The organism is bacterium (assembly GCA_016716565.1).
Classification (GTDB): domain Bacteria; phylum Bacteroidota; class Ignavibacteria; order Ignavibacteriales; family Ignavibacteriaceae; genus IGN2.
In genome coordinates this window covers 634,387-721,835 of sequence record JADJWC010000003.1, presented here as the reverse complement: position 1 = coordinate 721,835, position 87,449 = coordinate 634,387, and the positions used below count along the sequence as shown (strand labels likewise).

General features: G+C 36.2%; 85 protein-coding genes, 2 tRNA genes and 3 pseudogenes (1 of these 90 running past the window's edge). 49 read left to right on the top strand and 41 right to left on the bottom strand.

Annotation, left to right across the window (positions count from 1 at the left end; all coding sequences use genetic code 11):
• Positions 1 to 276 precede the first annotated feature (276 nt).
• The 12 genes from IPM14_15305 to IPM14_15250 form a co-directional block, all read right to left on the bottom strand.
• Positions 277 to 450 carry a hypothetical protein gene (locus tag IPM14_15305; GenBank protein MBK9099448.1) on the bottom strand — a complete coding sequence of 58 codons (174 nt, stop codon included), beginning with the start codon at positions 448 to 450 and terminating at the stop codon, positions 277 to 279.
• A gap of 650 nt (positions 451 to 1,100) precedes the next feature.
• Entirely contained in the window at positions 1,101 to 1,340 is a 240-nt protein-coding gene (locus IPM14_15300; GenBank protein ID MBK9099447.1) for a hypothetical protein, read from the bottom strand.
• A gap of 315 nt (positions 1,341 to 1,655) precedes the next feature.
• Complete coding sequence (locus tag IPM14_15295) at positions 1,656 to 2,048, bottom strand: hypothetical protein (GenBank protein ID MBK9099446.1); 393 nt, start codon at positions 2,046 to 2,048, stop codon at positions 1,656 to 1,658.
• Positions 2,049 to 2,218: 170 nt separating this feature from the next.
• Complete coding sequence (locus IPM14_15290) at positions 2,219 to 2,818, bottom strand: hypothetical protein (GenBank protein ID MBK9099445.1); 600 nt, start codon at positions 2,816 to 2,818, stop codon at positions 2,219 to 2,221.
• A gap of 77 nt (positions 2,819 to 2,895) precedes the next feature.
• The gene (dusB, locus tag IPM14_15285) at positions 2,896 to 3,882 is read right to left on the bottom strand and encodes a tRNA dihydrouridine synthase DusB (protein ID MBK9099444.1); all 987 of its coding nucleotides are present in this window, start codon (positions 3,880 to 3,882) and stop codon (positions 2,896 to 2,898) included.
• A 72-nt stretch (positions 3,883 to 3,954) separates the two neighbouring features.
• Positions 3,955 to 5,145, bottom strand: coding sequence for an MFS transporter (locus IPM14_15280; protein MBK9099443.1), 1,191 nt, complete (start codon positions 5,143 to 5,145; stop codon positions 3,955 to 3,957).
• A gap of 35 nt (positions 5,146 to 5,180) precedes the next feature.
• Positions 5,181 to 6,317: a hypothetical protein gene (locus IPM14_15275; protein ID MBK9099442.1), complete on the bottom strand. Its 1,137-nt coding sequence runs from the start codon at positions 6,315 to 6,317 to the stop codon at positions 5,181 to 5,183.
• Positions 6,314 to 7,474, bottom strand: coding sequence for a CapA family protein (locus IPM14_15270; protein ID MBK9099441.1), 1,161 nt, complete (start codon positions 7,472 to 7,474; stop codon positions 6,314 to 6,316). Before IPM14_15270 ends, IPM14_15275 begins: the two co-directional genes overlap by 4 nt.
• Positions 7,475 to 7,584: 110 nt before the next feature.
• A complete protein-coding gene (locus IPM14_15265) occupies positions 7,585 to 7,776 on the bottom strand; it encodes a histone H1 (protein MBK9099440.1) in 192 nt (63 codons plus the stop codon).
• A 32-nt stretch (positions 7,777 to 7,808) separates the two neighbouring features.
• On the bottom strand, positions 7,809 to 9,806 hold the full coding sequence (locus IPM14_15260) for a 4Fe-4S dicluster domain-containing protein (protein MBK9099439.1): 1,998 nt from the start codon (positions 9,804 to 9,806) through the stop codon (positions 7,809 to 7,811).
• 18 nt (positions 9,807 to 9,824) lie between these two features.
• Positions 9,825 to 10,406 (bottom strand): biotin transporter BioY, encoded by a 582-nt coding sequence (locus IPM14_15255; GenBank protein ID MBK9099438.1) that lies wholly within the window; start codon positions 10,404 to 10,406, stop codon positions 9,825 to 9,827.
• A gap of 7 nt (positions 10,407 to 10,413) precedes the next feature.
• The gene (locus tag IPM14_15250; GenBank protein ID MBK9099437.1) at positions 10,414 to 11,247 is read right to left on the bottom strand and encodes an alpha/beta fold hydrolase; all 834 of its coding nucleotides are present in this window, start codon (positions 11,245 to 11,247) and stop codon (positions 10,414 to 10,416) included.
• Between the two features lie 155 nt (positions 11,248 to 11,402).
• Between IPM14_15250 and IPM14_15245 the strand changes: the two are divergent.
• The 5 genes and pseudogenes from IPM14_15245 (at position 11,403) to IPM14_15225 (ending at position 14,840) form a co-directional block, all read left to right on the top strand.
• Positions 11,403 to 12,541: pseudogene (locus IPM14_15245) on the top strand (acyl-CoA dehydrogenase family protein).
• Between the two features lie 4 nt (positions 12,542 to 12,545).
• On the top strand, positions 12,546 to 12,995 hold the full coding sequence (locus IPM14_15240) for a hypothetical protein (GenBank protein MBK9099436.1): 450 nt from the start codon (positions 12,546 to 12,548) through the stop codon (positions 12,993 to 12,995).
• A 36-nt stretch (positions 12,996 to 13,031) separates the two neighbouring features.
• On the top strand, positions 13,032 to 13,766 hold the full coding sequence (locus IPM14_15235) for a 1-(5-phosphoribosyl)-5-[(5-phosphoribosylamino)methylideneamino] imidazole-4-carboxamide isomerase (GenBank protein MBK9099435.1): 735 nt from the start codon (positions 13,032 to 13,034) through the stop codon (positions 13,764 to 13,766).
• Between the two features lie 39 nt (positions 13,767 to 13,805).
• Positions 13,806 to 14,333, top strand: a complete 528-nt coding sequence (locus tag IPM14_15230; protein ID MBK9099434.1) for a cyclic nucleotide-binding domain-containing protein — start codon at positions 13,806 to 13,808, stop codon at positions 14,331 to 14,333.
• A gap of 12 nt (positions 14,334 to 14,345) precedes the next feature.
• Positions 14,346 to 14,840 (top strand): universal stress protein, encoded by a 495-nt coding sequence (locus IPM14_15225; protein ID MBK9099433.1) that lies wholly within the window; start codon positions 14,346 to 14,348, stop codon positions 14,838 to 14,840.
• Positions 14,841 to 14,846: 6 nt separating this feature from the next.
• Here IPM14_15225 and IPM14_15220 read toward each other — a convergent pair whose 3' ends face one another.
• The 8 genes from IPM14_15220 to glgA all read right to left on the bottom strand — a co-directional run bounded on the left by IPM14_15220 (position 14,847) and on the right by glgA (position 23,782).
• The gene (locus tag IPM14_15220) at positions 14,847 to 15,827 is read right to left on the bottom strand and encodes a polyprenyl synthetase family protein (protein MBK9099432.1); all 981 of its coding nucleotides are present in this window, start codon (positions 15,825 to 15,827) and stop codon (positions 14,847 to 14,849) included.
• Positions 15,820 to 16,584 (bottom strand): twin-arginine translocase subunit TatC, encoded by a 765-nt coding sequence (gene tatC / locus IPM14_15215; protein ID MBK9099431.1) that lies wholly within the window; start codon positions 16,582 to 16,584, stop codon positions 15,820 to 15,822. The genes IPM14_15220 and tatC overlap by 8 nt, the downstream gene beginning before the upstream one ends.
• A gap of 17 nt (positions 16,585 to 16,601) precedes the next feature.
• On the bottom strand, positions 16,602 to 17,897 hold the full coding sequence (locus IPM14_15210) for a serine hydroxymethyltransferase (protein ID MBK9099430.1): 1,296 nt from the start codon (positions 17,895 to 17,897) through the stop codon (positions 16,602 to 16,604).
• 98 nt (positions 17,898 to 17,995) lie between these two features.
• Complete coding sequence (locus IPM14_15205; GenBank protein MBK9099429.1) at positions 17,996 to 19,270, bottom strand: tetratricopeptide repeat protein; 1,275 nt, start codon at positions 19,268 to 19,270, stop codon at positions 17,996 to 17,998.
• A gap of 16 nt (positions 19,271 to 19,286) precedes the next feature.
• Entirely contained in the window at positions 19,287 to 20,537 is a 1,251-nt protein-coding gene (locus IPM14_15200) for a hypothetical protein (GenBank protein ID MBK9099428.1), read from the bottom strand.
• A gap of 3 nt (positions 20,538 to 20,540) precedes the next feature.
• Positions 20,541 to 21,716 carry a hypothetical protein gene (locus IPM14_15195; GenBank protein MBK9099427.1) on the bottom strand — a complete coding sequence of 392 codons (1,176 nt, stop codon included), beginning with the start codon at positions 21,714 to 21,716 and terminating at the stop codon, positions 20,541 to 20,543.
• 12 nt (positions 21,717 to 21,728) lie between these two features.
• Complete coding sequence (locus IPM14_15190) at positions 21,729 to 22,289, bottom strand: HAD family hydrolase (protein ID MBK9099426.1); 561 nt, start codon at positions 22,287 to 22,289, stop codon at positions 21,729 to 21,731.
• The gene (gene glgA / locus IPM14_15185) at positions 22,289 to 23,782 is read right to left on the bottom strand and encodes a glycogen synthase GlgA (GenBank protein MBK9099425.1); all 1,494 of its coding nucleotides are present in this window, start codon (positions 23,780 to 23,782) and stop codon (positions 22,289 to 22,291) included. The genes IPM14_15190 and glgA overlap by 1 nt, the downstream gene beginning before the upstream one ends.
• Before the next feature lie 169 nt (positions 23,783 to 23,951).
• On the opposite strand from glgA, the gene IPM14_15180 reads away from it, so the two are divergent.
• Complete coding sequence (locus IPM14_15180) at positions 23,952 to 24,467, top strand: SPOR domain-containing protein (GenBank protein MBK9099424.1); 516 nt, start codon at positions 23,952 to 23,954, stop codon at positions 24,465 to 24,467.
• Positions 24,467 to 25,708: an imidazolonepropionase gene (locus IPM14_15175; GenBank protein MBK9099423.1), complete on the top strand. Its 1,242-nt coding sequence runs from the start codon at positions 24,467 to 24,469 to the stop codon at positions 25,706 to 25,708. The genes IPM14_15180 and IPM14_15175 overlap by 1 nt, the downstream gene beginning before the upstream one ends.
• A gap of 19 nt (positions 25,709 to 25,727) precedes the next feature.
• On the opposite strand, the gene IPM14_15170 is transcribed toward IPM14_15175, so the two are convergent.
• From IPM14_15170 to IPM14_15090, 17 genes and pseudogenes are all read right to left on the bottom strand, one after another.
• A complete protein-coding gene (locus tag IPM14_15170) occupies positions 25,728 to 26,690 on the bottom strand; it encodes an Ig-like domain-containing protein (protein MBK9099422.1) in 963 nt (320 codons plus the stop codon).
• Complete coding sequence (locus IPM14_15165; protein MBK9099421.1) at positions 26,654 to 27,412, bottom strand: Ig-like domain-containing protein; 759 nt, start codon at positions 27,410 to 27,412, stop codon at positions 26,654 to 26,656. Before IPM14_15165 ends, IPM14_15170 begins: the two co-directional genes overlap by 37 nt.
• Positions 27,413 to 27,434: 22 nt before the next feature.
• Entirely contained in the window at positions 27,435 to 28,478 is a 1,044-nt protein-coding gene (gene mltG / locus IPM14_15160; protein MBK9099420.1) for an endolytic transglycosylase MltG, read from the bottom strand.
• A gap of 3 nt (positions 28,479 to 28,481) precedes the next feature.
• Positions 28,482 to 29,522 carry a tRNA (adenosine(37)-N6)-threonylcarbamoyltransferase complex transferase subunit TsaD gene (tsaD, locus tag IPM14_15155; protein ID MBK9099419.1) on the bottom strand — a complete coding sequence of 347 codons (1,041 nt, stop codon included), beginning with the start codon at positions 29,520 to 29,522 and terminating at the stop codon, positions 28,482 to 28,484.
• Positions 29,522 to 30,421, bottom strand: a complete 900-nt coding sequence (locus tag IPM14_15150) for a proline dehydrogenase family protein (protein MBK9099418.1) — start codon at positions 30,419 to 30,421, stop codon at positions 29,522 to 29,524. Before IPM14_15150 ends, tsaD begins: the two co-directional genes overlap by 1 nt.
• 85 nt (positions 30,422 to 30,506) lie before the next feature.
• Positions 30,507 to 31,118, bottom strand: coding sequence for a dephospho-CoA kinase (locus tag IPM14_15145; protein ID MBK9099417.1), 612 nt, complete (start codon positions 31,116 to 31,118; stop codon positions 30,507 to 30,509).
• A 30-nt stretch (positions 31,119 to 31,148) separates the two neighbouring features.
• Positions 31,149 to 32,714, bottom strand: a complete 1,566-nt coding sequence (gene rny, locus IPM14_15140; GenBank protein ID MBK9099416.1) for a ribonuclease Y — start codon at positions 32,712 to 32,714, stop codon at positions 31,149 to 31,151.
• Positions 32,715 to 32,954: 240 nt separating this feature from the next.
• Complete coding sequence (locus tag IPM14_15135) at positions 32,955 to 33,251, bottom strand: cell division protein ZapA (protein MBK9099415.1); 297 nt, start codon at positions 33,249 to 33,251, stop codon at positions 32,955 to 32,957.
• Between the two features lie 75 nt (positions 33,252 to 33,326).
• Entirely contained in the window at positions 33,327 to 33,635 is a 309-nt protein-coding gene (locus tag IPM14_15130; GenBank protein ID MBK9099414.1) for a hypothetical protein, read from the bottom strand.
• Entirely contained in the window at positions 33,636 to 36,038 is a 2,403-nt protein-coding gene (locus IPM14_15125; protein MBK9099413.1) for a phenylalanine--tRNA ligase subunit beta, read from the bottom strand.
• 12 nt (positions 36,039 to 36,050) lie between these two features.
• Positions 36,051 to 37,064, bottom strand: coding sequence for a phenylalanine--tRNA ligase subunit alpha (pheS, locus tag IPM14_15120; protein MBK9099412.1), 1,014 nt, complete (start codon positions 37,062 to 37,064; stop codon positions 36,051 to 36,053).
• 68 nt (positions 37,065 to 37,132) lie between these two features.
• On the bottom strand, positions 37,133 to 37,480 hold the full coding sequence (gene rplT / locus IPM14_15115) for a 50S ribosomal protein L20 (protein MBK9099411.1): 348 nt from the start codon (positions 37,478 to 37,480) through the stop codon (positions 37,133 to 37,135).
• An 18-nt stretch (positions 37,481 to 37,498) separates the two neighbouring features.
• Positions 37,499 to 37,690, bottom strand: coding sequence for a 50S ribosomal protein L35 (rpmI, locus tag IPM14_15110; GenBank protein MBK9099410.1), 192 nt, complete (start codon positions 37,688 to 37,690; stop codon positions 37,499 to 37,501).
• Positions 37,691 to 37,705: 15 nt separating this feature from the next.
• On the bottom strand, positions 37,706 to 38,227 hold the full coding sequence (locus IPM14_15105) for a translation initiation factor IF-3 (GenBank protein MBK9099409.1): 522 nt from the start codon (positions 38,225 to 38,227) through the stop codon (positions 37,706 to 37,708).
• A 29-nt stretch (positions 38,228 to 38,256) separates the two neighbouring features.
• Positions 38,257 to 40,189: pseudogene (gene thrS, locus IPM14_15100) on the bottom strand (threonine--tRNA ligase).
• A 132-nt stretch (positions 40,190 to 40,321) separates the two neighbouring features.
• Positions 40,322 to 40,395, bottom strand: a tRNA-Val gene (locus tag IPM14_15095).
• A gap of 70 nt (positions 40,396 to 40,465) precedes the next feature.
• Positions 40,466 to 40,554 (bottom strand) — tRNA-Leu (locus IPM14_15090).
• 381 nt (positions 40,555 to 40,935) lie between these two features.
• Between IPM14_15090 and IPM14_15085 the strand changes: the two genes are divergently transcribed.
• Genes IPM14_15085 through IPM14_15060 form a run of 6 tightly spaced genes read left to right on the top strand, consistent with a single transcriptional unit; the run spans position 40,936 to position 46,682 of the window.
• Positions 40,936 to 42,585 (top strand): methylmalonyl-CoA mutase family protein, encoded by a 1,650-nt coding sequence (locus IPM14_15085; protein ID MBK9099408.1) that lies wholly within the window; start codon positions 40,936 to 40,938, stop codon positions 42,583 to 42,585.
• A 40-nt stretch (positions 42,586 to 42,625) separates the two neighbouring features.
• Positions 42,626 to 43,033, top strand: coding sequence for a methylmalonyl-CoA epimerase (mce, locus tag IPM14_15080; GenBank protein ID MBK9099407.1), 408 nt, complete (start codon positions 42,626 to 42,628; stop codon positions 43,031 to 43,033).
• 57 nt (positions 43,034 to 43,090) lie between these two features.
• Positions 43,091 to 44,650, top strand: coding sequence for an acyl-CoA carboxylase subunit beta (locus IPM14_15075; GenBank protein MBK9099406.1), 1,560 nt, complete (start codon positions 43,091 to 43,093; stop codon positions 44,648 to 44,650).
• Between the two features lie 11 nt (positions 44,651 to 44,661).
• Positions 44,662 to 45,063, top strand: coding sequence for an OadG family protein (locus IPM14_15070; protein ID MBK9099405.1), 402 nt, complete (start codon positions 44,662 to 44,664; stop codon positions 45,061 to 45,063).
• 12 nt (positions 45,064 to 45,075) lie between these two features.
• Positions 45,076 to 45,519: a biotin/lipoyl-binding protein gene (locus IPM14_15065; protein ID MBK9099404.1), complete on the top strand. Its 444-nt coding sequence runs from the start codon at positions 45,076 to 45,078 to the stop codon at positions 45,517 to 45,519.
• A gap of 2 nt (positions 45,520 to 45,521) precedes the next feature.
• On the top strand, positions 45,522 to 46,682 hold the full coding sequence (locus IPM14_15060) for a sodium ion-translocating decarboxylase subunit beta (GenBank protein MBK9099403.1): 1,161 nt from the start codon (positions 45,522 to 45,524) through the stop codon (positions 46,680 to 46,682).
• 134 nt (positions 46,683 to 46,816) lie between these two features.
• Here the strand turns inward: IPM14_15060 and IPM14_15055 are convergent, their stop codons facing one another.
• The 3 genes from IPM14_15055 to IPM14_15045 all read right to left on the bottom strand — a co-directional run bounded on the left by IPM14_15055 (position 46,817) and on the right by IPM14_15045 (position 49,560).
• Positions 46,817 to 47,866, bottom strand: a complete 1,050-nt coding sequence (locus tag IPM14_15055) for a polysaccharide biosynthesis tyrosine autokinase (GenBank protein ID MBK9099402.1) — start codon at positions 47,864 to 47,866, stop codon at positions 46,817 to 46,819.
• 238 nt (positions 47,867 to 48,104) lie between these two features.
• Positions 48,105 to 49,037: a hypothetical protein gene (locus tag IPM14_15050; protein ID MBK9099401.1), complete on the bottom strand. Its 933-nt coding sequence runs from the start codon at positions 49,035 to 49,037 to the stop codon at positions 48,105 to 48,107.
• A gap of 7 nt (positions 49,038 to 49,044) precedes the next feature.
• The gene (locus tag IPM14_15045) at positions 49,045 to 49,560 is read right to left on the bottom strand and encodes an SLBB domain-containing protein (GenBank protein MBK9099400.1); all 516 of its coding nucleotides are present in this window, start codon (positions 49,558 to 49,560) and stop codon (positions 49,045 to 49,047) included.
• A gap of 312 nt (positions 49,561 to 49,872) precedes the next feature.
• Between IPM14_15045 and IPM14_15040 the strand changes: the two genes are divergently transcribed.
• The 7 genes from IPM14_15040 to asnB all read left to right on the top strand — a co-directional run bounded on the left by IPM14_15040 (position 49,873) and on the right by asnB (position 57,107).
• Positions 49,873 to 51,042 (top strand): hypothetical protein, encoded by a 1,170-nt coding sequence (locus IPM14_15040; protein ID MBK9099399.1) that lies wholly within the window; start codon positions 49,873 to 49,875, stop codon positions 51,040 to 51,042.
• A gap of 152 nt (positions 51,043 to 51,194) precedes the next feature.
• The gene (locus IPM14_15035; GenBank protein ID MBK9099398.1) at positions 51,195 to 51,572 is read left to right on the top strand and encodes a DUF559 domain-containing protein; all 378 of its coding nucleotides are present in this window, start codon (positions 51,195 to 51,197) and stop codon (positions 51,570 to 51,572) included.
• Positions 51,573 to 51,637: 65 nt separating this feature from the next.
• Positions 51,638 to 52,846 (top strand): hypothetical protein, encoded by a 1,209-nt coding sequence (locus IPM14_15030; GenBank protein MBK9099397.1) that lies wholly within the window; start codon positions 51,638 to 51,640, stop codon positions 52,844 to 52,846.
• The gene (locus IPM14_15025; protein MBK9099396.1) at positions 52,836 to 54,278 is read left to right on the top strand and encodes an O-antigen ligase family protein; all 1,443 of its coding nucleotides are present in this window, start codon (positions 52,836 to 52,838) and stop codon (positions 54,276 to 54,278) included. Before IPM14_15030 ends, IPM14_15025 begins: the two co-directional genes overlap by 11 nt.
• Positions 54,279 to 54,328: 50 nt before the next feature.
• The gene (locus tag IPM14_15020; GenBank protein ID MBK9099395.1) at positions 54,329 to 54,526 is read left to right on the top strand and encodes a hypothetical protein; all 198 of its coding nucleotides are present in this window, start codon (positions 54,329 to 54,331) and stop codon (positions 54,524 to 54,526) included.
• Positions 54,480 to 54,926, top strand: a complete 447-nt coding sequence (locus IPM14_15015; GenBank protein MBK9099394.1) for a nucleotidyltransferase — start codon at positions 54,480 to 54,482, stop codon at positions 54,924 to 54,926. The genes IPM14_15020 and IPM14_15015 overlap by 47 nt, the downstream gene beginning before the upstream one ends.
• 120 nt (positions 54,927 to 55,046) lie before the next feature.
• Entirely contained in the window at positions 55,047 to 57,107 is a 2,061-nt protein-coding gene (gene asnB / locus IPM14_15010) for an asparagine synthase (glutamine-hydrolyzing) (GenBank protein MBK9099393.1), read from the top strand.
• A gap of 275 nt (positions 57,108 to 57,382) precedes the next feature.
• On the opposite strand, the gene IPM14_15005 is transcribed toward asnB, so the two are convergent.
• Complete coding sequence (locus IPM14_15005; GenBank protein MBK9099392.1) at positions 57,383 to 58,069, bottom strand: hypothetical protein; 687 nt, start codon at positions 58,067 to 58,069, stop codon at positions 57,383 to 57,385.
• Positions 58,070 to 58,417: 348 nt separating this feature from the next.
• Between IPM14_15005 and IPM14_15000 the strand changes: the two genes are divergently transcribed.
• The 29 genes and pseudogenes from IPM14_15000 to IPM14_14860 all read left to right on the top strand — a co-directional run.
• The gene (locus tag IPM14_15000) at positions 58,418 to 59,110 is read left to right on the top strand and encodes a sigma-70 family RNA polymerase sigma factor (protein MBK9099391.1); all 693 of its coding nucleotides are present in this window, start codon (positions 58,418 to 58,420) and stop codon (positions 59,108 to 59,110) included.
• A gap of 19 nt (positions 59,111 to 59,129) precedes the next feature.
• A complete protein-coding gene (locus IPM14_14995; protein ID MBK9099390.1) occupies positions 59,130 to 59,333 on the top strand; it encodes a hypothetical protein in 204 nt (67 codons plus the stop codon).
• A gap of 266 nt (positions 59,334 to 59,599) precedes the next feature.
• Complete coding sequence (locus IPM14_14990) at positions 59,600 to 60,703, top strand: DegT/DnrJ/EryC1/StrS family aminotransferase (GenBank protein ID MBK9099389.1); 1,104 nt, start codon at positions 59,600 to 59,602, stop codon at positions 60,701 to 60,703.
• Entirely contained in the window at positions 60,690 to 61,157 is a 468-nt protein-coding gene (locus IPM14_14985) for a GNAT family N-acetyltransferase (protein ID MBK9099388.1), read from the top strand. Before IPM14_14990 ends, IPM14_14985 begins: the two co-directional genes overlap by 14 nt.
• Before the next feature lie 41 nt (positions 61,158 to 61,198).
• A complete protein-coding gene (locus tag IPM14_14980; GenBank protein MBK9099387.1) occupies positions 61,199 to 62,116 on the top strand; it encodes a class I SAM-dependent methyltransferase in 918 nt (305 codons plus the stop codon).
• Positions 62,113 to 63,243: a glycosyltransferase gene (locus IPM14_14975; protein ID MBK9099386.1), complete on the top strand. Its 1,131-nt coding sequence runs from the start codon at positions 62,113 to 62,115 to the stop codon at positions 63,241 to 63,243. Before IPM14_14980 ends, IPM14_14975 begins: the two co-directional genes overlap by 4 nt.
• A 67-nt stretch (positions 63,244 to 63,310) precedes the next feature.
• Complete coding sequence (locus IPM14_14970) at positions 63,311 to 63,478, top strand: hypothetical protein (protein MBK9099385.1); 168 nt, start codon at positions 63,311 to 63,313, stop codon at positions 63,476 to 63,478.
• A gap of 61 nt (positions 63,479 to 63,539) precedes the next feature.
• The gene (locus IPM14_14965) at positions 63,540 to 64,259 is read left to right on the top strand and encodes a glycosyltransferase (protein ID MBK9099384.1); all 720 of its coding nucleotides are present in this window, start codon (positions 63,540 to 63,542) and stop codon (positions 64,257 to 64,259) included.
• A gap of 6 nt (positions 64,260 to 64,265) precedes the next feature.
• Positions 64,266 to 65,114 carry a methyltransferase domain-containing protein gene (locus IPM14_14960; protein MBK9099383.1) on the top strand — a complete coding sequence of 283 codons (849 nt, stop codon included), beginning with the start codon at positions 64,266 to 64,268 and terminating at the stop codon, positions 65,112 to 65,114.
• Complete coding sequence (locus IPM14_14955; protein MBK9099382.1) at positions 65,114 to 66,196, top strand: glycosyltransferase family 2 protein; 1,083 nt, start codon at positions 65,114 to 65,116, stop codon at positions 66,194 to 66,196. The genes IPM14_14960 and IPM14_14955 overlap by 1 nt, the downstream gene beginning before the upstream one ends.
• A complete protein-coding gene (locus IPM14_14950) occupies positions 66,193 to 66,927 on the top strand; it encodes an FkbM family methyltransferase (GenBank protein ID MBK9099381.1) in 735 nt (244 codons plus the stop codon). Before IPM14_14955 ends, IPM14_14950 begins: the two co-directional genes overlap by 4 nt.
• Positions 66,928 to 66,946: 19 nt before the next feature.
• Positions 66,947 to 68,467 (top strand): hypothetical protein, encoded by a 1,521-nt coding sequence (locus IPM14_14945; protein MBK9099380.1) that lies wholly within the window; start codon positions 66,947 to 66,949, stop codon positions 68,465 to 68,467.
• On the top strand, positions 68,464 to 69,933 hold the full coding sequence (locus IPM14_14940; protein MBK9099379.1) for a hypothetical protein: 1,470 nt from the start codon (positions 68,464 to 68,466) through the stop codon (positions 69,931 to 69,933). Before IPM14_14945 ends, IPM14_14940 begins: the two co-directional genes overlap by 4 nt.
• Positions 69,934 to 69,955: 22 nt before the next feature.
• Positions 69,956 to 71,143: a glycosyltransferase gene (locus IPM14_14935; GenBank protein ID MBK9099378.1), complete on the top strand. Its 1,188-nt coding sequence runs from the start codon at positions 69,956 to 69,958 to the stop codon at positions 71,141 to 71,143.
• A complete protein-coding gene (locus tag IPM14_14930; GenBank protein MBK9099377.1) occupies positions 71,133 to 72,047 on the top strand; it encodes a glycosyltransferase family 2 protein in 915 nt (304 codons plus the stop codon). Before IPM14_14935 ends, IPM14_14930 begins: the two co-directional genes overlap by 11 nt.
• Positions 72,048 to 72,098: 51 nt before the next feature.
• Positions 72,099 to 73,586 (top strand): MBOAT family protein, encoded by a 1,488-nt coding sequence (locus IPM14_14925; protein MBK9099376.1) that lies wholly within the window; start codon positions 72,099 to 72,101, stop codon positions 73,584 to 73,586.
• A gap of 7 nt (positions 73,587 to 73,593) precedes the next feature.
• Complete coding sequence (locus IPM14_14920; protein ID MBK9099375.1) at positions 73,594 to 74,496, top strand: hypothetical protein; 903 nt, start codon at positions 73,594 to 73,596, stop codon at positions 74,494 to 74,496.
• A 91-nt stretch (positions 74,497 to 74,587) separates the two neighbouring features.
• A complete protein-coding gene (locus tag IPM14_14915; GenBank protein ID MBK9099374.1) occupies positions 74,588 to 75,370 on the top strand; it encodes an FkbM family methyltransferase in 783 nt (260 codons plus the stop codon).
• On the top strand, positions 75,371 to 76,498 hold the full coding sequence (locus IPM14_14910) for a hypothetical protein (protein MBK9099373.1): 1,128 nt from the start codon (positions 75,371 to 75,373) through the stop codon (positions 76,496 to 76,498).
• Positions 76,495 to 77,946: an MBOAT family protein gene (locus tag IPM14_14905; GenBank protein ID MBK9099372.1), complete on the top strand. Its 1,452-nt coding sequence runs from the start codon at positions 76,495 to 76,497 to the stop codon at positions 77,944 to 77,946. The genes IPM14_14910 and IPM14_14905 overlap by 4 nt, the downstream gene beginning before the upstream one ends.
• Positions 77,947 to 78,055: 109 nt before the next feature.
• Positions 78,056 to 78,322: a bacteriophage holin gene (locus IPM14_14900; GenBank protein ID MBK9099371.1), complete on the top strand. Its 267-nt coding sequence runs from the start codon at positions 78,056 to 78,058 to the stop codon at positions 78,320 to 78,322.
• A gap of 200 nt (positions 78,323 to 78,522) precedes the next feature.
• Positions 78,523 to 78,675: a hypothetical protein gene (locus IPM14_14895; GenBank protein ID MBK9099370.1), complete on the top strand. Its 153-nt coding sequence runs from the start codon at positions 78,523 to 78,525 to the stop codon at positions 78,673 to 78,675.
• A gap of 32 nt (positions 78,676 to 78,707) precedes the next feature.
• On the top strand, positions 78,708 to 80,105 hold the full coding sequence (locus IPM14_14890) for a hypothetical protein (protein ID MBK9099369.1): 1,398 nt from the start codon (positions 78,708 to 78,710) through the stop codon (positions 80,103 to 80,105).
• A 137-nt stretch (positions 80,106 to 80,242) separates the two neighbouring features.
• Entirely contained in the window at positions 80,243 to 81,982 is a 1,740-nt protein-coding gene (locus tag IPM14_14885; protein MBK9099368.1) for a carbamoyltransferase, read from the top strand.
• Positions 81,983 to 82,033: 51 nt separating this feature from the next.
• A pseudogene (locus tag IPM14_14880) lies at positions 82,034 to 82,413 on the top strand (four helix bundle protein).
• A 48-nt stretch (positions 82,414 to 82,461) separates the two neighbouring features.
• A complete protein-coding gene (locus IPM14_14875; protein MBK9099367.1) occupies positions 82,462 to 83,490 on the top strand; it encodes a glycosyltransferase in 1,029 nt (342 codons plus the stop codon).
• Positions 83,491 to 83,580: 90 nt separating this feature from the next.
• The gene (locus IPM14_14870; GenBank protein ID MBK9099366.1) at positions 83,581 to 85,245 is read left to right on the top strand and encodes an undecaprenyl/decaprenyl-phosphate alpha-N-acetylglucosaminyl 1-phosphate transferase; all 1,665 of its coding nucleotides are present in this window, start codon (positions 83,581 to 83,583) and stop codon (positions 85,243 to 85,245) included.
• Between the two features lies 1 nt (position 85,246).
• Positions 85,247 to 86,893: a hypothetical protein gene (locus IPM14_14865; GenBank protein ID MBK9099365.1), complete on the top strand. Its 1,647-nt coding sequence runs from the start codon at positions 85,247 to 85,249 to the stop codon at positions 86,891 to 86,893.
• Positions 86,894 to 87,019: 126 nt separating this feature from the next.
• Positions 87,020 to 87,449, top strand: partial view of an OmpA family protein gene (locus IPM14_14860; protein ID MBK9099364.1) — the beginning only. The gene runs 1,262 nt beyond the window's last position; the window shows 430 of its 1,692 coding nt (coding positions 1-430); its start codon is at positions 87,020 to 87,022; its stop codon lies off the right edge, out of view.

Genomic DNA, 87,449 nt, shown 5'->3' with positions numbered 1-87,449 from the left:
AATACCAGATAACAAATGCCAATGAAACTTAAAATAATTGTTAAACTTAAAATTGGTCATATACCTGCATGCCTCGTTACAAAATGATTCAAGAAAACTTGCCGTTATGAATATTGGAATGAGACTCATAATCATCTTTAATCCTTCTTAGCGGAAATCATAAATGACTCGCCTGCGTGAATAAGTCCCCGGAAATAAAATATCATGCCAAGAACCAAACTCGTAGCTCCGGCAATGATTATTGCAGATATTTCGAGAGTTCCATTTATCCAGAGATTACAAGAATAGATTCAAACAAAAGATCGTGTATGTGAAAGAAATATTGAAATGCTCCTGTAATATTATTCCGTCTGACATTAATATCCAGCCAGTTCCAAATGAGAGCAGCAGACCAAACATAAATGCAATGAATGAAACTCTGATATTATTGAATGTTATGCCGAGGAACATATCAACCCATTCATCTGTTTATAAACAGCCAGTGGATCACCCCCGTCAATATTTTCAAGAGTCATATTAACATGTAATTGTCGCCCCATAATAAGTCGGACAAAATCCAGAATCACCTGCAGATGAAACAATGCCAATAAGTATTGAAAGAAAAATATCGAGAAAGAAATAATTATCTTCTTATTCTATGCTTGTAAAAAGTAAGGGTGCTTCTGTATTTCCAGAATCTAAGGAATCTTTCCTTTCTTTCTTTTTTACTTTTATAGATCGACAGATGAATACGTGCGGTGAGAGAATTTAAGTATTGTGTTGTTTTGCTTCTGACAAAGTTCTCGAGTAAGAAAGATCATCGGTTAAATTTATGAAAAGATCAGCAGCTTATCAGACTTGACATTTTCTTTTGCTGCAAGAAACTGTTCAACTTCTTTCCACTTTCTCACATTCTTTAAGGAAATGTAACTTCTCTCAAATTATACCTTTCGGCTAGTTTTCATCTTCACCACTGAGTGAATTCAACTTGTAATTTCTAAGTTTTCGCGCCCATTAAGAAACGACAACTCCAATTTTGCAATGAGACAAGGACAATCACTGCCAAGCTTTTCTACTAATTTACAGGCAGCTTCTGGCTGTCCCAATCGAGAAAAGTAAGATCATCTGATGAATTTAAAACTCTTATCACCTTGTTGATTGCATCTTGTGTATTTCATTTTGTCCAGTCCATACTCTAACTGAGTGGTTTGTGATTCCTTTCTTCGTCGGAAGCTTTCCAGGTTTTTGCCAGAACAAAGCCAGCATTTAACTGATTTGCCAACATCACCCAAATATGAAGCCTCGGATTCAACTCCAACTACTTTATCAACCTTTTTATCTTCCGGGACGGGATAAAGCAATAGATTCAGCAGTTTTTACAGCTACGGGTCTTTTTAACAGTGTAGTAATATCCCGGAACATAACTTTGATCGGAAAATCCCGGATGCTCCGGATGTATTTTTTTAAGGTCTGCTGGCAAACCGTTCGCTTTTTATTAAGAAATTTGTTTAAGCTTTTTTTAAAATCATCGGTTAGTGCGGCTCATTGTATTTGGACCGATACAATATTCAACTGATTCTTCGATTGATAATTCGACACCTTTCTGATCAATCTTTGTCATTATCATACTGATTCTGAGTTCGTTTTTAATTTAGACGATAAATTCAAAGAAAATTCTAATGCATTGTTAATAAGTAGTTAACGGATCCAATCTCATAAGCTCGTTTGGCTTCAATTATATCACCGGACAGTAACAATTGTTTTGCCATTCCTTCACCAACTCTAATTAGAAATGTTGAAACGATAGCAGGTATGAATCCAATTTTACTTCTGAATAAATTCAAACTTTTGCATTTTTCGCCGGCAACGATTATATCGCATACAGAAGCCAAGTCCGCACCGCCAGCGATGGCTGCTCCGCTTGCAACAATAACTGGCTTGGCGAAATTATATATCATTAAAAATAAATCGGCTAGTTCCCGGGAATCTTTTTCGTTATCTAATGATGAATAATTCCTCATCTCATTATGGTATTCAAGATCTGCACCTGCAGAAAGCTTTTCCCTCACCTGTAATAATCACGACTCCAACCGAATCATCATCACCTGCTTCCATTAGCTTTGACTTCATCTGACTTACCAATTCTGGAATAAGTGAATTTCTTTTTCAGGACGATTGAGAGTTAAAATCCCGATTTCGTTTTCGAGTTCATATTTTATCATAATTCCACCAAAATTTATTATTCAAACAAACGAACAATAAAATACATTTGCAAATAAGTTGAGAAAAAAGCAAGTAATATACCCGCTGCCACCTGAGCAAGTGTATGAACTTTTAATTGAATCCTTGACCATCCAACTAATAAAACTATAAATGAGAATATTAAAGCTATCGGTCCGAAAGCATACGTCACTGCAGCCAATGGCCCTGCAGCAACGCAGACATAACTGATTTTCCAGTATTTGTTAATTAAGATTGTAACTAACGTATTGGAAATATAACAAAACCAAAATGCGATTGAAATAATATGAACATTAAAGTTTATCAGCAGTATTAATCCAATTAAATAAAATCCGACTGAGATTAAAAATGGCACTGTTCTCTCCTCTTTTATTGAAGCATCCAGGTCAACAAGTTTTTTTCGCTTTCGAAGAACAACAAATAAAATGATCGGTGCCGCAAATCCTAACAAGACCGCAACCATAATTGTGACCATTATTTTCAAAGATTCTGTTTCAATTGTAAAAGCAAAGATTGTGAAAACGATTATGGTAAATGAAGGAGGGACAAAGAGAGTTGAGATGAACCTTGCGAGCTTTTCTGTTTTACTTTTTGTCATGCTGAATTTATTTCAGCATCTTTAGCTGATTTGATTGAGACCCTGAAACGAATTCAGAGTAACATTGAGAGGTACACTCAAACTATTTCAACCTCCTTTTTCAACGAGTCCAGATACTTCAGCAACGCATCTTCAACAGGAATATATTCAGTTAATATCATTAAGTCAGCTCGTATCCTTGCTGCACCATACATGCCCCTCTGATAACCGGCATAAAACTTTCGATGCTCTAATACTCCCCTCTTCTCTCCCTTTACCTGTACCGCAAGTTTAAGATGTTTGAGACAGGTTTTTATTCTCATCTCCTCATCAACAATGGTTGTAATAGTACCGGTTGATAGAAGTTCTTTTGCTTCTTTAAATATCCACGGATTACCAATTGCACCACGTGCAATCATGATTCCATCAGCACCAGTTTCATCAAAAGCCCTTTTTACGTCTTGTGCAGTTAAAACATTTCCGTTAAGGAAAACAGGAATCTTTACTACTTCTTTGACTTTCGGAATCCAAGTCCAATCTGCATCGCCACTATGACCAACTTTCCTCGTTCTGCAGTGGACAGTCAAGGCAACAGCACCGGCATCTTCCATTCTCTTGGCTACTTCAAGAATCTGGATACTGTTTTCATCCCAGCCCAATCTTGTTTTTACAGTTACTGGTAATGAAGTCGAATCCACAACTGCTTTTACTAATTCTTGCATATATGGAGGATCTTTAAGTAGAGCAGAACCAGCACCGCAGCCGACAACATTTTTTACCCAGCAGCCAGCATTAATATCAATCAAATCAGGATTTTCTGCTTCTGCAATTTTAGCAGCACCGACCATTGATTTAATATTTGCACCATAAATCTGAATTCCAACCGGTCTTTCTTCTTCAATAATTTTTAGCTTCTGATGAGTTTTTGCATTTGCACGAATTAATCCTTCTGAGTTTACAAATTCGGTGTAAACAATATCAGCACCCAATTCTCTGCAAACCAACCTGAAGGAAATGTCCGTTACATCTTCCATTGGTGCGAGGAGGATGGCTTTATCTAGTTCTATGTTATTAAGCTTCAACATTACTTTATATATATCGACATTGTAAAGATAATTAATAGATGATAATTTTTAATGGTAAGAATAAAGCTAAATCTACATCCCAACTTTTCTTGGGATATAAATAACTGTGAACAGGAAGACCAAAAACATAAACACTCCACCAGTTAAAAAAGGAAACTGATATCCTAAAAACTCAAAAGCAAAACCTCCCCACAGAGGACCCATAACTCTTGCCAATGCAGATAAGGATTGATTTACTCCCAGCGTAATTCCCTGTTCTTGATCCGGAGTTACATCCGAGATTAAACTGAGTAACGTAGGCTGAAGCATACCTGTACCAATCGATAGAAAACCTGAGATTAAAGCAAGACCTAGAAAATTTCCTCCATAAGGAATGAGTCCAAGTCCAATACTGATAATCAATGAACTTACTTTTAAAATATTTTTTTTCGTCATCATCTTATCGATATGACCTATCAATCCTCCTTGCACAATTGCTGAAACTAATCCAGTTATTCCAAATAAGTATCCGTTTTGCAAATCGGTTAGTCCGTAAACCTGGATTCCAAGAAGTGCAAATGTTCCGTAAATATTTGCGAATGAAAATATTAGTACGAAAAACAGAACAATAAATATTGCCCTGCTTGGTTCACTAAATACTTTTTTTAAAGCTGCTATGTCTAACAGTTTTCTTCTCGTGAGAATTGATTCATCTGTCGTGGCTTCGCTCTTCTTCAATGACTCTGGTAGAAATATCATCGTAACAATAAAAGCAGCTATTGAAAACCCACCTGCAACTAAACCGGTCATCATATATCCATATTCGGCGAGGAAACCACCGATGAGCGGACCAAAAACAAATCCTAACCCGAAAGCTGAACCGATCAATCCCATTCCCTTTGAACGGGTTTCTTTTGTAGTAACATCCGCAATATACGCTTGTGCAACCGCGATACTACTGCCGCCAATACCGGCTATTATTCTGCTGAAAAGAAGCATAATGTATGAGTGAGTGAAAGCAAAAATCACGTAGCCGATAGCGTTAATAAAAAGACAAGCTACGATTACCGGTTTTCTTCCGTGCTTGTCAGAATATTTTCCCAATATTGGATTGAATAAGAATTGAATAAACGAATATGCTGCAATTGCAATTCCAATTGCTGCTTCATCAACTCCGAGTTCTTTAACTGCAAATGATGGTAAAATTGGAATTAGTATTCCAAATCCAAGAAGATCAATGAATGCTGTTATGAATATTAAAATGAGTGCAGATTTATTTTTCAAATATTTATTCCGGTATTTTCCGAATCATTCAAAAATCAATTTGATGGCATTACTTGTTTGTTCAGCCAGAAGTACCAATTCTGATAAGCAAGACGAGCATCACCATTTTCATCATATAATCCAGTGTCCTTCCAGACTTTGTAGATATCATCTGGAGAACCAATTGCCTGCCATAATGCATCATAATCACGGAGAACAAAATTCACAACAAATCTCAGATCATTTTCTTCAGCTTTATTCAGCATTAAAGTTAAGTACTGATTTTGCTTTTGCGGTGAACCGTTCAGAACGATAGTTCCTCCATAGACAGTTATTGAATCAGCAGCATAACCGGTTTCACAAATAGCAATTGGCTTAGTAAAATTTGAGAATATTTTATCTAACATATCCGATGGAATTGTATCGCACAAAAAACTTGTTAAATAAGGATAAAGTGAAACTCCACAATAATCGGTAAAATTTGTTATATCATTAAGAACCTGCATCTGCTGTGAGTGATTTGCATTTGTATACCCTTCCACAAGATCCATTCCGGTAAACGAAACAAATATTGGAAAGTCCGGATCCAGAATTTTTAACTGTTGATATACATACTTGTGTAAATCCAAATATTTGTCCCACAATTCCGGTGCTTGAACCATTAAAAGATTTACTTCAATCCCTATTACAAAAAAATCCGGATTGAAATAATCCATTATGCGAACACAATAGTTGAAATAAGCCTGTTTGACATCAGGATGATTGAATGATATTGTATCCCATGGTGGAGGCAGTGGCAAATCTCCTGTTTCAGCTTTGTAGGGAGCCAAACCATCCCTTAAAAATTTAATAGGTGTAACTGACAGAAGAATCTTATGTGAAGCAGGTGTCCGCGATAACCTGTACTGCCAATCGTTCATAATATTGATATGAAAATCTGCACCGCTCAAAGCTTCGGGCCACGGTATTCCGTCATCAAAATGATGAGATATAAGATCTGCGTCAGTAGCTAGTTTGTCGTACACATATTCCACTGCTGCACTACTGATATCGTAAGGAAAAGGAGTGAAGCCCATGTAAAAGCTTCTTGTTGCCTGAGGAGGAGGATCGACAATAGGATTTTCTTCTTTAGTACAGCTTACGATGATCAGAATAAATAAAATCAAACCTAATAAAATAATTGCTAGTTTCATTTCACTAACTTTATATTGGAATTTGTTGAGTACTTATGAATAATCTCTTTAGTATCGCTGAAAGCTTCATTCATTAATTTTCTATCATGATCATTTAGATAATAATAAGTGGAATCTTTAGAATTCTGAGATGGTAAAATAATATATTCTCTTCCTTTTTCTGTTTGACCTCGGAACACCCACGTTGGCAAATAATTAACTTCACTAATATAGATGGAATCACTTAAAATATTTTTTGATATTTCTATATTTAGAATTACTCCCGCATCAGAATAACGCCACCTTTGATTTGAAATAAAATTCCCCATAGAATAAGCAACAAATCCTGAATCAATTTTAGTACTATCAGTTTTAAAAATATCTACCGGTTGAATTACGTGCGGATGACCACCGATAATAATATCAGCTCCAAATGAAATTATTTTATCTACAATTTCTTTTTGGTAATCACTTGGTTCTCTGTTGTATTCCGGACCATAATGCAGGTGAACAACAACTATATCCACTCCCTTTTCTCTTGCTTTTGTAATATCGTTTCGGATTAATTCTTCATCGATCAGATTTATGATGAAATCTTTTCCTTTAGGAATAGGCAGACCGTTTGTGTTTTCACTATATGCAAGAATCGCAATTTTGATTGAGTTAATTTGAAAAATTCTGAGCGAATCTCTGTCTTCCTTGGATAAAAAAGTTCCGGTTGAATGCATTTGATATTCATTCATTACCTCTATTGTTCTTTTTACTCCATCCCAGCCCTGATCCAGAGCATGATTATTTGCAGTAATGAGAAAATCAAATCCTGCATCTTTGAGAGCGTAAATAAAATCATCAGGAGCATTGAAATATGGATAACCACTGTAGCCTTTATTTTTACCAGCTACTACTGTTTCAAGATTTCCGACTGTTAAGTCCGCGGAAGAAAGATATTTTTTAACTTCCCTGTAAACACCTGTGAAATCGAAAGTATCGACTCCAACCTTTGCATAATTAAATTGAGTTGAATGGCACATAAGATCACCAACGAAGCAAAGTGTGACCGTAACCGTTGAATCTTTTTTCGCGGTAAATTCAGCTTTTTCCAGTTCATTGTGATTGAAAAAGAAATGCTGAAAAGTCACAGTTATACTGAAAGTTATTATTGCTATAAAATTTTTCATTTGTTCTGATTGAATATAAACAGCAGAATTATAAATATTGCTTTACATAAAAAAGGCTGGATCAATTTCTTAACCCAGCCCTCAAATAACAAAGAATAAGCTGAAGGAAATTATCCTTTAGCAGCTTTTCTCTGAGCTTTTACATCCTGCACGTCTTTGCGTACGTCCTGGCAAAGTTTTCTAAGATCACTTAAGCCTTTTCTTACGCGTGTACCTGCAGCGGATTGTCCTTTCTCATAGAATTTATGAAAATCGGTTTCCAATCCTTGTACGAACTGAACCAATTGATTGAATTTATCCATTGTTACCTCCATCATTTGTGGTTGATATATAGTTAGTTAGATCTTTCAAGTATAATTTCCGCAATGTCTTTTACTTTGACTTCTTCAGTTTTTTCAAAATGTTTTACTCCATCAGTCATCATTGTCATACAAAACGGACAAGCAGATGCAATTGTATCGGCTCCAGTTGCGAGTGCTTCCTTAGTTCTTTCTTCATTGATCCTTCCTCCTTCATCATCTTCAAGAAACATTCTTCCGCCACCTGCACCGCAGCAAAATCCCCTGTCTTTATTTCTTTTCATCTCAATTAAATTAATTCCATCGACTGCTGTAAGACTTTTTCTTGGTGCGTCGTAAACTTCATTATATCTTCCTAAGTAGCAGGAATCGTGATAAGTCATTTCACTCTTTCCATCATTCTTTAAAGTGATTTTTTTTGAAGCAATCATTTCATCAATTAATTCTGTGTGATGAAATACTTCAAAGTGTCCGCCAAATTGCTTGTACTCATTTTTTAATGAATGATAACAATGAGGACAAGCAGTTACAATCTTGTGAACTTTATAATGGTTAAGAGTTTCAACGTTTTCCATCATGAACATCTGAGCTAGATATTCATTACCAAGTCTTCTTGCAGTATCACCATTACATTTTTCCTGAGTGCCGAGAATTCTGAATTCGATGCCTGCCTTTTGCATAAGCTTGGCAAAAGCCTGCGAAACTTTTTTATATCTGTCATCATATGAACCGGCACAGCCAACCCAAAATAAATATTCGCAGTTTGAGTCTTCAGCCATTGTTTTTACTCCAATTCCTTCAGCCCAGTTTGCTCTATCAGCAGGATTGAAAGCCCAGGGAGTAAAATTGGTTTCAAGACTTTTGAAAACATTATTCAATCCTGAGGGAAATTGCGACTCAGTTAAAACTAGGTTTCTTCGCATATCAACAATACTGTCAAGATGTTCAATCATTACAGGACATTCCTGAACACAAGCCATACAAGTTGTACATTGCCATAAAACTTTGTCTGTTACATAATCATGAACAAGAGTTTTTTGAAAAGTTTCACTTTCAGATATTCCATTTGCTAATAATGGTGCTTTGTCTTTTGTTCTTTTTCTTATGTTTACAATTATTTCCTTTGGTGAGAGTGATTTACCAACGGTATTTGCAGGACACGCATCAGTACATCTTCCGCATTCCGTACAAGTGTATCCATCTAATATTTGTTTCCAGGAAAAATGCTCAATATCAGAAGCACCAAATGATTCAGCGTTTTCATCTTCAAGATTGAGATGCTTGATCGTATTTCTGATAGGATCAAGATTCGCGAAATAAGTATTTGGGATCGAACTAAATACGTGAAGATGCTTTGAGTATGGAAGCAAATTCATGAATCCAAATATTGTCAGGATATGGATCCACCAGTAAACTTCATAAGCAACTGAAGCACCCGTTGAAGGATTATCGAAAAAAATCGGAGCTAGAGCAGCTGAAACGGGTCGGACTTCATAACTATGCAGAACAAAATCATTTTTTGCAATTCCTGCCATATTCTGGAACATCATTGAAACAACAACAATTAGTATTAGTGTCAAAATTAATGTTGCATCAAGTGAAGCTGCTTTATCAACCTGGAGTCTTGGAATACTAAATACATATCTTCTTAGAAGAGCTGCAAGAACCGCAATGATCACGAGAAGACCAAACACATCCTGAATAATCGTTATAACTGAATAAATCAGTCCTAAAAATGAAAGATTAAATGGTGAATAAAATCCCTGAATAATTGCTTCAATTACAGCGAACAAGAACAAGACAAATCCCCAAAAGATGAGAAAGTGAACTGTGCCAGCAGCAGGATCTCTGAGCAGTTTTGATTGAGCAAAAGCAATTTTAAGAACATTTTTTATTCGTCTTCCAGCTTGATCAAACCTATGGTCTTTCTTCTTCGCAACTTTCATGTATAGAAAAAGATTTCGAAGGCTCCAGGTAAGAAACCCGAACGCAGCGAGAAAGACGAGGATGAAGATGATGTTTTTTAGTGTCATCGGTAATAATTTAAAAAATTATTTTGGAAGCCGGGTTTGTTTTTTTGCAAAAGCAAAATAAATGGAGGCGGCTGCAAAAACTTTAATAACCATCCAGATTGAAAATATTGCGGCACCAGCTTTCACTGCATCAACAAAATTATTAAGATAGGCTGAATACAAATACATTGTTCCAATAAAAATTACAACCAACTCAGCAACGAACATCGAAATGACAACTGTCAAATATTTTTGATTTCTTTGCGTTAATATTCCAACAATATATGCTGCAACAGGAAATGCAAGTAAGTAACCACCAGTTGGTCCGATCAATCTTGCTAATCCCATTGTTCCATCAGCAGTTTGTGCGAATACCGGTAATCCAATTGCACCGAGGAAAATATAAATTACCTGACTGTAAGCACCGTTCTTTGCGCCGAGGAAAGCTCCTGCCAAAAGAACAATCATAGTTTGCAATGTAAACGGCACCGGTTTGATAGGAATAGAAATTTGAGCTGATACTGCTGTGAGCACTGAAAATGATAATATCCAAAAAATTTCAGATTCTCTTACTGAGGTTAATAAATATTTAATTGTCAGGTTCCGTGAAGTAGATTTCATACTTTCCTCAATTTAAGTGTTTAGTAAAAAATTCAAATGTTTTTTCAAGAACAGAATCAAACTTTGGATTGCTTTTCTCAAATGGATGAGTAACATCAAAAGTATGTCCTGTAGCTTTTATTTTGTAAATCTTTGTCAATCCCTTATTCGACCAACTATAAATTTGTTCGCTTTCTTCAATTTTGACTGATAAATCCTGTTCCCCATGAATAATTAACATTGGTTTATTCAAATTCTTCGCAGCTTTTTCAAGGTTTAATAAGTCATTCTTATTATTTTCAATATCGTCAAGCAGACAAACATTTAATCGCATCAATTGATTTGTTCTCGTATTCAAAACCTCAAAGAATCCATTATTTCGCCATTCTTTTTCTTGCCTTTTTGAATATCTGTTAAAGTTTGAAACTGAAGCCCACAACACCACGGCACTGATTTCTTTTCTCAGTGAAGAAAAAATCAAAGATTCGCCTCCTCCACGACTATGTCCCACAATTCCAATTTTCTTCTTACTGTTCGAACCAAAAAAATTATTCAAATAGGCATCAAGAATTTCATTTAATTCATCGAGTTCCAGAGTGAATGTATTATTTGCGAATTTATCAAGTTCTGCAAACTCGGTTATACCTTCACCTATTCCATTGTGAGAAAAATTGAAAGAAAGAACAAAAAATCCTCTCTGAGCAAAGTAATTTCCCGTGTAAGGCCAAAAGCCCCAATCCTTAAAACCTTTGAATCCGTGAACAAAAATAAGGCAAGCTGCTGTATCTAAATTTTCGTATCCGTAAGTGGTAATTCTGATTTTTTCGTTATTCTTTGTATTTAACACAAAATCTTTGTTCATCCGAGTCAAATATGCCGAATATCGTTTGAAAAGTCAATATTCAGCAAAAATTTAATATTTTAACAAAATTACTACTTTTTGATGTATTTAAGCTGTTTTATAACTTTCGGGTGAACTCAAAAACAATATTCATCATTCCGAAAACTGTTAATAGTATGAATTTTACCCTGTCTGAAGAATTGAAAATGCTGCGGGAATTAGCAAGAGAATTTACAATTAGTGAAATAAAACCTATTGCACAAAAAATAGATGAAGAAGAGAAAATCCCTGAATCATTAATTAAAAAATTAGCTGAAGTTGGTTTTTTCGGAACTTCATTTCCTGAAGAATACGGCGGTGGTGGTTTTGGAAAAGTTGGATACTGCTTAATGATGGAAGAAATTGCACGCGGATGTTCATCAACGGCTACAATGATCGGCGCTCATCAATCAATCGGGACAAATGCAATTTTTATCGGCGGTTCAGAGGAACTAAAGAAAAATACTTACCAAGACTTTGCTCTGGTGAAATGATTGCATCGTTTGCTTTAACTGAACCAGAAGCAGGATCTGATACATTCAATCTAAAAACTGAAGCAAAGAAGAATAGCGATAAATGGATTTTAAACGGGTCTAAAATCTGGATCACAAACGCTGGAATTGCTAATCTTATTTCTGTATTTGCAAGAACTGAAAAAGGAATAACAGGATTTGCCGTTGAAGCTAGTTCTCCTGGAATAACTGTTGGACCACCTGAGAAAAAATTGGGCATAAAAGGAAGTACAACTAATTCCATCACATTCGAAAATGTTGAAGTTCCTGAAGAAAATATGATCGGTCGTGAAGGTCGTGGATTCATCATCGCAATGAAAACTCTCGACGGCGGGCGACTGACAATTGGGGCTTGCTGTCTTGGTGCATCACGAGAACTTTTAGAAATTTCAACTAATTATGCAAAACATCGCAAACAATTTGGTGAATCTATTTCGAAGTTCCAGGCAGTACAGTTTATGTTGGCAGAAATGGCTTCCAAAATCTATCCAATGGAAAGTATTGTTTACCGCTGTGCTTATGATTACGATCAGGGAAAAGATATTTCAGTAGATGCAGCGATGGTAAAACTATATGCCTCTGAAGCAATGACAGAAGTTGCTGATAAAGCTTTGCAGGTTCATGGAGGGATGGGTTTTTCCCGTGAACTTCCCATGGAAAGATATTATCGTGATGCCAGGATTTTAAGAATTTTTGAAGGAACAACTGAAATTCAGAAAATGATAATTGGCAGACACGTAATCAAAGTAAATGGAAAGGTATAACCCAATGAAATTTTACTTAATCATTGTATTAGTCTCATTTTATTTTCACTTTATGAACGCTCAAACAGATTCATTAAGATATATATTCAAGGTGGATGAATTAGTTCAACACCCTAACTTTGTATCATACACTTTCTTCTCACCTTCGAAAATTCAAGTAGAACATTGTGATAGTCTTGCAAGTAAGTATGTCTGTACTAATTCTTATAATTCTCGCTGGAATACTAAAATTGATGACTATTATGACTATTATAGACAGTATGTAGGATTGATTGATTCTATCGGAAATAGAAAAATTTTCATTGATGCTTATTGCGAATTTCCATACACAACTAAAGATCAAATCAAAAAGAATATTATGTTGGTAAAGGGAGGTGGGTCATGCTATTTTCAAGTTAAAGTAAATTTAGAGAGTGATGAGTGTTATGAATTCAATGTTAATGCTCCAAAATAATTTACGGTAATTCCATAAGCTACAAAACTTTTAGTCATACCATCGATAGATATAAAAAACGGAAAATGTGTCCGTACAGTTCAGGGAATTCCTGAACTCGATTGTTACGAATATGGAAACAATCCGGTCGAGATGGCAAAAATATGGCGTGCCGAAAACGCAAAGATGATACACGTTGTTGATTTTGATGGTGCACACGAACAATCCAAAAGAAATTATAAAGTAATTGAAGAGATTTGCTCCTCCGTTGTAATTCCTGTGGAGTTTGCAGGAGGTATCAGGAATATCCAGGATGCTGATGAAGCAATGCAGACAGGAATTGTAAGACTTGCGATCAACACGATGGCTATTGAAAATAAAAGCGAATTCATCAAAGTTCTTGAAAAATATGGTCCATCAAAAATTGTAATATCGCTGGATATTTTGGATGAAGAATTAATGATCTACGGCAGAAGTAAAAAAGCAGGAATAAACTTCAGGTCGTTTGCTAAAGAGATGGCACTAGCCGGCGTAAACCGTTTTATAGTTTGTGATATTTCCCGGAACGGTACTTTATATGGTCCAAATATTCATTTATCAAAGGAAATTGCTGAAATGACAGGTGCCAAAGTTACTCATGCCGGCGGGATCAGGAATAAAGATGAGTTGATGGATTTTCAAAAACTGATTCCAAACGGTGTGGATTCGGCAATTATAGGACGCGCATTATATGAGAACAGGTTTCCCTGTCAGAAACTCTGGCGTGTAGCAGAAACCGGATTATTTAATTAATTTTAGGTGATAAAAAAGAGGTTTCAAGAGGAAATAGTTATGGTAGAAAATGAAAAAAAAGTGCATAGCAGCTTTTGGGCAAATATATTCCACACTCCTACAGAAACTGATGAACTTGTAACATCATTGAAGAATATTCCTCTTTTCAAATCATTAACCAAAAAAGATATTACCTCACTTTTAAACCTGATGCACGAAAGAAGTTATGTGTCCGGTGAATATATTTTCTACCAGGGTGATCCCGGACTTGGTTTGTATCTTATTCGTGAAGGTGAAGTTTTAATAAGCCGTGAAAATGACAATGGTGAAAAAATTCAGCTTGCTGTAATTCACAAAGGTGATTTTTTCGGTGAGCTGGCGTTGGTTGATAATGAAAAAAGATCTGCATCGGCAATAGCTAATTCAGATACTAAACTATCTGTGATATTCAAACCTGATCTTGATGAGTTTATAGAAAAGTATCCAAAAAAAGGAATTAAGATTTTGCAGGGTATCTCCGAGATAACTGCAATGAGATTACGAACATTAAACGAAGACTATTTCAATCTTCGAACAGAAAAAAAATAAAGGAGGTTTATTATGGGACCCGATATAAATAAAATACTAGTGCCAATTGATTTTTCCGACTATTCAAAAAGTTCACTGAAGTACGCCGTGAACTTCTGTAAAAACTGTAACGCTGAAATGATATTGATTTACGTGGTTGAACCTGTTATTTATCCACCGGATTTCAGTATGGGGCAGATTGCAATTCCATCAGTTAATTCTGAATGGGATGAAAGAGCAAAACAGGAACTGGATAAGCTGGCTAAAGAACATATCCCTGCAAATGTTCCAGTCAAGACAATTATTAAAACAGGAAAACCATTTGTCGAGATCATCGAAACGGCCAAAGATCTGGATGTCGATTTGATAATTATTGCTACTCACGGTCGTACCGGCGTTGAACATATTTTATTCGGAAGCACTGCAGAAAAAGTTGTGAGAAAAGCTCCATGCCCGGTTCTTACGCTGAGAGAACCTGTTAAGGGATTTAATTATAAAGAAGGAATGAAAAAGGAAAACGGTAATTAGTTTTATTTAGTTCTTTCTGTCAACTACAAAATCAACTAATGCTTCAAGTGCAAGTTTGCTTTGTGAATCGGGAAGTTTTTTTAATGCATCCTTTGCTGCCTGAGAATAAAATCTAGACTTTCCTATTGCATATTCAATTCCGTTATTTTCACGGACGAAGTTTATAACAACATCAATATTCGATTTATCTTTCCCGTTTTTAATAATTTTCCTAATATCAGCAGCTTGACTTGTAGAAACCTGATTCAAAGAATAAATCAATGGTAAAGTAATTTTCTTTTCTTTGATATCGCCGCCAGTTCTTTTACCAAAAACAGAAAGACTTCCCTCATAATCAAGGATATCATCGCGTATCTGGAAAGAGATACCAAGGTTTTTTCCAAAATCTTTCATAGCAGAAATATATTCAGGATTAGATGAAGCACTCATTGCACCGATTGTGCAGCAGGTTTCAATTAACGAAGCCGTTTTATCGGATATCACACGAAAATAAGTTTCTTCATCTATATCAAGCTTGCGTGTTTTTTGAATCTGTAAAAGTTCACCTTCCGACATTCGTTTAACTGTGTTTGTAATGACTTCAAGAAAATCAAAGTCTTTTCCTTCCATCGCAATCAATAAACCTTTTGATAGAAGATAATCCCCCATCAACACGGCAACTTTATTTTTAAACACTTTGTTGATAGACCATAATCCTCTTCTCTTATCAGCATTATCCACAACATCATCATGAACCAGTGTTGCCGTATGCAGCAATTCGACAAGAACTGCACCTCGGTAACTTCTTTCATTTATTCCCCCAGAAACTTTTGCCGACAGAAGAACCAACAGCGGACGGATTTTCTTGCCCTTTTGCCGGATGATGTACCTTGTAACAAGATCAACTAATCCGACATTTGAACGCAGTGATTCTCTGAATATCTGATTGAATGATTCCAGTTCACTTTTTATCGGCTGAGTTATTTCGGAAAGCTGAGTTTTAAACACTTTTCTTTGAGGATATTTTAGATATAAAAATACTTATTTCGTATAAGAGAACCAACGGAACTGCGAGTATAATTTGTGAAACAGGATCTGCTCCCGGTGTTAAGAAAGCTGCAAGTACTAGTATAATTACAATAGAATGTCTTCTGTACTTACGCATTAATTTTGGAGTCAAAATACCAAGTTTAGAAAGAAAGAATGAGATCATCGGAAGTTCAAAAATTACACCTGCAGCCAGCATAACGCTGATAATGATTGACATATACTCATCAATTGCAAACTCATTCGATATTTCTGCTGTTCCGAACTGAGAGGCAAATTTCATTGTTAGTGGAAGCATAACAAAGTAAGCAAAAGCAACACCAGCCAGAAAACAAAAAGTTGAATAGAAAACTATCCAAAGTATATATCTTCTTTCCTGTTTCTTCAAAGCTGGAGAAATAAACTTCCAAAGCTGATAAAAAATATTCGGAAGACTGGCAATAATTCCAACAACTATTGCAACCTGTACATAAAGAAATAATTGTCCGAAAGGTCTTAAGTTTTGAAGTGAAGCATTAGCATCACGAGCCGGTTTAAGAAGAACAATTTCAACGAGAGGATCAATGAAAATCCAGGCAGCTATTGTAAATATTATTACACCGATTAACGCATAAATTATGCGCCAGCGCAGCTCTTCTACATGATCAAGAAACGACATTTCAATATCGGCATTCCCCAGTTCCGCATCGTTATCAAAAACTTTTTCTTCAGATGCCAAATTTTATATCCCGAAGATTATATAATATCCTTGTAAAGCGGAAACCCTGAACACAAATCATTCACTTCTTTAACGAGTGAATCTAGTGCAGATTCATTCTCTGCATTGTTTACCGCAGAATTTATGATTTCGGCTATTCGTTTCATTTCGGTTTCTTTCATACCGCGAGTCGTTACAGCAGGTGTACCGATTCTTATTCCACTCGTTACAAACGGACTTTTAGTATCGAATGGAACCATATTTTTGTTCACGGTTATACCGGCTTTTTCAAGTGCATTTTCTGCTTTCTTTCCAGAAATATTTTTGTTTGAAAGATCAATCAGCATCAAATGATTATCAGTTCCGGATGACACAACATCAAATCCAAATTTCATTAATTCATCTGCCAGAGTTTTTGCATTTTTAATTACTTGCTGAGCATAAAGTTTAAACTTATCATCCAGCACTTCAGCAAATGCGACAGCTTTAGCCATTATAATGTGCATAAGCGGTCCTCCCTGAATTCCGGGCATAACAGTACTGTCATAAAGTTCGGACATCATTTTCAATCTGTCGCCTTTTGGAGTCTTTATTCCGAAAGGATTTTCTTTATCCTTGCCCATCAAAATAATTCCGCCCCTTGGACCACGCAAAGTCTTGTGTGTAGTTGAGGTAACGACATCACAATATGGTAATGGATTATCTAATAATCCTTTTGCAATCAAACCTGCAGGATGCGCCATATCGCACATCAGGAAGGCTCCGGTCGCATCTGCAATTTGTCTGAGTTTTTTATAATCCCATTCACGCGAGTATGCACTTGCACCTGCGATAATTACTTTTGGTTTTTCTTTCTTTGCAAGATCTTCAACGATATTGTAATCCAGAAGTCTTGTTTCTTTGTTTAATTCATATCCAATTGCTTGATATAATTTTCCAGAAAAATTAACTGGTGAACCGTGAGTGAGATGACCACCGTGAGCAAGACTTAAACCGATGAACTTATCTCCCGGCTGCATTAAGGTCATCAGCACAGCCATGTTTGCCTGGGAACCGCTGTGTGGTTGAACATTAGCATATTCAGCGCTGAATATTTTCTTTAATCGTTCACGAGCTAAATCTTCTGCCATATCTACAAATTCACAGCCGCCATAATAGCGTTTACCGGGATATCCTTCCGCATATTTGTTTGTTAATGGAGAACCGGCAGCCTCCAGTACTGCCGGACTTACAAAATTCTCTGAAGCAATAAGCTCAAGTTTGTTTTGTTGGCGCTCAATTTCTTGCTTTAATATTTTAAATACTTCCGAATCAGATTTAAGATGGGTGTACATTTTACATTATAATTTTGTTTTTGATGATCAAATTTAATAAAAAAATCCGGCAGTTGCCGGACTTTTAATGAAGGATAATTTCCTTTTAATAATAATTTTTATGGAACTGTTACGCTTTTACCAATCCAACCAAAACAATCACCTGTAATTGGTAAAACATCGCCGGATTTTTTCTTGTTAAAGAAATAGTCTTCCTGCGTTGGAACCGAACTTGAAAGAGCACCAATTCTATCTCTTGCTTGTGCAAGTGATGGATCGATACTTACTGCTCGTCTGTAGGTGTCTTGTGCAAGTAAATATACAAGTTTTGTCTCGAAGTCAAATTTACAATCCCTTGCAGACTGTTCATAAAGTAAACCGATCGAGAAAATTGCCATTCCCCATCCACCGGCTTTATCGTTTGCTGTTTCAAAATACTGTCTTGCTTTACTCAACTTTCCCTGTTCTTTATAGATCAATCCAAGATTGAAATAATAATCCTTTGTACCTGAATCCAGCTTGATTAATGTTTGATATGCACTCTCAGCATCACTTAATCTTCCAACCTTATTGTAAGCTGTTGCAAGTTGGTTCCAGTAATTTAAAGTTTCCGGAGATTTTTGAGTTAAGAATTCCAAAGGTTCAATAGCTCTTTCATAATCCTGTGCTCTTATACATTCAGATGCATATATCCATGCTTTTTCAAGATTTTCTTTATCAAGATCCCAGTTCTTTTTACGAATATCTAATAGTTGACCTACATCTTCTACAAGTGTTGATAAAATTCTCGGCCATTCAGTATTGTCCGGTTCCCGAACTGCAAGCTTTGAATAGATATCGATTGCTTTCGTTTTATAATCGTTTTCATCACTAATGTTTGCGATATATATCTGTCCGAATCTATTGTAGTAATATGAATCCATCTCGGGATTATATTCAGCAGCTTTTTGGTACTCGGAGATTAAAGTTTGAGGATCTAACTTTAGCCAGGTTTCCGAAACAAACGCTTTTCTTACCTGGAAGTAAGCCATTCCATCAGGATAATACTGAATTGCCGTATTATAAAAATTCAGGATTGAATCTTCAATTGCTTTCACCTCTTCAGGCGCAACTGACGAAGAATCGTGGAGATACCAGAGACAGTCCTCCATCTTATAATAAATCCATTTTGCAAACTTTGCTTTATCACAGTGCAGTACTTGCCAGCCATAAGGAAGTGCACTTGAGTAATCCTTGTTCTTGTGATATTCTGAAAATAAGCTGTAAAGTTTAAGCGTTTCCAGTGAATCACAATCAGCCGTATTTTGTGACAGTCGATTACTTTCGGCAGCTGCACAAGCTGTGAACAGAATAGCTGAGATTATTACTGAGTAATATTTGATTTTGTTTTTCACGGTTTTACCTTTTGATTTATTTATCATATCGGATAAACCAGACATCGCCAAAGCTGATACCCAGATTTACCCGGAAAAAATTTTCCTGTAATAAGTTATTGTCTTTTGTGCCTCTAACCGAGTATTCAAGCCCGATATCAATTGTATTGTCCGGACTTAACGGAAAAGCGATTCCGCCAAAAGCTGAATACTGTTTTAGATTATTTCCATTAAAATTATACTGTGACATTTCATAGCTTAAACCTGCTCTCAATATAATTTGTTCCCAGTAACTTATACCAGGAACAGTCTGCGGTCTGTATTCAAAACCTAAACTCAATTTGTGTAAGTCACTTAAATTACTTTGGTTAATATCGCTCAATTTGAATTCACTCCAGGGTTGATAGAAGTAGTCGAGTGAAATGTTGTATACATTAACAAATGAAATATGCAATCCAGCATTCAGTCTGACAGGTACTTTCATAGTTGTTTTTCCACTGCGGACTGAGTCAACAATTGTGGAGGATGTACTGACCAGACTAGTATCTGTATTAAGATTACCAATTATGTTAGTGCTGAACCCTAATCTAAAATTAGAGATTAAGTCACTATTTATCAATTTAGACATATCCGGAGTAATGATGCCAAGAGTTGTACCAAATCCTTTAGGTGCATAATTTAGCTCATATTTGCTTGGGAAATAGGTTGTTGTATTATCAAAAGCAAGGCTTGAAGTGTATTTAATGTTGCCAAAATAGTACTCAAGTGTAGCACCTAATAAAAACTCTGCCGGAAGTTCAACCGAGGCACCCACAAATATTTTTGACAATCCACCCTTTCCTAAATAAGTCGTTGTGTAGTTACCTGAAATCGAATCGACTACTTTTTCCGTTACTTCATAATTGCTTCGGCTGTATGGTAGTAATCCGAAAGCCATCCCAATTTTTCTTACCTCGCTAATAGGAAATGCAAAAGTAATTCCTTTAAAGAAGCCATCTCCATAAAATTTTGAATCAGTCGAGTTAGATAATTCAAGTTGATCATATGAGAAACTTAATTCAAATCGTACACGAGATAAGCTGGACCAGGATGCAGGATTGAGAACTTCAACATAGTCCTTATTTAGCATTGCAGTTCCGGAATGCCCCATTGAAAGTGTTCGGGCTGAATAACTTAAATAAAGATCACCCACGCCATATCGTGTGTATGTGGATGTAACCTGAGCAAATGTTGAAGATAAACTAATTAAAAGAAACAGCCACAGATATTTGATAAATCGATATTTCATATTTTACTTAATGGTGTAGGTAATCTTTAAACGAGGACGCTCAGCAGGATCAGAATAATTACTTCCTTTCAGAACGAATAATTCCAGACCCGAAGTGAAACTTCCAGATTCAATTAGCAGTCCGTAGTTCTGTTTTCTGTTTATCCAGTTACGAACAAATACCGTTATATCTCCGGAATATTTATTATTACTAAAATTCAAAAACGATGGATTACCTTCAGTGTTTAATGAATCTGCATATCTGAGGTACGATACTCTTAAATTATTAGGAAATTGCGATCCCTTTATTGATGCAAGCGTATCCGGAGTAATAAATAATTCTGCTTTATTGATGACTATACCTGTAGGTACATTTTCCAGATTAAAAGTTAATTTCGAAGCAACAGTTACACTGCTTTGTGTACACATAAGTCCATCTGTTAATGCTGGAGGGTTTGGACGATCAACTAAACTGATATCAGCAGCGATGAATCCATTAATTGTATCGACATAAACACCCGGTTTCTCAATAACAACAAATAATTTAGCGGCTTCTGATGATAATGAAGTAAAAGCCTGAAAGCCCACAACTTTAGCCGAACTCTCTGTCGGATCCAAGTAAATTCCGAAATTACTCTCAACTGTTTTATCTATTGAATTCTTCATCCAGGCGAGTGGTAACGAATTTTCTATGTGGAAAGTGTAAAGTGTATCTGAAATATTGAATTGTGAACTGACATCATCCGGTTCATAGTTAAGTTTAAATAAGCTGTCGATAGTAAAAGAAGCAGCGGACCAGCTTGAATTCACCTTGTGTACTGTGAAATTCATTGCTGCCATAGAATCTGTGTAGACATATCTCGTAGTTAAGTTTATCCAGGAATCTATCACATTTATACTTCCGTCTGTAACTGCAGTTTTTAAGCTATCCGGCAATCCGAATACAAATCTGAGAAGTGCGGATGCTTTTACATCTTCATACTCTCCGACTAAAACCCAGTCAGCATTTCCTAGTGCAATAACCTTCTTGAAGTATGAGGAAGTTTGAGTGGAAGAATCAACACTGGTATCAAATATTTTTGCTGATATATTTTCGCTTCCGATAAGTTCAATGCCGAGAGAAGATGGTTCATCAGAACAGGAAATAATTAGAACAGCTAATAAAATAATTGCAAAAGAGAAGATAAATTTGAATTTCAAAAAATGACTCCGCTAAATATCACCAAGAATGAAGTTACACGCATTCGCTAAATTTTCGGCTACAAAAGTTGGAAAATTATTTTCCTTTTGCAAGATAGAAAAGCTCTCCTCCCCTTTTCCGGTTCTTACTAAAATTGTCTTCAAACCTGCTTTTTTACCGCATTCGATATCAGCAACGGTATCTCCGATGAAATATGAACTTGAAAGATCAATATTAAATTCTTCTGCAGCTTCATACACCATGTGGGGAGAAGGTTTTCTGCATTCGCATTCTTCTGCTGTACTGAAATCAGGATGTGCCGGGCAAAAATAGAAAGCATCAATTTTCACTTTATATTCTGAAAGAAGTCTATTAATCTTCTCATTTACTGCTTCTACATCTCTATTAGTCATCATTCCTCTGGCAATTCCGGATTGATTCGATACAACAATGAGAAGAAAACCATACTTCTTTAATGCATGTAATGAATTGCCAGTTTCCGGGAAGAGAATTACTTTTTCCGGGTCACTGATGTAACCGGGGTCTTCGTTGATTGTTCCATCCCTGTCAAAAAAAATTGCACGGCTGGACATCAACTCTCATTAAGGATTGTCTTATAAAGTTCAATATACTTTTTTGCGGAAGAGTGCCAGCTAAAATCTTCCTTCATTCCGGCTCTGATTATTTTGTTCCAGGTTTCTTTATCCTGATAAATTTTTAACGCCCGTTTTATTTCACTCAAAAGTTCTTCTGCACTGTACTTCTTGAAAACAAATCCATTTCCTTCTTTGGTCTTCTCACTGAATCTTTTAACAGTATCAGCAAGTCCGCCGGTCTCTCGTACTATTGGGATTGTGCCATAATTTAAGCTGTACATTTGATTGAGTCCGCATGGTTCATACTTAGAAGGCATTAAAAGCATATCTGCACCGCCTTCGATTAAATGTGCCAGGTCATCATTAAAACCAAGATAACAAGCAAATTTGTCATCATGCTTTTTAGCCATATTATCAAAAAATGTATGGTACTCTTTATCTCCTGTTCCAAGAACAATCATCTGGATATCTTCTTTTAAAAGTTGGGGAAGAATTTTTTGTACGAGATCAATTCCTTTTGAATCATATAATCGCGAGATCAAACCAATTATCGGAACATCTTCGTTAAAATCAAATCCGAATTTTTCCGCAAGTGCTTGTTTGTTAACAACTTTTTGTTCAACATTTTTTATAGTGTATTTTTTAGGAAGATGCTTGTCTTTATCAGGGTTCCAAACTTTTGTATCAATACCGTTGATGATTCCGAACAAATCATCTTTTCTCTTGGCTAAAATATCTTTTAACCCGCTACCAATCTCAGCATCTGTTCTTATTTCATTTGCGTATGTTTCACTCACTGTATTTATAGTGTCGGCAAAAAGCAATCCGCTCTTCATAAAATTCATTTTGCCTTTGTGAAGAATTCCTTTGTCAGAATTCAATTTATCAGGCAAACCAGTTTTCTTAAATGAAGATTTGGGAAATTCACCTTGGTATGCAAGATTATGAATTGTAAAAAGTGTTTTAAACTTATCAAAATTCTCTTCGTTTTGATAAACATTTTTCAGGTAAGCAGGAATCAACCCGCATTGCCAATCATTGCAATGGATGATATCCGGGATCCACCCTAATTTAATGATAAGTTCAAAAACTGCTCGGCTCAGGATAATGAATCTCTCATCATTATCTTCATAATCTTTTCCAGTCATCGGGTCTGTGTATAGACTGTTTCGGCTGCCAAAATATTCCTGGTTATCAAGAAAATAAATTTGTACCCTTATTTTTTGTCCGGGAAGAAAACAGGATTTCAAAGAAAATATGACTTCTTTCCCGTCAATATCGATTTTGATATCCTTTAGTCTCACAACCTCGTGAATTTTAAATTTCCGATCGTCAACAGCTCCGTATTTCGGAACTACGATACGTACTTCGTGACCTAACTCAGCGAGAGTTTGTGGCAATGCTGCTGATACATCCGCAAGTCCCCCGGTTTTTACAAACGGAACAACTTCTGATGTTACAAACAGGATTTTTAGCTTTTTTGTAGACATTTTCTTTGAAATTTTATGGAATGTTATTGCAAAATTACAAAAACACGGTTTCTTTAACAAAAATTGATGTAATTAATATTCAACCAGTAATCTGGTCGATGAATTACTTTATCACAACTGAATATAGTTTTATATTAACAAGTCAGTAAAAACAATTTTAGAAGTTGAATTGAAGATTATTGTAACATTTGCCATTCTCAGTCTTTTTCTCATCGGATGCAGCGCCGCTACAGGAACTCGTTACGAAACCAAGAAAGAGACAAAAACCGAGACCAAAGTTGAAGAAACCAAAGAAATCACCGAGGATTTTGACTTCACACCTTACAAGACAGAGATAGATATTGAAGCTCCGCCGATTGGAACAGATAAACTTCCCCCGGATGTTTGGTACGGCTACAATAATGATTCAACCAATATTGATAAAAAAATTATCGGTACGGCTGATGGCTACAGAGTGCAGGTGTTATCGACAGATGACATTGATCAAGCGAACAGCGTCCGCGCTGAGATTTATGAAAAAACAACCCGCAAAGAAGTATATGTAATTTTTGATCCGCCATTTTATAAAGTGAAGGTTGGTGATTTTACTTCAAAATCCGAAGCAGAAAATCTCAGGTTCAAACTTACTCAGCTTGGATATACTGAATCGAAAGTTGTTCAGGAAACAGTAAATCTTTTTGAATGATGAAAACACTTCTCTTCAATCCTGCATCAATAGTTACTGTCAACACTTCAGGAAAAAACTTCAAACGAGGTAAGGAACTTTCTGATATCGGATGCATCCACGAACATTCCATTGTGATTGAAGAAGATTTAATCAAAGATATTATTCCCACCTCTTCTGTTGATAAAAATAATTTTGAAAAGATTATTGATGTAACAGGCAAAACAGTTTTTCCCGGATTAGTTGAATGTCACACGCACACTGCATTTGCCGGTTCACGTGCAGATGAATTCCGGCAGAAGTTAAATGGAATCGGATACGAAGAGATTGCGAAAAAAGGAGGCGGAATAAATACAACAGTAACTGCGGTTCGTTCATCATCTTTTAAAGATCTTGTCAAGATTATTAAACCAAGGATTGACCATTTTATTTCACAAGGAATTACTACACTTGAAATAAAAAGTGGCTATGGGTTAAACTTCGGAAATGAAAGAAAGCTTTTACAGGTTATTAACTTTCTTGATGAAATATATCCAATTGATATTGTCCCGACCTTTCTTGGTGCGCACACATATCCAAAAGAATTTAAAGACAATATAAGAGGATATCTTGATGAAATTATTAACAAGATGATCCCCCATTTTGCTGAACAAAAACTTGCTGAGTTCTGTGACGGATTTTGTGAAGCAACAGCATTTTCTTCAAATGAAATAGATGAAATCTTTTCTGCCGCAAATAATCACGGATTGAAACTTAAACTTCATACAGAGCAATTTAACTCAATCGGTGGATTGGATGTTGCACTCAACCATAATGCTGTTTCAGTTGATCATCTGGAAGTGATTAAGGATGAAGATATTCCAAAACTTAGTAAATCAGATACGGTTGCGGTGCTACTTCCCGGAGTTTCTTTCTTTCTGAATCATCAATATGCGCCTGCAAGAAAACTGATTGAGCAAAATGCTATTGTTGCACTTGCTACGGATTACAATCCTGGCTCATCTCACATTTCAAGTTTGAGCTTGATAATGAGCATTGCTGCTTTGAAAATGAAAATGACTATAGAAGAGACAATAAGTGCCGTTACAATTAATTCAGCGAAAGCTTTGTGCAGAGAAAAAAATATTGGCTCAATTGAAATAGGAAAGAAAGCAGACTTCGCTGTATTAAATACGTCTGACTATGCTGATATCGTTTACTCAATTGGAAGTAATTTGAATTGTATGACGATTAAGAATGGAAGGATTGTTTACCAGAACTAAATAAAAATCTTTTCCATTTTCACTTAAACTTAAAAATCAAATCAGTTACTTCCCATCTTGGGCGTAAGTTCAGCGTATCAGGATAGAAGGAAAACCTTTCTGAAAACTCAATTGGTTCAGGCCAACCGTAGTTATACTTTCCACTGCTGTCTGCATCAAGATAGCACCAGAGTAAATACTTTCCCGGTTCAACCCTTGTAAATTCAAACTTACCAGTGCTGATATTCACCTGATATTTTAAATCAGTTTTATCGCTGCTCTCCAATATCATTACAGGGTTCTTTGTATAATCGAGATCAATAATGTTACCTGATAATCCCGTAAAGTCCAATCCTGAGATAGTTCGGAACTTTATATGGAACAAAGAATCTGTTTTGTTTCCTGCAAGATCAATAAAATTTCCTAGCTGAAGTTTTACTAGATAATCTTTATCTGATTTAAGATTTTCAGCGATTTTAATTAACATCGTCGCATCATCATAAAAATCCAGGTCAAAAGGAACAGGCTTGTTAAAAGTATCTGTCAGCGCAACTGCTGAGATATTAAAATCTTTGTTGAATGCCTCATCAAAGAAAATTTTTATTTCGGTATTTTCAAAGTCAACCAATCCCCTTGCAGTTGGTTCAGTTGAAGCAATTTTAACTGAACTGGAATCAACTCTATCGCTAACAACAATTTTTGTGAAATCATTCACCATAATATTGTCCATCAGATCAATCAAAGTATCGGCTACTAAGTAAACCTGGTTAGCCGTATTAATTTGTGAATCAAACATTAAAATAAACTCTTCAGGTTTTGTCTTTCCTTTGAAAGCATAATCCACCTGATAAACTTTGTTTTCCGTTGAATCAACAATAGAAAAATTTTCAGCATTTATAGATTCCTTGCTAATTGGCTTGTTGCAGCTTACAAGTAGATGATTCTTATCCGTCATAACTCCGCCAATTAATCTTGGAAGTGATACATCAGCATTGAAAAGCAAAAGTATAATCCAGTATAAAGCGAATCAGTCTCACTCAAGTAAATATCGTTGAATGGAATTCCGATTTTATCCTGATCTTGCTGATACAGATAATCCCTGAACTGATCATTAACTGCAAAAATTCTGTAATTACCAGAACCTAATCCCTGCAAGCTGAAGTTACCATTTACTCCGGTTTGCGAAACATAATCCGGTTTACGCTTTAATAATGAATCATTACTTTCATCCACCTTGTATGCATAAATGAAAATGCCTTCATTTTCTTTCCCATACACTCTGCCGGAAATAATTCTCCTGTCTATTTTTTCACCGGTTGAAAAAGAAAATGTAAAAGACTGTGCCATTCTGTTTTTATTGTTCAGATCAACGACGTCTGTCCCGATTGTAATAGTGTAAGTAACATCTTTTTTTAAGTCTCCAGGAAAAGTAACTTCAAGCGATGTTCCACTCCAACTGTATTCAAATGTTCCTTCAATAAAAGGTGAAATAAAAATTGCATCTCGAACAGAACGTTTATCAACATATTCCGAAAAATTGATTTCAAAATAATTATCCTTAAAATTTACAGTTCCATCTGCTGGATATACTTCTGCGATTTCAGGAGGGATTTTATCAACTTCGCCACCACTCGGAGGGAGCTGATTTGCACACCTTATAATTAAGATAAATGATAAAAGAACAAAGATTAAAGTGCTAGTAATATTTATTCTTTTTCGTAACAATCGTCCCTGATAAATTTTATTTTCAATTTTTAGATTCTGACTTCTGCTTTTTAACAAAATCTCTATACCTTTTCACATTGTTATTATGCTCATTCAAATTTTTACCAAACAAATGACCACCCGTTCCATCAGCAACGAAGTAAAGATAATTATTTTTTTCCGGATACAATGCTGCAAGTATTGCAACTTCACCGGGACTATTAATCGGTCCGGGAGGTAATCCAAAATATTTGTATGTATTGTACGGTGAATCGAGTTCAAGATCCTTGTATGTTAACCTTTTCCATCCACCCGGTATAACATACTGAATCGTTGGATCAGCCTGAAGTTTCATTCCTATCCTCAGCCTGTTATGATAAACGCCGGAAATTCTTTGCATCTCTTCTTCTTTATTTGTTTCACCTTTAATAATTGATGCAAGAGTGACAATTTCGTGAACATTAAAGCCAATTTTTTTTGTTCTTTGAAGCAGACTATCATTATAGAATTCTTTGAAGGCATTGTAGAATAGTTTAATTGCCTCTTCGGGAGTACTTCTTTCGTAAATTTCATAATTAGTCGCAAACAAATATCCTTCAAATGAACTTTGCTTTAGACCTAAAGAATCAGCAAAGTTTTTATCGGTAGCCAGTTTCACAAACGAACTCGAATCTATGTAAACATATTTCTGAAGTCGATGAGCAAGCCATTTTATTGTCTGACCAGGTTTGATTGTCAACGTTCTCTGGAAATCACATTTCCCTGATATAAACAAGTCAAGCAAATCCAGATAACTCAGTCCATTCGGAATTTGAAATCTTGCTGCTCTGATTTTTTTTTCAGCACCGTAAATAAATCCAGCTATTTTAAAGTTCGTTTTGCTTGGAATAATTCCTTGCTCATATAGTCGTTCAGTTACTGAAGCAAAACTTTCTCCTTTGCTGATGACGAAACGAACAGGTGAATTTTGTTTGTAATAGTTTGGAGTGAAAAATGTCAGGTATGCTATAATAAGCACAAGTACGAATACACCAACGACAGCTAAAAATTCCCATCGGGTCAATAAATATTTAAATCTGCTTTGCATCAGTTATAACTTCATCCTGAGGAAATGATCTGCTGGAATTGCAGGATAAGGTTTAACGCTTAATTCATCCTTCACGCCAGATTGATAAAGCTGAAATCCTCTTAACGCAATCATTGCAGCATTATCACCGCAATATTCCATAGAAGGAATTATGCAGGGAATGTTAAATTTTTCACCGAGAATTTTCATTTCGTTTCTTAATTTCTTGTTTGCTGCAACACCACCAACGAGGGACAATGATTTTATTTTAAAATTATTTAAAGCGAGATTTACTTTACGAATCAGCGCTTCAACCAGTGCTTTCTGAAATGATGCGGAAATGTTGTTCAAATCTTTTTCTGGAATTTCTTTTTCAGGAAAATTATTTTGAACATAACGAAGTACAGATGTCTTCAATCCACTGAAAGAAAAATTAAATTCATCCTTCAATTCTGCAATAGGAAATTTTATAGTATTCTCGTCACCTTTTAAAGCGCTGGCTTCAATCTGAGGACCACCGGGATATCCAAATCCAAGCAGCTTTGATACTTTATCAAATGCTTCACCTGCGGCATCATCGACAGTTGTACCGAGAAGATAAATTTTTGTGAAACTTTCAACATAAAGTAATAATGTGTGACCTCCTGATACAACAAGTACCAGCATAGGAAATTCAGGTTTTTGTTCCATCAGAAAACCTGAAAATATATGCCCTTCGATGTGGTTTACAGCAACAAAGGGTTTGTTCAATGAAAATGATAAACCTTTAGCATACGTAAGTCCCACAAGCAAAGCACCGATCAATCCAGGACCTGCTGTCGCAGTGATCAAATCAAGTTCAGTTAATTTTAATCCTGCTGTTTTCAACGCTGAATCAATCAGAGGTTTTATCATTTGAAGATGTGCTCTGCTCGATAACTCAGGGACCACTCCACCAAATGCTTTGTGAAAATGTTGAGATGAAATCAGGTTAGCTTTTACTTCATTATTTATAAGTACGGCAACCGAAGTTTCGTCACAGGAGCTTTCAATTCCCAGGATATTTAATTTCCGGGAATCAGCCATTAGCGGAAAGCAAAAAATTCTTTAACGATATGTCCGGCAATATTCGGATTTTCCTGAAGTCTTCTGATTGAATATTTGTACCAATCATTACCGAAAGGAACGTAGATTCTAATCTTATAGCCATCTTTGTTGATTTTATCACGAAGGTCTTCTCTTACTCCAAGAAGCATCTGGAACTCAAACATATCTTTTGGAATGTTGAGCGATTTTATTAGTTCATAAGATTTATCAATCAAATATTTATCGTGAGTTGCTATTCCGACATAATTTCCATTCTTTAACATTAGCTCGAGACTCTTCATAAAATTATCTCGTATCGCTTGCTTCTCTTTATAGGCAATTGTAGCCGGCTCGATATATATTCCTTTACAAAGTCTGTAGTTCGTTCCGATTTTATTTAAAACAATAGTATCATTTGAAGTTCGCTTTAAATAAGCCTGAAGCACAATACCAACATTACTGTATTCTTCATAAATTCTTTTATAAACTTCAATGGTCAGATCTGTGTACGGCGAATCTTCCATATCAATTCTGACAAAATTATTTATTTCGCTCGCTCTCTTTACTAATTCTTTTATTTGATGGTATGCGAATTCTTTATCAATTGCTAATCCCATTTGAGTAGGCTTGATGGAAAGGTTGGCATTTAGCCTATTCTTAACAATTGCTTCGAGCACTTCGAGAGCTTTGTTCTTAGCTTCAGTTGCTTCTTCCTTTGACTTTACGGATTCACCGAGCACATCCAGTGTTGCGAGTATTCCTTTTGAATTTAGCTCTTTAACAGTATCAATAGCTGATTGGAGGGTTTTACCTGCTATGTATTTTTTTGAAAATATCCATACAATGTTTTCAGGCATCAGTTTTACAGTTTTTACAAGAAGATCATGAAATATGGACACAACATTCTCCGAAAATTTATATACAAAATTAAAGCATTTTTATTACTGTAAAAAACGAAAAAGAGTTTTTACACTTTTCTATTGTTTATTTTGTGGTTGCTCTGAGCAGGTTTATAAGAAGCGTAGCTTTTTGTTTCAACTCTTCAATTGTACCATTATTTGAAAAAGTGAAATCCGCTTTTTTCTTTTTATTATCTTCATCGATTTGGTTTGCTTCGCGTTTGATAAATTCATCCTTCGTAAGATTCTTGTTTTGAGTTGTCCGCTCCATTCTCAACTTAAGATCTGAAGCAATCAAAACAACATAATCGTACATTTTTTCAATCTTTGATTCGTAAATAAGTGCGGCTTCAACAAATACAATATTATTTTTAGTAAAGAATTTTTGCGACAACTTATCGATTTCTTCCCGAACTCTCGGATGCAGAATCGAATTTATTTTTTTTAATTTTTTAGAATCCGAAAAAATTGCTTCTGCTATAAATTTTTTATTTACTTTATCTCCCTGGAATGCATTCGAGCCCAATACCTGGATGATTTGATCTCTTACACTTTGATCATTCGCTAAAATATCTTTCGAAATATCATCAGCAAAAATTACAGGCATTCCTTCCTCTGAAAGGAATTTCGCAAAAGTCGATTTGCCGGAACCGATGTTTCCCGTAATTGCAACTCTTATTTTTTTTAACTTTTTCATAAGTATAAAAAAAGAGGCAGTAGCCTCTTTTTATTTAGCATATCCTATTTTTCTTACTTCCCGGATAACTGTGACTTTTATTTGTCCGGGGTATTCCATTTCACTTTCAATCTTTGCGGCAATTTCTTTTGCAAGTTTATCAGCAAGGATATCATCAATTTTTTCATGTTCAACTACAACTCTTACTTCTCTTCCGGCTTGAATTGCGTACGTCTTTGCAACGCCTTCAAATGATTTTGCGAGTGATTCAAGATTTTCCAATCTCTTAACATAACTTTCAAGTGGTTCACGACGTGCACCTGGTCTTGCACCGCTTATTGCATCTGCTGCCTGAACTAAAGCGGCTATCGGATGTTCCATCTCAATATCTTCGTGGTGTGAACCAACTGCGTTGACTACAATAGGATTTTCATTGTACTTCTTTGTGAACTCATATCCAATGAGTGCATGAGGACCTTCAACACTTTTATCAACAGTTTTGCCAACATCATGAAGCAAACCTGCACGTTTTGCTAAACTAGCTTCCATTCCGAGTTCAGAAGCCATGATACCGGTAAGATAAGCCACTTCAATACTGTGTTGCATTAAATTCTGACCAAAGCTTGAGCGGTATTTCATTTTTCCGATATGCTTTATCAGTTCATTATGCATATTATGCAAACCTAATTGCAGAACCACGTTCTCACCGTCGCGCACCATTTCTTCTTCAAGTTCCTGCTTAACTTTTTCAACCACTTCTTCAATCCTCGCAGGATGAATTCTTCCGTCAGAAATTAATCTTTCCAGAGAGACTCGAGCAACTTCTCTTCTGAACTGATCGAAAGAAGATAGAATCACTGCTTCGGGAGTATCGTCAACAATAACATCAACACCGGTACTTGATTCAAATGCACGAATGTTTCTTCCTTCTTTTCCTATAATTCTGCCTTTCATCTCATCATTCTGAATCTGGACTACGGAAACAGTGCTTTCTATGGAATGATCCGCTGCGGTTCTCTGGATGGATTGGACAATTATCTTTTGAGCTTCTCTTTTCCCATCAGCTTTTGCTTTGTCTGTAATATCTTTTATTATCGAAGCTGCCTGAGTTTTAGCATCATTAACAAGATTTTCCATCAGAATTTTTTTTGCTTCTTCTGAGGATAGTCCGGAAATTTTTTCTAGTTTCGCATTTTGTTCCTGCTCAAGTCGATTGATGTCTTCCAGCTTTTTCTCAATCGATTTTTGCTGGTGGTTCAGCTCCTGTTCAAACTTTTTATTCTCCCGTTCTTTTTGAAGAATAAGGTCAAATTTTTTCTCGCTATTCTCTTCTCTCAGCTGTATCTGCTTCTCTAATGCAGTAAGCTTCTGTCGTTTCTGCTGGACTTCCCTATCAAATTCAGTTTTCTTCTTGTACCATTCATCTTTTACTTCTAAAAGTTTTTCTCTTTTAATATTCTTGGCATCTTTATCAGCATCTTCAAGAATTTTTTTTGCCTGTTCTTCGGCCGTTAATATACTTTTTTTACCAATCCTGGAATTCATCATCCAGCCAAGGTAAAAGAACACAACTATCACAACAGCGAGCATCGGTATTAGTACATACAGTTCGTCCATTTTTCCTCCATACAAGTGTTTATTTTTTAAGACCGCACTCGCTGCCCCGTAATTAATAGGAAAAACCCTATTAATCACAGTGGGAATGGTCCCAGTCGCTTTTTACTTCCACTGCTATCCCGAGGGGAGAGTCTTCAATACAAGATTGAAGATGAGGCCTGTAATACACGCCGGAGTAATACTCCCAATTAGTTTATGTTAGTTTTTCACTAATTATTAGGAGCAGCGAAGCGGTTATACTTATGATGGGTCAACAGCTTGTTGTTCTGATAGAAGCAGTTTAATTCTTTTAACTTTATCCGAAGCCTGAATTAAAAATTCTCTGTTTTTATTTTTCTCTAAAAATAAATCGTATGCTATATTCAAACAAGCGATAATGGCTATTGTCTGTGCCGGCTGATCCGGCAATTCATCTTTGGTCTCTTCCATAACTTTATTAACATAAATAGCCAGCTCTTTTGCTATTTCTTCATTTTCAACAAGGAGCGAATACTCTTTGTCAAATATTTTTATTTTCAGCTTCTTTTTTTCCATCAGTATTTTTTGCGCCAACCCACGAACAAATTATTTAAGAACTAATTGATTTATCTTTTCCTCAAAATAACCATTAATTTATTCTGAAGATAAGTGTTTATCTATTCTATTAATTAAATCTCTGATTTTACTTTTAATTTCTTCCCGTTCTTCTAAATTTAGTTTTGATTTTTCCTCCGATTTAAGTTTTGATTCTTCTAATTCTGATTCCAGCTCAGAAATTTTTTGATGAAGAAGGTTTTTATCCTGTTGAATTTCGTTCAGTGATACTTCTAATTCTTTGTTTCTGCCAACAGTATCGCTGTATTTATTTTTCAGAATCTCTACCTGGGATTCTAATTTTCCAAGATCGCCTATTAAAGTTTCGTATTTAGCCAGATCAACCAACTATTTACCTCTCAATGTTGCATTAAATTGTTTTGTGACTTTACCTATTAAATTTTGAAAATCCTTATCAACTTCTTCATCAGTTAAAGTTCTGCTGTAGTCATAATACTCTAAATTGAATGCCATACTTTTCTTATCATCACCGATCTCTTTAGATTCAAAAAGATCAAACAACTCAACTGATTTTAGGATTTTATCGCTTTCTTTTAAAATAAATTCCTTTACTGAGGAATAATTTATGGATTTATCGAATAAAAAAGCAAAATCACGATAAACTTTCGGGTATTTTAACAGTTCGCTGAATGCTCTTCGCAATCCAGTTAACTTCTGAATCACTTCCAAATCACTCTCAAACGCATAAACTGGCTGAGTTATATCAAAAATTTTAAGAACATTCTGATTCAGCTTGCCGCCAGTTCCAAACACTGAATCTTTAAAGTTTACGGTGAATTGATAATCGTAAATCTTATTTTGTATTGAATTATAAGAATCATTTAAAACATAGTCAAGCGAAATTTTAGATAAAAATGAATTAACCATGCCCTTTAAATCATAAATATCATATTCGATTTCACCTGTATACCACTGTCTAGTATTCTTTTTACCTGAAAGAATAAGTAATAATTTCTTTTTTTCCTCGAAATCCTGAAACGCATTTAAGTTTTCTTTTAACATTTTAAATGTGTTTCCAATTTCAAAAACCGCTAAATCCTTCTCACCCTTTTTAATATTGTTGGAAACAGCAGAAAGTGCTGAAACAACCAAAGATGTCCTCAGAAAAGCCATATCCCTGCTTTGCGGATTAGTTATCTCGATCGGATCACCGGTTATTTTCGCTTCAGTTTCTGATCGTAGTGGATTGTTGACCATTTCGTTAAAGCCAAGAGATAAAATTGTCTCTCTTATTTTTTCTTCAAATTCAAAATCGTCTTTTCTTTTATGAAGAGTTATGCTCACCTTTTCAATTACAGGAATTTTTTCATAACCTGCAATCCTCGCCACTTCTTCAATTAAGTCAACTTCCCTTTCGATATCCGGTCTGTAAGAAGGGATAATTACTTCGAGTGATTCACCCATATCTTTTAGCAAATTGATTCCAAGCTTTTGTAAGATTCTCATCACTTCAGATTTCGGAACTTCATAACCAAGCAACTTATTCATCCGGTTTAGCCGGAGAGTTATTTCTTTCTGCCGGACTTTGGTTGGATATTCATCAATAATACCTTTAGCAATTTCACCACCAGCTATTGAAGCAATTATCTGTGCAGCTCTTTGAGCAGCATAAACTGTATTTGATGGATCGGTTCCTCTTTCAAATCTGTAGGATGAATCAGTCGATAGTTGTAACTTTTTGGAAGTCCTTCTGATTGAAGTCGGATTGAAATATGCAGATTCAATCAAAATGTTTTTAGTGGTTTCTGTTACTTCGGAATTTTCTCCACCCATTACACCCGCAATGGCAACTTCACGTTTTCCATCGCATATCATCATTGTTCCGGCTGGTAAAATTCTTTCTTTAGAATCTAAAGTTGTAAACTTTAATTGGTCCTGAAGACTTTTTACAACAATCTTCTTTCCCGATACTTGATCCAGGTCAAATGCATGTAACGGTTGTCCCAATTCATGAAGAATAAAGTTCGTAACATCGACGACATTATTTATTGGTCTTAGACCAATTTTCTTCAATTTATTTTTCAGCCATTCAGGAGATTCTTTGATGGTAATTCCTGCGACAACTTTGGCAGAGTAACGCGGACAGTTTATTTTATCTTCAATCTCAACACTTGCAAGCTGTTTGATCTCCTGTTGTGATTCCTGAAAATCTAATCTTGGTATTCTTAAATCGCGATTGAAAATTGCAGCCAGATCACGTGCAACTCCGATATGAGAAAGTGCATCCGGACGATTTGGAGTTACAGCAACTTCAAGAATTACATCGTTCAATCCAAGTGCTTCGCTTATTGTTGTTCCCGCAGAAAGGTTTTCATCAAGAACTAAAATTCCAGAATGATCATCGCTTAATTCAAGTTCATCTTCAGCGCAGATCATTCCGTTGGATTCTATACCACGTATCTTAATTTTTTTCATTTCCATATTTCCATTTGGAATTATGGAACCAATCGGTGCAAAAACAACGTTTTGTCCTTTTGCAACGTTTGGTGCTCCACACACAACCTGTAAATCTGAACTTCCATCAAAAACAGTACAGACAGTCAGCTTATCTGCATTAGGATGTTTTTGTACATCTTTTACTAACCCGACAACCATTCCGAGATACTTTTTATTTTGGTCTTCGTAATCCTCAACTTCAAGTCCGGACATAGTTAACTTTTCGATTAGCTCATCAGTTGAGATTCCATCAAGGTTAACATATTCTTTAATCCAGTTTAAAGAGATCTTCAAGAAATTTTCCGTTTAAAATTGTTTGAGAAAACGCAGATCATTTTCAAAAAATATTCTTATATCATCAATTCCATACTTCAGCATTGCAATTCTTTCGATACCCATTCCGAAAGCATATCCGCTGTATTTTTCCGAATCATAGTTGACATATTTAAATACGTTTGGATCAACCATTCCGCAGCCAAGAATTTCAAGCCAGCCGCTGTATTTACAAACTCTGCATCCTTTTCCGTTACAGATGTAGCAGGTGATATCCATTTCAGCACTTGGTTCAGTAAATGGGAAAAAGCTTGGTCTGAATCGGTACTTCAATCCTTCACCATAAAATTGCTCTGCGAAAGCTACAAGCGTTCCCTTCAATTCGGCAAACGAAACATCAGTATCAACATAAATTCCATCAACCTGGTGGAACATACAATAGCTCCTTGAACTGATTGCTTCATTCCTGTAAACACGGCCGGGCATTATCGCTCTTATCGGAGGTTTTTCCTTTTCCATAATTCTGATTTGAACCGGAGTTGTGTGCGTGCGCAGTACAAACTTTTCACCAACAAAAAAAGTATCCTGCATATCCCTCGCTGGATGATCCGGAGGAAAGTTTAATGCTTCAAAGTTGTAATAATCGGATTCAAGTTCGGGACCATCGTAAACAGAAAAACCAAGTCCTTTAAAAATTGATTTTATTTCAGTAAGAGTTTGCGTGAGAATATGCCTGCTTCCCAGCTTAATAGTTTTTCCGGGAAGTGTTAAATCTATTTTTGATGAATCTAAAGTTTTAGTGGACTCAATCGATGATTTCTTCTCATTGAATAATTGATTTGCATTATTCCTGAGATTGTTCAGCAGTTTACCGAATAACGGTTTCTCTTCTCCGGTAAGAGCTTTAAGATCATCGAACAGTTTCGTAATAATTCCATTTCGGCTGAGGTATTTAATTCTAACTTGTTCAAGCTCACCCGGTGCTGAAACCTTTTCAATTTCCAGGCTGAAGTCTTTACTGATTCTCTCTATTTCGGAGATCTGCATAAATGGAATTACCGAATATTTAAAAAAATACCCTCAAAGAAAATTTAGCCTTTCAATGAGGGATGAAATTAATTAGCAGCGAACTTAACAAGTTCAGAGAAAGCGTCGGGATTATCAACTGCAAGATTAGCAAGAACCTTCCTGTTGATTACAACTCCCTTTGTATCAAGAGCATTTATGAATTTTGAATAGCTCAGTCCATGAGGTCTGACTGCAGCGTTTATTCTTGTAATCCATAACTGTCTGTAGATTCTCTTTTTTGATTTTCTGTCACGGTATGCGTGAACGAGACCTTTCTCAACAGCATTTTTGGCTACCGTCCAAACGTTACCACGATTACCCCAGTAACCTTTAGCCAGTTTTAATACTTTTCTTCTTCGTTTTCTTGAAGCAACGTTATTCTTTGCTTTTGGCATTTTACTATTCCTTTATCGTTATTGAACCATTAAACTTACTCTTTTTTGGTCGGCTTCTGATACTAACGTAGCCTTCCTTAACTGTCTTTTTCTCTTTGTAGATTTTGAAGACAGAATATGACTTTTATAAGCCTTATTTCTTTTAAATTTTCCCGAAGCAGTTTTCCTGAAAGTTTTGGAAGCACCCCGGTTACTCTTCATCTTTGGCATAATTTAATCCTAGTTTTATTGTTGTTTTTTCTTTCCTTTTTTTGAAACGGGAACCACAATCAAACTCATATTTCTACCTTCCATTTTGGGCTCCACTTCCACCTTCGCAACGTCCTGAACTCTTTCCAAAAATCTTTTCAGCAACTCTTCTCCTTGTTCAACGTAAGCCATTTCTCTTCCTTTAAATACAACCGTCGCTTTTACTTTATTTCCTTCCTCCAAAAAATTTACTGCGTGTCTTGTCTTAAAATCAAAATCGTGCACATCAGTATTTGGATGGGATCTAATTTCTTTAAGAACAGAAACCTGCTGATTTTTCTTCTGAATTTTTTCTTTCTTCTGCTGTTCGTATCTGAATTTTCCGAAATCAATAATCTTACACACAGGAGGTTTTGCCTGCGGTGCAATTTCCACAAGATCTTTTCCTCTTTCACTCGCCAATCTTCTGGCGTCTTTAATTAAAAATACTCCAAGCTGTTTTCCATCTGAATCAATCACTCTGACTTTGGATGCCTGGATGTCTTCATTAACGTTGATATTATCTACTTGAGCGATGTATGACCTCTTTAATTTGTTGAGTAATCTTTATTTTTAATTTCGGTAGCAAGTTTATCAATAAAATCGGATATTTTAAATGCACCAAGGTCACCTTTTTTATGCTGTCGGACTGAAATATTCGATGCACTCTGCTCCTTTTCACCAACTATGATCATATAAGGAACTTTCTGGGTTTCCCAATCCCTGATTTTATAACCAATTTTTTCGTTTCTTTCATCTAACTGAGTACGAATTCCTGCCTTAACCAATTCCTCATTTACAGAACGTGCATAATCAAAAAAGTTTTGAGATACAGGAATAACAACTGCCTGCACCGGAGCCAGCCACAAAGGAAAATCTCCGGCATAATGTTCTATTAAAATTCCGAAAAATCTTTCTATTGATCCAAGCAATGCACGATGAACCATAAACGGTCTGTGTTCCTTTCCATCCTCGCCAATATATTTTATCTCGAATCTTTCAGACATATTAAAATCAAATTGAATGGTGCTTAATTGCCATTCTCTTCCAAGTGCATCTTTTATTTTGATGTCGATCTTTGGACCGTAGAATGCACCGCCACCTTCATCCAATTGATAAGATAGATTTTCTGCTTCAAGAGCTTTTTTTAATGATGCAGTTGCTCTATCCCAAAGCTCAACTTCACCAACCGAGTCTTCAGGTTTAGTAGCGAGATAAAAATTCATCTCTGTAAAACCGAAAGTGCCAAGAATCATTCGTGCAAAATTTAAAGTCCGTCTGATCTCTTCTTCAATTTGTTCGTGTGCACAAAATATATGCGCATCATCCTGTGTGAATCCTCTGACTCTTAATAAGCCATGAAGAACACCACTCTTTTCGTATCGATAAACAGTTCCCAGTTCAGCCCATCTTAATGGAAGATCCCGGTATGAACGAAGATGCGATTTATAAATCATAATGTGAAAAGGACAATTCATTGGTTTGATGTAATAATCCTGTTCATCGATCTTCATTCCGGAATACATACTATCTTTATAAAAACCAAGATGACCACTAGTTTCCCACAACCAGCTTTTTCCCATGTGAGGAGAATAAAGAAATTCATATCCATTTTGCAGATGAGCATCACGCCAATAGTTTTCTATCTCCATTCTGATGCGTGCACCTTTCGGATGCCAGTAGATCAACCCTGCTCCGGCTTCTTCGTGTATGCTGAATAGGTCAAGCTGTTTACCAAGTTTACGATGGTCTCTTCTTTTTGCTTCCTCAAGAAAATGGATGTAATCATCAAGCATTTTCTTTTTTGGAAACGAGATGCCATAAATTCTTTGCATCTGCTTATTGTGCTCATCACCGCGCCAGTACGAACCAGATACACTCAGCAGTTTTACATATTTAATTTTTCCTGCTGATGGAAGATGAGGTCCAGCATAGATCAGTAAAGTCACCTTCGCTATAAGTGCTGATGACTTCACTGTTTTCGTCGAGCTCACTTAAAATTTCGAGCTTGTATTGATCGTCCTGCTTCTTAAAAAATTCTACAGCTTTTGCTTTTGGTAATTCAGTTCTCTCAAACCTTTTATCTTCTTTAGCAATCAATTCCATCTGGTGTTCAATCTTACGAAGGTCTTCTTCATCGAGCTTTTTGTTTATATCAAAGTCATAGTAAAAACCATTCTCTATCGCCGGACCAACGCCAAACTTCGCTTCGGGATACAGTGATTTGATTGCATGAGCCATCAAGTGAGATGATGAATGCCAGTAAACCTCTTTTCCTTCTTCATCATCAAATTTAAGAAACTTTATATCAGCATCTTCGTTTATCGGTCTTTGCATATCTATGACGTAACCATTCACTTTTGCAGCAAGTGCTTCATTGGCAAGTCCATCTGAAATAGCGCTGGCAATTTGATACGGAGTTACTCCTTTATCAAACTCTCGATACTTACCATCTGGAAATTTTATTTTTATCTTATTCATAAACTTCTATAAAAAAACCTACCGGATTGTTGCACAAATCAGAACACAATACTCTCCGGAAGGTGTTGTGGGCTATAAAGGATTCTTCCCAAGAAATGTCTTTGGCAGAACCTTTGACCTTCTTAAACTTTGTGGGCTCTAAAGGATTCGAACCTTTGACCTTCTGCACGTCAAGCAGACGCTCTAACCAACTGAGCTAAGAGCCCGGATTAATTAACAATTTAGAATGTAGAATTACGAATTGTAAATTCTAAATTATTCATTATACATTATTTATGGTACCGAGGGCCGGACTCGAACCGGCACGGGAACAAGTTCCCACAGGATTTTAAGTCCTGTGCGTCTACCAATTCCGCCACCCCGGCAATAGCACTAAAATAGCGAAAAACTTTAATTTTGAGCCTGTAAAAATAAATAATGACATCCCATTTTGCAAAAAAAAGATTATTGCCCAATGACTAACTAAATTTGGATAAAGAAGTGGTTAAAATTCTTCCTGAAATACATTACTTGCTTAGTACTTAGTGGTTTTCAATTTTAAGAATAGGAAGAATGAATTTCTCTCTAATGAATAGAAGACTAATTCAAACCTTACTTTAATTTAATTAGGACAAATTATCCTTTCCACCTCTGATGGCATCTACTTTGCTCGAGTTCATATTTGCCAAACTGAAATACTGCGAATAAATTTGCTTACCAAAGATTTTTGGAAACGAATTTGAATTAAAATCTGAAAGGAGTTAGTATTGGTGAAAAAGTATAGTGAATGGCTAAAGAATACGTACACAAGTTTCAAATCGAAAAACCCCGAACGCAAAAAAGAGTTTACCACCGCATCCTTTTCTCCGGTTAAGGAATTATATACTCCAGTAGATGTGTCAGGAAATTACGATGAAAAATCAGGTTACCCAGGTGAATATCCTTTTACGAGAGGAATACAACCGACAATGTATCGAGGCAGATTCTGGACAATGCGTCAGTATGCAGGTTTCGGGACTGCTAAGGAATCAAACGAAAGATATAGATATCTTTTAGGACAGGGACAGTCAGGTTTATCTGTTGCTTTTGATCTTCCAACTCAGATTGGTTACGATAGTGATGATCCGATTGCTTATGGTGAAGTTGGTAAAGTTGGAGTTGCTATCGACACACTCGCTGATATGGAAATTCTTTTCGATAAAATTCCACTTGATAAAGTATCTACATCGATGACCATCAATGCTCCTGCTTCTGTTTTACTTGCGATGTACATTGCAGTTGCTGAGAAGCAAGGTGTAACACGAGATAAAATCAGCGGTACTATTCAGAATGATATTTTAAAAGAGTATATCGCCAGAGGCACATACATCTATCCGCCAAAACCTTCGATGAGATTAATTACAAATATTTTTGAATATTGCTCAAAGGAAGTTCCAAAGTGGAATACAATTTCAATCAGCGGTTACCATATTCGTGAAGCTGGTTCGACTGCAGCGCAGGAGGTAGGATTCACTCTCGCAAATGGAATAGCATACGTGGATGCTGCAATTAAAGCCGGACTTGATGTTGATACTTTTGGTCAGCGTCTTTCATTCTTCTTCAATTCTCACAACGATTTGCTGGAAGAAGTAGCAAAGTTTCGTGCAGCCCGAAGACTGTGGTCAAAAATTATGAAGGAAAGATTCAAAGCGAAGAATCCAAAATCGATGATGTTAAGATTCCATACACAAACTGCAGGTTCAACACTTACCGCTCAGCAAGTTGATAACAATATTGTTCGAGTTACAATTCAAACATTAGCTGCAGTACTTGGCGGAACTCAAAGTCTTCATACCAATTCACGTGATGAAGCATTAGCCTTACCAACTGAAGATTCAGTAAGAATTGCATTGCGGACCCAGCAGGTTGTTGCGGAAGAAAGTGGTGTAGCAAATACTGTTGATCCGCTTGCAGGATCATACTATGTAGAAGCAATGACGGATCTTATTGAAAAAGAAGCAGATGAGTATATTGATAAGATTGATTCAATGGGTGGAATGACTGAAGCAATCGATGCAGGTTTTGTTCAAAATGAAATTCAGAAATCGGCTTACAAATATGAAATGGAAATTGAAGAGAACGAAAGGATAATCGTTGGTGTAAATAAATATCAGATAAAAGAACCGGAACATAAAGACTTGCTGAAGATTGATATGAAAGTTCAGGATGAACAAATCAAATTCCTGAAGCAGATCCGATCAAAAAGAAATAATGATGAAGTAAGACAAAAACTCGAAGCGCTTCGTAAAGCTGCTGAAGGAAAAGATAATTTAATGCCGTTCATACTCGATGCAGTAAAAGTTTATGCAAGTATCGGCGAAATCTGCAATACTATGCGTGGTGTTTTTGGTGAATACAAAGAACACGTGGTTATTTAATTTAGAATGTATAATTCATAATGTATAATGAAGGATTAAAATGAATTTAACTCACATCGAACATATCGGAATTGCTGTTAAGAGTTTAGATGATTCAATAAAATTTTATGAAGATGTTCTCGGTTTAAAATGCTATGCTGTTGAGGAAGTTGCAGATCAAAAAGTAAAAACAGCTTTCTTCCAGATTGGACAAACAAAAATAGAATTGCTGGAATCTACTGATCCAGATGGTCCAATCGGAAAGTTCATTGAAAAACGCGGTGAAGGAATTCATCATATCGCTTATGCAGCTAAAGGACTTGACTCATCATTAAACGATTTAAAAAACAAAGGAATTAAGTTGATCGATGAAAAACCACGCAGAGGTGCTGAAGGTTTGAACATAGCCTTCCTTCATCCCAAATCAACATTCGGAGTTCTTACAGAATTATGTGAAAAACCGATGTGAACATTTTACCGTTCACATAAAAATTAAAAAATATTTTTAATCCTCGAAAGATTACCAATGGCAATACAGGATAAAATAAAAGAGCTGATGCAGCTTCGCGAACAAGCAAGACTTGGCGGTGGCGAAAAACGCATCGACTCTCAGCATAAAAAAGGAAAACTCACCGCACGTGAACGTATCGATCTTCTGCTAGATGAAGGAAGCTTTGAAGAATTTGATATGTTCGTCTCTCACCGAAGTATTGATTTCGGTCTCGATAAACAAGCTTACCTTTCGGACGGAGTAGTAACCGGTTACGGAACAATTGATGGAAGATTGGTATATGTCTTCTCTCAGGATTTTACGGTCTTCGGCGGTTCTCTTTCTGAAATGTATGCTCAGAAGATTTGCAAGATAATGGACAAAGCGATGAAAGTCGGTGCTCCAATTATCGGAATAAATGACAGCGGTGGTGCGCGAATTCAGGAAGGAGTTAAAAGTCTAGGAGGTTATGCTGAGATTTTTCAGAGAAATATAATGGCTTCAGGAGTTGTTCCGCAGATCTCAGCAGTATTTGGTCCTTGTGCTGGTGGTGCAGTTTACTCCCCTGCTTTGACTGACTTCATCATTATGTCAAAAGAAACAAGTTATATGTTTGTAACAGGACCGAAAGTCGTTAAGACTGTTACTGGCGAAGTGGTTGATGAGGAACAGCTTGGTGGAGCGATGGTTCATGGATCGAAATCAGGTGTTACTCATTTCGTTGCTGATACTGAAGAGGAAGGAATCCAGCTAATAAGAAAACTGCTTAGCTACTTACCGCAAAATAATCTCGAGGATCCACCGGTAATTCCTTGCACAGATCCGATCGACAGGTTGGAAGATCATTTAAATGAAATTGTTCCGGAAAATCCAAGCAAACCGTACGATGTGAAGGATGTTATTCATTCAGTTGTTGACTATAATGAATTCGTTGAAGTTGGAAGACATTTTGCACCAAATATTGTAACCGGATTTGCAAGATTCAACGGAATGCCTGTCGGTATTGTTGCGAACCAACCAAATTATCTAGCAGGTGTATTGGACATAAATTCATCAAGAAAAGCTGCGAGGTTTGTACGTTTCTGCGATGCATTCAATATGCCGATTGTAACTTTTGTTGATGTTCCCGGTTTCTTACCAGGCACTGCACAAGAGTACGGAGGTATAATTATTCATGGTGCAAAATTACTTTTTGCATATGGTGAAGCAACCGTTCCAAAAGTTACTGTGATTTTGAGAAAAGCTTATGGTGGTGCATACGATGTAATGAGTTCGAAGCATCTGCGCGGAGATATTAATTATTCCTGGCCTGCTGCAGAAATTGCTGTAATGGGTCCTAAAGGTGCAATCGAAATTCTTTACAGCAAAGAATACAATGATATCAAAGATCTGGAAGAGCGTATGAAATTCCTCCAGCAAAAAGAAGAAGAGTATAAGAAAAAATTTGCTACTCCTTATGTTGCAGCTAAGTATGGATACATAGATGATGTGATTGAACCAAGAAATACAAGATTCAGAGTGATCAGGGCATTGGAATCGCTAAAGACAAAAAAGGATAATAATCCTCCGAAGAAACATTCCAACATTCCACTATAGAAAGGTTGAAAATGTTTTTTTTACAAGCTCAACAAGTGCTGGCAGATACGCTGAGCAAAACCGGTAAATCAGAATTCTTCAAAGAAGTTGATCCGTTCGGTTTGGGAATGACGGTAATCGGTTATGCCATTGTATTCATTGCATTGCTCCTGCTTTACATTGTGTTCTACAATATATCCAAAGTACTTCAACTTAAGATAAGAAGATTTCTTCGTAAAGAAGGGGTAATTGATAAGGAGAAAAAAGATGTCTCGATTCCGGGTGAAGTGAATGCTGCCATTGCGATGGCGCTGCATCTTTACTTCCAGGAAATGCACGACGAGGAATCAGCCATTCTTACAATCAACAGAGCTTCAAAAATTTATTCTCCGTGGAGCTCGAAGATTTACGGTTTAAGACAACATCCAAGATAAGGAATATCATCGATGAAAAATTTTAAGTTTACAATTCAGGGCAATAAATACGATGTTAAGGTTCTTGACGTTGAAGAAAATATTGCCGAGATAGAAGTTAACGGAACAATTTATAAAGTTGAGGTAGATAGAAAAATATCGGCAACTAAAACTCCAAGACTTGTCCGTTCAGTTGCAGTACCTTCAACTGAATCTGTTCCGTCACAAATGAAAACAAGTGCACCTACGGCACCAAAAGGAGCGGGATTTATCAAATCGCCATTACCAGGTGTAATATTAGATGTTCATGTTCGGGAGGGAGATAAAGTTACTCCTGGAACAAAACTAATTACACTTGAAGCAATGAAAATGGAAAATAATATTAATGCTGATAAAGCAGGGACAGTTAAATCACTTAAAGTACGAAAAGGCGATAGTGTACTTGAGGGCGATATATTAATCGAGATTGGTGAATAACTATGGGTGGTTTTTTTGAATTTCTGAATCACGGTATAACCCAATTTTTCCGTTACACGGCTTTCGCAAATATGACTACAGGTCATATTGTTATGATAGCAGTCGGATTGATATTTATTTATTTGGCTATAACAAAAGAATATGAGCCACTTCTGCTAGTTCCAATCGGCTTCGGTATTTTAATAGGAAATATTCCCTTCTTACAGGAAGCAAACCTTCAGCTTGGAGTTTATGAACCTGGAAGCGTGATGAACTATCTTTACTTTGGAGTAATCAAAGGTGTATATCCTCCGCTTATATTTCTGGGTATCGGTGCAATGACAGATTTTTCAACACTGCTATCAAATCCTAAATTGATTTTACTTGGAGCAGCTGCACAACTGGGAATATTTGGTGCGTATATGCTTGCCTTGCTACTTGGATTTATCCCTGAGCAGGCTGCTGCTATCGGAATTATCGGCGGTGCAGATGGTCCAACAGCAATATTTTTATCATCCAAGTTAGCCCCAGAATTGATGGGTGCAATAGCTGTATCTGCTTATTCTTATATGGCACTGGTTCCTGTAATCCAGCCTCCGATAATGAAGCTGTTAACAAATGACAAAGAACGCAGGATCAGGATGAAGCCTCCCCGCTCAGTATCCAAAACTGAAAAAGTAATGTTTCCGATAGTCGGATTGCTGTTGACCACTTTCATCACACCGAGTGCATTGCCCTTGCTTGGCATGCTTTTCTTTGGAAATCTTTTAAAAGAAAGCGGAGTCACTAAAAGACTTGCAGATACAGCAAAAGGTCCCCTAATCGACATAGTCACAATACTTATTGGAATAACAGTCGGAGCTTCAACACAAGCTACTACTTTTCTTACAGCAAACTCGATCGGAATTTTTGGACTGGGTGCTTTGTCATTTATGATAGCAACTTTCGGAGGTGTGGTTTTTGCGAAAGTGATGAACTTATTTCTCACTGATGAAAATAAAATCAATCCGCTAATTGGTAACGCGGGTGTATCAGCAGTTCCCGATAGTGCAAGAGTATCACAGATAATCGGACTTCAATACGATAAGACAAATCATTTACTTATGCACGCAATGGCACCTAATGTGGCTGGCGTTATTGGTTCTGCGGTAGCTGCGGGTATTTTGATGTCGTTCTTACTTTAATATAATGGAACACGAATCGTACTGATCAAACGGATAATGACTGATCAAAATAATTTGTTTGAATATAAGTGGTCTGCAATTAATTATATCTGTGCTGATCAGACCAATCTGCGTATTCAGCGTTCTATTATTTCTTACGTTTTCGCTTCCGGGCGGGAATAGTAATAATAATATTTGTAGTACGAACCGTATCCTGACTTATAGCTAAAGTTATTAAGAACGGTACCGAGGAATTGAGTATTCTCCCTTCTGATAAGTTCAACTGAACGCTCCATCATATCGATTTCAGTATTTTCTGAAGAAACAACCAACAAAGTACCATCTACCATACTTGTAAGGATTTCACTATCCGTAACTGCAATGATCGGTGGTGAATCAAGAATTATTAGATCGAATTTATCACGTAAAGATTTCAGGAAATTTCTCAACTCCAGTGAATCAAGCATTTCGGCGGGGTTAGGAGGAATCGTTCCGGAAGGTATATAGCTGAGATTCGGAATATTCGATTTAACGAGTATCTCATCCAGTTTGGCTGCACCCACAAGATGGTCGATCAATCCAGGAACTTTATCCCTGTTGAATAATTTATGAACAGATGGCTTTCTCAGATCGCAATCAATAAGAAGAACTTTCTTTTTTGAATGAGCAAAACTTCCGGCAAGGTTTGCTGCTATCGTTGTCTTTCCTTCCTGCGGTGCTGAGGAAGTTATTAAAATAGATTTTAATGACTCAGTATTAATCCTGGAAAATTGAATACGCGTTCTCAATGCTCGGAACGCTTCACTCGGAATAGAATCCGGGAGCTTGTCAACGATAAATTGAATCGATTGATCACCAGCAATAGTGCTTTCGAAATGCGGTATCCACGCAAGCACATTTATCTTTCTGTTTTCAATATCGTCAGGTGATTTAACCGTATCATCAAAATAATTCTTAACAAATACATACCCGACTGCTAATCCTGCACCGAGTAAAAATCCAATGATAATTATAAGCTTGCGGTTTGGTTTTGACGGATATTGCGGAATTCGTGCTTCATCGATTATTAAAACATTTCCCGGCTGTGATTGTTCATTAATTAATGCTTCCTGGTATCTTTGCTCAATCATCAGGTAAAGTTTTTCGAGAGCTTCTGAATTTCTTTTAAGTCTTGCAAGCTCTATAGCATTTTTAGGAAGCTTCATAAATCTTGCTTCGTAGCCTTCAACAATTTTATCAAGTTCCTTTATTGATGTTTCGAGTGATTGATTTCTAACTTCCTCTGCAATAATCTTCTGAGTTAGCTCTTTACTTCTTCAGGACTGCTTGCAAAGATCCCTGCTTTCAATACTTCCAGCTCTTTATCAAGCTGCTTTCTTAATTCACTAATCTTTCTATCATATTCCTGTATCATTGGTGATTCCTCAGTTAAGCCGTCTTTCCTTAAATGGCAACCTGTTTATTAACTTCGAGTTTTGCAATCTCTTCCTGTATCGCTGTTATATATTTCTGAGAAGTGAGGCTTGTCAAATAATCCGCCATTCTCGGGTTCTGTGCCTGCAGTTCTTTTCTCAGATTCTCCAATACTTTATTCGACGCCATCAGGTCAACCTGTGTTGCACTTTTCTGAGCTTCAAATTGTGCAAGTACGCTGATAAGAGTTGATGCACGTTCATCGAGAGCTATCAGTCCTCCTCTTTCCTGGAAATCACGTAATGTTTCTTCTGCGGCATTCAACTCATCATATTTTTCTTTTCTCTGTTCATCAAGAAAGTTCGTGACAAGAGTAAGCTGATTTCGGTTCTGTTCAAGATTCAGAGTTTTGTATTGCTGTGCATAGACATTAGCGATTAGCGCAGCTTCAAAAGGTGATGGCGAAAGAGCGCTGATTTCTATAATATCCAATCCTCTTTTCTGGTCAATAGAAACATCACTCAGCGTAGCAGCAAGATCATCTGCAGTCTTTACAGTATTATCGGAGGCATTCTCAATTGCTTTATTATCCTTGAGAACAAAGTATCTGGATTTATCAGTATCTCGGTAAAAACTGTCAATTAATGTTACTGCAACCATTTGTCTTGCAGTAAAAGATCTCATTATTTCAATTTCATTAGCAATGAAACGATCATTACCCCATTCCTGGAATTCCGGAAGAAGAGGTGAAGTTAAAACACTTCCGCCCTGAGGTCTTGATATTTTTATCGCTGCAGTAGATTTATAAATATCTATTGCATTTATTGCATATATGAATGCGACAATAAGACCTGCGAGAGTAATTACTGCAACCGGTATCCAGTTAGCTCTTATTAATCTTATGTAATCTTTGAAGGTATTGGTTTGATGAATAGTCTGAACGTCCTGTTGTTCGTCTGCCATAGTATTATTAATTATTTGCTGTTATAATTAGAGTTGTTAATGAAAGTAAAACACCGACGATTGAAAGCGAAAGAGTCAGATAATCTTCCCAGTATAATCTTGGTCTTCCAGGTACGACAAGCACATCTCCGGCTTCCATTTTATAGATAGTTAAGTTTTGATTGAGATCTTCTTCCCACCAGAGATCTTCATAATTAAATTTCAACATTTGCTGTGTTGAGTCAGGCAGAGTTTTATAAATTCTGATATCATCAAGATAAGAATCATCCGAAATACCTCCTGCGTATGATATCAGATCCTTAATATCACTCTTCTGAGGAATTACGTATCTGCCCGGATATTTAACGTAACCCCAAACAGATACTTTTATATTCAATCCCTCCGGATCGGAGTAATCATAATACGCACCCTGGTTCTGACCCCGATAACTCTGACTTAAACCAAGCTGGTAGTCTTCCTGCTGTGAATATGTAATGTGCTGGCAGACAATCAATAAGGAAAAAATGGTAAGGATAATTCGCATCACAATTCTATTTTTTTGTTTTTATAAATTTATAGAATAAATCGACTCAATCAAATTTTAATGCTTTGTGAAATTTATTTTATAATTATTAAATGATGACTGATAATTAATGATTCAATTCAATATATTTGCCCCGCAAAAATAAAAATGAACTTTGCTATCCGGTTTAACATAGCGGTAAATTTAACCAACAGGAAACATTTATACGTATTCAATTGACTCCCGATTATATTTTCTGTTGTAAATCGTTACGTTCATTCTGGTATAATAATCGTGAATTTTTAACAACCTGAGAATTAAATCCAACTAAGGATGAGAACTTTATACTATCTGATTCTGGCGATTGCGTTTGCTTTTATCATTCCATTTAATACTGTTGCACAGGAAGCTGAAGAGCCTGTAAATTATTTTCAGATGGAACCCCTGGATGACAGTCTGTTCATTCAGATACAGGAAGCATTGTTCATCGATCCGCCGGATCCTAAAGCTGAAATTGTTGTCGACGTCCGCGATGCAAACAATCAAACAATATCAATTAAAGGAGCATTGTATCCATTCCTTGCTTTAGATCCGGAATTGAGAGCAAGGATTGTAACTTATCCCTTCAAGCTGAACCTAGAGGAAACAATTAATTACGGAAGTGTTTTTACCAGGGTAATAGATAAGCTTAGGTTTGATAAAATACTTAATCCCCCATCTGTGTTCCAGATATCCCCTACACTTGGGTACATAAATCCATTCCTGCAATTCCAGGGAGGAGAGAGATTCGGACTACCAATAAAGAAAGATATCGGACTTTCGTTTGGTTTCGGTACTCCATACTCCGGCGCACTTGAAACAAATTTTGCAGAAGCTAATTTCCATATACTTGGTTTCAGAGGTGGAGTTTTTCAAGCAGTAGATGCATTTGTTGAATTGAAAGGTTCAGAAAATCATAACAACCTGTTTGTAACAAATGGTTACCAATTTAGTTATGTAATTCCATTCGGTAACTTTTTTGAAATAGGATATCTTGGTGTCAGCGAAGACTTCACTGAAACACAGATACTTAAATATACAAAGCAGACAGTAAACAAAGACAACATCGTTTATAATCCGGACGGAACTATAAAATACCAGCCTTATCTTTTAACAGGTTCATACCTGAACTGGGAGATGCGTTACCCTGTGAAAGTTCTTGGAGCAACAAGAGGCAAGTTTTATGTCGCACAGTTCATAGATGAATGGCACATTGGGTTTACAGGACGTGAGCTTGCCCTTGCCGGAAGCGTTTTCGATTTACGTTTTGATGCAATGGTAAGCAGTCCGGTACGACAACCACAATATGTGCTTGATATTCTTGTTCAGAAAATATTTGACTACTGGGCATTTAGTACGATTTCTATAGGACCTAGTATAATTATGTCCAACACTAAAAGCGGAAGCTTTGGATTTACTTCGCTCTTTGCAAATCTCAGAATTAAAGTCGGAACATCTCTCTGATAACTAAATAATTCTTCTGAAAAAATTATTCACTATTTTTACACCATACTTTTTGACCTCACCCTTCTTTTCCCTCTCCTTACCAAGGAGAGGGAGTAAGGGAGAGGTTTCTCTCCATTGTTAATAGAGCAAAAGTGTTTCAGAATTAAAATATGACAAAACATTTCAATAAATCAATTGAAAAGACGAAACGAAGAAAGCTGCGACAAAATCAAACTGAAGCTGAAAAATTAATCTGGAGATACATAAGAAATAGACAATTACTCGGGTGTAAATTTAAACGTCAGTATTCTATTGACCATTTTGTAATTGACTTCTATTGTCCTGAATTGAAACTAGCAATTGAAGCGGATGGTGGGACTCACAATGAAACAGGAAGAAAAGAATATGATCTCAGAAGAGAGAAATATTTAAAAAAGTTTGGTGTAAGTTTCGTTAGAATTAAGGATGAAGAGTTGTTTGGAAATCCAAATAAAGCTTTTAATAAGATTGAGTATGCTCTAAAAAAATTGAAAGAAATCAAAATTTAAAGACAACCTCACCCTTCCTTTCCCTCTCCTTAGTAAGGAGAGGGATTAAGGGAGAGGTAAATAAAATGATAAATCAATTATCAAATATTAAAAAATTATTCTTTCTTGGAATAGCAGTTGCATCAACTAAACTGATGCTTTTGCTATTTGCTTACTTTTTCGATGCTGAAACTTATAACCGTTTCAACCAGATCTATTATACTGCTTCTATAATTATACTTTTCAGCTCACTGGGATTTAATATTGCTGTGACCCGAGTAGGTATTAGTCTGAAAATGGTTACCGCGGCAGTAGCAGTTAATGCTGTTGTTGTTTATTCAGCACTCCAGATAATCTCTTCACCATTTCATAATCTGCCCGAAATATTATCAATCGTTTCTTACAGTATTTTTATTTCGGTAACAGGCATTTTTATTTTTCAGCTATTGTTTTCCGGCAGATATAAAGATTATGTAATACTGACCATTTTATATTCGGTTCTCCATCTACTTTTAATCCCGGCTGTAATCTTTTTTGGAATTGATTTTATTGCTGCTTTACCTGCAGTAGGGATACTATGGCTTTTATCAGGACTTCCGAGATATATAAGAGCCAAGGAACCAGCATTTCAGAACATAACAGAATTTTACAAGATCGGACTATCTGCTTTTGTGATCAACTCAGCTGTATCGCTTGCTCTGGCTGCGGATAAGTATTTTGTGAACCATTTCTTTTCACTTGACCTAGCTAACTCATATACATTTGCCTGGGGACTTACAGCACCAATGTTCTACATCGGTGTTATCATAGAGCAATATCTTTTTTCCGAAACTAAACCAAGCAAATCCAATATTCTTAAAAAAGGATTTTCGCTTTCAGCATCACTGGTGACCATATATGCTGCGCTGGTGATTATAGTTGTTAACTTTTTCCCGGGATTGATTCCGGATTCGGTAAACTACAACTATGTTCTCCGCATCATAACGTTGATGATTACCGGTTATTCTATATATGTAATCTTCCACTTCCCTGTTAATGCATATCTCTTTAAATCATTGGGAACAGAGAAACAAAAAACTATTTCGCTATTCTTCAGCGTTATCATTCTATCATTCGTAATACTTTACGCAGTGATTATGCAGGGAGTTATTGAAGTAAGTTATCTCTGGCTGCTGATCATTACGTGGAGCTACATCTTCACGCTACTGATAACAAAGATATTAATAATGTTCAGGAAGACGGCTGATGAGGAACCTGTTACCACAATATCCGAAATAACGAACCTTGAACCCTGATAAGGTAGTTAAATATTCTTTACCGCTGTTTGTCCTCACGATTGCAAGCCGTTCAATTGAGGAGATAAGTTTTATTTATTACGCTGTGCCGGTAATGTGTGTGTTATTTATTGTAATTTGCTTGCAGCGAGTCAAAGGTCAAAGGTCAAAGGTCAAAAGTCAAGATGGAGATTCATCGCTTCCGCTCAGAATGACAGATTCTCTGTTTTCTGCGCTCAATAGAGAGACATTATTAATACTATTTCTGATCCCGGGAACCTGGTTCCTACTTACATCACTCTGGTCTTCATATCCTGACATATCAGCAGCAAGAGCGTTGTATTATATTTTAATTTCACTTGGCTGCTTATCTGCCGGAATATTATGGGTACGTTATTCTGAGAAAAATATTTTTGATTTCCTTCTTCCTGCAAATGTGGTGATAGTTTTGATCGCATCGTTCTCTTTAATAACCAACATACCGTCCGACAGTTGGACAGGAGGACACGGTAAAGGCTTTATGGGTTTCTTTGGGCATCAGAACCTTCTGGCGAGTGTCGTTCTGTTTACACTTCCATGTGTGTTCCATCAGGTTGTTATTCTGGTGAAGTCCAGATTCATAAACGTAGAATCATCAGATTCCCGACGCACTTCGTTTGCGGAAATAACAGAACATAGTGACTCGTCATTCCGGCGAAGTCCGGAATCTGAAATTACTTTTAACTACTCACTACTCAATACTAACCTGCCTACCGGACAGGCAGGCTTCATACCCCTTACTGCTTACAGCTTACTGCTTATTGCTAACTTACTTCTACTAACACTTACTTACTCCCGCGCATCTATTTTGTCACTACTCATTGGCGTATTTATTTTTCTGATATTAAATAAGAGTTGGAAAGTTCTTTCTTACAGTTTTATAGCTGCCGTAATTCTAACGAGCACAATCTATTTTACTCCTTCACTGAATCAGACTGTTGATAAAATAATCAAAAAGGATTTTCCCGAAGTTTATTCATCTAGAGTGTGGATGTGGGAGCCATCATATAAAGCAGCACTTGAGGGTGGACTATTTGGACTTGGCTACGGCATCAGTCATCCTGAAATCCGTTCCGGAGAATACAGTGATCGTTATGAAAACGGCAGACTCATCAGAGAAAAAGGAAATTCGTCGCTGGCTTTAGTTGAGGAAACTGGAGTAGTCGGATTGGTTCTGTTTCTTCTGCCGATCATATATGCGGTTAGAAAATTTATAATTTATAATGTAGAATTTAGAATGAATAGAAATAAACTAAATAATTATACATTATACATTTTAAATTCTTCATTATTCGCCTTCATCCTCCATGCTGAGTTCGAAGCCTGGTGGGTTGGGGTTGGTTCTGTTCAGCTGCCATTGTTTTACACTTATCTCGGATTATTTACAGGATACCTGCTGATCAGATTGGAATAGATGTTTTATAGTTTATTGATTATTTTAATGCATCAAAAAGAAAAATACCTATGATCAAAGAAGCAAGAGTAACATACAGTTCAAACTCAGACAAAGAAGATATTAAATTCTGGAGCTCTAAAACTTTTGAAGAAAGACTGGCAGCAGTTCAGGTTTTAAGAGAACAATATATTTCACTATTCAATAAACAAGAAGAATATGATGAAAGCAGAAAAAGACTTCGAAGAGTTTATAGAATTATTAAATAATCATAACGTTAAGTATATGATCGTTGGTGCGTATGCTTTTGCACTTTATGCTAAACCAAGAAATACCGGTGATCTGGATATTTTTATTGAAAGATCGGATGAAAATGCAGACTTAATGATGCAAGTCCTTACTGAGTTTGGGCTGGAATCTTTGAATATTTCTATAGAGGATTTTACAACAGAAGGTAGAGTAATTCAAATTGGCGTTAGCCCGGTAAGGATTGATATTATGAATGTTATTGATGGCGTCAAGTTTAATGAAGCAATAAACCGGACTATAAAAGTTAAGTTCGGTAATTCTTCCGGGAATTTCATTTCTAAGACAGATTTGATTATAAATAAATTAAGCACCAATCGCTTGAAAGATAAAGCGGATGCGGAAGAGCTGCAGCAATCATAATACAATATTTGGATAATTGATTGATCGTGAGAATCCACAAGAATAATGACTTCACTCACCACCTTAATTTTTCTTCATACAATTATGCATTCTACATTAATAATTATACATTCTTGAACAATGTGCGGCATATTCGGTGTAATTAATTTTGATGGAAAACCTGTTGATAAAGAGAAAGTTTTATCAGCACGGGATGTTCTAGCCCATCGCGGACCGGATGATAATGGCATCTACTATTCTAACTGTCACCCTGAGTCCTTCAACAAGTTCAGGACAAGCTCTGTCGAAGGGCAATCATCTGTCGCACTAGCCCACCGAAGACTCTCAATCATCGATCTCTCCCCTGCTGCTCATCAGCCGATGGTTTCTGATGATGGCAGATATGTTATAGTATTTAATGGGGAAATTTTCAATTATCGTGAAATTATAAATTCACAATTAAAAATTAAAAATTTAAGAACTAACAGTGACACTGAAGTTATACTGAAACTATATGAACTAGAAGGACCTGAATGTTTGAATCGCCTCCGCGGAATGTTTGCTTTTGCGATCTGGGATGATAAAGAGAAAAAACTTTTTGCAGCACGTGATCGTTTCGGAATAAAACCATTTTACTACCTTCACAACCATAAAGAATTCATCTTTTCTTCCGAGCTGAAAGCAATTAAGCATTACAAGAATGGATTAACTCTCTCAATGAAAGGAATGGATGCTTTCCTTAGAACCGGTTCTGTTCCTGCTCCTTTAACGATTTACGAGGAGACCAAAGCGTTACTGCCAGGGCACTGGCTCACAATTAACAGTGATCAATTAACAATTAAGAATTATTGGTCGTATTTTGATTTGCTGAATACGAGTCATACTTCGACCGGGCTCAGTATGACAGCAACCGAGTCATTGCGAGGAGCGCAGCGACGAAGCAATCTCAGGTACGATGACGCTACAAAAAATTCAATCCGTAATTCTCTACTAGATACTATCAAAGCCCACATGGTTTCTGATGTTGAAGTCGGTGCTTTTCTTTCAGGCGGAATTGACTCCACTGCAATTGTTTCGCTTATGAGGCAGGTTGGACAGGAAAAGATAAAAACTATCTCAGTCACCTTTCCCGGGCATCCGCTCGATGAATCAAAGTATTCAAATACTGCTGCAAAAAAATACCAGACAGATCATTTTGAATACAGACTGCAGGAAGATGAACTGCTGAATGATTTTGAAAAAATAATCGAAGCAATGGACCAACCGACAATTGACGGCATAAATACTTACTTCGTTTCTAAAGCAGCAGCATCGTTCGGATTAAAAGTTGTGCTCTCCGGTGTTGGCGGTGATGAACTTTTCGGTGGTTATGCGTCATTCGTTAATATTCCAAAATACCATCGAATAAAATCGCTGCCGCTTGCTAAACCGCTTATGAAAGCAGCAGGATTTCTGCTGAACGGAAAACTCCCTGCAAAAGCTATCGAGTATTTTAAAAATCCAAATTCACCAAACTCAGAATACAAGTTGATACGAGGACTTTTCACTGATACAGAACTGCAGGCGTTAGGTTGGCGGTCAGATTCCCGACGCACTTCGTTTGCGGGAATGACAGATTCCAGACAACCTGCCTACCGGACAGGCAGGGCTGGAATGACAGAAGGGGGTGTGCCGTCATTCCGACCCAGTTCGGAATCTGACGGCTCTTCGTCATTCTGGCAAAGTCCAGAATCCGAAATCCAGCATCCAATATCCGGCAACCAAAACCTCTCCCCGCTTCAATACATAAGTATGATGGAGAGTTTTGTTTATATGCGCAACCAACTCTTACGCGACAGCGACGTCTTCAGTATGATGCACTCACTTGAACTGCGTGTGCCTTTTGTGGATCATATGCTATACAGTGCTGTGCTCCCGTATCTCGATGCTGGTTTTGACAAAAACTTTCCGAAAAAAATGCTGGTGGATGCAGTTGGCGATCTGCCGGATGAAATAGTTCACAGACCAAAGCAGGGATTTACTTTCCCGTTTGCAGACTGGATGAAGCGCGGAAAAATTAAGGATGCGATAAATGATTTAACTAATATCGGTAATCCCTTATTTAATCAAACAGTTATGACAGATCTTCTAAATAATTTTGAAGCAGATAAAATCCATTGGTCCAGAATCTGGGCGTTGTTTATTGCTGGTAAGTTTAGTTAGAACTACTACCAACTACTAACTACCAACTACTAACTACTTACTACTCACTACTCACTTCTTGCCTCTCCCCTTTAGCTATCCACTACTAAATACTAACTTTGAACATCCAACTTTGAACTTCTAACTACTAACAACCCACTACCAACCACCTACCACCAACTACCTCCTACCAACCACCTTCTACCAACCACCTCCCACCAACCTACCACCTCCCACCAACCCCTGCTCCCCAAAAACTCTCCGCCCCTTTTCGAAGCGGAGGTTGTGGTGTGCTGTTACGACAGATATACTGAACTTGAATAATGGACCGGGTTTCCTTCTGCATCCAGCGATAAGATTGCAATGAATACCTTTCGATCCTGGTACTTGTCATACAATAATGTTTGCTGACTCGTCAGCTCTGCATTAAAAGTCAACGGAATATTAAGATTCGTTGGAACTTTTTCTGATGATAACCCTATCAATGAGTAAGCACTCACCGATTCATCTATCGGGTTAGACAGAAATTCCACACATGTCATCATTAAATGTGTTTCTCTCATCGGGTCTATTCCCGCCTTTACTCCAATTGGATCGATTATCGCCTGAACACTTGTATTGTTTACCGTATTACCCGTCAACGCAATACCGAATCCATTATCAGGTACGATCTTCAGCAGGTTTGTCACATCTGTGGAGTTTACGTACGAGTAATTCGTCTTCAGTATATAATTGAATGCGCTTACGCCTGCCGGTGTGCCGATAAGCCATAGTGCCTTCAATTCGGGTATACCGTTTATTGAAGAGCTCGTTCTTACCGAAAGAGCAAACCTTGCTCTTCTTGCTACTGATGCTGCATCATCTCCCGGCATAAATGATGACGGTCGCGTTGCAAGGTAATTCTGCCCGTCTCTTTCTCTAAAGACGAGATCTCCTATCGCTCCGCTTATCTTGCCGAGTATGGTTTTTCTTAATTCGGCCATGGTGTTTCTCCTTGTTTTAGTTTAACATATTGATTTAGTTGATTGGAGGGCCCCGTTTCCTTTTCATTTTTTTGCCTCCGCCTGAGATGAATTGAGAGAGAAATTAGAGCGAATTTAAAGCGGAATTAAAGTATAATTAAAGCAAAGTAATTCTTTTCCTGTCTCCATTCTCATTATTAATTTTGTACTGCCTTTTAGTTGAATTGAAAAACTCATTTCATTTTCACTATCCGTTACTATCCTAAGGGAGCGTTTTTCCAGAATATCTTTTTAAAGCAGCTTCGGCAAAATCCGTTCTGATCTTAGTAAGGTATGTTATCACTCAATTTTTTTAAGGGAGATCATACGATGCTTTTACCGTCCCTTATTGTGGAGCTGGATGCACAAAACAGCAGCGCTGAAACTGCCTGCTTCGTAACTGGTAATGATGATCCTCAGCAGGATTCAATTGTTCCTGTCCCCGATGTCTGTCGTGAGCTTTCAAATGTGCTCTCGGCTGAAAAAGATCTGCGTTACCGTCTCGTTTATTATGCGCTTAAAAATATAAGACTCTATTTTTCTGCGGATTCATTTAACAGCCTTACTGCTCACGATGTTGTGCAGATTGTTATCGAAAAGATTCTTACAGGCATCCGCAAATGGAATAAAAGTTTAGTACCCGATATCCGGAAACTCCTCTTTCTTTCCATAAAGAGTTTTATACGCAATGAAAAGGCAAGAGCAAATATTCCTGTGCTGCTGGATATTGATACTATGAAGCCGGTACTGAATGATCACGCAATGGATAATTTTTTAAGTGAAATGCACCTCTGCGATCTGAATAATAATGCCTTTGCGGCTGATATTCATCGACTCGTATCAAAGCTTAAAACGCTTCTTACCGGTGATATCTACGCCTCATTCGTTCTCGATGAAATACTCGAAGGTGCCGGTTCAAATATTGAAATTGCAAAATCTCTTAATATCCCCGTCAGGGATGTTGAGAACGCTAAAAAAAGAATAAGGAATAAATCAGCTAAGCTGATTAAAAATGGTGGTTGAAAAATAAAAAGGAGGAATAATGGAAGCTGATATGGTTGTCAACTTTCTTAATTTCTATATCGATGTCGAAGAGGAAGATCTTTCTTCAGTGCTCGAAGAGCTGCAATCTGCAGGTATTGAGCGCAATGCTGTTGATCAGATGTTCGTGCGTCTCCTGTATAGTTCTGAAATTTGTGCTCAAATAAAAAACAACTCTAATGAGGAAGGAGTTAGCAGTGAGTAGTGATCGGTAATTAGTGAACTGTTGACAGCAGTTAGTTAATGGTTATTTGTTTTTAGTTCTGGTAATTTAGTTTCTAGTTTTGGTTTACCAATCGATGGTTAGGAATAAACTGATCAACGATGACTGGCAACTAATCAACTATAACTACGAACTAATCAACTAACTACTACCTCCTACCTCCTACCTCCTACCCTCATTTCTGTTATTTCTTATTTATATTTGCAGAAATTTATTAAAACATCTTTTTTGATTATAAAATTTGGTATATGAAATTTAAATATCCTGTTTACCAACCTTTCCTAAATGGAAACGAAAAACAATATGTGTTGGAATGCCTGGATTCAACTTGGATATCTTCTAAAGGAAAATTCATAAATGAATTTGAAAAGAAATTCGCTGATTACCTTGGAATCGAATTTGCCGCCAGTGTGAGTAACGGAACAGTTGCGTTACATGTTGCATTGATTGCTTTGGGAATAGGTCCTGGTGACGAAGTTATCGTACCAACTTTTACTTACATCGCAAGTGTAAATAGCATTACTTATACAGGAGCAACACCCGTCTTTGTGGAATCAGACACTTCAACCTGGCAGATGGATATAGCTGATACCCGGAAAAAAATCACTTCTAAAACGAAAGCTATTCTTGCTGTTCATCTATATGGTCATCCCTGTGAAATTGATGAGTTGAGAAAAATTGCAGATGATAATAATCTTTTTCTCATTGAAGATACAGCCGAGGCATTAGGTTCTAAGTATGAAGGAAAAAAAGTTGGTACATTCGGAGATGTTTCTACCTTTAGTTTCTTTGGTAATAAAACCGTTACAACAGGCGAAGGCGGAATGGTCGTTACAAATAGCAAAGATCTACACGAAAAGTGCGTGCATATAAAAGGACAGGGACTGGCAAAGGATGCAGAGTACTGGCATGATATTATCGGGTATAACTATAGAATGACAAATATTTGTGCAGCAATTGGACTAGCACAGCTTGAACGAGTTAATGATATTATAGAATCTAAAAGAGATATTGCGAAGTGGTACAAAGATTATTTAAAAGATTTACCAGTTTTATTTCATGATGAATTAGATAAAAGGTATTTCAGCACCTACTGGATGATAAGCATACTTGTTAAAGATTCAGCTACACGGCAAAACTTAAGAAAGCATCTAGCTGAAAAAGGAATAGAAACTCGACCTGCATTTCACCCTGTGCATACTATGCCTATGTACGTAAAACCAGACTATCAATTTCCTGTAGCAGAGAACCTTGGTGCAAGAGGAATCAATTTACCAAGCTACCCGCAATTGACAAAAGAAGATGTAAAATTCATTTCTAATACGATAAGAAAATTTTATGAACGGGATTAAGATCATCAATTTCCGGAAACTTGAACCTAATGATGCCCAAGCACTCAGTAAATTGATGAACCAGGATACCAAAGATTACAGTCAATATTTTGTGGCGTTTGAATTCGATATAGCTACTATCGAGAGTATTTTGGCAAAAGCGAAAAATGATGTTTATTACGGCGTGTTCTGGGGAGAGGAATTGACCGGCTTTTATATGCTGCGGGGTTTTGATGAAGGTTATTCAATCCCATCATACGGGGTTTATATCAGTTCCCGGTTTAGTGATAAGGGATTAGCAGCATTGACTCTTAGTCATGCTATAAGTACCTGTAAGTTCCTTGGGTGTAAAAAGCTTCGTTTGAAGGTTCATACCGCAAATACCTATGCATTAAAACAGTACGTGAAATTTGGCTTTGTCGAGACCGGCTTTGATGAAAAAATTAATAACATCATAATGCACAGGGACATTTGATTTACAAAATTGAAAAACAAGAATTAAAAAAGAAATAAGAAATGAAAAACTTTAACAAAGATTTACCTGAAGGATTTAAAGAACCGACTGACTTACCGGATAATCCTGAACAAGCTGTTGAGTGGCAGAAAAAAAATAAATCCTGGTGGGAATCTCATCCGATGCGTTATGATTGGAATAATGATATCAAATATGAAGAATTCAGTAAAGATTTTTATAATGACATTGATCAAAGATTTTTTTCCAACTCGAAAGAATTCTTACCGTTTAAAAAAATTCCGTTTGACGCATTAATTGATTTTGAAAATTTAAAAACCAAGGATGTATTGGAAATTGGTGTAGGAAATGGTAGCCATGCTTCACTACTTGCACAATATTCAAAATCATTCACCGGAATTGATCTTACAGAATATGCGATAAAAAGTACTTCCACACGATTCAAAGAATTTGGTTTGCCGGGCACAATAAAAAGAATGGATGCGGAAAAATTAGAATTTAAAAATGAATCGTTTGACTTCGTTTGGTCATGGGGTGTAATCCATCATTCATCGAATACACGTAAAATTCTTGAAGGAATTACACGTGTGTTAAAACCGGGAGGCGAAGCTATAATAATGGTTTACTATAAAAGCTTATGGAGCTATTATTTTGTTAATGGTTTTATTCATGGGATTTTAATGGGTAAGCTTTTTAGTAATCAATCTTTACATAGTTTAAATCAAAATCTAACTGATGGAGCAATAGCAAGATATTACACTGAGAAAGACTGGAGTCAGCTCGTTAGTGATCTATTCAAAATTAAGTCAATTAAAATATTCGGAATAAAAGCAGAAATGTTTCCTATCCCTGCCGGGAAGTTTAAAAACCAAGTAATGAATTCAGTACCAAGTGCTTTAACAAGATATCTTACTAATAACTGTAAGCTTGGAACATTTTTAGTAAGTAAACTAGTAAAATGAGTAGATTTAAAATTTTAATTGACCTGAGATTTTTTCATCCGGGTGCATCAGGTGGAATTGAAAATTATGCTTACTATGCTTTAGACGCAATTAAGGAACTTGATTTAGATATTTTTTTGGAAATTCCTTATGAATCGCTCTCCTTCTATCAAAATCGTTTTCCATTTCTTATCAAAGAAAAATTTATTATTGATCCATTTCAAAAACTTATTTCTCAAATAATATGTTTGCTGACTCTTGGTAAGAAATCTGGGATATGCATAAGAAGGAAAGTGAATAAATATGAAAATAAATTTGATTTTGTGTTTTATCCATTCCATATGCTGAAGCCCTTACACAACAATACAAAGATTATTGCCGTTTTTCATGCCTTTCTACCCGAGACATATGATGAAGAGTTAAGAATTGCATATAGTTTAGTGCCTGCTTCTACTGCACTTATAACCTCCTGGAATTACCCGATGCAGGAATTCTTAAAATTCTTTCCCGAAAGAAAGAGCGATTGGTTTTTAATACCCTTTATCTCTTCACACAATCTTAATGGAAAATCAGAGCAGGTAAATGAGGTAATGAATAAAAAATACTTCCTGTATGTTTCATTTTTCGGTGAAAGAAAAAATCATAAACGTTTGATTGAAGGATATAAGCTAGCACTTGAAAAAAACAGCGATATTCCCCTGCTTGTTCTTGTCGGCGGCGGCAAAAAAGAATACAAGTATGCCATAAGACAAAGAATTAAAGAGCTGAAACTGGATGAGCGGGTTTTGATTTATGATTACCTGCCGGACTCACAGGTAAACTTTCTTTACAAAAACTGTTATGGAGTAATTGCACCTACTTTATGGGAAGCCGCCAGCGGAGCTGTTCTTGAAGGCGTTTATTCTAAAAAGCCTGTTCTCTGCTCGAATGTTCCACCGCTGACTGACTTTGCTGAATACTTTAAATTGCAGATGCAGTTTTTTGATCCTTTGAACATAAACGATATGGCTGATAAAATAATTGAATTCTGTGAAAAGTATGAACACTATAATTCATTCAGCCTTAGCAATGCCGACAAGCTGAAACATATCGGTCACAAACATTACGCTGAAAAGTTCAGCGAAATATTGAACAAATACAAGAACTAATAGCTTTGTTTAAATGAAGTGCATCTTTGTTACAAATAATTTTGTCAAACATCCTTCTGAACACAAAATGTTTAATCCCCTTTCAAGAGTTGTTGATAAAATTATCTTTCTTGGACCGGACAGAGAGCATAAAGCAAATATTCTTGACAGGATATTATGGAAGCTGAACTTTGAAATAGATCATCAAAAGCTGAACAGAAGATTGATAGAATTGTGCGAAAAAGAATCCCCCTGACTTTTGTTTTATCGTAAAAGGGACTTGTCTTCATCCTGATACTCTCAAAAAACTTGGAGATATGCAAATCAAATTGGTTTCCTGGTCGCTGGATGATATGTATGCAAAACATAACAGAACTTTTTATTACGATAATGGACTTAAATATTACGATCTCGTGGTAACAGCCAAATCTTATAATGTGGCTGAACTAAAAAGGCTTGGTGCTAAAAATATCCTCTTCCAGTACCAGGCGTATGATAAGGATTTTCATAAGCCATTTGAAAATTGTAAAGAAAAAATCTGGGATGTTGTTTTTGTGGGTAGTTTTGAGAAAGAAAGATTTGAGAGTATAAAATTTTTAAGTGAGAATGGTATTAAAATTAATGTCTGGGGTCACGGGTGGAATTTTCTTGACAAGAAATATCCTAACATAATTTATATGGGCGGAGAGATATTCAAAGAAGATTTTGCAAAAGCTTTTACCTGCTCAAAAATCTCGTTAAACTTTTTGAGGAAAATAAACCGCGATCTGCATACAAGCAGAAGCATAGAAATACCAGCGTGTAAAGGGTTTATGCTTGCCGAACGTACTGATGAGCATAAAAAACTATTTACAGAAGATAAGGAAGCAGCCTATTTCTCAGAAAATAAAGAGCTGCTGGAAAAAGTTTCTTATTATCTTTCACATGATGATCAAAGAAATAAAATTACCGAAGCAGGATACAAGAGATGCATTAGTTCAAATTACACTTATGATGACAGAGCCAAAGAGATAATTGACAATTTATTTAAAAACTAAAATTAAATGCCCGGCAAATATTCATTAAATCTTATAAAATGGAGCTTGAGAAAAGCTGTACTGCCTATTTCAGACGATGCGTTGGTTCTGGATGTCGGTTCAGGAAGCAATCCACATCCTTCCGCCGATGTTTTACTGGAAAAATTTGTAGATATTACACACCGATACTCTCCTCTTGTAGCTGACAGACCAACAGTATTAGCTGACGCCTGCAAGATGCCATTCAAAGCTAAAGCTTTCGATTATGTAATAGCTTTCGACGTGCTCGAACATATCAATACACCGGAATTGTTCCTGAACGAACTGCAGAGAATAGGAAAGGCTGGCTACATCGAAACTCCGAATGCAGTCTTTGAAAGATTGGTTCCTTACGATGTACATGTTCTCGAAATTATGGATGTTAACGGCGAGCTGATAATTCATAAAAAAGCTTCAGCCAAACCTGATGTATACCTGAACAGCCTTGATATTGTTAAGAAGATCCCTGCATGGAATAAATTCTTCTATAACAATCCTGCACTTTTTCACGTCCGTTATTTCTGGGAGAATGAAATAAAGTACAAAGTCACTAATCCTGAATTGAATGCAGATTGGATAAATAATATCGCGGTTAACCAGAGTGATGTAATTTCAGAAGAGTTTGAGGCAAACGATCTTCGATCTACCGGGTTGAAACTGCTTAGGAAGTACGCAAAAAGTAAAAAGAGAAGGAAAGTAAATTTAAGCGCTCTACTCGCCTGCCCTGAATGTCACAGTGATCTTGCTGAAGATGAAAATTATTTTACCTGCAGCAAATGCAGAGTAAGATATTCAAGAACACCGATACCTGATTTTAATGAAAGCGAAAAGTTCTGATGGTAATAAGCATCTGCATACCGCATTATAACCGTGCTGAATATCTGCTGAAGGTCCTTGACTCGATAATGGAGCAGACGTATACGAATATTGAAGTTATTATATCGGATGACTGCTCAAAAGATGATTCTGAAACAAAAATTCCTGAATACATTAAAAAAGTAACAGAGTCAGGAACTCCTATAAAATTTAAGTACATAAGACAGATTAAGAACTTAGGTTACGATGCAAACCTTCGAGCAAGTCTTGAAGCCGGTTCAGGCGATTATTTATTTATTCTCGGTAACGATGATGGATTGAACGGCCTTGATGCAATTCAAAAACTTTCAGATCATATTAAGCAATTTGACTACCCTGAAGTTACATTCTGCAATTCGATGGAGTACGGAGTTGAGAACAGCACACATTTAAGAACAAATGTAACAGGAGTTTTTGGAAAAGGACCGGAAACTGCGATACAATTATTCAGGTGCTTCAGCTTTGTAGCCGGTATTGCATATAAAAAGGATGCATTCAAAAAATATAACACAAGCAAGCACGATGGTTCGGTCTATTTCCAGATGTATCTTTCAACAAAGATAATATCAGACGGAGGAACAGTAGCCGGGATTAAAGATCCGCTCGTTACAGCTGCAGTTAAAATTGGTGAGCAAAAAGCAAACTCATATATGGATGTACTTAAAGAGAGAAACAAAACCATTCACGAGGAAAGAGGCGGGCTGGACAGAGTATTCAGAGTTACACTCGATGGTGTAAAAGAACATATTCAGCCAGATGAAATAAATTATTTCATCAGGAAAATTTATTCACAACTGTATTTTTATACTTACCCGTTCTGGCTGTATGCGTACAGGAAAGAAGGTGTTTATAAAGCATCGGTTAATTTAGCATTGGGATGCCGACCAACATCACTGGTAAAAAACAATCTGTCGTTCTTTAATTTCTTTCATAGCTGGATTATATTTTTAATAATAACGATTGCAGGATTAATAATTCCTGTTTCATTTGTGGATAATTTCAAAAGCTTCTTTAAAAAGCTTTCCAAACGCACTACTTATAAAATTGCAGATGCAAAGCAATGAGTATAATTCGAAAAATAAAACTCTTACCGAATGCATTTCTAGGATATGACCGCTCCAACCCTTCAAGGAATGGTGAGTATAAGTTCCTGCATTCCTACATTAAAGATAATATGACGATAATTGATGCAGGTGCACATGATGGGACATACGCAGAATATATTTTTAATTTAGTTCCTTCGGTTACTATTCATTGTTTTGAACCAACTGCAAGCGCCTACAAAGAATTGACTGCAAGACTCACAAAAGAAATTAAAGCAGGAAAACTAATTGCAAATAATACAGGCTTAAACACTGAAACCGGCGAGGCAGAGCTGTTTATTTACAATGAGCTTGACCAGAGAAACTCCCTGCATCTGAATCCTGCTCACGAATATGACTCTTCCCTTCTGCACAGGGAAAAAATAATGCTGACAACACTCGATGATTACATTGAAAAGAATAATATCAGCAATGTCGATTTCCTGAAGATCGATGTTGAAGGACACGAAGCAAAAGTAATTGAAGGCGCTTCAAATGCATTGAAGAAGAAAATTATAAGGTGCATACAATTTGAATACAACAACAACTGGGCTGCGGCTGGTTTTTCTTTAGGCAATGTTTTTAACTTATTGGTAAAATTAGGTTATAAGTTTTACAGGCTGACATTCTGGGGAAGATTACCTATTAATAGATTTAAGAATGATTTAGAAAATTTTAAGCACACTAATTACATTGCAATACTTGAAAATTAAATGATGGTTAAACATTAAATTGGCAAGTACAGAGAAAAGAATTTTTAGCGGTGTTGTTGTTGGCTTTATTTCTTTCACACTTGGATTTATTCAAGCTATCCTTCTTGTACCTATACTTCTTTCTTTCTGGGGAAATGAAACTTATGGTATATGGCTCGTTCTTAATGCCGGATACATAATATTGCAGACTTTGGACACCGGACATCAGCAGTACATTGGAAACGAATTTAATATTAACTTCTTCTCTGCCAGAGATAATTTACGCAGTGTTTTAGCTTCAAGCCTGCGTATTGCTTTTATAATTGGAATTTTACAATTACTGATTGTATTGTTTCTATTCCTGAGTAATACATCCCACTTATTTCTTGGACTTGATTTAGTAACTGTTGAAAAAGAATATTTAAGTATCTGTCTGATCTTACTGGTAATTTCATGGATTAGTTCGGGTACATATACATCCATCTTATCAAAATTATTGATACCATACGGTTATTATTCAAAAAGTGTTTGGTGGAATATTTACAACAGATTGGGTGCATTTATCGTTCTTGTGATAATTGCATTTAGCCGAGGCTCGATTTTAGATGCAACGATTGGAATATCAATATTTACGGTAGCATTTAATTTTTTGTTCTTATATCGAATAAAAGTTTTGTTGCCGGATGTATATCCCTGGTGGAAATATGGCAATTGGAAACTGGGCTTCAACAATTTGTTAAAATCTTCGCTGCTTACAATTAGTGGGATCGTTTCCCAGTTTAGTAATAATGGTATAATTATACTCGTAACCTATTTATTCAATGCAGCTGTAGTTCCAGTTTATACAACGCTTCGAACCCTGACAAATTCTGCGGTACAGATAACTAATCTTATTATCCAACCTCTGCAGCCTGATATAGTTAAGTATTATTCAGAGCGCAATACAGAAAAATTACAAATGACATTCAATGCTAATTGGTTTTTCAGTGGCGTTATTGTAAACGTAGGACTGATTTTTATAATTCCGTTTATTGATAATATTTTTAGAATATGGACAAAAGGAATGATCAAATTTGATTTTATACTTTTCCTTTCACTTTCTGCCAGTATATCTGTGATTAACTTTGGTGCGGGGTTGTATAATCTTTTGTATAGCATCAATAGTCTCCGGGAAATAACAATAATTTCATTAACACGTTTTTTTACTTTATTAGTCTTTTCCTTCTATTTAACGGGATATTTTGGACTCGCTGGTGTTGGAATAGCTGTTCTTTTGAGTGAAATAATTTGTTCTGTTTTGCTTCCACATTATTTTACGAACAAAATTCTAAAAGTTTTTCAAGGGAAATTAAAAGCGTATTATCTTGCACTAATTGCTCCGTTTATTCTTACGCTATATTTAATAATTGAGTTATATGGCATTCATTTTAATTTTTTAGTTTGGGGAATTGCCTTATCCATAACTGTATTAGTTTATATTTTTCATTGGAGAATGTTAAACGAAGAGATCAAAATTAGAATAAAGGATTTATTCAGTAATTTGTTAAGCAATTCTAGATGATTAAGACAAATAAAAATAATTTCAAATCAATTTATTTCTTTTCATTCATCTTTTTCTTCATTTTAATTTTAGACTTCATTGATATACCTTCAATCTCTTTTATTATTAAAAACATTTTTCTGATTTTATTCGTTTCTTATCAGATACTCTCTTATAAAAAAAATAATCCTGAACGCTGGCTCTTAAATCCAGCTGTACTTGCCTCAATTTTTACATTTTTAGTTGGGTTTTCAATCACAAACTACATTTTTTTTATTCCCGAAACAGAAGCAAATAAATTACTTTACAAGCAACTTGGTGCAGATCCGTTCGCTCAACTTAACTATACAATGTCATTTGTAATTCTTTCTGCCATAGTAATGTGGGGTGGTTATCACTCCAGACTCGGTGATAGATTTTACAATTTTCTCCAAGTTAAGCCACTTGGAATAAATAAATATTTCCGGAAAGAGTTGAAACCTAATATGCCTGTCATCATTACGCTAATTGTAATTAGTGTGTTAGCAAGGTTGTACGCTATCCAGATTGGAATTTACGGTTATGCTCAATCAGATAAAGCACTTTCTGAGAATATCGCTTTCGCTTTCATTATTGATGCAGCAGGTCAATTAATAAATTTTTCTTTAATCCTCGTTGCTATAAAATTCTTTAAGGAAGGATTCAATTTTAATTACAGAATAATGCTTGCATTAATTGTCCTCATCGAAATTTATTTTGGTGTGATAAGTGGGTTAAAATCAGCCGTAATATTTCCAGTTGCAATACTATTCATTTGCTATTACTTTATTCATAAAAAATTTCATAAGGGATTTGTTGCAGCCACATTTTTTTTATTGTTTGCAGCATATATGATCATAGAACCTTTTAGGATAATAAGAATGCAGGACGTGAATTTCCAAAGTACACCTGGATATATTGCAAGCAGTATTGTAGATGCATATACACTAAACAAAAGCAGAAAAATAATTTACGGCGATGAGGATATTTTCTCAAGTATAGTACAAAGAATCAATTTTTTATTACCTGCTGCAAAGGCAATTGATTTTGCAGATAATACGGGTTTAGATTCGCAATCACCTGACTTTTTAGAAAAAATTTATACTGTACCACTTCAAGCATTTATTCCCCGATTATTTTGGCAAAGTAAACCTCTCGCTGATCTTGGAAGATGGTTCTCTGTTGTTGTTTGGGGCAGTACTCCTTTAACATCGGTTGCAATGACACCAATTGGCTTTTTATACTTCACAGGTGGTTTAGTTGCTATCATCATAGGTTTTTTCGTTTTTGGTGTTATGCAACGTGTATTATGGAATTTTTTCCTTAGAGGTGGCGGCCAATTACTGATTTATTTTGGATTTCTTTCCTCGGTAGTATTAATTGATAGCGCCGTTAACTCCACACTCGTAAATTGGTTACGTAATTTTCCGATTATATTAATTATTCAGTCGTTTTTACTTAAAAAATAATTGAAGTTTGTTAGGTAACTACTTGAATATCAATTTCGTCTCTCCCTCATTCTTTCCTTCCACTTTTTATGGCGGTCCTATCTATTCAACTTTGGAATTAGCAAAAGTATTAAATAAGCAAGGTGTTGGTGTATTGGTTATAACTACTAATGCTAATGGTAATGAAAAATTAAAAATTAAAACCGGTGTGTTTCATAAATTAGATAATGAACTGTCTGTTAAATATTATAAATCGCTGGACTCAAGGGGCACTTCACTATCAATGCTTTTCAATTTATACAAAGAGCTTAAAAGTTCTAATATAGTTTATCTCGTTTCAATATTTTCAGCACCTACACCATTCACCATCTTTATCAGCAGGTTATTAAAAAAACCTTTAATTATTGCACCAAAAGGCCAGCTCGGCAAATGGTGTTTGGAACAAGGCAATCCATTTAAAAAACTCTGGCTTCATACATTCATACAGCCATACATTAAGCATTTGCATTGGCACCTCGCTTCCACCGCCGAGGAACAAGCGGTACTGGCTGTTTATCCTTCCGCTAAAACATTTGTTATACCCAATGGAGTAAGCCCGGATCTCTTTCAATTAAATGAAAAGAAAAAAGACAAAACATTTTTTAATAAGTATTGCGGATTTGATTGTTCAAACAAAAAAATAATTGTATCGATGGGCAGGCTTCACGAGGTAAAAGGATTTGATATACTGATTGAAGCAATAAGTAAAGTGTTAAAAGAGGCAAAGGATAAAGGAAAAAGTGAAGACATAGTATTGTTAATTGCGGGGGAGGATTTTGGTGAAAAAAAGAAGCTTGAACAGTTAATTGATAAATTAGGTCTGAAAGAAAAAGTATTTTTGATCGGAAGGATTGAAGGATCGGAAAAGATTGAATTCTTGAGGAATGCAGATGTGTTTGCATTGGCTTCGCATCACGAAAATTTCGGGATGTCTTATGCAGAAGCTCTTGCTGCAGAGACTCCGGTAGCTGCCAGTACAAATACCCCGTGGCAAGAAGTTCAAATACACAACTGCGGAAAATGGGTTGAGAATACTCCGGAGAAATTTGCAGATGCAATAAATGAAATATTGGAATCAGATCCTGCACAGATGGGAAAAAATGGAAGTCAATTTATTATGGATAATTTTAGCTGGGAAAAGCTATCAAAACAAATTTTAGAAAATCTTGAAAGGCTGGTATATGCAAAGTAATTCTCCTATTACTTTGATCATATTAACTTTCAACGAGGAAAAGCAGATCGAACGCTGCATCCGCAGTGTAAAAGAAATCTGTGATGAGATTTTTATAATTGATTCTTTTTCTACAGACAGTACAGTTAGGATAGCTGAAAGTATGGGTGCTAAAGTTTTTCAAAAGGAATGGATGAATAACCACGCTAGGCAATTCAACTGGGGATTAGAAAACCTCCCGATAAAAACGGAGTGGGTATTAAGACTCGATGCAGATGAATATCTTACTCCGGAACTTTCAAATGAGATCACTCAAAAGCTTTCCACTCTCAATAAAGCTATTTCAGGTGTAATTCTTAAAAGAAGAGTCTACTTTATGGACAGGTGGATTAAGCACGGTGGCTACTACCCTACCTACCTTCTCCGTCTATGGCGTTACAACTCCGGCAAGTATGAAGAAAGATGGATGGACGAACACGTAAAGCTTGAACACGGCAGAACGATAACTTTCCAAAATGATATTGTTGATGACAACTTAAACAACCTTACCTGGTGGACGGACAAGCATAGCAACTACGCCACGAGAGAAGCAATTGACCTGCTTAACATTAAGTATAAATTCTTAACGTCCGTTTCAATCAATGCAGAACTTTCTCAGCATCAGGATAAAAGAAAGCGATGGCTGAAAGAAAACTTCTATACCTATTTACCTCTATTCCTCAGACCATTTCTCTACTTCATCTACCGTTACATCTTCAGACTAGGTTTCCTTGATGGCATTCCCGGACTCATCTGGCATTTCCTTCAGGGTTTCTGGTACCGCTTCTTAGTCGATGCAAAAGTTTATGACATTGAACTCATTGTAAGGAAAGAGAACAAGTCGATTCCCGAAGTAATAAAAGAATATTATGGGATAGAATTGTAATATGGAAATGAATTATTAGTTAGTTGAACATTCAAGAGAAAAACTGATAAGATGCTTTTTAATTCATTTGAATTTGCGATATTCTTACCAATTGTTTTTACCCTCTACTGGTTGGCCTTTCACCGGGATTTAAAAATTCAAAATCTTTTTCTACTGATTGCAAGCTATATTTTTTATGGATGGTGGGACTGGAGATTTTTATTTCTTCTGTTTTTTATATCCGCATCAAATTATACAATAGCAATACTGGTTCAAAATAAAGAGAATAAATCTTTTAGTAAGTTTATTTTTATTGTGGGGCTGCTGATAAACCTGGGCACACTGGTTCTATTTAAATATTTCAATTTCTTTATTGACGGCTTTTCTGAAATAATAAATTTATTCGGCTTAAACTTTAACATTACTACCCTGCAAATAATACTTCCGCTCGGTATCAGTTTTTATATTTTTCTATCAATCAGCTATATAATCGATGTGTATCAAGGTAAGCTAATTGCAGCAAGAAATTTAATAGATGTGTTACTAACGCTTAGCTTTTTTCCTATAATTCTTGCCGGCCCGATACATCGTCCGGTTAATCTGCTTCCGCAGATACAAACTATTCGCAGATTTAATTACACACTTGCTACAGACGGATTAAGACAAATACTCTGGGGATTATTTATGAAGATTGTGATAGCGGATCAGTGTGCTAATTATGTCGATACCATATTCAGTAATTCGGATACATATACGGGAAGCACACTGCTAACAGGTATTTTCCTTTTCACAATTCAGATATATGCAGATTTCGGCGGATACTCTAATATTGCAATTGGTATTGGAAAGTTACTTGGTTTTAATCTAATGCAAAATTTTGCTTATCCATATTTTGCCCGGGACATAAGAGAATTTTGGAGAAGATGGCATATATCTCTCACAACGTGGTTCAGAGATTACATTTTTCTTCCAGTTGCCTACTTACTCACAAGAAAAATTCAATTCACTAGAATTTTGGGGATAAAAAAAGATTGGTTCATTTATGTTATAAGCATTACCCTAACATGGCTTTTAACTGGCTTGTGGCATGGTGCTAATTATACTTTCATTGTCTGGGGCATTCTGCATGGGTTACTTCTTTTAATTAATAGGATAATTAATAAACCAAGAAAGAGGTTAATCAAGAAATTTGATCTAAGAGAAAGCAATACTTCATTGATAATCATCGAGACACTCTCAACTTTTATCATCGTTATGTTTACCTGGATATTTTTTAGAGCAGATAGCATTACCCACGCTTTGGATTACATCTCTGGAATTTTTTCCGCTTCAATATTTACTGCACCAAGTTTTCCGGATATCGAAAATGCATTAGTGACAGTTATTTTTATTCTCGTCTTTATGACTGTGGAATGGTTTGGACGAGGACAGCAATATGCTATTGCTGATATATGGCTTAAATGGAAACTACCGGCAAGATATGCTATTTATTATTTGATGGTCATTACAATTTTATGGTTCAGCGGCAAGGAACAGCAATTTATTTATTTTCAATTTTAATTTTACGATGACACTAAAAATCTTCATAAAGAAGACTATACTTTTTTTCTCATTTCTATTATCGATAGTTATTGCTGCCTTCATTCTTCTTAATCTTTATCACGAATTGTTCTTAAATGAAGTTAGACTAAACAGTAACATTAATACTGTATTCATTGGTGATTCGCATATTCAAACTGCGATTGATGATAGATTAATTGAAAATAGCATAAATATATCTTCAACGGCTGAATCCTATTATTATTCTTACTACAAACTAAGACGGTATCTTTCATCAAACCCTCAAATCAAACGAATCTATTTGGGTTTTAGCTATCATAATTTTTCCAATTACTACGATGATTATATAAACGGGAAGCATTCAGTTAATGTAACATCGGGCTTCTTTTTTGTACTTCCCATTGCAGAACGAATCAAATGTTTAACCTGGAATGCACATCAGCCTATTATTTATTTAAAGAAGATTTTCACCTCAGATATATCAAAGCTTCTAAAAATTGAACATGAGGGATATATTAATAACTTCAAAAATGTTAGTGCATCGGAAGAGGAAATGAATAAGAAGTTAGCAGATCAGTACTACTCTAATGGTAAAGTGAATGGATATTCAAACATAAATTTAGATTATTTGGATAGGATTATAGCTCTTTGCAAAGAAAATAAAATAGAATTAATCTTTTTATCAACTCCCCTTCACCCATATTATAGAGAGCGTATACCGGATGTTTTCCGTAAAAAGTACAATGAACTAAAAGAATCAAAAAAAATAAAGTTGGTTGACTTAAGCACATTTTCTTTACCAATTGATTGTTATATCCCGGATGGTGTTCACGTTTCGCAAAGAGGTTCAGTTATTATTTCGGAGCTATTACAGGAATACCAATCATTAAATGATATTGATAAACAATGATTATTAAATTAAGTGAGTTAATTTGTATCTGTGTGTAATATTCCTGGATATTCTTCAATCATTAATAAACATTATGATGTGAAAAGATCTTTTGAGCTTCATAAACCAAATATTTATTGATTTAAAAGGCATTAAGAATATTTGCAGTATGTATGCTGCGATCAAGTGGTTAATATTTGTTTTCATCACGTTACCCAAATGTATAAGAGAAAGAAATCTTCAGCCAGCAGACAGGTTATTTGGTGAAGGACCGATCAGTGTTAATGGAAATTACGGAAAAGTTAAGCTTAGTGGCGGGCAGGTATTCAGCAGCATTAGGGAAATCTGGGTTCGCAAAGTTTATTTGAAAGATGATTTTGTCATAATTCCTGATGAAGGAATATTAGTGGATCTTGGTGCAAACGTTGGAAGTTTTACAATGCAGGCTCTTTCTAACAGTAGAAGCTGCAAAGTGATTGCAGTAGAACCTAATGCTGAGTTTAATAGATTATTTTTGCGTCAGATTGAATTAAATAATTTTACAACCCGGGTTACATTGCAAAGATATTTTATAGGATCATCCTCAGAAACACAAATGGAAATGTTAAAAAGTTCAGAGATATTTGGTGCAGAATTTATCTCTCAACAGAAATTTATTGAATTGAACAATCTGCAAAGCATTGATTTCCTGAAATGTGATATTGAAGGAAGCGAATTTGATTTTATAAACGATACTTCCCTGCTGGAAATAACAAAACAGCTTGCAATTGAGATTCACGATCACGCTGGTGACAGAAAGAAATTTATTTCAAGATTACAAGAGCTTGGCTTTGAAATTGGTCCGATCAGAAATGATAAAGATGGGTGTATTTTATCAGCTAGAAGGAATATTTAGTTGAGTAAAAAAACTTCCGTAACAACAATTTTAGCTTCAGTAATATTATCATTTGTCTTCCTCCAATTATTTTTTGGCAAAACGGAGAAGACAAAATTTGAAGAGCTTGCATTAGGTGTGGAAACATCATCGTTTTTCCCCCGTATCAGCAGTCATCCAATTCATATTGCCGGACTTGACAGTCTTGACAGTTTTATTGAAGGATGGAAAAGCAGAGGGCAAAAAGATTTGATCCTGTGGCTAGGAAATTCTCAGCTTCACGGTATTAACCAATTCAAAGAAGGTGATAATACTTCACCCGGTTACTTCTACAATTATCTTAAGAATACAGATTTTGATCTTTTAGCTTTCAGCCTGCCAAATGCAAATCTGCAGGAACACTATCTGTTGTTTGAATACCTGAAATCAATTCTTCCGGTTAAAGAATTAATTCTTGGTATCTGCTTTGACGATTTAAGAGAAGCAAGCATAAGGCATGATCTTGCAGGAATATTCAGCGATGCGGGAACGATTAAAGCACTTGGCAATACACAAACCGGTTTAAAGATACTGAATAATAACTCACAGCATCTTTCAGAACCGGATGATCTTGCGGCATTGAATGAAACAGTTCAGGAATACACCGAAATAAGGTTAAATAATTGGCTCAATAACAATGTGGAATTGTGGAATTCAAGACCTCAAATAAGAGGACATCTATTTAATCAGTTGTATCTTTTAAGAAACAATGTTTTCAACATAAATCCATCTTCAGTAAGAAAGATGATAAAGAGCCGTTATCATGATAATATGCTGGCTCTTTCCGCGATTTATTCAGCTGCTAATGCATCTAACATTAAAACTTATTCATACATTCTGCCTATTCGTAATGACGTAGCATTACCATATGACATAAATGAGTATGAAAACTTTAAAATAAGTTTGGATTCATTAAATACTTCCACTGATAATGTTTTATTCAATTTTGAAAGTATAGTCCCCGCAAAATTCTGGGGAACAAAGGATGCCACAACGTTTGGTGGTGAGAAGGAACTGGACTTTATGCATTTCCAGTCTGCGGGGCATAAAATTTTAGCTGATTCTTTATGGAGAAATATCAGATTATTAAATGACTGGAGCCAACGGTGATATTTAACTCAGTAACCTTCCTGATTTTTTTAATAATCGTAGTATCACTTTACTGGGTTCTTCCGCAAAAAGGTCGTGTCTACCTGTTATTCGTCAGCAGCTATTTGTTCTATGGTTTCTGGCGATGGGAATTTTTATCTCTGCTTATAATTAGTACTCTGGTAAGTTATTTGGCAGGTATTCAAATAAATGCAGTATCAAAAAAATCGCAAAAGAAATTTTACCTCTTATTAAGCTTTGTTATTAATCTTGGACTTTTAGCTTACTTCAAATATCTGTTCTTTATCATCGACAATCTTAATTCTGCTGCCAGTCTTTTTGGGACAGATGTGAGTATTCCTTATTTCAATATCATCTTACCACTGGGTATAAGCTTTTATACATTTCAGACATTGAGTTACGCTATAGACGTGTATCGTAATACAATAATGCCAGAAAGAAATTTTGTAGTATATGCAACTTACATTTCATTTTTCCCACAGCTGGTTGCTGGTCCAATATTAAGAGCCGGACAGGTTATTGATCAGTTAAAAGTAAAAAGGATTTTTGACCTGGGTAATTTAAGTATTGGTTTGAGAAGAGTGCTGTATGGTTTATTCCTGAAGGTCGTGTTCGCAGATAATATTGCCCCTCTGGTTGATGATAGTTTTGCACAGCAAATTAACTTTTTAAGTGCTATAGATGTATGGACGATGGCATTTCTATTTGGTCTTCAAATTTATTTTGACTTCAGCGCTTACTCACACATTGCGATCGGTAGTGCAAAGATGCTCGGTATATCATTTCCTGAGAATTTTCATTATCCATATCTGGCGCCGTCACCAAAAGAATTCTGGAACCGATGGCATATATCATTATCTACCTGGTTCAGAGATTATGTGTTTCTTCCATTGGCTTATCCCCTCTCAAGAAAATTTTCCGATAAAAAATATTTAGGATTACGATCGGATATAATTGTTTACGGATCAGCAATTCTTGTGACTTTCTTGTTATGCGGTCTTTGGCATGGTGCCAACTGGACTTTTGTATTTTGGGGGTTTTGGCATGCTGTATTGCTTATAGCTTATAGAATAACATCTAAAATGAAACTTAAGATTTCAAAGAATGTTAAAGGTGTTATTGGCTGGATGTTCACATTATCATTTTCAATGCTGGCGTGGATTCCCTTCCGCACCCATAACCTCAACGATACATTTGTAATGCTTGGCAAAGTGTTTACTCCTTCTGCTTATAGTTTTCTTGGCTTAAGAGAAAATACTTATTTGATTACAGGTGTACTTATGCTATCTGTAATTATATCTTTTTTTGTTTCAAAGAAATTTAACCCGTGGCTTCAGTCGAGAAAAATAATTTACCCGGTGATAGAAACAGTACAACTGGTGATTATTATTATTCTGGTTTTTACTTTCTTAAGACCGATTAATCAGTTTATATATTTTCAGTTCTAAGCGTTTGATGTAAACAAAATAGGTAGATAGTGAAATTTTGTTATTGGTTAAAGAATTTTGGAAATTAATACCACGTTAACTATTTCATTCATAAGTTCGGGAGGGTAAAATGGAACTTCGTAAAAGAAATCTTGGATTTGCGCTGGGATTGTTGTGGGGATTGGCAGTAATGCTAGGCACGTGGTGGCTGCTGTATTGGGGAACACCGGGAAATACTATCTCACTACTTGGAGCATTTTATTTTGGTTACACATTCAGCTTCGTGGGAGGCATAATCGGATTCATCTGGGGCTTTGTGGATGGGTTTATAACCGGAGTGCTTATAGCGTGGTTTTATAATTTGGGAAATAAGTTGTTCAAGCGTAAGGCAGCGTGAGAGGAGTTAGGAGCTAGTAGGTAGTTGTTGAGTAGCGAGTAGCTTTTAGCAGTAAGTAGTTAGTGGTGAGTAGGTAGTAGAAAGATTTTCTGATTGCTATTTACTGGTTACTAATTACTATTTACTGATTACTATTTACCGATTACTATTTACTAATTACTGCTTACTGTGTTCTTGTGCCTTTAGAATTTTGAATTTGAATGATATCTAACCGAAGATTTCTTACGGATAAATACTTTTTATTAAGCTGGCTGCTGGCAATCCTCTTTCTCATCTATTCTTTTATCCTTGCATTAGGATCGATGGAAGGTACTCGCCAGCGAAGACCGGAAATGGTTTCTTTCCATATCTAACAGATAAACCCCTTACCGAAGATGGGTACTATATGTTCACTGTCGCCTGGAATATAGCAGATGGTAAAGGTTTTACGTACAATAATGATATAAGTACTACAGGTGTGCAACCTCTTGGAACTTTGCTTTATTCAATTCCCGCTTATGCTATACAAAGTTTTGGCGGTGATAAATATGACCTGGCGCGTGCAGCTATTATATTTTCTGCATTTCTACAGGTGTTATTTACATTTGTGATTTACAGACTCGCATTGTCAATATCAAATGCGCCGGATAAAGGATTGTACTTTTTAATTTCAGTGTGCGTTGTGCTGCTCAACTTTAAAGTTCTCTTAAACTTTGCCAACGGTCTTGAAACAGGATTGTATTTAGTACTATTATCTATCTTCTTTTTATGCTGGTTGAAGCAAAAAGAAACTGAGCTAAACATTAAACAGATATTGCAGATAGGAATACTTACAGGACTGCTGCTTCTGTGCAGGCTTGATTCGCTGATAATACTATTTACTTTTTACATTTTACTTTTATTCTCTAAAAAACTAAAAGTAACTCAACTTGTAATTATAATTATTATTGCACTTCTTATTTATCTGCCATGGCAGCTTTACGTTTGGGATGTAACAGGAAATTTAATGCAGTCATCAGCAAGAAGTCAGACTGCTTTGTTTCCTTTTTTTGATTTGCCATACAAGCTTGAGCAGTATTTTTCTTCTATCATTCAGCATACAACTCCTTTCCTGTTTACAGGCAACATTCTTGTTTGGCTGATGTTCCCTCTTGGACTTGCATATCTTGCAGTGGTTTATATTTATCATAAAAAGTACAACAGTCAGATAATAAAACCAGAAACAGTAAAGGTCGTTACAGCAATAGCAATTTCATTTGCAGTTTTGCTGGTAATTTATTTCTTCTTTTCCAGTGCACCGCATTTTTACTTCAGGTATTCGGCGTTTATAATGGTTCTGTCCTTTCCTCTTCTTGTTGTCTTCTTCGCTAAATTATTAGAAAAAATCAGGAAGTACCATGAAGCATTACTATTACTCATCATAATGTTTTTCGCTATTCAAGCTTATCTTTATCTGCATTCCGGTAAATCGGCAAGAGCATTTTCTGTCAGATTGGAATTTGTTGAACATAATTTTACAAGTGAACATCGCATCGCAGCTTTTCAGACGGGAATACTTGGTTACTTCCACGACAATGTATATAATCTTGATGGAAAAATGGATAATGAAGCTTTAAGAAGTTTCTCTTCAGGAGGAATTGAAAACTACATTGACAAATTGAATATTGATATTTTAATGGAATGGAAAGATTTCGTTCCGGTACTATTTAGTAAAGAATATCTTGATACTAGCTGGAAGGTTTATGCTGAAGATATTGGTGATGGCAGAACGATATGTTATGTGCGAAAAGGTTTTAATAATTAATTGCACAATCCTTATTACTTCTCACTTCTTACTTTGTACTATTCACTACTTACTAACCACAACTTACTCACCTCCCCATATGGCGATAAAAAGTTTTATTCATAAATTTCGATAATAAAAAACAACGGAGAAACATATTGTACATTCTCGGCTTAAACGCATACCACGGTGATTCGTCTGCCTGCCTGATGAAGGACGGTAAAATAATTAATGCGATTGAAGAAGAACGAATAAGAAGAATTAAACACTGGGCAGGCTTCCCTTCCGAGTCTATTAAGTTCTGTCTGAACGATGCAGGTATTACAATCGGTGATGTTGATTACATAACTATCGGAAGAAATCCTTCAGCACATCTTGGAAAGAAGATCGTTAGGTCATTAAAGAAGCTTGCAAACTTTCAGTTCATTAAAGACAGAGTAGCTAACATTAAGAAAGTAACTTCACTTAAATCTGAATTGGCTAAAGGTCTCGGTGTAAGTGAAAGTGATATTAGGGCTGAGATAAAAAATATAGAGCATCATCGTTCTCATCTAGCTTCAGCTTTTTTCGTCTCCCCTTTTGATGAAGCAGCTATACTTTCGATTGACGGCTTCGGTGATTTTTCTTCAACAATGATCGCAACCGGCAAAGGAAATAAAATAGAGGTGCTGGAATCTGTAACTTACCCGCATTCACTTGGTGTATTCTATACAGCATTTACACAGTTCCTTGGTTTCCCATGGTACGGTGATGAATACAAAGTGATGGGTCTCGCTCCTTATGGCGAACCAAAGTACGTAGACAAACTTAAAAATATTGTGAAGTTAAAAGATAACGGACTCTTTGAGCTGGATGAAAGTTATTTCATTCACTCAACTGAAGGTGTTGCAATGACATGGGATAACGGCGCACCATTCATTGGAAGAATTTATTCCGATAAAGTAATAAAAGAATTCGGTCAGCCCCGTGATAAAGACGAGCCGTTAACTCAATACCATAAAGATATGGCTGCATCTGTTCAGAAGCATTGCGAGGATGTGATATTCCATGTGCTGAATCATCTACAGAAAAGAACCGGATTAAAAAATATCTGCATTGCAGGCGGTGTTGCACAGAACTCTGTAGCAAATGGAAAAGTTCTTCAGCTTACCGATTTTGAAAATATATACATACCTTCTGCCGGTTATGATGCAGGAACAGCAATCGGTTCAGCTCTCTGGCAGTTTCATCAGAATCTGGGAATGGAAAGAAAATATTTTGTTCGTGATGCTTACCTTGGCGCTCAATATTCCGATGATGAAATTGAACAAGAATTAAAAGCATCAAAAGTAAATTACAAGCGTTATGCTTCCGATGCCGAAACAATTGAAGCGACTGCTGAAATGCTCGCTAATGGTGCTGTGATCGGATGGTTCCAAGGAAGAACTGAATTCGGACCGAGAGCTCTTGGTAACAGATCTGTACTTGTTCATCCAGGTCGACCAGATGCAAAAGATCTGATTAACTCTAAAATTAAAAGAAGAGAATCTTTCCGTCCGTTTGCACCATCAATTCTTCGTGAGTATGTAAGTGAATACTTCGCACAGGAAGATGATGTTTATTTTATGGAGAAAGTATTTCCCATTCGTCCTGAAAAAAGAAGCGGACTGCCTGCAGTTACTCATGTGGATGGCAGCGGAAGATTGCAGACAGTACACAAAGATGTCTCCCCAAAGTATTATGCATTGATAGATAAATTCAGAGAGAAGACAGGGCTCCCGATTTTGCTTAATACATCCTTCAACGAAAATGAACCGATAGTTAATCATCCGAAGGAAGCGATTGATTGTTTCTTAAGAACAGAAATGGATGCGATTGTTTTGGGAAATTGTATTGTAGTTAGAAATAGTAAGGAGTAAATAGTAGTTAGTAAAGAGTAATTAGAAAACAGAAAAAAGGTAAGAAATCGTATGAAGGATAAAAAGGATTATCGAGGATTTAGGGATTTAATTGTTTATCAGCTTTCCTATAAATTATCTGTCGAAATATTTGAATTGACCACCACATTCCCTAAAGAAGAGAAGTATTCGTTAGTTGATCAAATAAGGCGATCGTCAAGGTCAGTACCAACTAATATATCTGAAGCCTGGAGCAGAAGGAGATATCCTAAATCTTTTGTAAGCAAATTAATCGATGCAGATGGTGAGGCTTCGGAAACAACTGTCTGGATGGATTTTTCAAAAGATCATAAATATATAAATGAAGAAAGCCATACTTACTTTATCGATACATTGAAGTTTCGAAGATGTTAAATAGTATGATTAATACACCGGAGAAATTTTGTTACTGAAAATTTCTATCTACATACTACATACTATTTACTAATTACTTGCTAACTATGCGTTTCTCAATTATTACAGCAACGAAGAACAACAAACCCGGACTTCTCCGTGCGATTGAATGTGTACGGAATCAGACATACAAAAATGTTGAGCATATTATTGTTGACGGCGGTTCGGACGATGGGTCGGTTAAGATCCTGAAACAAGTTCAGGATGACCTGCGGTCAGCTCAGGATGACAGCGAACCTGCTACCCACAACCAACTACCACACACTACTCACTACTCACTACTTACTATTAGCGAAGCTGATTCTGGTATTTACGATGCAATCAATAAGGGAATTAAATTGGCAACAGGTGATGTAATCGGACTCCTTCATTCAGATGATCTTTATGCTGATGAAAATGTGATTGAAAAATATGCTCTAGCATTTAACCAACCAACCACCAACTACCAACCTGCCTACCGGCCAGGCAGGCTACCAACTATCGATGCCGTTTATTCTGATCTTGTTTATGTTAAACATAAGTCCGATGTTCAAAAGCTTGTCCCGAACTTGATGCGGGATCAAAAGTCAGAAGGTAGTGAATCGACAACCACCAACCATCAACTACCCACTACCTACTCAACGATAAGATACTGGAGATCTCATAGTAAGAGAGTGGATTCCGGATCTCGCCAGAGGCGAGCAGGCTCGTCCGGAATGACAACTTCTGCTCACCATTCACTGATTACTGATAACCTGCTGCGCAAAGGCTGGATGCCCCCTCACCCGACATTGTTTATCAGAAAAGAAATTTTCGAAAAGTACGGTTACTACAGAACGGATATGAAAATTGCCGCTGATTATGAAATGATATTACGACTTCTGTATAAGCACAAAATCACTACTCACTACCTAGCATTTACAACCTACTTAATGACCATCGGCGGTGCAAGCAATAAGAGCCTTAAGAATATTTTACAGAAAAGTAAAGAAGACTATCTTGCAATGAAGATTAACGGAATTACTTTCCCGGTATTGACTTTAATCAGTAAGAACCTGAGAAAGCTCCCCCAGTTTCTGGCTCGTGATTTGTCCTGATTTCTTTACAATATTGTTCTCTTTGTGGATTTAATTACATATTAATCTTTAATTTTGCTAAGTGAAAACTCTAAATCATAGTTAGATTTAATGCAATACCTGATAATATTTTTTGCAACTCTTGTAGGCACAATATTCCTGACTCCATACTTTATTGATCTGTTCAACAGGATAAAAGTAGTTGACTTACCTGACGGTAATAGGAAATTACATTCCACACCTGTTCCCCGAATGGGCGGCCTGCTTATCTTCCTTGTTTTTCTTTCTTCTGTTTTTATTTTCTACAGCGATATTAATTCAATTAAATACTACCTCTTCGGAGCGATTATAATTTTCACACTCGGTGCTTATGATGATTTACTCGGCACGGGCTGGCTTTTGAAATTTGTATACCAGACAGTAGCGGCTGCTTTATTAATAGTCTTCCTTTTACCTGATTTATCTTCCTTCACTTTATTCACTTTGGAATTCTCAATTATCCCCGGAATAATTGTTCTTGCTTTTTTTATTGTCGGAACTATTAATGCATTCAATCTCCTCGATGGACTTGATGGATTGGTTTCAGGTATTTCAATGCTGGTATTTATCCTGCTGTTCTTTATCAGTCTGAATTTAATGGATACATTTTTACTAGTGATGCTTGCATCGGTTGCGGGCTGTGTATTAGGGTTTCTTAAATATAACACTTTCCCCGCAAGGATATTTTTAGGAGATTCAGGTTCATTCCTGCTTGGCTACCTGGTAGTGAGCGCAGTTCTGATTGTGGCTACAGATAAGTCGAGCGGTGTTCTAGATCTTACTTTCCCTGTGATAGTTCTGGCTGTCCCAATAGTTGATACAATAAAAGTTTTTTTCTTACGGATTATTAAAGGCAAGCACCCGTTTGCGGCTGACAGGACTCATTTACATCACATAGTCTACAGTCAGAATATAACTCATTCCACTACTGTATTTATCATTACGATATATTCTTTATTCTTTGCAGGGTGTGCAATTATCTACCTGTTCTATTCACAATTATGGGGTATGATATTATTTGCAGTGATGATATTCCCTCTTCTCTTTGCAAACAGGATTCTTCAGTTTATCATTCAGAGAGAGAAGCTTGTGGTTTACGGAAGAGCAGTTAACAAGTTCCCGCAGTTTCTAATTAACTATTACAGGATTGGCGTGCTTCCTGTAGTCGGATTAATGCTGCTTTATTTTTTCATTTTTTTGTTGATTGGTGAAGATGGCCCCATCGCAGAGTTCTTAATCCCCTCTTTTATTATCATCGGCCTTCTTCTGGTTTTTGCAGTACTGAACTACCAGCGGAACAAGCTGATCACAGATATAATAGTTTTCTTCAACATTTTAATCTTCTTTATCCTTAACCAGACACATAACGTCCTGTATGTCGATATTTCGTACCTGCCGGTTTTTGGAAATTTAACTTATCATTTACTCATCGTAAGCATATTGCTTCCGACTGTCGGCTTCTTCCTGATATTCAAAGACAGGATACTCAAGCAGGAGTCGTCATTCTTCACAGCGCTTGATTTAATAATTATTCTGATTATTATTTTATTATCGATTACGTCAAGTCTTATTCCTGTTTCCAAATCCTATTTGATTTCAGATACAATTTTCAGAAGTTTTCTTATTTATGCTTTCTACAAAGTGATTATAAACATTCAACCTAAGTTCAGATTTTATTTATTCACCGGATCATTTGTATTTGTAATTTTATCACAAGTTATATTTTTGATTCATTAATATGATGAAATCAGTTAGTCTCTTTTTATTTGCTGCTGTGATTTGGATTGAATCGTTTGCTCAGACGGTTTACCAGCCTGTGAGTTCTGATATTTATAATCTGCTGGAAAGACTTTTTATAAAGGGTGTTATAGAATATCATTCAGAAATAAAACCAATTCCGAGAAAGGACATAGCTACTTATTTATTGGAAGCACTATCGGAAAGGAAAAATTTAACTGGGCTTGATTTAAAGGAGATTGAATTTTACTGTAGAGAATATGCTGATGAAATTTCTTTTATAAGCGATGCCGGTAAATTGAATCTTCCGAGGACTGAGTTTTTTACTTCTGGTCAAACGGATAGATTCAGACTTTTTAACTACAGGGATTCATTATTCAGCTTTAACCTTGATCCTATACTAGGGATTGAAATCGGTAACCGATGGGGTTCAGGTTATTCACATCGATGGAATGGTCTTGAATTCTTTGGTTACTATTCAGATAACTGGGGTTACTCGCTTGATTTTCGTGATAACCTTGAAAGTGGTGATAATATTGACGATCGGAAAGTTAATGTTCCTGAAACAGGAATTAATATCTCGAAGAATACTGACAACAGCATTCAATACAGTGTTGTCAATGCACAGGTGAATTATGGATGGAACAGCGGGAATTTATCGCTTGGTAAATATGCCGTAAATATCGGGAATGGGAGAGCCGGACAGATAATCAATTCATCCAAAGCTCCGAGCTTTCCGATGATAAGACTTGATTTCCGTCCCGTTCACTGGTTGAATTTTATTTACTTCCATGGATTTCTTAAATCGGATGTACCGGATTCATCAACTTACCGTTCTACCAGCGTTGAGGGCAGAGAAAGTATTTCGGACATACCCAAATATATCGCATCGCATCTGCTATCATTCTACATCGCTGAAGATCTCTCTTTATCAATTGGCGAGTCGATCGTTTACAGTGATAATGTTGAGCCGGTGTACCTTATCCCTGTAATGTTCTTCCGTTTAGCTGATCACTATTTATCGAGCAGTTCAAATACCGGCGACAATGCTCAGTTATTTGCAGACGCATCTTACAGAATATCTCCAATTAACAGCAAAGTTTATGGTTCAGTATTCATCGATGAGTTGTCAATCGAGAAAGTTTTGGAAGGTGAGAATTTATCATCGATCGGTTACACAATAGGTACTGAGTTTTCAGATCTAATTATTCCAAATTCAGGTTTGGTCTTGGAATACACAAGGATGCAGCCTTTTGTTTATACTAATTCAAATGATGCCCATACTTATGACAGTCATAAGTATCAGCTTGGCCACTGGGTAGGAAGCAATTCGGATATCTTTTACGCATCTTACAGGCAGAATATTTTAAGAGGTTTGTATGCTAAGTTATCCGGCTGGTATTTCAGGAAAGGACAGACCGAACTTCCGGAACAGCAGTATCAGCTTCCTTATCCGTCGACTTTATATGGCGCACGGAGAACAGACAAAGTATTTAATCTTGAAATCACCTGGCAGCCTGTGCATAATCTTTTCGTTAAGGGTTACTATAACTATGCGGATATTTCAGACGAAGAACAAGGGCGGACACAAGAATTTATGCTTGGCTCAATTAACAATTTCGGATTTGCTGTATTTTATGGAATGTAAAGAGTTCTTACTTATTGTTTAGAAAAACTTAAGAGCTTAATTTGATAACCGGATTTAAGTTCTTTATTTGAGGGCATATATCAATTACTACAAACTTCATCTACTTCAATAACTATGGGATGTTCAATGAAGCCGCAGACACCATTCTCTGTAATTATTTTTTTTCTGATTCTGTTTTCCATCAGCCTTCCTGCACAAAACTTCGGGATAAAAGAATATCATCCTCTTTCGGGGAAGCTTGCATTCTCGCTTGAAGGAGGTCCGACTCTCGCTCTGACAGATTTTGCTGATAATAAAGTGAGCTATTTTGGCAGGTTAACAAGCGAGTATTTATTTCCAAGCACGCAATTCGGCGTATGGGGATTGAAAGGACACGCTGCCATCGGATATATTGAAGGTTCGGGTGGTGCAACGGTAACGCGTCCTGATCTTGTTGCATTCAAAACTTCGTGGCTTTCGCTTGGTGGTGGCGCAGAATTTATCCTAAGAATTTCAGATGTGGTAATGCCTTATGCTTATGCAGGTGCAGCTTACCTCTATTTTAACCCCAAAGATC

What these genes read in the sequence shown, in the direction of transcription:
- IPM14_14980 (MBK9099387.1), top strand. Translation starts at nt 61,199, where the DNA reads ATGAAAAACTTTAACAAAGATTTACCTGAAGGATTTAAAGAACCGACT.
- IPM14_14960 (MBK9099383.1), top strand. Translation starts at nt 64,266, where the DNA reads ATGCCCGGCAAATATTCATTAAATCTTATAAAATGGAGCTTGAGAAAA.
- IPM14_15290 (MBK9099445.1), bottom strand. Translation starts at nt 2,818, where the DNA reads ATGACAAAAAGTAAAACAGAAAAGCTCGCAAGGTTCATCTCAACTCTC.
- dusB (MBK9099444.1), bottom strand. Translation starts at nt 3,882, where the DNA reads ATGTTGAAGCTTAATAACATAGAACTAGATAAAGCCATCCTCCTCGCA.
- IPM14_15210 (MBK9099430.1), bottom strand. Translation starts at nt 17,897, where the DNA reads ATGTACACCCATCTTAAATCTGATTCGGAAGTATTTAAAATATTAAAG.
- IPM14_14970 (MBK9099385.1), top strand. Translation starts at nt 63,311, where the DNA reads ATGTTTAATCCCCTTTCAAGAGTTGTTGATAAAATTATCTTTCTTGGA.
- IPM14_14925 (MBK9099376.1), top strand. Translation starts at nt 72,099, where the DNA reads ATGCTTTTTAATTCATTTGAATTTGCGATATTCTTACCAATTGTTTTT.
- IPM14_14900 (MBK9099371.1), top strand. Translation starts at nt 78,056, where the DNA reads ATGGAACTTCGTAAAAGAAATCTTGGATTTGCGCTGGGATTGTTGTGG.
- IPM14_14890 (MBK9099369.1), top strand. Translation starts at nt 78,708, where the DNA reads ATGTTCACTGTCGCCTGGAATATAGCAGATGGTAAAGGTTTTACGTAC.
- IPM14_15250 (MBK9099437.1), bottom strand. Translation starts at nt 11,247, where the DNA reads ATGAACAAAGATTTTGTGTTAAATACAAAGAATAACGAAAAAATCAGA.
- IPM14_15225 (MBK9099433.1), top strand. Translation starts at nt 14,346, where the DNA reads ATGGGACCCGATATAAATAAAATACTAGTGCCAATTGATTTTTCCGAC.
- IPM14_15030 (MBK9099397.1), top strand. Translation starts at nt 51,638, where the DNA reads ATGATAAATCAATTATCAAATATTAAAAAATTATTCTTTCTTGGAATA.
- IPM14_14990 (MBK9099389.1), top strand. Translation starts at nt 59,600, where the DNA reads ATGAAATTTAAATATCCTGTTTACCAACCTTTCCTAAATGGAAACGAA.
- IPM14_15265 (MBK9099440.1), bottom strand. Translation starts at nt 7,776, where the DNA reads ATGGATAAATTCAATCAATTGGTTCAGTTCGTACAAGGATTGGAAACC.
- IPM14_14950 (MBK9099381.1), top strand. Translation starts at nt 66,193, where the DNA reads ATGAGTATAATTCGAAAAATAAAACTCTTACCGAATGCATTTCTAGGA.
- IPM14_14985 (MBK9099388.1), top strand. Translation starts at nt 60,690, where the DNA reads ATGAACGGGATTAAGATCATCAATTTCCGGAAACTTGAACCTAATGAT.
- IPM14_14930 (MBK9099377.1), top strand. Translation starts at nt 71,133, where the DNA reads ATGCAAAGTAATTCTCCTATTACTTTGATCATATTAACTTTCAACGAG.
- IPM14_15050 (MBK9099401.1), bottom strand. Translation starts at nt 49,037, where the DNA reads ATGGCAGACGAACAACAGGACGTTCAGACTATTCATCAAACCAATACC.
- IPM14_15060 (MBK9099403.1), top strand. Translation starts at nt 45,522, where the DNA reads ATGGGTGGTTTTTTTGAATTTCTGAATCACGGTATAACCCAATTTTTC.
- IPM14_15035 (MBK9099398.1), top strand. Translation starts at nt 51,195, where the DNA reads ATGACAAAACATTTCAATAAATCAATTGAAAAGACGAAACGAAGAAAG.
- IPM14_15065 (MBK9099404.1), top strand. Translation starts at nt 45,076, where the DNA reads ATGAAAAATTTTAAGTTTACAATTCAGGGCAATAAATACGATGTTAAG.
- IPM14_14865 (MBK9099365.1), top strand. Translation starts at nt 85,247, where the DNA reads ATGATGAAATCAGTTAGTCTCTTTTTATTTGCTGCTGTGATTTGGATT.
- IPM14_14955 (MBK9099382.1), top strand. Translation starts at nt 65,114, where the DNA reads ATGGTAATAAGCATCTGCATACCGCATTATAACCGTGCTGAATATCTG.
- IPM14_15070 (MBK9099405.1), top strand. Translation starts at nt 44,662, where the DNA reads ATGTTTTTTTTACAAGCTCAACAAGTGCTGGCAGATACGCTGAGCAAA.
- glgA (MBK9099425.1), bottom strand. Translation starts at nt 23,782, where the DNA reads ATGTCTACAAAAAAGCTAAAAATCCTGTTTGTAACATCAGAAGTTGTT.
- IPM14_15200 (MBK9099428.1), bottom strand. Translation starts at nt 20,537, where the DNA reads ATGAAATATCGATTTATCAAATATCTGTGGCTGTTTCTTTTAATTAGT.
- mce (MBK9099407.1), top strand. Translation starts at nt 42,626, where the DNA reads ATGAATTTAACTCACATCGAACATATCGGAATTGCTGTTAAGAGTTTA.
- IPM14_14870 (MBK9099366.1), top strand. Translation starts at nt 83,581, where the DNA reads ATGCAATACCTGATAATATTTTTTGCAACTCTTGTAGGCACAATATTC.
- rplT (MBK9099411.1), bottom strand. Translation starts at nt 37,480, where the DNA reads ATGCCAAAAGCAAAGAATAACGTTGCTTCAAGAAAACGAAGAAGAAAA.
- IPM14_15305 (MBK9099448.1), bottom strand. Translation starts at nt 450, where the DNA reads ATGTTCCTCGGCATAACATTCAATAATATCAGAGTTTCATTCATTGCA.
- IPM14_15190 (MBK9099426.1), bottom strand. Translation starts at nt 22,289, where the DNA reads ATGTCCAGCCGTGCAATTTTTTTTGACAGGGATGGAACAATCAACGAA.
- IPM14_15275 (MBK9099442.1), bottom strand. Translation starts at nt 6,317, where the DNA reads ATGAAACTAGCAATTATTTTATTAGGTTTGATTTTATTTATTCTGATC.
- IPM14_15040 (MBK9099399.1), top strand. Translation starts at nt 49,873, where the DNA reads ATGAGAACTTTATACTATCTGATTCTGGCGATTGCGTTTGCTTTTATC.
- IPM14_15005 (MBK9099392.1), bottom strand. Translation starts at nt 58,069, where the DNA reads ATGGCCGAATTAAGAAAAACCATACTCGGCAAGATAAGCGGAGCGATA.
- IPM14_14995 (MBK9099390.1), top strand. Translation starts at nt 59,130, where the DNA reads ATGGAAGCTGATATGGTTGTCAACTTTCTTAATTTCTATATCGATGTC.
- IPM14_15230 (MBK9099434.1), top strand. Translation starts at nt 13,806, where the DNA reads ATGGTAGAAAATGAAAAAAAAGTGCATAGCAGCTTTTGGGCAAATATA.
- IPM14_15015 (MBK9099394.1), top strand. Translation starts at nt 54,480, where the DNA reads ATGAAAGCAGAAAAAGACTTCGAAGAGTTTATAGAATTATTAAATAAT.
- IPM14_15255 (MBK9099438.1), bottom strand. Translation starts at nt 10,406, where the DNA reads ATGAAATCTACTTCACGGAACCTGACAATTAAATATTTATTAACCTCA.
- IPM14_14975 (MBK9099386.1), top strand. Translation starts at nt 62,113, where the DNA reads ATGAGTAGATTTAAAATTTTAATTGACCTGAGATTTTTTCATCCGGGT.
- IPM14_15175 (MBK9099423.1), top strand. Translation starts at nt 24,467, where the DNA reads ATGAAAACACTTCTCTTCAATCCTGCATCAATAGTTACTGTCAACACT.
- IPM14_14965 (MBK9099384.1), top strand. Translation starts at nt 63,540, where the DNA reads ATGCAAATCAAATTGGTTTCCTGGTCGCTGGATGATATGTATGCAAAA.
- tsaD (MBK9099419.1), bottom strand. Translation starts at nt 29,522, where the DNA reads ATGGCTGATTCCCGGAAATTAAATATCCTGGGAATTGAAAGCTCCTGT.
- IPM14_14920 (MBK9099375.1), top strand. Translation starts at nt 73,594, where the DNA reads ATGACACTAAAAATCTTCATAAAGAAGACTATACTTTTTTTCTCATTT.
- IPM14_15260 (MBK9099439.1), bottom strand. Translation starts at nt 9,806, where the DNA reads ATGACACTAAAAAACATCATCTTCATCCTCGTCTTTCTCGCTGCGTTC.
- IPM14_15055 (MBK9099402.1), bottom strand. Translation starts at nt 47,866, where the DNA reads ATGAAGCTTCCTAAAAATGCTATAGAGCTTGCAAGACTTAAAAGAAAT.
- IPM14_14875 (MBK9099367.1), top strand. Translation starts at nt 82,462, where the DNA reads ATGCGTTTCTCAATTATTACAGCAACGAAGAACAACAAACCCGGACTT.
- IPM14_15145 (MBK9099417.1), bottom strand. Translation starts at nt 31,118, where the DNA reads ATGAAAAAGTTAAAAAAAATAAGAGTTGCAATTACGGGAAACATCGGT.
- IPM14_15075 (MBK9099406.1), top strand. Translation starts at nt 43,091, where the DNA reads ATGGCAATACAGGATAAAATAAAAGAGCTGATGCAGCTTCGCGAACAA.
- IPM14_15020 (MBK9099395.1), top strand. Translation starts at nt 54,329, where the DNA reads ATGATCAAAGAAGCAAGAGTAACATACAGTTCAAACTCAGACAAAGAA.
- rny (MBK9099416.1), bottom strand. Translation starts at nt 32,714, where the DNA reads ATGGACGAACTGTATGTACTAATACCGATGCTCGCTGTTGTGATAGTT.
- IPM14_15000 (MBK9099391.1), top strand. Translation starts at nt 58,418, where the DNA reads ATGCTTTTACCGTCCCTTATTGTGGAGCTGGATGCACAAAACAGCAGC.
- IPM14_15270 (MBK9099441.1), bottom strand. Translation starts at nt 7,474, where the DNA reads ATGAAAAATTTTATAGCAATAATAACTTTCAGTATAACTGTGACTTTT.
- mltG (MBK9099420.1), bottom strand. Translation starts at nt 28,478, where the DNA reads ATGCAAAGCAGATTTAAATATTTATTGACCCGATGGGAATTTTTAGCT.
- pheS (MBK9099412.1), bottom strand. Translation starts at nt 37,064, where the DNA reads ATGCAGATCTCCGAAATAGAGAGAATCAGTAAAGACTTCAGCCTGGAA.
- IPM14_15240 (MBK9099436.1), top strand. Translation starts at nt 12,546, where the DNA reads ATGAAATTTTACTTAATCATTGTATTAGTCTCATTTTATTTTCACTTT.
- asnB (MBK9099393.1), top strand. Translation starts at nt 55,047, where the DNA reads ATGTGCGGCATATTCGGTGTAATTAATTTTGATGGAAAACCTGTTGAT.
- IPM14_15045 (MBK9099400.1), bottom strand. Translation starts at nt 49,560, where the DNA reads ATGCGAATTATCCTTACCATTTTTTCCTTATTGATTGTCTGCCAGCAC.
- IPM14_14940 (MBK9099379.1), top strand. Translation starts at nt 68,464, where the DNA reads ATGATTAAGACAAATAAAAATAATTTCAAATCAATTTATTTCTTTTCA.
- rpmI (MBK9099410.1), bottom strand. Translation starts at nt 37,690, where the DNA reads ATGCCAAAGATGAAGAGTAACCGGGGTGCTTCCAAAACTTTCAGGAAA.
- IPM14_14895 (MBK9099370.1), top strand. Translation starts at nt 78,523, where the DNA reads ATGATATCTAACCGAAGATTTCTTACGGATAAATACTTTTTATTAAGC.